This is a genomic window from Clostridium sp. C105KSO13, from assembly GCF_001517425.1.
Lineage (GTDB): Bacteria > Bacillota > Clostridia > Lachnospirales > Lachnospiraceae > Muricomes.
This window is the reverse complement of record NZ_FBWL01000170.1, coordinates 57,672-173,014: the sequence shown is the minus strand read 5'-3', so window position 1 is coordinate 173,014 and position 115,343 is coordinate 57,672. Positions and strand designations below refer to the sequence as shown.

Sequence of the window (115,343 nt, the reverse complement as noted above, 5' to 3'; positions counted from 1 at the left end):
AATCCTTCAATATGAGTGGAACCGACATTGTTATTGATATTAGTACCATTGGGTTTGTTGTTGATGACGTATGTATCTGCGCCGAGAGCATCGAACACAGACTTTGCGATATTCCAAGCGCTACCGTTGGCACAATCCAGGCGGTCAAACCAGCCACTAAACTGTACTCAAACATATAGGAGCTGCGGCGGGTATCCTTGCCGATGACGATGCGAGCAGGCTCGTTATTGCCGTTGCGCTCACACAGTGCATTATAGTACCAGCCTAAGAAACGTCCCACCTTATAGGCGTGATCTGCTGTTAATGTAATACCGGCTTCTCCACGGAAGCCGTCCGTTCCAAAGTACTTTCCCATTTTATGCTCCTCAATATAATTTTTATATCTATATACGCATCCATATGGATAGTATTTCTTTTACCTCTTACCGCTCACGCGGCTAAATGTTTTCTTATGCTGTCGTACCCAATTACCTCAGCAATCATGTTTTCTACTCCATAAAACATCCGTTGAGTACACTCGTTTCTATTCCTCTATAACCGAAGTGATGTTTTATACAGTCGAACCCCGTATACCCGGCAATGACGTTTTTTCTAAGTGTTGGATTGTTGAATCGAATCCTGTCGGTGCATGAGTTTTGTTAAAACTGTATATATCACACAGGTCAATTCTCGCCATTCATTGTTCACAATGAACAAATCATTCACTCTCACTGCACAAAACATGTAATTATCATCACCATCCAAGCTCTACTCAACAGCTGTTTTATGAAGTAGAAATCATCTGTTTTTCTCTATTTTTCATGACTCAACAAACCGTAATGATGTAGGTGTCATTAGTGGGTCAGATAGTGTACTCAACAGCAGTTTCAGACGTTAATGATAAACTCATAGATTTTTGTTGTTTTATCCTGTTTTTTCGCCATTTCTATGATTCTTCTGAAAAAGATGTGCCAATTTTGTGCCACAAGGCTCAAAAGTTCAGCGATTTGTACAATCTCTCAAAGTCATATCGTCGCGCAACTGTTAAATGTGACGAATTTCGGTGGCGTGTAAAGTGTGCAAAATAGGCTCTTTTTGACGTTGCTACGTCAATACGGTTTGTTGAGTAGACATTTGTGGGCGCAGCTATGACAACGAAATCAGCAGTAGAATATGCAGCCTTCGCATCCAGTGTTGCAGTCAGGTCCAGATCCTTTTCTGCCAGATACTTTTCAATGTAATCATCCTGAATCAGAGAATTGCGGTTGTTAATCATCTCAACCTTCTCCGGAACAATATCCACTGCGGTTACCTTGTGGTGCTGGCTCAACAGCGTGGCAATCGAAAGACCCACATAACCACTTCCCGCAACAGCAATCTTGTAATTCTTCATAGTATTTACTCCTTCGGTCCTCCTCGAACCCCATCCCATAGAAATGTTATTTCTATGTACACATCTAATCGGATGGTATCTCTATATAAAACCGTGCGAGTATCTACCCCACAGGCGTTTATCCCATTCATCAGCTAAACCATTCGACTTACTACCTCTTGTCCCTATTATGCCCTATCCCAATCCAAGAACATTCGTAATGTAAAAACTTCAGATACATCTGTAACACTTTTGACTCATTAACAGAAATATGTTGCATTTTTCTAAACCGCCCCTTTCTGCCCCACCACTATCATCACTGTCTTCCAGATCATCTTTATATCCATCCCCAGTGTCCACTCCGATATATACTTGGCATCCAGTGTCACAATCTCTTCAAAATCCACAATATCGCTTCTCCCGCTTACCTGCCACATCCCGGTCAGCCCCGGTCTCATGGCCAGTCTCTTTCTGTGCCGGAGTTCATATCTTTCATATTCGTCTACTGTAGGAGGTCTTGTCCCCACCAGGCTCATATCCCCTTTCAGCACATTCCAGAACTGGGGAAATTCATCAATGCTGCTTTTCCTAAGGAAATGTCCTATAGGTATAATTCTGGGGTCATTATCCATCTTGAACATGAAACCATCCATCTTGTTCTGTGCCAGCAATTCTTTTTTCCGTTCTTCTGCATCAGGATACATAGTGCGGAACTTATAAATCTTGAATCGTCTTCCATTTCTCCCCACCCGCTCCTGGGCAAAGAATATAGGTCCCGGTGACTGTCTTTTTATGATGGGAGCAAATATAATAAAAACAATACCTGTTGCCAGCAGTCCCACCAACCCCCCAAGGATATCAATGAAACGCTTGAAAAACAGCTGCTGTGAGGAAGCAAATTTCATGCCGGAGGAGAGAACCATAAAACCTGCAAACTGGTGTATCATCTTGTTCTCTACGGTCGGTGTAAATCTGGCAAGATTTATATGTACGACCAAACCCATGCTCACAAAGATTCCCATAAGTCTCTCTGCTTCTTTTTCATATCCAGGCAAATCGATGAATACCTCATCCACAATATTTTCCTGGATATACGCAATCATATGATCTTTATCGGCCACAACCGGTACGTATTTTATTTCTGTACCCACCTTATCTGAGGTATCATACAGTGCACAGGCACTTAGCTGATAATTTCTATAAGGCTGCAGCAGCCCTTCAATAGCATCTTCTATCCGGTCTTCCGTAGATATAATCAAAACTTTCCGCATTTTCTTTCTGCTGCGTATCCGCAGCCTAATAATCCGTTTCCAGAATAACCGGACAGCCAGTGTAATAAATGCACTGATCGGATACATGGACAGCACAATGATTCGTGAATATGAGTCAGATTCTTTAAACGCAAACATCCACACAATCAATCCTAAGGTTATGAATCCACAATGAGACAATGATTGCTTTATCTCTTTCATATATCCCCGCCGGATAATTCCTCTATAGCTGCTCAGTAAAAAGGCCGCCATAATACTCATCAAAATAATTGCCCAAATCATATTTTGATAATGTTCCGAAAAGCCATTTTCCAGACCCTTGTTCCTTATGAAATATGAAATGAAAAATGCTGCTTCCAAACTTACAACATCCAATATCATAAAGTCTAAATGTTTCACCCAGCCCTTTATAATATCCTGATACATGGTTTTCCCCTCCCCATAGATGTTCAGATATTACTTTTCTTCCGCTACCTGCGCCATCTTTTTCGATATTTCCTGTATGGACTGCTCATTTGGATTCATCACATACAGTATTTCATCCCCGGACGAAAAGCACGTCTGATTATCCCCGGTTCCTGTAGCCGCTGCAGATTCGATGGACCAGGCTGAGCTGTCTGAAAGTTGTAAGTTGATGAATTTTGCCATTTCCTCCTGGGTCATGTTTGTCTCAACGCTGTCACCCACACTTGCAATGATCTGGTTTGCATTTGTCAGAATTGCCGGTGACATGGCTTTATTTAAAATTGCTGTAAGTACAGCTTCCTGATTTTTTCCTCTCTGGTTATCTCCTGCTTCAAAACTGTATCTTTCTCTTGAAAATCCCAGAGCTATTGCTCCGTCCATATGATTGATACCTTTTTTTATTTCATAGCTGCCATGTGTTGTTGTAAAGGCATATTCTGAATTTACATCGACTCCGCCAAGAGCATCCACAATATGTATCAGAGAAGTGAAGTTTACTCTGGCATAGTATGAAATATCTATTTTGTAGATACTCTCCAGGGTTTTCATGGAAACATCAACCCCGTAAATACCTGCATGGGTCAGCTTGTCCTTTTGTTCCCCGGAGACTCCCAAAATGGGCACGTAGTAATCTCGGGGCGTTGTTGTGAGCAATATTTTTCTTGTATTTGGATTTACAGTCATGATAATATTTACATCACTTCTGCTGTTCGTTGTAATAGGACCGTCCACATCAATTCCACTTATATACACGTTAAACGGCTTTTGGATATTTGTCTCTTTCTGCTCAATCTCTGTATTGATACCATATTGATACAATATCCTCACCTGGTCGGAATAACCTTCCACAGCGTCGTCAATGATTCCGGCGAAAGCTTCATTATAGATGGCTGCTTCAATTCGTCCTTTGAGAAGGGCCTCAGCCTCATCGGAGGGTGTTGCATATTCTTCTATCTTTATCTCCTGGCCCAGTGCTTTTTCTATATCTTCTTTCATCAGCCGGTTATTTTCCTGATCCACAGATTTCTGCATCCCAAATCGGTAGCCTTTGGCATCCAGCAGATTTGATGCGGGACTTTCCTTTTTCACCACTACAATCATATTGTCTGTTTTATAGGAAGCTCCGCCTACATCCTCCATCAGTTTGTCCGCCTTGAGCATATAGACGATACCGATGCCCATCCCGGCACTGATTAGCATACTCAGAACAATTCCAGCTATATATATTTTGTTCCTCAGAAATTGAAGTCCGAAAGTAATGCCGAACAGTACCAGCATGACAACTGCTGCCGCAATTATATATCTCATCGGAAGTACACCGCTGTTCCAGATAACTATCAGCAGCCCCGCCGAAAGAATCAGCTGCACCAAAGTAAGTAGTTTTCCACCCATATGAAGAGTTTTTCCCCTTTTGTCCATATAAATATGTCTCCTTCTTATTGTACGGTCAGGGTAAGTGGCCTTGCCTCTGATGTATTTCCGTCGCTGTCTGTCACATAATAATTCAGTTGATAATCGCCGGGCGTGTAAATATCATAATCACCTTCCACAGTGATCTGCTGTAATAAAACGTCGGGGGCATCTGTTGCATCCGAAACACCCGCCACTACACTTAAAGGATCAAATTCAGTCCCTGCCTCAATGACTGCCTGGCCGGTACTCAATGCAAGGTCGGGAGCTGCATTAGCCTGTTCCTCTTTTTCGAGAGCTGCATCCTGTTCCGCTTTTTCTGCCACCTGCTCAGATTCTTTTGCCTCAGCATCCACTGCCTCTATATCATCGCTTGCATTGTCTTCTGCTGGATCTGCATCCTCATTAGTTTCTTTATGAGCGTCTGCCATATATTTAACAATCCGAGTGGCTGTTCCCACGTTTTTTCTCTTATCAATAACCCCGTAACTTATGACCGCTTTTCCATCCTCTGTAGGAATAATCCGATCTACAAAGACTTTGCTGCTTAAGTCGCCGTCCCTGTTGTCCTTTGCTTTTACTCCCTTTAATAAGGAGTCATAGTCACCGCCTTCGTGGTATGTAATATTCATTTTCTTGACGCTGATTTTTGGGGGCTGTTTATCCTGGCCAACATATAGGAAAAATCCAATAACGCATAAAATGGCACAGCCCATCAGTAACATAACTGTAAGTAACCGCTGTTTCATCTCCCGCATCTCCTATTTTTTTCCATATTCTCCATAGTATTTTCCATAGTATTTGCCGTAATATTTATTCTGTTTCATATCCACCTTGTTCAGGACCACACCAAGAATCGGACAATCTGATTTCTCCAATTGTTCTTTTACTGCCCGTGCAAACTTATAGCTGATTGTATTAGCTGCAATCACCAGTACAGAGGCATCACATTGTTTTGCTATGATTGCGCTGTCAATAACGCTCCCAAGGGGTGGTGCATCTATAATAATGTAGTCATAGACTTTTTTTGCACTTTCTATCAGAGATTTGAATTTGTACTGTCCCAGAAGTTCTGCCGGATTTGGGGGGACAACCCCTGCAAACATCACAACCAGTCCCGGTTCCTGGGTCTGGTACATGATATCACTGACCTTGGCCTGTCCTGCCAGGAAGTGAGACAATCCTTTGATTGGCCCTGTGACCTTGTGGCGTCCGGTTAATACAGATTTTCTCAGATCGGCATCTACAAACAGTACTTTTTTTCCGGCCTCAGCCAGAGAATCTGCCAGTGCCAGGGAAACTGTACTTTTACCCTCGTTTGGGGTGCAGCTTGTAAGCACGATTGCTTTGTTGTCTTCCCCGGAAAATTCAATATTTGTACGTAAGGTTTTATAGGCTTCATTGCTCCTGTAATCCTTTTTTAATCCTCTTAAAACAATTTCCTGCATATTAAAAGCTCCCCTCCCTCTACTTCTTCATGTTCTTCGTGTACTGCCTGGTTGATAAGCCTTTGGTCTTCTTAGACTTTTTCATACCCTCCTGAATCGGGATGGAGGTCAGCACGTTTAATCCAAGATAGTGTTCTACATCATCCGGTGTTTTGATTGTATCATCCAGTATATAAATAAGCGCGATTATTCCGATTGCCAAAATAATTCCCAGCATTCCTCCAATCGCCATATTTTTCATGGTGCTTGGAGAGGAGGGATCTGTGGGAAGGTTTCCTTCTTCTACTGTATTCACGGAATCTGCATTCATAATCTCTTTAATCTGTATGCTGACAGCTTCTCTGATTGCATCCGCAATCTCCTTGGCCTCCTTTGGATCTTCATTTTCTACAGATATCCTTAAGATTCGTGTATCCTGGGGAGTATCTACTGTAATCGTGTCTGACAGATCCTCTGCTTTCATATCCAGATTCAATACTGCAATAACCTGTTCCAGCACCGGCCGGCTTTTGACAAGCTCCATATAATCCTTCGTCAGCGATGTTCCTGTCTGGACATCACTGTATGTAAGACTTGTACTTCCTTCTTCTTTTGATAGGACATACAGCTTGGTTACCGAGGTATACATCGGTGTGATAATCAGCTTTGTTCCGATAAATGCAACCATTGCCATGGCAATTCCCGCTAATATTACTAAATGTAATCTTCTCCATATGATCATGAACAGTTCAGTCAGATCTATAGTTATCTCATTATTATCAATTTCAGGATTTACTGTTGTGTTCTGGTTCATATTTATTTTCTCTTCCTCAACAAGGTTGCTGCATTGCTGAAGAATACCCTCCTCATATAGTCTTCTCCGTATTTTTTCTTTACATGGGCTGCCGCCTTCTTCATCCGCGGAGCGCGTTTGTCAGAACTGTGGGCATCGGTCCCTACACCAAATACCATATCCCTCTCCATCAGCTCATTTACAAACTTTTTGGCTTTTCTTCCACTCTCTCCCGTAATGCTTCCTGCATTAATCTGGATGTTAACTCCCATGTCCCAAATGTGCTCTGCTGCATCGATATCATCTCGTAAGCTGGTATATCTTTCGGCATGAGCTAATATCACCTGATATCCCGCCATCTGTATTTGCTGCAGGCTCTGCTGTATGTAGCTGAAACTATCTGATGGTGAGAACTCAACAAGAACATAATTGCGTCTGTTAAGCGTTAAAATATCACCCTGACGCAGCTTATCAACGATATCCTGTCCGAAATAGATCTCCGTTCCCAAATAGATGCGGAACTTCTCATCAATCTGCCGTGCAAGCTTTCGCACTTCAGATAACTTCTTTCTCAGTACAGCAGGATGTTCATGTCCTCTGCGGGGGTGATAATGTGGTGTTGCTATGATAAAGCGTATTCCCTCTTCATAAGCAATCTGCAGCATCTCTATTGTTTGACTGATACTCGCAGCACCGTCATCCACTTCGGGAAGTATATGGCAATGCATGTCAATATATCTCTCCATTCAGCTAGCCCTCTAATACTCTAAAATTTTAAAATTGGGGCTTCTCAATGTGTCATTTGTGAAAATAACATCACACACGAAGTAAACCATCAATTTTAATATAAGACCAGTTTATCGCCTTTCGATAATATTGTCAACGAATATTGTCATTATTTGTTGTCACTAACCATAGTCGCAAAGTGGCCGAAGGGAACTTCGTTTGCATATGGTAAGTTTATATCTCCCTCTATGAATTGTCAACAAATTCTCGTATGTTTCAACATTTTCAAGTTATTTTGACTGCATCATGATATATATTTTCTTTACTGGTGTAAGGTGGACTGTCCCTTTTGCGCTTCATTTTCAGAATCGTTTTACATTTTACTTTTCAGTGGTATGAGTATCCGCAGTTCAAACCAGTTTTCTTCTATTTCTGCTGTTACTGATCCTCCATACTTTTTTACGGTGCTTATGATACTCTTCATCCCAAAACCGTGCAGGTGCTTGTCTTTTTTTGTCGTGACAGGGATTCCGTTTTTAAAGGTTACCGGTTCCTGGCAGTAGTTTTCTACCCGAATAAATACTGCCAGAAAGTAGGCAATCGAATAATAGTACCCCGGTGTATTCACCATTTCCATTCCACTCATTTGCCGGCCTCATTCATGTAATTATTCAGGGCATCAAGAAATGGCTTCCTCCGGGACCGGCTCACCTGTACCTTCCAGCCATTCACCATGATATCGCTTCCCTGAAAACCATCCACATATTCCATGTTTACCAGATAGCAGCGGCTGCATCGGTAAAAATTCCCCACATCCAGACTTTCCTGTGTATCCTTCATGGTTCCCTTGGTCATATATTCGCCGTCCACAGTCTGATAAATCAGATCATGGTCCGCCACCTCCACAAACATAATCCTGGATGTATCAAGTTTGACCCTGCCGCCTTTGACCGGGATTGTGATATATTTTTTCTCCCGGCGCTTCAGTCTTGTCAGGGCTCTGTCAATCCTCTGGGTAAAAGCAAAATAGGACAGAGGCTTCAGCACATAGTCCAGGGCATCCACCTTGTAACCCTCTATGGCATACTGGGGCATATTTGTAATAAAAATGATAATGACCTCTTCATCCTTGTGCCGTATGTTTTTTGCCGCAGTCATTCCGTCCATAAAAGTCATTTCTATGTCCATGAGAATAATATCAAAGTCCGCCGTATAATCTGTCACAATATCCTCTCCGTCAGAAAACACGGAAACCGCTATCTTCTCTTTCTTTTCCTTTTCATAGCGCAGCAAATATTCCTTTAGTTCAGATACATATTTTTTATCATCTTCTACCAGTGCGATACGAATCATGTCCTCATCCTCCTGCCCTTTATTATAGCAACAAATGTCTGCCCGAACAATAAAAATCAGGGACAGCATAATTGGTAAACTACCGGTTATACTGTCCCTGTCTTTTCCGTTGTTTTTTATATTAATCTACATTCTTTGTGCCCACCGGCATAAAGGAGGCGATGACGGAAATAATCCATGTTATCATAAACAGAACGATTCCCACAATTGCCTGTCTGCCGGCGCTAAATGCGGCTTTATTGCCCATCTCCAGGTTGGAACCAAAGATATAGCCAAAGGATTCCACACGCATGCCGATAAAGGTGACGGCGGACACTATGATCAGTACCGCCGCAACCACACGGCAGATATCTACTATAACCTTTAGTTTTCCTCCTTCTTGCCTTTTATAAAGAATGCCGCATACAGTGCCAGAGATAGTACGCTTAATCCGATACTTATATAGAAGATAACATTCATGGTCATCTCCCACCATGGAGTTACTTCCACAGTCTTTACATTCTGCGCAGCGCTGTGTGCGTAGGCATACAACTGATACTTCATGTCATCTTTTGCCATTGAAGCAAGGTTCTCATCCTTAGAGATCAGTTCCTTTGTCATATATGGCCAAGATTCTGTAACCTGCTGCATTGTCTCGTTTGTGCTGAAGTCCGCCATCATGGTCACGCCTGCATGAATACACATTTCAGGCCGGAAATATCCGGTGTTGTTCACCATATCGGTAGAGATCAGTCCCTTGTATCCCCACTCATCCCGGAGGATATTTCTCAAAAGTGCCACGGAACCGTTGACAGAGGCAGCTCTGATTCTTGTAAAGGAGGACATCATGCCCAGAATGTCGGAGTCTTCCACCGCTCCCTGGAAGGACCTGAGTTCGCCTTCACGGGCTTTTTGCTCTGTCATATAGGTAGCTACACCGCTTCGCTGTGTCTCCTGGTCGTTGAATGCAAAATGTTTTGCACCTACGATCACGCCATATTTCAATGCCCCTTCTACAGTGGCACAAGCCATGTCATTGGAAAGCATAGGATCTTCGGAGTAATATTAAAATTCCTTCCGTTGTATGCACTGCGATGCAGGTTTGCTGCAGTTCCCCAGATCAGCCAGTTGCCGCTCCAGAGGCCGTCATTTCCCATCAATTCTCCCCACTGATGAACTAGATCTTTATTGAAGGTACATGCAAGAATGACTTCATTTGCCATGGTTCCCATTGTAAATTCTGCATTCTTGTCTTTTTCATTTAAGCCTCGGCCGTTTAATGCTCCCCCGAAACCATTGGGTCCGTCGTTTTGATATACAAGAGGTGAACCGATCTCTTTGATAACATCGCTGGCACTTCCGCCTTTTATGATCTTTGCAAACAAAGTATCCACCGGAATCTCATTTACCAGTTCTTCCCACTGTGGATCATCGATATTGTCGTTTCCGGCCATATCCGAAAGCATTCAGGTTCTGTACCCATTCATCTGTCTTATCCCCGTCAATTGTAAGGTCATCGTACGTTTTGGGGAAGGTGCCCTCCCAGTCGCTTCTGGAGAGGTATGTCGCATAATCCGGCTTGTAGTAATTGACGTCTGCATCTGCTAGCTGGTTTACGATTTCTGTTCCATACACCCCAGCAGCACGCAAAAACAAAACGCACGCGAACGGTAGAAATTTAGACGTTAAAAATTCTTGTGTCATACTGCTATCCTTGTGGGTAAAAAAGCAGCCAAACTGTAACTAAAAGGGGACTGACCCTTTTGAGTTCCGTTTTCCGAATTGTTTGCGACAATTCAGAATTCGGTGTTCAAAAGGGACAGTCCCCTTTTTAATGCTGTCTTATTTTCCAGCGCTTCAATCCGTCTGGTCATATCCTTAAGCATTGCAAGTACTAAAGACATTTTATCGTCTGCCAGTTTGGATAATCTGTAATATTGCCGGGCTAACATCATTTTTGCCTCTGCGATGGTCCAAAATATTTGTTGGACAAACCTTACATCCCATCCCCGAAATGTGTTGCTAAAACCCCAGTGCCTCATAATCTTTCTGTGTAAAACGATGATAAGTTATATGCCCGCCTTCAAATTTGATACAATAACGGTAGGTATCCGGAATCCCATCCTCGAAATAAATCAGATAGTCAAACTCTCCATTTTGCAGTTCTTTACACTTCACGTGTGCCGAATATCGGGAGAACACTTCCTTAATGTTCTCAATACCACAATCACTATGCTGAATTTTTTCTATAAAGTCTCTCAAAAATCCCGTGTCCTTTACTGTCTCATGTACATATTCCATACCTTCCGCAGGTATTAAAATACAAAAGCGTGTGTGATTATGCGAGCAGGATACCTTTCCCAGTCTGCCTTTGACGAAACCACAAAAATCTTTCAGTGCCTCTTCCATTTCAGCAACGGATAACTCCGCCCCCAGCAGGCTGTTCAGAGATTCCAGAGGATAATAAAAACCCATGGAGCTTTTTGTATATCCAAGCTTAATATATGACTCTGCAATAGCATCTGTCAGGTTCTTTTCCAGTGCTTCAAAATCTAATTCCTGCATTATGAACTGCCTCCTGTAATCGAAACGGAACACGCAAGCATATCCGTTCGGCCCGTCAACCGCGTTTTAACGCAAGTTTAGCTCAGATACCCTGCCGCCTGGTTCTGCCCCAGCAGCGGCACTCTCTGCCCTCTCAATTCAATGACAGGCCCGCCGGTTCCTTCTATGTATTCCCTGGTAATCGTAACCTGCCCGATGTTGTCATCCTTGGGTATCTCATACATAATATCCAGCATAAATTCTTCTATGATTGCCCGCAGCGCTCTGGCTCCGGTATCTTTCTTCATTGCTTTTTCCGCTATAGCGCCAAGTGCGCCATCATCAAATTCGAGATTCACCTCATCCAGTGCAAGAAGCTTCTGATATTGCTTTAAGATTGCGTTCCTTGGCTCTTTGAGTATCTTGACGAGCATGTCCTTATCCAGTCCCTTCAGGGTAAAGATAATAGGCAGACGTCCGATAAACTCCGGTATCATCCCAAAGGTTCTCAAATCCTCCACTGTAACCTTGGAGAGGATCTCTTTGTCATGCTCATATTTATCCTTCAGTTCGGCGTTAAATCCCATTGCGGTCTTGCGGGATAGTCTCTCTTTAATAATCTCTTCCAGATCCGGGAATGCCCCTCCGCAGATAAAGAGAATATTCTTTGTATTCACGGTAGTCAGAGGAACCATAGCGTTCTTGCTGTTTGCACCTACAGGCACCTCCACTTCACTTCCCTCCAGCAGTTTTAACATGCCCTGCTGTACGGATTCCCCGCTGACATCTCTCTGGCTGGAACTCCGCTTCTTTGCGATTTTGTCGATCTCATCGATGAAAATAATTCCTTGCTCTGCACGCTCCACATCATTATCCGCAGCCGCCAGCAGCTTTGATACGACACTCTCTATATCGTCCCCTATGTAGCCAGCCTCTGTCAGAGAAGTGGCATCGGTAATTGCCAGAGGCACATCCAGAAGTCTGGCAAGCGTTTTTACAAGGTAGGTCTTTCCGCTTCCGGTAGGCCCTATCATCAACATATTAGATTTTTCAATCTCTATGTCATCCATCATGTTCGTGGCAACCCGCTTGTAGTGATTATATACTGCCACGGACATTGCTTTCTTGGCATATTCCTGCCCGACCACATATTCATCCAGCTGCGCCTTGATCTTATGAGGAGCCGGAATATCCTTAATACTCAAAGTATGATATTCTTTTGGCTTTTCCTTTTTCTTCTTTATCTTCTGGCTCTTAGGTGTTACATTCTCCATATCTGATAAATTCAAAAACTGCACACCCGGTATATTCATTAACTTGCTGTAATCAATGGAGCCGTTGGTCATGGCATCAAAGCTTTTCTGCATACAGTCTGAGCATACGGTCATATTATTCGGGAGATCTACCATCTTGCCCGCAACACTTTCCGGGCGGTGACAGATTATGCAATACTTTTCATACCCATCATCATCCTTGTCGTCGTCTTCACTCTGAGCAGTAATCTCTGCCTTGTCCCCGCGCCTGTCAGTCCGGTCTTCTGTGTCGCTGGGGTCTATGCGTTTATTCTCATCTTTTGTACCTGCTGCTTCTGTATCATCGGTTTCTTCTATAATTAAATCCTTATCTGACATAGTACCCTTCCTTTCTATCATAAGTCCATTATAATACAGTTGTGTTTCAGAGACAAATGAACTTTTTCTAAACCCTGCCAAATTGCGACCGTTTGGCCGAGTTATAGCAGCTCCAGGAATTCTTCTTCTGATATAATCGGAATATTGAGCTCCTTTGCCTTTTTATTTTTTGAAGATGCGGACTGTACGTCATTGTTAATCAGATAATTTGTCTTTGAGGTCACCGAACCTGTCACTTTGCCGCCTTTGGCCTCAATAAGCTCTTTAACTTCGCCGCGGTTTGCAAAGTGTTCCACATTTCCGGTAATAACGAAATTCATATTTTCAAATATCTGTTCTTCTTTTCCTTGTGTCTCTTCCCTGGGAATGTGCACTTCTCCTAAAAGTTTCTTGAACAGCTGCCGATTTTTTTCCTGTGCAAAGTAATCCACAAATTTCCGGGCAATCACACTGCCCACCCCAGATATTCTATTTAATTCCTCGACGGTGACATTCATCAGTCTTTCAGGATTATTATCCAGTTCCCTGCATATCATTTTCGCATTGGAAAGTCCCACATTAGCAATTCCAAGACTGTATACAAGTCTGGGCAGAGTGGTGTCCCTGGCATGATTGGCGCCTTTGATTAACCTCTCATAGGATTTCTTCCCAAACCCTTCCATGGACTTGATTTCTTCTTTATATCTGTCCAGATGAAAAATGTCTGAAAAGTCCTTTATAAAGCCCCTGGCAATAAATTTTTCCAATGTTGCCTCTGAGAGGCCTTCTATATTCAGTGCGTCCCTGCTGACAAACAAATCAAAGGCTTTGATTTGTTTTGCCTGACAGAGCGGATTTATGCAGTATAAAGTTTTCGTATCATTTTCCATGGCAATCTTTGTCTCACCGCCGCACACCGGGCAGACTGCAGGGATGTCTTTCACCCCACTGCGGGTCAGGTTTTCTGCAATCTGAGGGATAATCATATTCGCTTTGTAAACCTGTATTTCATCCCCCACTCCCAGCTCCAGATTCTCCAGTATGCTGATATTGTGAACACTGGCACGGCTGACTGTAGTCCCTTCCAGCTCCACAGGCTCAAAAACCGCAATAGGATTAATAAGCCCGGTCCGGGAGGGACTCCACTGTATTTTCAAAAGTTTTGTTTCTTTTATTTCATCCATCCATTTAAAGGCATAGGAATCTCTGGGAAACTTTGCCGTCCTTCCCAGGGACTGCCCATAGGCGATATCATCATAGACAAGAACAAGCCCGTCTGACGGAAAATCATTTTCTGAAATTTTTTCTGCAAACCAGGAAACTTCTTCCTCCAGCTTATCTGCCGTCACCAGGTGGTTTTCCACTACCTCAAAGCCCTGATTCTCCAGCCACTTCAGCTGCTCATACCGGGAATTGTGAAAATCGACTTCTTCTGCACTCACCAACGTGAAGGCCAGAAAGTGGACATTTCTTCTGGACGTAATCTCACTGTTCAGTTGGCGGACAGAACCGCTGCAGAGGTTTCTGGGATTCTTATATTTGGCATCCACACTTTCAATCTGATCATTGATCCTCTGAAAATCCTTATAGCCGATGATGGCTTCGCCTCTTAGAACCAATTCCCCTTTGTAGGGTATGTGGATGGGCAGGTTTTTGAATGCCCTTGCATTGCTTGTAATAACCTCGCCCACCTCACCGTTTCCTCTCGTAACTGCTTTTGCAAGGGTGCCGTCCCGATAGGTCAGGACAATCGTAAGTCCATCCAGTTTCCAGGATATGACTGCCTTCTGATTCCCAATAAATGCTTTGAATTGGTTTACATCTTTCGTTTTGTCCAGTGAAAGCATGGGGCGCTCATGGCGTTCTTTGGGCAGTTCGCTTAATACTTCATACCCCACATTCACAGTGGGACTGGAGGCAAGTGTTGTTCCCAATTCTTGTTCCAGTCCCAAAAGTTCATCGTATAACTTATCGTATTCGTAATTACTCATGATCTCCGTGTTTTCCTGTTCATAGACGCGGCGTGCACGGTTTAAGAGCTCCACCAGCTCTAGCATTCTCTTTTTCGTCTCTGTCATATCTACTCTCCTGCCTGCTGAAGTTGTGCGTACAGGCGATTTAATTCCCCGTCGGTCAGCTTCCTGTACTCCCCTTCTTTTAGTCTTCCCAATTCAATATTCATAATTCTGGTTCTAACCAAATCTTTCACCTGATATCCGCAGGCCTCGCACATTCTGCGTATCTGCCGGTTCAATCCCTGGGTCAGTATAATAGAAAAAGTATATTTTCCGAGCTTCTCCACCCTGCAGGGCCTGGTTACCGTATCCAATATAGGAACCCCCGAAGACATTTTTTCAAGAAAACCCGGAGTCACAGCTTTATCGACTGTCACTTTGTATTCCTTTTCATGCCGGTTTCTGGCACGCATCATTTGATTGATAATGTCCCCGTTGTTGGTCATAAGAAGCAGTCCCCGGGAATCTTTGTCCAACCGGCCCACATAGGTAACCCTGATGGGGAAATTTAGAAAACGCACAATACTGCTGCGTTCCCTGGGATCCTCTGTACAGACAATTCCCGCCGGCTTGTTCACTGCCAGAATCACCATCTCATCATTTCGAGATACACGCTTCTTCCCTACCTTTATAACCTGCCCTGGCAATACCTTTGTACCAACCGCAGCACGCCTGCCGTCCACGGTGACCTTGCCGCCTTCAATCAGGCGGTCTGCCTCCCGCCGGGAGCATACACCTGATGCACTTAAAAACTTGTTCAGCCTGACCGGGCCCTTTTTCTGTTCAAATTCCTCTTTTATACGATTACTCACTGCTTAACACTCCACTTATATTATTATCCTGAAAAAATGTATTTCCTCCGTACAGAAACAAAACATCTGTTATCCGATAGGTCTTCATAATGTCGTTCATTGTCCCTGAATAGTATTTCGGATCCACCATCACAATCTCCTGGAAGTACGGTGTCAGAAACGGCACAAAACAACTTGCCTGTGAATCTCTTATAATCAGCAGCTTTTTCTGATTATCTGCCATAGTCTTTATGTCTACTACCGAGGTGTTCCCGCCCAAAAAGACGTTGTACTTTTCTCTTGTCTTCAACATTTTTGTACTATACAAAGATGTGGTCTTTTTCTGTCCGTCCACGTAATTGACAATGACATCATTGTCCGCATCTTTCGGCACATAAATAGAGATTTCCTCGTCCACATCCAGCTCCCGCCCGCTTTTGGAAGCCAGAGAACCATTGAAATCTCCCGTCACAGGATAGGATGCATAACCGCTGGAAAAATCTGTCGTAATTCCAAGGGTCGAAGCTGCATCCTTGAAAGCATAAAACGCACCAAGTGTAGTCCAATGCGGGTCTGTTTTATAATATATCTTCTCGTCCTTGTGCTCCTTGAGAGCCTTGACTCCGTCTATCCACTGCACAGAATCACCCAGCTGTTTTTTAACCATAGAAATACTTGCATTCTGATCTGCCACTTCAGCCAGAGGCGGAAGACTACTGTTAATTACGGCAGCAGCATCCGGCACCAGAAGAAAGCTCATTGGTACATCAGGATGCTCTTTGGTAAATCCCTTAATTGCCGTCATACTGCTTTTCAGTGTTTCCTTGTCGGGAACTGCAATATCCTCCAGAAGCTGCCCTTTTTTCCCTATAAACACATCATTCTCTCTGCGGCTTCCTCCAAGGCGGTTCAAGGTCACCTTCAGCTTTCTTAAGACATTTCTTCCCATAAACTGGTCCGATTGATATTTTTCAAACTGCTGAGCATAGCTGCCTGATATGACAGCGCCAAGAGTCATCCGTGGTCTGCCGGTAAGCATTTTATTTTCCTCTTCGGAATCCTTTTTATTCGGCACAAGAAGATTTCCCAGTATAAGCACAAACACGCAAATGATAAATACTTTACCGACAAAGCTGTCTGTTCTAATTTTCTTTCTTCTATTTCTCATGTTTCCCACCTAAAACTTAAAATATAACAACAAATTGGAAGGCTCGGTCACAAGATAGGCGATGGAAATCAGGAATATTCCTATATAAATAACGGCCGCCGTGACTTTTCTCGCCCTGACATTTTCAAAACTGTCAACCATATACCGGATGGCTCTATATCCTGCTGTAGATGAGCCCAATATGGCCAGCAGATAAAAAAGCCAGTGGGTAGCCAGATAAAAAACCGCCTGTTTATCGATAAATCCATTTGCGCCCGGTCCAAACATCATACCCAGATACTTCATGGCAGCTCCGGGACTGGGGCTAAAAAAGAACACCCACCCTATTAAAATAACCGCCATTGTGTAAATATGTCTTACCACCGAAGGCATCCGCTTCATGGTTCTGTCCCAACAAAGTCTTTCCAGTGTCAGCAGAATCCCGTAATACAGGCCCCAGATCAGAAAAGTCCAGGAATCACCATACCAGAACCCAATAAGTGCCCAGACAATCAGGAGGTACAATACCTGCCGTGCCTGCGCCTGGTGTCCTTTACCCAGCGGAATATATACATATTCCCTGAACCAGTTTACCAGAGAAATATGCCATCTTTTCCAGAATCCGCTGATACTGGACGCCGTATAAGGATAATCAAAATTTTTCGGAAATTCAAACCCAAACATCTTTGCCAGTCCCATAGCCATGTCTGAATAGCCGCTCAGTTCAAAATAAACTTGAAAGCCAAAAGAGATACACCCAATCCAGGCTGTAAGAACCGAAACATTTCCCGCCTGCAATCCCTTTATCTGCTCAACAATATTTCCCGCGGAGTTTGCCAGTATGATCTTCTTTCCCAGACCGGTTATAAAGTACACTGCTCCCTGCCCAAATCTGCGCATGGACAAGGCCCGCTGCTTTAACTGTTCCTCCATATGAACGTAACGCACAATAGGTCCCGCCGTCAATTGGGGAAACATAGAAATATATATCCCCAGATGTAATAAATTCTTCTGCGGCTCTGCCTTTTTTCTGTAAATATCTACAAGATAAGATATAGCCTGCAGAGTGTATACGGAAATCCCGACAGGCAGAGGAAGCTCTCTGTACGAAATATTTACAGAAAGGACTGCATGCAGACTGTCCATAAAAAAGCCGAAATATTTAAAGAACCCCAGCAGGCACACATTTACTGTCACAGCAAAAATAAGACTGAACTTCGCCTTCCGGGAATCTCCCAGTTTTTCTCCGATATCCCGCCCGCAGATATAATTAAACAGGATGGATAAGATGAGCAGAACCACATAAAGCGGCTCTCCCCAGGCATAAAAAAGCAGGCTTGCCACCAGCATAACAACGTTCCTGAACTTATCCGGAACAATATAGTAAAATACCAGAGCAGCCGGCATAAATATAAATAAAAATGTGATACTGCTAAACACCATCTTTTAGTTACCCCTCACTGCAGACTTTTTACAAATTCCTCATATAGGCTGCTTTATACTCTTCTGCACTAGGGGAAATAGCCATAAACAGATATTTTCCCCGGACAGATATCTGTGCTTCTTCAAGAAGCTGCATTTGTTTGGGGGAATAACCTTCAAAGTCATTCTTCCTGCTTTCAATCCGTTTTTCCACAGCCCCCATTACCTGCTGCATCTGCCTGTTATCCTTTACCTTAATCAGAAGCACCTCTTCCGTAGACATGGTGCTTTCTGAAGTGTACAACATGGTTCCTACATAATCGGCAGCATTTAAACCATAATAGCGCTTTAACGTCTGCATATCCGACTTGTTCAGCTTCGACTTGTCAATAGAATCCTCCACCCCCTGCTCAATCTCCTGAAAGGGCTTTGTGCTTCCGCCGGTAAACACTGTAAGCAGCACTATGTAGCCAATAACCGCTGCAAGAGCGGCATATTTTAAAAGATTCGTCATAAAGACGCCACCTCCGCCATCCGTGTCAGCCAGTATGGATAGAACGTCGCCTTGAAATGTACACCGTCATCTTCATAATAACCGTCTGATACCAGAGCCGTATTATCTACAAAAGCAATCTGATTCTTATCACACATTTTACTCAGTGCCTTGTTGTACTCTTCAATATTGGCATAGACAGGTTCTTCTTTTGCTTTTTGCTCTGTTACCGGAAAGATAGAATTCACAAAAATTTTTGCATTCGGAACCTGCTTTTGAAGCTTTTTAATCAGAGTCTCATACTCTTTTACAAACAACTTCACATCTCCGTCTGTAGCGGGAATGTCATTGATTCCGTAGCTTAAGAAAATCACCTGAGGATTGATTTCCTTCACTTTTTCCACCTGTGTATTCAGATCATTAAGTTCCACTCCTATTTTCGATACAACACTGCATGCATTCAGGTAATCATATTCTGTAAGTGCTCCGGAGATAGAATCCCCCATTATCACGGAATCCTCGAACACAACTTTATAATTGCCTGCCGTATCTGCTTTTACTTTCTTATTGCTGTCCTGCTTCTCCGCCATCCTGGCCATCTTGTCCTCGATTTCCTTTGAATCGGCGGAATCGGCTGCCTTCAAAATCTTCAATCCCTGGGTCGTATCCACTTTCTTATGGGTAATAATGCTTAACACTTCCGCCATCAGAATTCCGGCAAGAAGTACAATAATCAAAGCACTGCTATATATAATTAACCTGCGTGTTTTTTTCTTCATTTATCTTATTTTATCCTCTGTCTCTATGTGAACTGGTTAAATCTTTGCTTACTATCATACTTTTTTTGTAAGAAAAAGTCAATCTTTCATAAGTTCTCGTTTTATGATACAATGTTCCTCAGGTTTTATTTGATAAACATCGCGGAGGGTATAACACATGATTGCACTGCACCTCACCAGTGTCAAAGATTTTATGGCACACTTGTTACTGTCGGAAACGTTTGACAATTTTCTTTTCATCGAAGGGGAGATTGTCACCTTCAATACCTTTACAATAGACGGATTTATACAGAAAGCTTTCTTTCCAGAGGAGGAACATATCCCGGAACACTCTTCCTGGAGGAGCCTGAAAGCTTATACCTTTTCACTGATTAAAGGGAAAAAGACCCCCTTAAGTTTCAAATTTATCTTTAGTCTGTCCCCTGAAAACATTGCCCGCCTCATCGAACAGAATCATCTGGATTTTCAGGCAGACCAGGTACAGGGGCTGTATCTGAATATCCGATACGATGACGGTAAACTTCAGTGCATAACCGGAACCTCCCTGAAAGCCTTTTCCATGGATAAATCACTGGAGCAGACGTGGGACGCCATGGTTCAGAAATTCTTCACCCAAAAAAAAATCCCCTGGGAAACAATTTAAAAGGATTTTATATTTTATGCGAATATACAAAGGGACTATACAAGAACATTTTTTGCTCTTGTATGGTCCCTTATTTATGCCCCTGTATCTAACCTTATTTTGTTAAAAGCATCATGATTTCATTGCTTCTCTTAACAAAAGCTGTCATCTCTTCCGGACTTAACGGCTTATGTGCAAGCATTGCCAGATCATACAGCTGTCGGCAGATAACAGACACGCTCTTACTGCGTTTGTGCTCTACCACAAACTTTACCAGCGGATGATTGGAGTTCAGAATCAATGTTGCCGGGGTTGCAAATGCACTTGTGTCCATTCCTCCCATGTTGTACATTTTCATCATTTCTTCCATACGTCTTGACTGTTCTGAGAGAACTGCCATGGAAGCCACGTTATCATCTTTAAGCTTTTCTACTTTTACATCCAGTTTATCATTATTTAATTCTTTGCGGAAAATCTCAATCAGACTGTCTGTAGTCTTCTTAAATTCCTCCTTTTCCTCCTCTGACACATCGTCCTTCAGAGAATTGTGAACCTCCGCGTCAATCCTCTGGAACCTTACGTTCGGATTGCGCTGCTCCAGATAAGTAATGAAAGAGGTGTCTATGTTGTGTGTTAGCAGAATTGCATCCTGCCCCTGTTCTTTAAACATGTTAATGTACTGGCTCTGCTGCTGCTCATTTGTCACATAGTAAATATTGGTTTTAATCTCTTCTGCTTCATTCTCTGCGGTGTCTTTCTCTGTATCCTCCGCAGCTGCAGCCTCCGGCTTATTTTCCTTCTCCTCGGACTGTGTCACTTCAGAGCCGCCGTTTTCCTCTATGCACTCTTCCAGTGTCAGATATTTGTGGTCCAGGTTTTTGAAAATAATGGAATCTTTTAATTTCTCACCGAATTTCTCATCCTTCAGGCACCCAAATTTCACGAATGGGCTGATATCGTCCCAGTATTTCTCATAGTTTTCTTTGTCTGTCTTAAACATGCCGGTCAGCTTATCTGCGACTTTCTTGGAAATGTAATCTGCAACTTTATTTACAAATCCATCATTCTGCAGCGCGCTTCTTGATACGTTCAGCGGCAGATCCGGACAGTCGATAACGCCCTTTAATACCATCAGGAAATCCGGGATTACTTCTTTAATATTATCAGCGATAAAAACCTGATTGTTGTACAGTTTTATTACTCCGTCAAGGGAATCATACTCCATATTAATCTTCGGGAAGTACAAGATTCCTTTCAGGTTAAAGGGATAATCCATATTCAGATGAATCCAGAATAAAGGTTCTTTATAATCCATAAATACCTTACGGTAGAATTCCAGGTATTCTTCCTTTGTGCATTCGCTCGGGTTCTTTGTCCAGAGAGGATGCGTGTCACTGATGGAAACAGGACGTTTTACAATCTTTGCCTTCTTCTTCGGCTCACTCTTTTCACCGTCCTCGCCTTCCTTGGGCTCCTCAGTAATGTGCTCCACTACTTCGTCCGTATCCAGGACATCTTCTTCATCAATTGTCTCATACTCAGGCTCTGCATTTTCCTTGGAAAGGAAAATCTCAATGGGCATGAAAGAGCAGTATTTCTCCAAAACTTCTCTTGCCCGGTATTCATTTGCAAATTCCAGGCTGTCCTCATTTAAGAACAGTGTAATCTCTGTGCCGACTTCCCCTTTGCTCCCGTCCTGCATCTCATACTCAGTACCGCCTTCACTTGCCCAGTGTACAGGAACTGCACCTTCTTTATAAGACAGAGAATCAATATGCACTTCATCTGCAACCATAAATGCAGAATAAAAGCCCAGTCCGAAGTGACCGATCATCTCGTCTTCGCTTGTCTTATCTTTATATTTTTCAAGAAATTGTGTAGCACCGGAAAATGCGATCTGTGTGATATATTCCTCCACCTCATCCGCTGTCATTCCGAGACCGTTGTCAATAAACTTCAGAGTCTTTTCTTCCGGGTTTACAATTACCTTAATCTCTGCTTTATAATCATCCGGCAGTTCATACTCTCCCATCATATCCAGCTTCTTCAGCTTTGTAATGGCATCGCATCCATTCGATACAAGCTCCCGAAAAAATATGTCATGGTCAGAATACACCCATTTCTTTATAATCGGAAATATATTCTCGCTGTCGATGGACAAATTACCTTTTTTTGTTTCCATGTGTAACACTCCTTTTCAATGTAATAAATGATAACGTCTGCCGTCCAGGCATTTATCAACTAAAAAATATTCTAATACACCGGCGGTTAAAAGTCAATATGAAATTAGCACTCTTTGGATGCGAGTGCTAATAAAATTGTTAAATATATAAACTTTTCATAAACTTAAAGGGGATAGTCCCCTTTTTAATCTGCAAGTACACTTTTGTGACGTTTCAGATATTTTCCGTCTCCTCTGCTGCCCAGGAACTGATTGTCTTTTACGATTACATTTCCGCGCTGCATAACCAGGTCGATATCGCCCTGTACTTTCATGCCCTCGTAACAGGTATAGTCTACCGCGCTGTGCATGTCTGCATGGGAAAGCACACGCTCTTTCTTCGGATCAAATAGGACCAGATCGGCATCGGAGCCCGGAAGAAGTGTTCCTTTCTGCGGATATAGTCCGTACATTCGGCTTGGATTGGTGCACAAATATTTTATCATCTGGGAAAGTGTGATTCTTCCCTTTACAACACCTTCTGAATATATCACACGCAGTCTTTCCTCCACGCCCGGAGCCCCGCTGGGGCATGCTGTAAAGTTGTCTGCACCTGCCTGCTTTTCTTTTGCAAGATTAAAGGGACAGTGGTCGGTTGCTATGGTATCTATTACATTATCATGCAGTCCCTCCCACAGTGCATCAATATCTTCCTGCTTGCGCAGCGGAGGTGACATGATTGCTTTCAAGCCCTCCTGTTTATCCTGATATAAGTCATCAGTCAGTGACAGATACTGTGTGCAGGTCTCCACTGCAAAATGCTCCTGATGAGTAGCTCTTGCTTTCATAACCTCAAGAAGCCCCTCCCGGCTGGACAAATGCACGATGTATACAGGTGCTCCGCCTGCCATAGCTGCTAGATGCAACATCCTGTTGACAGCCTCTGCCTCACAGCGGGCAGGACGGCTCAGCGGATGATATTTGGGTTCCACACAGCCTTCCTCCACATAGGTCTTTCTTAGATAATTGATGACTCCGTCATTCTCGCAGTGTACAGCGATTACAATTCCGTCTTCTTTCGCCTGCTTTAATACCTGGAAAATCTCATCGTCCTTCAGCATGAAATCATAGGTCATATAAATCTTAAAGCTTGTGATTCCTTCTTTTTCTGCAATTTCACCCATTTCCTTCAATACAGAAGAATTCACATGCTGGATGACGCCATGGAATCCATAGTCAATCACAGCCTTGTCATCCGCAAGTCGGTGATATTCCTCTACCTGATGCCACAGACTGCAGCCTATAGGCCCAAAAGCCATGTGGTCCACAATCGTTGTTGTACCTCCGCATGCCGCCGCAACCGTTCCGTCATAGAAATCATCTACTGCTCTGTGCTTTCCTGCCTGCAGGTCCATATGAGTGTGGACATCCACCGCTCCGGGGAAAACATATTTTCCGGAAGCATCAATGACCTCAGCCCCTTCTGCAAACAGGTTCTGTCCGATGGCCTTGATCGTTTCCCCCTCTATCAATATGTCGCCTTGAAATACCTGAGAATCTGTTGTAATCATTCCATTTTTTATCAGTTTCGTCATAATGCTTCCTCCTTCTTTTCACTACTTTGTAATTTCTTTTTGCAAAAAACACTATACAAAATAAACGCAAAAACATAGCCCAGCAGATAGGAACTATCATAAATCCAAGACAGCGCAGGAATAAACTTACATACAAAAACCCCGATAAATAGGAGTATCATGATTGAAAGTGCCGGCACGTTCCATCCATTTTTATAATAATAGGCGCCCCCGTCCTGCCGATATAGATCCGCAACCTGGAACTTATTTTTATACTGTACCCACAATGCTGCCAGGCATACTCCTGTAATCGGTCCCAGGAAAACTGCCAGTGTTCCATTTAAAGTATACACATAACTTTTGGGATTCGCAACAAGTCTCCAGGGCAAAAAACATATAGAAATCACCGTTGCAGCAACAACCGCTTTCTTATAGGTGAGATGCCTGCTGAATAGGGAGAAAAATACAACCGCCGCTGATGTCAGATTACAGGGCAGCTGTAATTTAATTAATGTACAGTATACTACACCTTTTTCAGAATTTCAATATAATTGCAGGCTTCTCAGCGTTGAGAAAACTCAAGAATTGCAGAAAGAGGATATATTTTGTAGTATAATAGTTATATAATATGATGATACCAAGTGCGGAACAATCCGTGGTATCAAGGGGACAAAATGCCTTTTGACCCCAACATCGTATGATCTGTCACAGGAGGAGTTCAATCATGGAAAATACAATTTATTTCGACAATGGCAGCACTTCCTTTCCGAAAGCACCGAAAGTAGCCGGGGCTGTGTCGGATTTTCTCACCAAAGGAGGCTTTAATATTAACAGGGGCAATTATGCGGGCGCCTACGCAGTGGAAAGCCTGGTGCTTGATACGCGGAATCAGCTGGCAAGGCTTTTTCATGCACCCGATTCCAGATGTGTCATCTTTACATCAGGAATCACCTGTTCACTAAATTACTTTATCAAAGGTCTGCTAAAGCCCGGGGACCACGTTGTCGTGACCGGGCTGGAGCACAATGGGGTGATGCGCCCTCTGAACCAGCTTGTAAAAGAAGGTATTGCTTATGATGTGGCACCCACGGATAGAGAGGGAAATGTTGATCCCAGGGGAGTTGAAGCATTGCTGAAACCTCAGACAAAAGCGGTCATTGCCACTCATGCCTCTAATGTGTGCGGCACTGTTGTTCCTATTCAGGATATCGGAGAAATCTGCAGGCGCAGACATGTTTTCTTTGCCGTCGACACCGCTCAAAGTGCAGGTACGCTGGATATAAATATGGAAAAGTGGGACATTGATTTTCTTGCATTTACAGGTCATAAGGGCCTGCTGGGTCCACAGGGGACAGGAGGTTTTCTTATATCAGAAGCACTGGATGTACAAATGACACCCTTTATTGCTGGTGGAACCGGAAGCCAGTCTGACTCCCTGGAAATGCCTCAAAACCTGCCCGACAAATACGAAAGCGGAACCATGAATCTTCCAGGCATTGCAGGTCTTCATGCGGCCCTTTCCTATATAGAGAAAACCGGCCTCCCTATAATCCACGACAAAAAGATGGAGCTGACACGGCACTTTCTGGATGGTGTCAGGGATCTGCCAAATGTACGCATTGCCGGGCGGCAGGATATTTCTAACCGTGTGGCCGTGGTATCCCTGGATTTCCTGACTATGGATAATGCTCAGGCGGCTTTTGAACTGGAACAGCAATACGGTATTATGACAAGGGTGGGGCTGCACTGTGCTCCCCTCGCTCATAAGTCCCTGGAAACATTTCCCCAGGGAACTATCAGATTCTCTTTTAGTGCATCTAACACACCGGAAGAAGTCAATATATGCGTAAAAGGACTGAGAAATATATTATCGATCGATTCCACCAATAATTAACTCTTATTTATGTGAAAAAACTATCGCTTCTCCTCTTCTCTTTCATTGTTCTTAGCAGGAATTGGTGTTATGGTAATTATGGTCTGAAAATGAGGCGAAAAAATATACATAGGAGGAAAGGTTATTATGGACAATAATCACAAAATGTGGAACGATTTAGGTATGAATCTTGAACTTCACGACCAATTATGCGAGGTTCTTCCCCAGGCATTCGGAGATGTATTTTTATCACAGGAGAACCGCCCGGAAAGTATGGACTATTATAACATGGTAGTGGCAGATATCCACGGTATCCGCCCGGCAGAACTTATCGAACATCAGAAAAAAGGCGGCAAGGTGTTTGGCACATTCTGCATCTATGTCCCGGATGAAATTATATTTGCGGCAGATGCAATTGCCACCGGACTCTGCGGAGGCTCACAGTTCTGGGTTCCGGGCGGTGAGAAGGTTCTCCCCACGAATACATGTCCGCTTATCAAAGCATCTGTGGGGGCAAGGCTTGACCGCACCTGTCCATTTTTCAGGATTGCAGATATGTACATTGGAGAAACAACCTGCGACGGTAAAAAGAAAGCATGGGAAATTTTGGGTGAGGACGTTCCCATGCATGTCATGGACCTGCCTCAGATGAAACGTGCAAAAGATATCAAGGCATGGGCGGAGGAAATCGAAACATTAAAGGATACTGTGGAAGAGTTTACCGGCAATAAAGTGACAGCAGAAAAGCTGGAGGAAAGTATTCGGTTAATCAACAACAAGAGAAAGGCAATGGAGAGGCTGTACAGCTATCGTAAAAATGAAAATATCCCAATCAGCGGCGCAGATGTGCTGATGATTTCCCAGATTGCTTTTTATGATGATCCGGCCAGATTCACACAGATGACAAATAAGCTCTGTGATGAGCTGGATCAGCGTGTAAAAGACGGCGTGTGTGTATTCCCAGCAGGCACAAAGCGGATCATGCTGACAGGTACTCCTCTTGCAATTCCGAACTGGAAGCTTCACCACATCGTAGAAACCAGCGGCGCAGCCGTTGTCTGTGAAGAAATGTGCACAGGCACCCGGTACTTCGAAAACCAGGTGGACGAGACGAAGGATACACTGGAAGAGCAGATGCAGGCACTGGCCGAGAGATACATGAAGATTAACTGCGCCTGTTTTACACCCAACGAGGGCCGAATCGACGATATTATACGTCTTGCAAAGGAATATAAGGTGGACGGGATTATTGATGTCAATCTTAAGTTCTGCAGCCTTTATGACACAGAAGGTTTCCTGGTAGAGCGTGCGTTAAAAGATGCAGGTATTCCTGTTCTCGGAATAGAAACGGATTACACAGACAGCGATGCGCAGCAGCTCCGCACAAGAATCAGTGCTTTTGTAGAAATGCTGAATAATTAAAAGAGGTATACATAACATGCCGGATATACAACATTATGTGTTATTTCCCAATCATGACAGCGGTATGCGGCTTTACAACGAATTAAAGGCTCTGGGAGTCCGGGCAGTTATTGCTCCGACTCCCAGAACTGCAAGTAAATGCTGCGGTATCTCACTTATGATTGACGAAAAGGATATTGAAACAATTCAGCAGTGTAGTAAGGAGCATCACATTGAAATCCTAAAAATTGCTGCTGTTGAAAAAAATATAAATCCCCACAGGGATAGATATTGTTAGAAAAAGGAGTAGTATTTATGAATTATGTAGGAATTGACATTGGTTCAACCGCATCCAAGGTAGTGGCAAGAGGGCCCCATGCCTTTCGTTTTGTCCTGCCCACCGGCTGGAGCAGCAAGGAAACAACCATGTCAATAAAGCATACTCTGCTGGAGAAGGGCATTGATGTCTTGTCAGATGACACAAAAACAGTAGCCACAGGATACGGCCGGGTAGCTGTAGACTTCTCGGATTATACAATTACCGAAATCACCTGTCACGCGAGAGGCGGACGAGAGCTGGCCGGGGACAACTGCAGTATTATTGATGTAGGCGGACAGGATACAAAGGTAATTATTGTGGCAAATGGTATGGTGCAGGATTTTCAGATGAATGACAAGTGTTCCGCCGGAACAGGAAAATTTCTTGAAATTATGGCAAATCGGCTTGGAGTTACTTTGCAGGAATTATTTGAAATGGCAGCAAAGGGAACTGTGCTCCCCATCAGTTCCCTTTGCACAGTGTTTGCAGAGTCTGAAGTCATCAATTATATAGGAGAAGGCAGAAGCCGGGAGGATATTGCCGCCGGGGTGGTAGATTCCGTCGCCTCAAAAGTGTCCCAGCTGTGCCAGAGAAAAGCGCTTTCCCAGAATACTATTCTGACAGGTGGCTTGAGCCATAATGAATATTTCACAAAAGTACTATCCCAGAAAATCGGACAGCCGGTAGCTTCCACGGCAAATGGAAGATATGCCGGTGCTTTGGGAGCCTCACTGTTGGCAGAAGAAAAGTCGTTAAAAAGCATGAAATCATAGAGACGCTGCCACAGCAGGCAGCGCCTTTGTGATTTAAAAAGCAGATTCGTTGTGAGCAGAAGGCAGGGCTTTAGGAAGTCTTTTGCTCCTGCAGAGCCTCCTTCAGCATCTGATTCACCAGTCCTGGGTTTGCTTTTCCTTTCATGGCTTTCATCACTTGACCTACAAGGAATCCTATGGCCTTTTCCTTTCCGCCCAGATAATCTTCCACTGATTTTGGATTGTCTGCAATTGCTTTTTCGATTGCTGCTTTCATAGCCCCTTCATCGTTTACGGTCTTTAATCCTTTTTCTTTTACATATACTTCCGGGTCTGCGTCCTCTGTAAATATCTTTTCAAAAACTTCTTTTGCCACAGAGCTGTTGATTGTACCTGCCTCTGTCAGCTCCACAAGCTTTCCAAGGTTTTCGGGTGAAAACCCGATATCTTCCGGTTCCATACTGTGTTCTTTCAGCAGACGCAGTGTTTCCACCATCAGCCAGTTAGCCACTTTTTTAGGCTTATTACACACCGCTGTGGCTGCCTCAAAAATATCTGCCATTTTTTTGGATTCTGTAATGATTTCTGCATCGTACGGAGGAATAGCAAATTCTACTCTATAGCGTTCTAGCTTTTCAGAGCGAAGTTCCGGCTGTCTAGATTTTACTTTCACAATCCACTCATCGCTTATTACAATCGGCACCAAATCCGGTTCTGGAAAATACCGGTAATCCCGGGCGTCCTCCTTGGAGCGCATGGCATAGGAATGCTCTTTGTTGTCATCCCACCGCCTGGTCTCCTGAATCACCGGTTTCCCTTCCTCCAGCAATTCGATCTGCCTTTCTCGCTCTCCTTCAATTGCTCTTGCTATAGCCTTGAAGGAGTTCAGGTTCTTCAGCTCTGTTCTGGTTCCCAGTGTATCACTTCCCGCCTCCCGCACCGATAAGTTCACATCCGCCCTCATGGAACCCTCCTGCAGTTTACAGTCGGAAGCGCCGAGGTACTGAATCATCATGCGAAGTTTTTCCAAGTAGCTGATAACTTCTTCTGCAGAACGCATATCCGGTTCAGACACAATCTCCACTAGGGGGACACCACTTCTGTTGTAGTCCACCAGAGAGGTATCATCCCATTCATCATGGACTAATTTCCCCGCATCCTCCTCCATGTGCATCTCATGGATGCGCACCTTCTTTTTTGTACCTCCGCTTTCTATCTCCAGATACCCGTCTCTTGCAATGGGCAGATAAAGTTGGGATATCTGATAGTTCTGAGGATTATCCGGATAGAAATAGTTCTTTCTGTCAAACTTACATACCTTTGTTATTTTGCAGTTGGAAGCCAAACCGATGGCCATGGCATATTCCACGACCTGCTTATTCAAAACCGGGAGGGACCCCGGCATTCCTGTGCATACCGGGCAGGTATGGGTGTTGGGGGCTCCGCCGAATTCTGTGCTGCATCCGCAGAAGATTTTAGTCTTTGTGGCCAGTTCTACATGGACCTCCAGACCGATGACTGTCTCATATTGTTTTGCCATTTTCCTACGCCTCCTTTCCTAAAGCTGCCGGAGCTTCATACTTTTTCCCGGTAGCACACTCATAAGTGTAAGCTGTGCGAAGAAGGGTCTTCTCCTGGAAGCTGTCTCCGATAAGCTGCATTCCGATGGGCAGTCCCCGGCTGTCCTTTCCCACAGGAACGGATATCCCGGGAAGACCGGCCAGGTTGATTGCAACTGTATAAATATCCCCAAGATACATTTTCATGGGATCTATTAAACTCTTTCCAAGTTCCGGTGCCGTAAAAGGCGCTGTGGGGCCAAGAATGACATCATATTTTTCAAATGCACGGTCAAAAGCCTGTTTAATCAGTGCCTTTGTGCGCAGAGCTTTCAGATAATAGGCATCATAATAACCGGAACTTAGGGCAAAGGATCCCAGCATAATCCTCCGCTTCACCTCCGCCCCAAAACCTTCAGAGCGGGTTTTCTTGTACATATTGTGAAGCCCACTGTAGTCTGCCGTGCGGTAACCATATTTGACACCGTCAAAGCGTTCCAGATTAGAACTCGCCTCTGCTGATGCAATCACGTAATATGCCGGAATCGCATACTGTACAAGGCTTAAGTCAAACTCTTCCACTACAGCGCCTTTTTGTTCCAGCACTTTTCCTGCTTCTCTGACTGCCGCTTCTACTTCACTGTCAAGTCCCTGCCCCATATAGTCTCTCGGAATACCTATTTTCAGCCCTTTCACATCCTCGGTAAGAGCCTTTGTAAAATTATAATCCCCCCGTTTCACGGAGGTACTGTCCTTTGTATCATAGGAGGCTATTGCCTCCAGTATTGCCGCACAATCGGGTACATCCTTTGCCACAGGTCCTATCTGATCCAGAGACGAGCCATAGGCCACCAGACCATACCGGGATACGGTCCCGTAGGTAGGCTTTAAACCTACCACTCCACAGAAAGAGCTGGGCTGACGGATAGAGCCGCCTGTGTCTGACCCCAGAGCATAATAGCATTCCTGGGCAGCTACCGCCGCACAGGAGCCGCCCGAGGAACCGCCGGGAACATGAGCTGTATTGTGCGGATTTCTGGTCGGGCCATAATAGGAGGTCTCCGTGGTGCTACCCATGGCAAATTCATCCATATTCGTTTTTCCGATGACAACAGCTCCTGCCTTTTTAAGATTTAGTACTGCCTCAGCTGTATATACAGGCTTAAAATTGGACAGAATCCTGGAACTGCAGGTGGTGAGCTGTCCCTTTATACATATATTATCCTTCACAGCTGCCGGAACACCTGCCAGAGGTCCGATAAGTTTCCCGCCATCTATTAATTGCTGTACCTCTTCAGCCTGTCTAAGTGCCCCTTCTTCATCTAAAGTCACATAACTGTTTATCTTAGGCTCCGCTTCCTTTGCTCTGGCAATCACTGCACAGACTGCATCTGAAACAGAGACTTTTCTTTCCTTTATGGCCTTCCCCAGTTGGAGGGCCGTTAAACTTAATATGTCCACACAAGTTCCTCCTATCCTATGGTTTTCGGTACTTCAAAGCTGTCATCTTTTCTGAGTGGTGCATTCAATAAAATCGCCTCTCTGTCATTCCCATTTGTCACTACATCTTCCCGAAATACATTATGCACAGGAAAAACATGTGACATAGGTATAATCCCCTCGGTATCAAGTTCATTCATGGTATCGATATAATCCAGCATCTTCTCCATGTCACTTTTGGCAGCTTCCTTTTCCTCCGGGGATAATTCCAGCTTTGCAAGAATGCTTACATAATCAATGATTTCATCTGTTATTTTATTTTTCATAATAACCGCCTTTCCTGTTTATGGTTCCAGCCTGCTTAAGTCTCTTGGGAATAAAGTTGCTTCCCGTACATTATCCTCACCGATCAATTTCATGGTCAGCCGCTCCAGCCCTATTCCAAGGCCTCCGTGAGGCGGCATTCCATATTTAAATGCGCTTAAATACTGTTCCATGCCTTCTCCTGTCATACCCCTTGTTACCATTTTTTTAAGCAGTTCATGGTAATCATGGACTCTCTGCCCGCCGGTCGTTATCTCCATTCCTCTGAACAATAAATCAAAACTCAGTGTATAGTTGGTGTCTTTTGGGTCATCCATAGCATAAAACGGTCTCTTTTTGGAGGGATAGTGGGTGACGAAGACAAAATCTGCATCCCATTCCTCTTTTGCATATTGGCTTATGAACTGTTCCTCTTCAGGCTCAAGATCGAAGGGGTTTCTCATTTTCCGCTCATATTTTTCTGATACAAGCTTCTTAATCTCGTCAAACCTGACTGCCGGAATCTCCTTTACCTTCGGAAGTTCTATTCCAAGAATTTTCAATTCTCCTGCGTAGTCTTTTTCCAAAAGCTCCATGGTGTACTCAAGAAATCCGGCCTCCATTGCCATAATGTCCTCGAATCCTTCAATATACCCCATCTCAAGATCCAGACTTGTGTACTCGTTTAAATGACGCTTCGTATTATGCTTCTCCGCACGGAACACCGGCGCTGTCTCGAATACTCTGTCAAACACGCCTGTCATCATCTGTTTGTAAAACTGAGGACTTTGCTGGAGAATCGCCGGTCTGTGAAAATAATCCAGTTTGAACAGATTAGCTCCTCCCTCTGCACTTTTTGCGCCTATCTTGGGGGTATGAATCTCTGTAAAACCTTCTCCATACAGAAAATCACGGAACCCCCGGACAATTCCTTCCTGAACCTTGAACTTTGCCCGCTCCCTTATATTCCGCAGTGAAATGGGACGGTAATTTAACTTTGCCTCCAGAGATGTATTCAGCTTCCACCTGGCAATGGGAAGCGGAAGCGGCTCCGCCGGTTCACTCAAAATCTTTATATCCTCGATTCTGATTTCCATACCTGCCGGTGCTTTCTCTGAATCTGCAAGAGTTCCTGTTACTTCGACTGTATCGGCTTCTTTTAAATCTTTCAAATTAAACTTTGAGGCTCCTTTCACAAACACACACTGCAGAAGTCCTTCTCTTTTTCTGAGAATGATAAATGCCACCATCCCCATATCCCGGATCGTATGGACTGCACCATTCACTCTGACGCGTTGGCCTGCCATATTCTCTTTAGACAGCTCACGCAGCTCTAATATGTTACTTTTTTTTACTCCTGTCACAATTTCCATAGAATTCTCCTTTCTGGCTCTTAAAACTGCATCCCCAGTCCGACTTTATATAGCAGAAAATTCTATTTTTCTGTAACAAAAAGTCCCGGGATGCATTTGCATCCCGGGACGGATTCATATTTATAATCCGCGGTACCACCCGCATTGAACAGGTATACAATACACCTGCCCCGCTCTATGTGCGTAACGTGCACTCTTACGTACCGGCTTACTTACCATTTCAACCGGTCGGCTCCCAAGTGTTCCCTTAACTTTCTCCGCTGTCCGGCGCTCTCAGTCGGTGACGCCAACTTCCTGTCAGTATCTGAAAATCAGAGTCTTGTTCACTGCCTTTTTAAGTCTAACCATATTTGTTAAAACTGGTTAACATCATAGCACAGGTTTTTTTCATTTGCAAGGCTTTTTTTAAATTATTACTGTATCTTTCCCTGCAGCACTTCGAGAGCCTTATCCAGCTGATTGTCGGCTGCCGCATTGTTGGAATCAGCCTTGTATTCTACCTCTACATCCGGTTTGATTCCTTTTTTGTGTATACTCCTGCCGCTGGGCAGGAAATATTCGGCAATGGTCACCTTCAGACATGTTCCGTCACCTAAATCCATAAGCTGCTGTACAATCCCCTTTCCATAGGTGGTTGTGCCTACAATGGTGCCCACCTTATAATCCTGAACAGCGCCGGAAAATATCTCAGCCGCACTGGCACTGTATTGATTCACCAGAACCGTCATAGGCATAGTAAATTCGTGGTCTTTCTCATTTTTGTATTCTGTCCTGCCGCCGGCTTTGTCCTCTGTATAAACTACCATTCCTTTTGGCAAAAGGAGCTTTAGCATATTTACAACGGTATCCAGATCTCCTCCGGGATTAGATCTCAAGTCTATCACAAGACCTTTCATCCCCTGGTTTTCCAAATCCGCCAGTGCATCCTTAAACTGATCATAGGTCACTTTATCAAACTCTGTTATATGAATGTAGCCAACCTGGTTTTCCTTCATTTCATAGTCTACAGTCTGGACTTTAAGACTGCGCCGCTTTGCCGTACAGGTAACCTCCTCCATAGCACTGCCTCTGTACACATGAAGCGTAACCTTGGTTCCTTCCTTCCCTTTAATCCAGGATACAATCTCTGTTAAATCCTCATCACTTATCACGTGGTCATCCACCTGATATAGAATGTCTCCCTCTTTCACGCCGGCTTCCTCGGCAGGAGAATCTTTATATACATTAGTAATGGTTACCGCGTTTGTCTCGGTATCTGTCACCAGGCCCGCTCCGATTCCTGAATACTCTCCGGAAGTGGTCTCCAGCAGCTGCTTTGTCTGTTCTTTGTCATAATAAACCGTATAGGGATCTCCCAAGCCGTTGACATAGCCGGTATAAATGCCGTCCTGCAGTGCCTGATTGTCCATTTCATCGGTATAGAGATAATAGTGGTCTATCAGCCTGCCCAGATTCGTGAGTTTCCTCTCTGTCTGCCCCTGGGACGATACCTGGGCTGCGGCGGCGCCGTTTCCCAGAATATACCTTTCTCCCACTTTTATGACACCAAAACCTGCGGCTGCTATTAAAAGCATAACGAGGGCGCCACACAGCGCCCCCTTCCTGAAACTTTTTTTATCGTTCATATTCTTTCCAACCTTTGATATTTATAAATATCCCAGTGGGTCTACAGCCTGATCATTCACTTCGACCTGAAAATGCAGGTGTCCTCCGAAGGAATCTCCTGTATTACCCACATAGCCTATCTGCTGGCCTTTAACAACCGTCTGACCTGCACTTACGCAGAGAGCTGAGTGGTGCATATATTTTGTAGTCAGACCGTTTCCATGGTTGATGACTACCCAGTTGCCTGCGCTGTCGCTCCAGCCTGCGATAACCACGTAGCCGTCCGCTGCAGCGTATGTAGGTGTGCCTTCTCCTGCAGCCAGATCCAGACCTTTGTGGAATGCCCCGTCAAAATCTCTGTATCCGAAAGTACTGGATATGGTAGCTCCCGGGCATGGATTCGTAAACTGACCTCCCCCGCTGACAACAGGGGTGGAAGAAGGTTCTGTATAATTACTGCCTGTGTCTGCTGCCTGCTGTTCAACTGCCAGAGCCGCCTGTGCCTGCTGTGCGGCCTGCTGCTGCAGCTGCTTCTGACGCTCGGCCTCTGCCTCCTCCACCAGCTTTTGCAAAGTAGCTGCATTGTCTCCAATCTGCTTTTCAAGATTCGAAACCTGAAGCTTTTTGCTGTCCAGAAGAGTCTGTACAGCATCCTGTTTTTGTATCAGTTCATTCTGCAGATTTGAAAGTGTCGTATATTCATTCTGCAGCGCATCTTCTCTTTCCTGTACATCCTGTACCACCTGCTGAAGTTCGGTGAGCTTCTCTCTGTCATAGGTAGAAATCTGTGAGAAATACTCAGCCTTATTTAGAAGGTCTGCAATGCTGTCACTGTCGATGAGAATCTCAATGAGCTGAGAATTACCATTCTCATACATATATTTTATACGCATCTTCATACTTTCATACCGGTTATTCTCATCTATCTTAGCTTTAACCAGTTCGTCTTCCGCTGTCTTGATCTCTTCCTGCTTTTTATCCAGCTTATCCTGTGCGTCTTTCATATCCGCAACAATATCGTTCAACTGTGTTTTAAGAGAATTCTGTTCTGTCTGGGCAGCCTTTTTCTTTGATTCCAGCTCCTCTGCTTTCTTCTGTGCCTCATCAACAGTTGCGGCATTCACAGTCATCCCCATTCCTGCACACAATGCCAGTACTAAAACCACACTTAGGATACTTCGTATACTCCTCTTTTGTCTCTTCATAAGCTCCCCCTATACCTTCAAATGTTTACGGACAGTAAAGTAGCTTCCTAAAAAACCGATTCCCGCGCCGAGCAGAAGCCCAATCGGGAGCAGATACCGGTACACACTTCCCACTGGGAGGAAATTAACGATATTATTCAATACCTTGAACTTTGTCAAAATATACTCCACAGCTTTTCCATACAAACCATACAACAATAGAAGCGGTATGATCGCACCCACAATTCCCATAATGAGGCCTTCTATGACGAAGGGTGAACGGACAACAAAGTCCTTGGCACCGATATATTTCATAATGGCAATCTCTTCTCTGCGGACGGTGATACCCATTGTAACCGTATTGCTGATCAGGAAAATAGATACCCCGAACAAAATAATTATAATTGCAGCAGATATATAACCAACCAGCATATTTACACTGGAAAGGGTGTTTGCCACCACATCTGATTTATTTACCTTTCGCACCCCGTCCAGGCCCTTGGCAAACTTAACCAGATCCTGCTGGGTGGCTGCCAGTGATTTGCTTCTGACCGAAAGACTTGCACCGTCATCTGTCAGAGTTTTCATATATACCTCATAGTTGTCTGATCCTGCAAGCGGGTTGTCATTCTTAAATCCCTCTGCCAGATCCGCATTATCTCCAAAATAATCGCCCTTAAATTTATTCCACGCATCATCTGCAGAGACGAAAACTACATCTGACACATCATTCCTGCTTTTTAATGCAGCTCCTATGTCATCAATCTCGCTCTGGGTGGCGTCGTCTTCAAAAAATACAGTAATCGCCACGCCCTCTTCAGCCGACTTTATTATGTACTGAAAATTTAACAAGATAGAAAAGAATAATCCAAACAGGAAAATACAAGCTGCCATTGTCGCGACGGACGCAAGCGAAAACATCTTATTTCTCCCGATATTCTTAACCCCCTGTTTTCCTACGTATCCTAATGTACTAATCCTCATCTAAATACCTACCTTTTTGTTCATCACTGACGATAACGCCCTGTTTCATCGTTATGACGCGCTCGTTCATCTCGTTTACGATTTCCTGGTTGTGAGTAACAACCAATACTGTTGTCCCTCTCTCATTTGCCTCTTTCAGCAGACTCATGATCTCCCATGAGTTTGTCGGATCCAGGTTACCAGTCGGCTCGTCGGCCAACAAAATTGCAGGTTCATTTACTATCGCTCTTGCCAGTGCAACACGCTGCTGTTCTCCCCCTGACAGCTCCTTTGGATATGACTTATACTTCTGTGCCAATCCAACAAGTGAAAGTGCCGCCGGCACTTTTCTCCTGAGAACACGCATAGGTGTCTCCGTTACACGCAGTGCAAAAGCAATATTTTCATAAATATTTCTGTCTTTTAAAAGACGGAAGTCCTGAAAAACAACTCCCAGACCCCTTCTGTACTTCGCAATATGACGATGTCTCATCCTGCCCAAATTCTGTCCGTTGACAATGATAGTTCCCTTTGTCGGCTCCAGTTCCTTCAGGATTAAACGAATCAAAGTTGACTTGCCCGAACCGCTGTCCCCTACGATGAACACAAACTCTCCGCGTTCAATCTTCACAGACACACCATTTAGGGCAGCAATTCCCTTTGAATACTCCTTCGTTACATTTCTCAGTTCAATCATAAATCCTCCTAATTATTCATACTCCTTAGTATTCCAATGATTCCATATACCTCATGTACTTTACTACCATCAGAGCAATCTTAAAAGTAATCGCATCCTCGAAGACGCGCAAATCAAGCCCGGTGCTCTTCTGGAGCTTATCCAGTCGGTAAACAAGAGTATTTCTGTGAATATACAACTGCCTTGACGTTTCTGATACATTCAGACTATTTTCAAAAAACTTGTTAATAGTCGCCAATGTCTCCTCATCAAAATCGTCCGGAGATTTCCCCTCAAAAATCTCCTTGATAAACATCTTACAAAGTGGAATCGGCAGCTGATAGATCAAACGTCCGATGCCAAGTGTGCTATATGCAACGATATCTTTCTCATCAAAGAAAATCTTGCCCACATCCAATGCAAGCTTTGCTTCTTTGTAAGATTTAGAAACCTCCTTGATGTCGTTGACTACAGTGCCATATGCTATGTGAATACGCTCTTCTTTGCACTCAGTCTTGAGTATATCCAGCATTTCTTTTGCCATTTTCTGGAGTTCTTTGCCGCCGTCGCTGTCAGAAAGTTCCTTGACGACAATGATATTCTTCTCGTCTACGGCTGTAATAAAGTCCCTGGACTTGCCTCCCAAAAGGGTTCTTACATTATCCAGAGCTACGCTGTCTTTTTCATGGGTGGTTTCAATAATAAAGATAACACGTTTTTGCTCTGTGTCAATATGTAATTTCTTGGCCCTGTTATAAATGTCTACCAAAAGGAGATTATCAAGTAAAAGATTCTTAATAAAGTTATCCTTGTCAAACCTTTCTTTGTAGGCTACCAACAGACTTTGCACCTGAAATGCGGCAATCTTGCCCACCATGTACACTTCCTCATTCTCCCCGCCGGCAAGCAGTACATATTCCAGCTGCTGCTCATCAAAAATCTTAAAAAACTGGTGTCCCTGGATTACCTGACTGTCTGCGGGAGATTCTACAAAAGAAAGTACAGCGCTTTCATATCCCTTCATATCATCAAATGTAGTTGCAAGTACTTTCCCCTCTGTATCCAATATACTGAAATCAATTCTAGAAATACCCTTCAGACCCTCAATTGTGTTTTGCAGTATTTGATTTGAAATCATATTTATCTCCTCCGCTTTTATTTCGTTTTATTCATGTGCATTTTTCACAAATATCAAATTTGTAAAAAAACAAAATACACATACACCAGTTATATATTAATGCATAAAGCCAAAAAAATAAAGAGGAAATACTATTTTTTTATGCATTTCCTCATATTATTAACAATTTTTTCATATTATATGGCCTATACATAGTTCACAAATTCTTCTTTTGCTGCTCTACATTATACCGGAATGCCCTTTTCATAAGGAATCTCCGAACACCGCCTGTGCTCTTCCTGCGATAGTTCTCGGCCAGCATATTGCCACATCCCAGCCAGACTCTTATATTAAGCAGAGACTTATTCCTGATAATAAACTCTTCCTGTTCCGGGGACGGCAGTACAGAAATAATACAGTCTGTCTCAGCCCCGTTTACATCATTGATAATGTCTTCTTCGGATTTGCCTTCTGAACTTAATATGCCATGACCCGCCACCGCTATTCCCCGGTGATACTTCACCATGGCCTCTTCCAGACTTACAAGTTCTTTTTCAGACTGGGCAATCAAAAATACCCGCTTCCGGTTTCTCTGTAAATATCTCAGAAACATTTTCAGGAAGACCTGATTATCCACATTTTTTAATAAAATTTTATCTGTTATATTTGCCGCTTCCAGTATTTCTCTCTCTCCTGAGAGTACCATATCTATCTCTTTTGTATTCTCTTTCCATACAGGGTCGTCTTTTCCCTGCATGAGCATATCCAGTGTGACGATCTCAATTGTACTGACATACTCACTCTGCATGTACTCAACGGCTTTTTGCATAGCCGTTTTTGCCGTGAACCCGTCAATCTCCACGTCAAAGATATTCATCTTCTCTTCCATCTCCATCACCTATGCTTCTTCTCCCCAGCCGTACAATTGTATCAAACCTCAGCAGGTTTTTCAACTCTTTCGTTTTCTTTTTGCAATCATTCCTCCGATCCGTCCTGTTTCCTTAGATGAAAGAGAGCGCCACCCCTGAGCCAGCACCTTATCCAAAAGTCCCAATTCCTCTGCAATCTCATATTTTACCTTTTCCTCAGGTTCTAAATTTTTCAAATCAATTGGTTTCAACTTCTTTTCAGCCATCTTGATAACCTCCTACCTTTTCTGAAAGTATTGCCGAAAAATCAACAGACATACATAAAAGGGGTCAGACCCTTTTGCCGTCCGTTATCAGAATATTCTGTCTTTTCCAATTGTATCTTGACGAAATAAGAGATACTCCACCTTGGAAGTATCTCTCTAATCTGCTGCATTTCTACTGCATTATTTTATTGTAACTATTTTTCATCAGGTATGATAATTGCTGCTATAAAATAGGCCAGAATACCTGTTCCTCCAGAGACTCCCAGGAGAACAAACAACAGACGCACAATCGTTGCATCTATATTGAAGTACTCCCCGATTCCTCCGCATACACCGCATAGCATACGGTCAGTTCTTGAACGATACAATTTTTTTTGTTCCACAATAATTCCTCCTTTTTTAGTTAAACTCCTTCTGAAAATGTAACGGCCACCCGGCCGATACCGCAGTCGATATCCATAAGTTTCCCAGTGCCATTGTCAATATTGCGCTCGCTTCCAAGGCCCGAATAGGTGTCGTCTCCCACTGTCAGTTCGCCAATTCCACATTCCAGTTGGTAATCGTAATCCTTCTGGTTCCCGTTTAATGACATTGCCAGCTCTCCGACACCGCATTTTATACTGGCATTTCTTGTGACGGTTCCGTTCAGAGTGCCCTTTCCTGCCCCGCATTCCACATCTAATTGGGCAGTCTCAAACTCCTTTACAACAGCTTCTCCGGCTCCCACACTAATATCCAGACTGTCAGCTTTAACGGCCTCTATCTTAAGTATGCCTGCTCCCATCTCAAAAGATGCCTCATTTAGTGTAATGTTTTCAGGAATCTGGATAACCAGATATCCTGTATTATTTCCGGCTGACTTGGGCCACCACCTGCTATTCTTGGTCTCTATGCTAAGCTCACCTTCATCGGTATCATACACCAGCTTGTCTTTTAACTTTGAATTGACCTGGCTTACATCTACTGTAATATCATTCCCGTCATAGGGTCTGACAACAACTTCCATATAGGACACATCCACGCTAAGTTCACTGATTCCCGAAAAGTTGGACACATTCTCAGCACTTCCCTGCACATACGTATCGTCGTCATAATCAAAATCATCGTCATCCCAGCTATGCCAGTATGACGCATATCTCGCAGTATCTGCTCCATAGGCATTGCCGATGGCTGAAAATGTAACTCCCATGGCAGCTCCGCCAATACAGAGTACCAATCCGATTCCTGCAATGCAGGCACACACAATCCAGAATATTTTCCATCCCCTTTTCATAAATTATGACACCTTCTTTCTTTGAAACGGCCACCGGCAGATTGATACGATACCTCTTATCAGTGCAGGATATACTACCACGCAGAGCTTCACGGCTGCCACTGTAGCAATCAGTCCCAGCACAAATACTACCAGACCCGATCCGCTTGTGAGAAGGGCCACCGGAAGTGCCGTCAAAAGCTTAGTAAGACCTGCTATGAAGAGAACAACCCCCGCTGCCATCAAGAGGACAGACCCAAGCACCAGTCCTGCAAACAGTCCGAATGCTGCACATACAAGCCCGATAACAATACCAACACAGCCAATTAGCAACGGCCATGCAAAAGGAATCACGGTCAGAGCAATTAAAATAATCAGCACAATCTTCAGTGCCCTGCTTGTTCTTGGGGGCGTCTTAATACTAAGTTCTCCCTTGCCGCCGGATTGATCATAACTGTATCCATTCTCGGTAAACTCCCCATGTTCCTTGCTTCCGTCTTTTAAATCTGCCTTAATTGTTGCTGCCACCTGCTCAGGGCTTCTCAGTTCACTGATGACCTGTGCTTCGTTCTCCACCCCGGCGTCCTCAAAATAATCCTGATAATATTGGAGAGCTGCCTGTCTCTCATCTACCGGAATCGCCATGAGCAGTTGTTCCAGTCTATACATAAATTCTTCTCGATTCAATGGTTAGCACCTCCCTCAAATATATCATGAATCTTCTTTGAATAACTCTTCCACTCGCCTTTATATAAACTCAGCTGTGCCATTCCTCTGTCAGTCACTTTATAATATCGCCTGTTCCTTCCGCCAAACTGCCTGTCATATACTTCCAGACACTCATCTTTCTGCAGCCGCCTTAGCACAGGATAAAGAGTGGATTCTGATACATCAATGGCACTGCGCACATCCTGGGTGATTTTATATCCGTAAGTGCCTTCATCCTTCTGCGACACAACTGCAAGAACAATTGCATCCAGCAATGCTGCTCCGGTGTTGAACACCATGTTATCACTCCTCCCTTATAATATTATGAGCCGGTATATATTGCTTATCCATTAATATTATTTATTTTTCTATATTATATTTCGTATAATATAATTTGTCAACTATTAATATTTCTCTCCTCCTGCATAGTTACACAAAAAAAGAACAGTTTTTAGACTTGCTCGGGTCCCATGGGGTTAAAATACCTTATGCCCCACAATACTATATGAATAAACGCTGCATTTTTTCCCCTTTATACCTGTATTTCCTCTCCCAGTGTAAAGGAGTAGATAATTTTTTCTTTTACCTCTTTTCCCACAAGCTGCTCCAGTGCCTGTGCATAATAATCCAGCTGTGCATGATATTTTTCCTTCAGCTCAAATCCGGATTTTACTTTGTCTGTTTTATAATCCAACACAACAAGCTGGCCGTCCTCTTCAAAGTAAACGTCAATAATTCCCTGAACCAGTATCATCTCTTCACTGTTTTCCTCCGGATAAATTTCATCGGCATCTATCCCAAGAACAAACGGCTGCTCTTTTCTCAGAAGATTGTGCAGTGCAGCCCGGCGCATGCGCCGCCCTCCGCTGCTTTGTAAAAATCCCAGGATGTCCCGGACATTAATACTCTCTGCCATTTCCCGGGAAAGCTTTCCCTCTGCCATAAGCCGGGCCGCCTTCTGTTCCAGGTATTCTTCATTATATTCCTCAGAAAAATCCAAAAGCTCCAGGAATTTGTGGTAGGCACTTCCCCGGGACGCACCGGTCAGCTTTGTTTCTTCACTTAAAAAACCGGGCAGAAGAGGGACGGCCTCCGGTTCCTCATACAGCACTTCCCCTGGTTCCTCGGATAAGAAGGCGTATTTTTTTAGCTCGGAAACGGTAAACTTCATCTTCCGCCGTCCTTCCTGTTCATAAGGATAAACATATTCCAGCTGTTCTTCCAATTTGGTGTGAAGCGGCTGATTATAAACAGTCTCCGTATTCCAGTGCTCCAGCACATCTCTGGCCAAATCTTCTGCCTGGCCTTCCATATCTTCGGCTGCTGCCGCCTGAACACTGTCTGCAACCCGTATCCGGAGGGGAACATTTTCAGACAGACTCGGAAGCACAGGCAAAAGCCAGTCGAGGAAGGAGTGTGCCCCTGCCAGCACATAATAAGGCAGAGGTGCACTTTTTTGCCCGGCCCCCGGCACCTTCTGTACCTGATATTTTTCAAGAGCTTTTGCCGCACCTGACAGGGTTCCTGTCATTATCAGTTTTTCTTTTGCACGGGTCATTGCCACATACAGCACCCTCAGTTCCTCCCCCAGACTTTCCCGTGTAACCTCCTCCTGAATCACTTTTTTCAATATTGTAGGAATTTTGGTCCTTTTTTCCAGGTCTATGGCATCAATGCCCACACCCCATTTGGGATGAATTACAATACTGCTTCTGATATCCTGGGTATTGAAATGTTTCCCCATACCGCACACAAACACAACGGGAAACTCCAGTCCTTTGCTCTTATGTATGGTCATAATACGAACCATATTCGACTGTTCGTCCGCAATATTTGCTTCCCCGTAATCCACATTATATTTATTCAGCTGTCCGATATAGCGCACAAAGTTAAAAAGTCCCTTATAGCTTGTGCCCTCAAAGGCCGATGCCTTTTCCACCAACATTTCCACATTTGCCGCTCGCTGCGCTCCTCCCGGCATTGCCGCAATGAAGGCCGCATACCCTGTATCCTCAATAATACGCCATAAAAGATCATGAATTGCAGTGTAGGGAACCATCTCCCTGAAGCCCTCAAGGGTCTCCAAAAATTCTTTCAGAATGCCCTGCAGGTTTCCTTCTTTGTCCTCAGCCTCTGCATATGCCTCCACCGCCTCGTAAAATGGCACCTCCGGGTATGCATTTCGGATATCTGCAAGCTGTGCCGCGTTAAGCCCCACAAAGGGAGATGTCAAAACAGCGGTCAGGGGCAGTTCCTGCATAAAATTATCCAGTATTTTCAGGTAATCCAGAAGTACACTGACTTCATACGTCTCAAAATACCCTTCTCTGCTGCCTGCATAAGCCGGAATTCCTTCTTCGGCCAATATCCTGGAAAATACATCTGCCCAACCCTTTATACTTCTGGATAAAATTACTATATCCCCATATTCCAAAGACCGGTATGTCCCTGCGGCTTTATCCAGTACACTTAAGGACTGCAGCAGCTCTTTGATACGGTGCGCTACTGCCCGGGCCTCCGTCTCTCTGGGGCCTTCCTGCATTCTTTCGGGTATTTCTGCGTCTTTTTCTTCTGCCTGCTCTGCTGTGTCCACAAGCAAAAGCTCTGTCTCATAAATAGACTTTCCTCTTTCGTCCGTCACTGGCTCGTAAGCCGCCCCTGGAAAAAGGGCTGCTTCCTGGTCATAGCGAATCCCACCCAGTTCTTTCCGCATAATGTGTGCAAAGATAAAGTTCACACTGTCCAGAACTTCTTCTCTGCTTCGGAAATTCCTGTGCAGATCAATACGCTGTCTGTCACTTTCCTCAAGACTGTAGGTGTCATACTTTTCCATAAACAATTCCGGCCTGGAAAGGCGGAACCGGTAAATACTCTGTTTTACGTCTCCGACCATAAAAATGTTATTTTGACCATTACTTGCCCTAGATACACTGGTCAAAATCGCTTCCTGAATCAGGTTGCTGTCCTGATACTCGTCAATCATAACCTCTGCAAATTGTTCCTGGTATTCCACTGCCGCCCCGGAAGGAACAAGCACACCTTCTCTATCCTCTGTCAGTATCTGCAGAGCAAATTGCTCCATATCGTTGAAGTCAATCATGTTCTTACTCTGCTTCATCTCTGAAAATGCGGTTCCAAAATCTTTTACAATATCCACCAGCACCTCCATTGTGGCGGCAGAGTCTGCCATGTCCTTAAAAATTTCTTCTGGCTCCTCGTAAAAGTACATGCCTGTAAGATCGCCGGCTATTTTTTTTGCCTTATCGCGGAGGGCTTTCACCTGTTCTTTTTTTCCAATATCTACCGTATCATCCTTCTTCCCGGACAACCGTTTCCATTTCATCCCCTGCACTGCATGGTACATTTCCTCAAAGCCTGCAGTCTTTGCCAGACTAGAAAACATCTTTTTATCCGACTCCAGCATATCCTCATACATATAAGGACCGTCGGACATACTGCATATCTTAAGCCCTTCATCCAGTATATCCAGTATATCCCCTGTCTTCTGCCTTACCAGCGCTTCCACCCAGCCGATACAGTCAGAACTTTCTCCCTTTTTGCTGTAACTTTTTACACAATCCTCCAGCCACAAATCCGGCTGTGGATAACTGCGGGAATATTCATAAAGCTGCAGGATAATCTCTTCTATCTTCTTATCATTGCGTCCTGTGCCGAATTTTTCTACAAATTCCAGAAAATTATTCTCCGCCTGAGCATAGCGTTCCTCCAGCAGCTTATCCAGAACATCCTGTTTCAGCAGTTTTAATTCTCCTTCTTCCCCAGTCCGGAAACCCGGATCAATATCCAGCATATGAAAATGATCCCGTATTACAGATAGACAAAAACTATGTATCGTCGTAATCTGTGCGCTGTGTATCAGCGTTGCCTGGTGCTGCAGGTGAACATTTTCCGGATGGTCCTCCAGGGACTTTTCCACAGCTTCCCGGATGCGCTCCTTCATTTCTGATGCAGCTGCCTCTGTAAACGTCACAATCAAAAGGTTATCCACATTGACCGGGTTTTTCTCATCCGTCAGCATACGGATAATTCTTTCTACCAGCACTGCCGTCTTTCCGGAACCGGCCGCCGCCGAAACCAAAATATTGCGGTTTCTCAAATGAATAACTTTTTGCTGTTCGTCAGTCCAGTTCATACCCATTTTTCTGCTCCTCCCCTGTCTGTTTCATTTTTTCCAAGACCTCTTCATTTCCAAGCTTCTCCATTGGCTGATATTTATAACCCCACAATCTCGAATCAAACCCACATATATCTTGGTAGGCACAATAATCACATCCGGTTTCCTTCCCCAGCTCATAGGGATAGGCCGCCGTCTCTCCGCTCAAAATGCGGGTCTTTAATTCCTTCTCTTTCCTCTTCGTGTAAGCCAAAAGGACTTCAAATTCTTCCGGTTCCAAAGTTCTGGAATTACGGCTGAGGCTCCCATCCTTGTTTCTTCCCACAGGAATCAGATTGGATTTTCCTCTCAAATCATGTTCCAGATGGCCAATTACTGCGTCATCCGAATTCACGAGCCCGTCCAGTTTCAGTTCCTTTAGAATTTTTTCCTCCAGCAGAGTCTCGTTGTTCTCTTTTTCCACAATTGGATCTTTCATCCGGTAATAGAAAATTCCCGCGGGAACCACTTCCTGCCCCGGATGTTTTTCCTGCTCAATTCCCATGGCCGCATTCAGATACACCGGAAGCTGCATCTGCAGTCCGTAATAGAAGGCGGTGATATCAAAACTTTTGGCACCGGTCTTATAATCCGTAACCTTTACGTAAATTTTATTTTCATCTGCACAGGTATCAATCCTGTCAATTTTCCCGCTGCCAAACTTCATCTCGTAGCCGCTGGGAATAAAATCCCCCTTTTTTAGCTGCTTAGTCAGGGCCCACACAGAGCGGTGGATTAATTTCTTAATGCGTGTAATCATATATTCATTGCGGGCGGTGCTGTAAAGAATGGTATTTCCATAGTCTGCAATGCTTTTTTCCACACTTTCTTCCACCCACCGGGCGCGCTGTGTTTCCTCCATCTCGGTCCAGGATACCTTTTCTGTCTGGGCCCTTCTGGAGAAGATTTCCATAGACCGATGGGCAATATTCCCCAAATCCATGGCCTCGAACTCATACTGCTTCCTGTCGGATAGCCGCAGCCCATAGGTCAGAAAATGTGCGTATGCACAGGAAGCAAAACGCTCCAGCCGGGTCACACTGAACCGGGACGGATCTCCGTACATCTGCGTGGCCGCTTCTTTTTGGATTCTGTCCGGCTCTTTTCTGAAAAATGCGGCGTCCAGTATCGGACCTACGTCTTTTTTCTTCGCATACCAGTTGTAAAGCTCTTTCCACTCTTGGGACAACCCCAGTCTCCTGTCCCGAAGCCCCTGCACCAGATAATCAGCCGCAGTTTTCTCCGTCAGTTCCCGCTCACATAAGTCCCTGGTTTCCTCATCCTGGATATGTAACAGCGGATAGAGCCTTCGGATATCCTGTATTAAATAAGCAGGGCGCAATGTCTTTCCTTCCATAGAAACCTTGGAGAAAGAAAGGGACAGATAGTCTGTGGGTTTTGTCAGGTTCATATATAGATAAAACTTCTGGATATACGTCTTTTCCTTCGCCCCGGGTGACAGGCTTATCTTCTGTTTTGCAAAATAATCCCTGTCCCGCTCGGTAAGCAGCCCTCCCGATGTAAGACTGCCTGGGAGTAATGTGTCATTGGCTCCCAGGAAAAACAGTGCTTTTATATCCTTTAGGCGGGTTCTCTCCACATCTCCCACAACAACCTGATCCAGGCTGGGCGGAATGACCCCCACTTTTGCTTCCTCCAATCCCGCATCCAGCAGCTCGCAGTACTCTTTTAAAGAGATTCTTTCGTCCCCCAAAAGTTCCACGAACTTGTCAAACAACTCTATGGTAATTCTGTAAACCTGCGCGTACTCTTTTGCCAGAGCCAATTCTCCCTGCTCCTGGAAATGATTTTCCATCTCTTTAAGCCGGGTCTGCATCTTCCGGCGCACCAAAAACTCATAAACCGCAGCTGTAACATCGCCTACTGTCTTGTATTTCTGTTTCAAAACCATCACCAGAGAATCTATCTGTTCGACGAACCGGATCCGCAGCCCGTTTAAGGCTGCCAGTGTCTCCTCATCCATACCGGAGGTGCGCCGCACCCATGCCGACTGCCATTTCTTGTAGCCTCTTAATCCCAGCGCCAGCACATAGTTTTCCATCATATCCACTTCTCTGCGGTCAAACCCGGTCATGCCGGTGCGCAGAAACCTAAATACGCTTTCATAGGAAAAATTCTGTTCCGCCATAGCCAGCAGGCTCCGCAGATACTCCACAAAAGCGTTGAGGAGAATACTTTTTTTATGATCCATAAACACAGGAATCCCATAGGCCTCACATGCCTTTTCCATGTGCACTGCGTAAGTTTTCAGGTCTCCTGCAATCACTGCAATGTCACGGTAACGGTACCCCTTTTCCCGAACCATGCGCCGAATCTGGGAAGCCACATACTCCGCCTCCCGTTTCGGGTTTGCTGCTGCATGTACCGTCAAGACCTCCTGTTCCTTCTCATACTGCTTTTTCGAATATCTGAAGAGATCCGATTCCAGAAACCCCAGCGCTTCATTATCCTTAAAACGGTATACCGGCCTGTTGTATAAACGTACATCATCATCGATCACCGTGCGGTGCTCCCCGGCAATCTTTACCAGCTCTGTAACCATCTGTTTACTCAGGGCAAATAGCTGATACGGATGGCGGTACACATAAGGGTCCTCCCGCCCATCCATCACCACAGTCACAATGACCTTCTCACAGGTCTCCATCAATTCCCCGAGAAGCTTATTCTGAACCGGTGTAAACCCGGTAAACCCGTCCAGCACCACCACACTTTTTTGTAGCAGTGAAGACTTTTTTGCCACGTCGCTTAACACGTCCAGCAATTCTTCCTTGGTAATATATTTGTCTGCAAGATAATTTTCAAAACCGTCGTAAACCTTTCCGATATCCTGGAGTTTATAATACAGATAGCTGTCCGGTATCAATTCCTCCATAAACTCGTCCAGTTCCTCCGGCCCGATTCCATATTGGGTAAACTCCGAGATGACAGATTTCACCTCACTGATATACCCCTGCTTCTTAAGATTCCCGCGCAAAACCCGCAGCTCTTCCCCATAAGCACCGGCTATCTTACGCAGAATCAGATTCTTACCCTCGTCGTCCAAAATCTGTTTCGTGTCGCCGCCAATCTCTTCAAAAACACGGTGGGCAAGCCTTCCAAAACTTAAAACATCAATATTCATAATCCCATGCCTGGGATGCATCATACACAAATCCTTCTGTGTCTGCATCGTAAACTGTTCCGGCACAAGCACCAGATAATTCATATCCGGTCTGTTCATAGATTCCTCAATAACCGTCTGGTATAGATAGTGAGACTTTCCCGCACCGGAATTTCCAAAAACAAACTGTAAAGACATAAAATACCTCCTGAAGTCTTCTCAAAGCGAACTTACATCAAAGAGGACTGTCCCCTTTGGCGGACTTTGATACCTTTTTTTCATTGTACCACATTTTTATGTGCTTTTCCCCGTTGACTTTTTTCTGCCTTTTTGTTATGATGTGACCAACTTAGAAAGATTGGAGATGAAAGAATGAAGATGTTTTCTTGCTAATAATTCATTGCATAACAAAAATATCCGGTCGGGTAGATCGGCTTATCTTTTGTTATGCTGTTGCAGGAAAGCTCATTCATTTTTCTTCTCATGACATATAGACTGCCGGGTTTTTGACCACTGATATAAAGAAACCCGCATATAGCTTTGTACCGCTATGGATATGTTATAAGAAGCCGCAGGAAATGACTTTTCTGCGGTTTTTATATATCCAAAGGAGGTATGTTTTATGTCTAGAATTCAAGTATCGAATTTAACTTTTGCTTATGGCGGCAGCTATGATAATATTTTTGAAAATGTATCCTTTCAGATTGACACCGACTGGAAACTAGGTTTTATTGGCAGAAACGGGAGGGGAAAGACAACTTTTTTAAATCTTTTGCTAGGAAAGTATGACTATAGCGGTACTATATCTGCAAGTACAGATTTCGAATATTTCCCTTATGAGGTAGAAAATCCCGATGCTATGACTTTATCTATTGTAGAATCCATCAATCCGGCAGCAGAGAACTGGCAGATCTTTCGGGAGTTAAACCTGCTGGATGTAGAAACGGAGATTCTCTACCGCCCCTTTTCTACCCTGAGCAACGGGGAGCGCACAAAGGTTTTGCTTGCCGCGCTGTTTTTGAGAGAGAATGGGTTTTTACTCATTGACGAGCCCACGAACCATCTGGATATACCGGCACGGGAAAAGGTGGCCCAGTATCTGAACTCCAAAAAAGGCTTTATACTTGTCTCCCATGACCGTATGTTTCTGGATGGCTGCATTGATCATGTGCTCTCCATAAACAAAAACAATATCGAGGTGCAGAAAGGGAACTTTTCTTCCTGGTATGCAAACAAGGAAGCACAGGATAGTCTGGAGCTGGAACAAAACGCCCGCCTTTCCCAGGATATCCGCAGACTGCAGGACTCTGCCAGACAAAGCGGCAAATGGTCGGATAAAATTGAAAAGACCAAAATAGGAACTCATGCCCCTGACAGAGGACACATCGGACATCAGGCTGCCAAAATGATGAAGCGTTCCAAGTCAATCGAAAAAAGAAGGCAAAATGCAATTTCGGAAAAAGAAAAGCTGCTGAAAAATATAGAATCGGCCGACAGTTTGAGGCTGAACCCCCTGACTTATCATACAGATGTGCTGCTGTCCATGGAAAATATCAGTATCTCCTATGGAAGCACTGACATCTGCCATGATATTAGCTTTTCAATACGACAGGGAGAGCGTATCTGCCTGAAGGGAAAGAATGGGAGTGGAAAAACCAGTCTGATTAAGCTTATACTCGGAGAGCCGGTCCCCTATAACGGTGACTTCCGTCTGGGTTCGGGCGTAAAGATTTCTTATATCTCTCAGGATACCTCCTGGCTAAAGGGAAACCTTGCCGATTTTGCCCGGATTCATCAGCTGGGCGATAGCGTTTTCAAAGCATTACTGCGGAAATTGGGATTTGACAGAATGCAGTTCGACAAAGACATCGAACAATTCAGCGAAGGGCAGAAGAAAAAAGTCCTTCTGGCAAAAAGCTTATGTGAACCGGCACACTTGTTCATCTGGGATGAACCTTTGAACTTTATCGATGTCCTCTCACGCATACAGATAGAAGAACTGATTATGGAATATAAACCGACAATGCTATTCGTAGAGCATGATGAAATGTTTCAGAAAAATATTTCTACACAGGTAGTAGAAGTTTCATATAAAATCTGATAATCTCATTGCCAGATATGTTAATTCAAGATGCAAAAGAACAACCGCCAAAGTGGTTGACTTGGATAAAAAGTTGAAAATTCACCCAGTCTGCCAGGACTTTTTGAGAGTAGTTTTTCTATGCACCAATGACTAATCAAGTCAAATGTGTAATATTTATACATGGTTTTATAAATATTACACATTATCCTATTCTGCTATTGGCGGGTCCTCGGCAATTGATACCATCTATTCATATTGCTTCAACATCTTTCTGGCGGATGCTACGATGTATTCTTTCATCTCCTGTGGTTCTATCACCTGTGCATCTTCCCCCATATTCATAAGAGAGTGAGCTGTAAATTCTATATCCCTCTCTCTGTTCCAAAATGCCAGGACTGATTTTAGGTTTTCTACTTGTGGTCTTACATCCCCGGGAAGACCTAGGAAAAGTTTTCTTGATGCAGATTTTATATCTACTTCGAAAGGCAATGACTTATAAAATTGTAGGGATTGGAAAGCAAAGAAGATTGCAAGTGCCTCATCCTCATTGAATATAATAGGCGGCAGCATTCTACCCTGCAAAGTCCGATAACCTCCGTTTCTCCCCTGTTCTGTATACAGAGGAACGCCCATATGGTCTAATTCCAGCAGATACCTGTGAGCGGTCCGCAGCGAGATTCCAAATTCTTCCGCCACATCATTTGCTGTAAATTTGCGTTTTGTATTCACATAATTGATCAGATCGAACAATTTTTCTGTTTTGCTCATTTCCCCTCCTATAACATGTCAGTACTTGTCATGGTTTTATTGTATACTGGTTTAACACACAATTCAACTTATAGGAGGCACATATGAGCAAAGAAAATATTATTGTTACTGGAGCGAAGGAAAAGAATTTAAATAATATATCTGTAATAATTCCCCAAAATCAGATTACTACAGTTGTCGGTGTTTCCGGCTCTGGAAAATCCGCCTTAGTGTTCGATACAATAGCCGCGGAATCACAGCGGCAGCTAAACGAGACTTATTCCAGCTTTATAAGAAGCCGCCTGCCCCATTATGGAAAACCAAATGTAGATACCATTTCCAATTTAGCCGTTTCCATTATTATCAATCAGAAAAAACTGGGTGACAACGCCCGTTCAACTGTGGGAACCGTCACAGATATCTACAGTCTGCTCCGGCTTTTGTTTTCAAGAGCAGGCACACCTTTTGCAGGCTATTCTGCTGTCTTTTCATTTAATAATCCACAGGGAATGTGTAAAGAGTGCCAGGGGCTTGGTGTTGTACAGGAGTTCAGGCTGGACAAGCTTTTAAATATGGATAAGTCCCTGAATGAAGGAGCAATCCGCTTTCCGACCTTTTATCCGGGAAGCTTCCGCTGGAAACGATACGTCCACACAGGACTCTTCGACAACGATAAGAAACTTAAAGACTATACCCGGCCGGAACTTGACACGTTGCTTTATAAATCTGGCTTTAAGCCTGAGCATCCGACAAAAGAATGGCCCTCTACTTCTTTATATGAGGGAGTGATTCCCAGAATAAAACGCTCATTTCTATCCAGGAACTGTCAGAGTGCAGCTTTACACCAAAAGGATATCGAGCAGATTGTAACGAAAAAAACCTGTCCAGTCTGTATGGGAGGACGGCTAAATTCTCAGGTACTAAATTGTAAAATAAATGGAAAAAATATTGCTGACTGTTCAAATATGACAATCACCACATTAATTGATTTCCTCAAAGAGTTCCAGAACCCTCATGCAAAGACAATCATTGAAGCCTTGCTGCAGCAGCTGACATTTGCTAAAAATGTAGGACTTGGCTATCTGACTCTGAATCGCTCAACCTCTACCTTGTCCGGGGGGGAATCACAGCGGATTAAAATGATCCGCCAATTGGGAAGCAGCCTGAATGGACTTATCTATATTTTTGATGAGCCCAGTACAGGACTCCACCCTGCTGATTTAAAGCGAATCAATCAGCTTTTCGTGCAGCTTAGAGATAAAGGGAACACAATACTCATTGTCGAGCATGATCCGGATATTATCCAAATTTCTGACTATATCATTGAAATGGGCCCACATTCTGGAAAAAATGGCGGGGAAGTTACCTTTATGGGCGATTATTCTGCTTTTTGTGCCTCTTCAACTTTAACATCACGCTGTTTTGCGATGCCTCATGTGTTAAAAGCAGGGCAACGGAAAATATCAGACTGGTTTCATGTTGAAAAGGCTTCTAAATTTAATTTACACGAAGTAAGTGTGGATGTACCCAAAGGGGTGATGACCATTGTAACAGGAGTAGCCGGCTCCGGTAAAAGCACCCTATTTGGCCAGATCTTTCCTGCATACTTCCCCGATTGCTGCATCATTGATCAGAAAGCCGTTTCGACAAATAAACGTTCAAATATTGCAACATTTGTGGATGCATTTGATAATATCCGTGAACTATTTGCAAGAGAGAACCATGTGGCAAGCTCCTGGTTTAGTTTCAACTCAAAAGGAGCCTGCCCCAATTGTAAAGGACTGGGCACTGCCGAACTTGACCTCGCTTTTATGGAAAGTGTAACCGATGTCTGTGAAGTCTGCAATGGAAAACGTTTTACAGAAAAAGTTTTAAAATATACATATCACAAAAAAACCATCAATGATATTTTGGCACTTAATATAGATGAGGCACTTGGGTTTTTCAATGACAAGTCGGTGCTTAAAAAGCTAACACCACTGAAAGAAGTCGGATTAGGATATTTGACCTTAGGACAGCCGCTGACAACACTTTCCGGCGGCGAACTTCAGCGCCTGAAGCTGGCTGTGGAATTAAAAGAACCTAAACCAATCTATGTCTTAGACGAGCCCACGACAGGACTGCACTTTACCGATATTCAGATACTGCTGAAAGTATTTGATGAGCTGATAGAATCAGGAAGTACGTTGATTGTAATTGAACACAATCTTGAAATGATGTGTCAGGCCGACTGGATTATTGACCTGGGTCCGGGAGCCGGGAGCCAGGGCGGTCAGGTTTTATTCCAGGGAGCGCCGGAGGAATTGCTAAAGTGTACCTCTTCCGTCACTGCAAAATGTCTGAAAGAATATCTCACCACAAGCAACCGATAAAATTTCTCCTTATACAAAAATGGTGCCACTATTATAGCGGCACCACATTTCTTTAATCAAAAAGGGCAAGCACATCACTTTTGGGTTTTGCTCCCAGATCTTTTTTGCTAATCTTTCCGTCCTTAAATACGATAAATGTAGGGATACTCATAACTCCGTATTTCTGAGCAATTTCCATCTCTTCATCAATATTTAATTTATATACTTTAGCATCCTTCTTCTCTTCTGCAATTTCCTCTACTACAGGAGCCATCATTTTACATGGTCCACACCAATCTGCATAGAAATCAACAAGTACCGGCTTATCTGACTGTAAAACCTCCTGGTCAAAGTTTTGTGCTGTAACATTTGTGATTGCCATATTTATTCCTCCTTTGTTTACATTGAAAATCATCTTTCCTTACGATTAAGTATAACATACTTTTTATATTTTTATGTGACAATATCACAAAAGAAGTGAGAAGTCATACTTTTTCCAGCTTTGCCGCATCTAACACTTTAATACGTCCGCGGGCAAGTTTTAAAAGCCCGTCTCTTTGAAATTGTTTTAAAAGTCTGGTCACTACTTCTCTTGCTGTTCCGATGTCCCGGGCCAGAGCATCATGGGTGATTATCAGCGTGTCTGAACCGGCCAGTGCCCTGTGTTCCAGTATTGCATCAGCCAGTCTGGCAGCTACGTTGGAAAATACATACTGATTAAACAGCCACATGATATCCGAAAATTTTTCCGATACCATCTCCAGTGTATAATCTTTTACTTTAATGTTCTTCTCACTAATATTCTTATATAACACTTTTGGTATGGTACAAATGAGAGAGTCTTCCTCTATCTCCATGTCAAGCTCAATATCCAGCCCTTTTAGCATACACGCGGCACTTAATATACTTACGTCCCCATCCAGAAGCCTGAACAAGGTGATTTCTCCGCCTCCTGCCGAAGTCACAAACACCCTCGTCTGTCCCTTTTTTATTATCTGCACGCCGGCGCACTGTTTTCCCCCGTAATGCAGTACCTGACCTTTTTTATACAAACCTTCCTTCACACCATCTGCCAGAGCATTCTGTTCATTTTCTGTTAAGTCCTTCCAAAAAGGAAGTGCATGCTTCAACAATTCTCTCATGAAATTCCCACCTATCTGCTATATGCCTCTGCAATTGCCCGTACCTTTTCTGTCACGTAATTACTTCCTCCTTTTTGCTTCACATCATCTACCATTCCCGCTATGACAAATGGCTTTGCGATGTCTTCCGTAGTTTCGCAGACAAACCATCCTCTCTCTACACCTGAAGTATCATCCTGGCTCTCCTTAAGCTCCGCGGTCCCCGTCTTGCCCAGCATAGTAACACCGTCAATCTTTGCCTTTGCCCCGGTCCCCGAAGGATTCTCAATAACCTGTATCAGATCATTTTTCACCAGTTCCGCAGTTTCCCGAGAAACTACCTGCTGCTTCCAGACTTTTGCCTGTGGATTCTCCTGATAGATAATAGTAGGCTGCAGCATATTTCCACCGTTTACAAACATGGTGTACATGGACGTCATATGAAGAGGATTTACGAGTAGCTGTCCCTGTCCATATCCGGTATCTGCAAGCTGTATATCTGAATCTATCTTATCGTCATCATCATAAGTGGAGGCCGAAAGGGTAAGCTCAAAGGGCATCTCTTCTTCAAATCCCATGGTTTTAAACTTCTGAATCATGGTGTCGCCCCCAATGTCCAGCGCTGCCCTTGCGAAATAAATATTATCAGAATAGACAAGTGCATTTTCCAGGTTTACCTCTGCACCATAATCGGTCAATGTGGTTACGTAATAATTCCCCCAGCTTGCATCTTTCTGCCACTTCAGCCCAACATTGCCTTTATTTTCATCCGGATTAATCTTTCCCGTATCCACACCTATTGCCGCCGTAATTGCCTTAAAGGTAGAACCTGGGGTCCAGGATGTATTAAAACGATTCATCAAAGGCTTATTTTTGTCTCCGTTTAGATCATTCCAGCGCTTATCCGACATCCCCATAACAAATTCATTTGGATCATACGCCGGAGTACTCACCAGAGCCAGCACCTCTCCTGTTTTTGGATTCATAGCTGCCAGCGTCCCTGGATCTGAAGAAAACTGTTCATAGGCATTTTTCTGCATTTGAGAATCCACCGTCACCTGAATATCCTCCCCGTTCTCGGCCGGTTTGAAGGCTATCGTATCCATTTTTGTGCCATCTGCAGTTACAATATCAATACTGTGGCCATCCTTAGCTTTAAGTTTATCCTCAAAAGCCCGCTCCAGTCCTGACTTTCCTATCACGCTGTTTTCAGAGTATCCTTTTCCTTCCAGATCCTTTAAGTCATCCGCAGTTACTGCCTGCACATAGCCGGTGAGCTGGCCTGCTGCCCCACCGAGAGGATACACTCTTTCTTCTTTATCCTGAATTAAAATTCCCGGGATACCAAGTAATTTTTCCTCTGTTTCTTTATCTGCCTTCGAAATTTCTTTCAGAGGGACAAAAGAGTCATCCTGTACATAGGAGGCATCCAGTTCCTGATTGATTGCATCTTCTGTCATATCCAGTATCTCGCCGATTTTCCGAATGGAATCTGCCCTGCTTTCGCCCAGTTTGCCCGGTACAATACCCACTTGTGAAACCGGGCCCTGCCCTGCAAGCATTTGCCCGTTTCTGTCAAGAATGGAACCCCGTTTCGCAGATTCAGTATTAATCTGGACTTTATAATCATCTTCCAGAGACGGAAAAATCAGGCTAGAATCCCAATCAATACAATAGGCCCTGTCTTCCATATTCAATTTCATTTTATTATCAAATGTCACTTCACCTGCAGAGGTATCCATTGCTGTGGAGTAAGAAATCATAGCCTCTTTTCTGCCATCTTTATATTCAGGGTCCCCCTTCAAAGTAACTTTTATATTCTGAGCAGATATCCCCTCGTAAATCTTTTTATTTCTATCGACAAAATCATCTTTCTTTATATTCTTTTTTACTTCTGTACTCAGCAGGTCGTACATTTGTTCATACTTGCCCTTATTCAGAAACGCAAAGTATTTCTTTGCAGTCTCCTGAGGAGTAGATTTTATCTTCAGCAGGTTCCAGACCAGAACTACACCCGCACCTGCAATCAACACAAATATAATCGCAGCAAAAACCGGCCATTTCTTTTTCTTCGTCTGAGCCTTTCTCCTTTGCCTATAGCTTTTCCTTGATGCCAAATCAATCACATCCCTTCGCCTCATCAATGGCCTTTCCTATATCATGACGCATATACTTGTTTTCAAACTGAACCCAGTTTGTAGCCTTGTAAGCATTTTCTCTGGCTTCCTTAAGATCTTTTCCTTTTGCTGTAACTCCAAGTACACGGCCTCCGTCTGTTACTATTCTATCGCCGTCCAGTCTGGTTCCTGCATGAAAACAGTAATAACCTTCATGCTTTTCGAACGCCTCCAGCCCGGTAATCTCATACCCTTTTTCATAGTGTACAGGGTAACCTTCGGAAGCAAGTACCACACAGACAGCCGCATTATTTTCAAACTGCAGCTCGATTTGATCAAGGGTTCCGTCAATACAAGCTTCCATGACTTCGATTAAATCAGTTTTCATACGGGGGAGCACCACCTGGGCTTCAGGATCGCCAAAACGGGCATTATATTCCAGAACCTTTGGTCCTTCGGCCGTCAGCATCAGTCCAAAGAAAATAACTCCCTTAAATTCCCTTCCCTCCGCAGCCATTGCATCCACGGTAGCCTGATATATATGTTGGCTGCAGAAGTCTTCTACCTCTTTCGTATAAAAAGGACTGGGGGAGAAAGTTCCCATTCCTCCCGTATTCAATCCGGTATCTCCATCTCCTGCACGCTTATGATCCTGAGCAGAGGTCATGGTTCTGATTGTCTTCCCATCTACAAAAGAAAGTACAGACACTTCCCGGCCAGTCATAAATTCCTCTATTACCAGTTCATTGCCTGCGCCCCCGAATCTCTTTTCCACCATGATTTCCCGTACACCCGCCTTTGCTTCTTCCGGTGTACTGCAGATTAATACGCCCTTTCCCAGCGCAAGTCCGTCAGCCTTTAATACTATTGGATACTTTACAGTTTCCAAGTATTCAAAAGCCTTTCCCGTATCTGTGAAGCATTTATAATCTGCGGTAGGTATATTGTATTTACGCATCAGCTCTTTGGAAAATGCTTTGGAGCCCTCCAGTATTGCTGCATTTTTCCGGGGACCGAATGTGTGGATTCCCGCAGCTTCCATCTTATCCACAAGCCCGCCCACCAGCGGAGCGTCCATACCGACAATGACAAAATCAATTGATTTTTCCTTTGCAAAAGCAACCAGTTTATCAAATTCCATCACATCGATGTTTACACAACAGGCGCATTTTGAAATTCCTACGTTTCCAGGAGCACAATATAGTTTCTCTACCCTGTTGCTTTTTGCCGCACTTTCCGCAATTGCATGTTCTCTGCCGCCGCTTCCAACAATCAATACCTTCATAGACTTCTCCTTTAAAAGACTGTTCATCTTATGAGATTAACGCTTTACCATCATCCACCGTAACTTTACCCTTTGCAATCAAATCTATTGCCTGGGGAAGAATCTTCCATTCCGCTTCCTCCATCACTCTTTGCTGTAGGATTTCCGGGGTATCTCCCTGTTTTGTTTCCACAGCTTTCTGCAGGAGAATGGGCCCCGTATCTGTTCCTTCATCCACAAAATGAACCGTTGCACCGGTGATTTTTGCGCCCCGGTCCAGTACTGCTTTGTGGACCTTCAGCCCATAATAGCCTTTTCCGCAAAAAGAAGGGATCAGCGACGGATGAATATTAATGATACGATTCCTGTATTTATCAATCATTGCCGGTGGAATTACAACCAGAAAACCGGCCAATACAATTAAATCAGGACTAAAACCATCCACTGTTTCTAAAAGTTTCCGGTTAAAATCCTCTCTTTTCTCCCAGTCCTTGGGTGATACACAGCAGCTTGCAATATTATTTTCGCTGGCGCGCCTGAGTGCATAAGCATTTTTGCTGCTGCTGACGACGCCCGCAATCCCTGTGTCTGAAATTATACCGTCTTTTATGCTGTCAATAATGGCCTGCAAGTTGGTTCCGCTCCCTGAGACCAGGACGACTATTTTTAACATAAGGTGACTCCCTTTTCCCCGGCCTCAATCTGTCCTACTACATAAGGCTCCTCACCTGCAGTTCTCACCGCTTCCATTGTTTTATCCACATAGTCCTTATCTACGGCGAAAACCATGCCAAGCCCCATATTAAATGTATCGTACATCACCTTTTCATCAAGGTCACCGTCTGCTAAAAGCATATTAAAAATCGGCGGTATGGGATAACTGTTTTTATATATTACCGCATGAGTATCTTCTCTCAGCATCCGGGGAACGTTTTCATAGAATCCTCCCCCTGTAATATGACTGCATGCCTTAATCGTAATACCTGCTTCTTTTACACTGCGCAGCGCCTTTACATAAATCTTAGTGGGAGTTAACAGAGCTTCCCCCAAACCGGCCTGCAGATTGTCATAATATGTATTGAGTGAGTCCAGATCCATTTTGAATACACTTCTCACCAGAGAAAATCCGTTGCTGTGCACTCCCGAGGAGGCCATCCCAATCAGTACATCCCCCGGGGTCAGGTCTTTTCCTGTAATCAAGTCCTTCTCATCCACGACACCGACCGCAAATCCCGCAAGGTCATATTCGTCTGCAGAATAAAATCCCGGCATCTCCGCTGTCTCCCCGCCAATAAGAGCCGCCCCGGCCTGTTTGCATCCGTCGGCCACTCCACTGACGATCGAAGCGATTTTTTCAGGTTCATTCTTTCCACATGCAATATAATCCAGGAAGAACAAAGGCTCTCCTCCTGCACAAGCTATGTCGTTAACACACATTGCGACACAATCAATTCCAATGGTGTCGTGCTTATCCATGAGAAATGCCAGTTTCAGCTTGGTTCCTACACCATCTGTACCGGATACCAGTACAGGTTTCTCCATATTTTTGAATTTCTCCATGGAAAAGGCTCCTGAGAAGCCTCCCAGGTTCGTCAGCACCTCCGGCCTCATCGTTTCCTGCACATGCTTCTTTATCAGTTCCACCGACTTATAACCGGCTTCTATATCAACGCCTGCAATTTTATAATCCATAAGATCTACAACCTCCGCTGTTCATCCTTATTTTCCCATGAGATAAGCTTCATATCCTACTTTCTCCAGATGTGCGGCTTTTCCCTGTACCTTCTCTTTCATTTCCCCGGAATATTCCTTGAGCCTGTTCAAAAGTGTGTCATCCGACACTGCCAGGATCTTAGCAGCAAGTATGGCAGCATTCATCCCGCCATCTATTGCAACTGTAGCCACAGGGATTCCCGGCGGCATCTGTACGATTGAAAAAAGTGCATCCTCTCCTGCCAGATTCTTACCTGACATAGGAACACCTATAACCGGCATCGGAAACAAAGCTGCACACATACCTGGCAGGTGGGCAGCCATTCCTGCACCTGCAATAATCACTTTAATTCCCTTTCCTTCCGCTGCCTTTGTCCATGCAAAAAATACATCCGGTTCACGGTGGGCAGAAATAATAGTCATCTCATAATCAATTCCCAGCTTTTCCAGCATATCGGCTGCCTTACTCATAACCTTCAAGTCAGAATCGCTTCCCATCACAATACCTATCTGTGGCATATTGTTTCTCCTTTCATAGCTAAAACATGGAAGTTCTTTTCGCTAAGCTCGAAAGGGCCTGGCTAAGCTCAAAGAACGGTCTCGCACTAAGTTCATCCTTCGCTAACGCTCGGATTCACTAAGTTGCTTTCGGCCAATGGTTCATTTAGAATTTCTGTTCCGCTTAATACAAATCTTCCGTCTTTTAATAGTATAATATTTTCCCCTTCTTTTGTCACTACACTTATTTCTTCTAACTCTTCATAAGGTATGGTTATATCTGTATGACAGTGGAAATATGCTTTGGACGGATCCTCCCTGCGAAGGGACGACACAGAGTTGTCTTTAGCAACAATTTCCTTTCCATTAGGATTGAAGACCCGGACATCTTCGCTCCAGCTGTAACAAGTATCCCCGACCGCAAAGTGAGGTCCCATTTTTTCTGCAATCAGTATAGGCATTTTGTCTTCTATTTTATATTTTTTTGCTGCTACATAGGCTGTCGTATTTGTTCCGATTGCAAATTCTCCCAGAGGCAGTGTTTTATGGTTATGGAATACATTTTCATAAATATATTTTTTATTGTCATCTTCTTTTTGAAAATTAGTGCAGGTGTAATCTGCAATCATACCGTCCTTAAAATCGATTTTCAGATTTTGGTACTGCAGTTCAAATAGATACACCTTGCTCACATGAAGTGTCCCTTCAGTGCCCTCCAGCACAGGTGATGTGAACACTTCTCCCACGGGAATATTTACATCAGCAACACAGTTTTCGAATATGGTTTCCTTTTGGGGATCTGTCAGGCGATAAAGCTGTACTTTTAAATCCGTCTGATTTTCGCCCTTTCCAAGAATACGAACATATTCTCCCCGGTCCAGAGCATCAATAATTGTCTGCTGCACTTTTTCATAAACTTTAGCATCCAGCGTATTGATTCGGATTACCTCGTCAAAAATTGCCGGATAGTCACTGCCGATTTCTGGTACAGGATAAGCAATGATGGTGAAGCTTCTCTCATCGCCTTTGATATACTGATTCGTAATCTGGCCGGATTTATTGTCAAAAAGCAGGGACAAAGACCGCTGTGCGTCTGTATAAGAGGTCGCCTCTAATCTTGCTTCCGGTGAAAATGGCTTTTCTCCAAAAATTTCCATTACAGCCGGACCCGCAAATTGGGCAGCCAGTTCTTTGTTTTTGTCATATACATTCTTTAAGACATCCAGCTTGCGTTCAACGTATGCTTTATCCATAAACAACGCCTGATCAGATCTGTGGTCATAGTCGTACTGTTTATTTGGGATAGCGCCATAATATCCTGTCTTAAACTGTTCTCTTTTTGTAATCACACTGGAGGCCGCCCTGTAAATTACAGGTTTCAGCCCCATTTTCTCAAAATTTTGAATTGCCAGTTTGACTACTTTTTCAAACCCAAGGCAGTAACGTATATTTACAACCGATTTCTTTGACAAATCTTTACCGGTATTAATAAAACCTATGCGGTAGCCCTCTGTGTATACATCTGCCATTTTCTGAATTGTTTCCTCAGGCAGACTCCTCAGATGTCTGGCAGTTCCCAGCTCATTTTCTGAAATGTATTCTCCAAACCGATAGAGATATCTGTCATCCTCCAAATCCATCGTATTTATAATATCTGCAGCAAAAGAATAGGCAGGATTTATCTGTTCTTCAATCCTGTCCGCCAGAAATACATCACAATAGTCACTGGCATACCAGTACACAATATTTTTCAAGCTTTTATATTCCGGTGCCTTTTCACCCTCAAAACAATTGTAAATTTCGATAAACAACTCATGAAGAACCGTAAGATAATCCATCTTATTTTCAAAAACATAGGGAATCCCCGCTCTCATTTCTGCATAAAGGACACTTAAAAGCTGCCCATATTCCTCCCCCAGCATTTTTACGGCATAGACTGGGTTTGCGTAACTTGATTCATATCGTGCCCCCAGAATATCTGCATACAATGCTCTGTTAATTTCCTGCATCTTTGCCAGGTCCAGGTTCCCCCAGTGGGCGTTTTCTATTTCCCGCCGCACCTCGTCAAGTTCCAGCAAAAATCCGGCTGTTTTCTGAAAAAACGTAGAAAAGGCAGCATCTGCCACCTCTTCTATGGCAATCTGCTTCATTCTTTCTATCGTAAGTTCATGCCTTTCTCTGCACTGTTCATTTTTTTCCCTCTGTAGTTCTTTCCAACCCATCTACAAAACACCTCCTATAAATATTAGTATAAGACCAAGCAGAATCACAATATTCGCTGCTATCCCTGCCTTACAGGTAATGTAGCGCTTTTCTCTTTCCCGCATTCCTTTTACACCGGCCCGGATTCCGACTGCTGCCAATATGATTGAAAGAATCCCGACTCCTCCGATGAATCCAAACGTTTCTCCCCGCATAACAAATGCAATCAATATACAGCTTTGCAGAATGGCAAAAGATAACCCCGCATAGACGCAGGAATATATTCCCATACGCGAATGCTTCAGCTTTGCCTGTCCGTACTTTCTGATTCTCTTTCGGCTTCTGTCCCTTTCTTTCTGCTTATTCTTAGCGTCTCTTTTTCCTATATCCATAATATTTTCTCCTTATCCAGTTGCAAATTGAGAACACTATATAGCCCAGAATTCCTCCTACTGTGTTCAGCAGAAGATCATCTACATCAAAACTTCCCACTTTCGTGAGTATCTGAAATATTTCTACACACATACTCAAGCCGAAACTATAAAAGAAAGTCATGAAAAAGCCTCTGCTGCTGCTTGCCATGGAAATAAAAAAACCATAGGGCACAAATATCAGTATATTGCCGAATAAATTCGTAAATACCGCAAAGCTCCCCAATTCTTCTCTATATTCAATAAATCGTTTTATCTCCTTAAATAGAACAAGATTATATCGATATCCCCCTGAGTCTCCTGTTCTGCCGTACCAATCGGAAAAAATCAGGAAATACAGGAGAAAGAAGAGATAAAGTACAAACAACACCTTTCCCAGGATACGGAGTCTTTTTATTTTAATTTCTTTAAAATGTAATTTCATTTTTATGTTTTAAAAGGCGAACGCCGTTAATTATAGTGATAATTCCTGTAGTAATTCCTGTCACAATCATAATAATTCCAAGTGCAACGCTGCCTGCTCCTGCACTTGACATTGCCTTATACGCTTTTTCCATGAAACTTCCTCCTTACTTTACACCATATTGTTCGTAATATGCATCAATTGCAGCTTTTAATGTATCATTAATGATAATTTTTCCTTTATAGGGATTATTGTACAGATGCTCTACAACTTCTTCCATTGTCACAATTGCGGTTGTCATAAGACCATAAGTTTCCTGAATCTCAGACAGTGCACTTTTTTCTCCCTGTCCCCGTTCCATGCGGTCCACAGATACTACGAGTCCCACAGGTGATACATTTCCCTGCGCTTTGATAATGGGAAGTGTCTCAGCAATGGAAGTTCCTGCTGTAGTTACATCCTCGATAATCACTATTTTATCTCCATCTTTAATCGGACTTCCCAGAAGAATCCCTTTGTCCCCGTGATCTTTTACTTCTTTCCTGTTTGAACAATACCGGATATCTTTTCCGTAAAACTCACTGATTGCCATTGTAGCTGTCACGGTAAGGGGAATTCCCTTGTATGCGGGTCCAAACAGTACATCAAAGTCAAATCCAAATTTTTTCTCGATCGCTTTTGCATAATATTCTCCCAGTTTTCTGAGCTGAGTACCCGTGCGGTAAAAACCTGTATTCACAAAAAAAGGAGTCTTTCTCCCACTTTTCGTAACGAAATCTCCAAATCTCAAAACTTCACAGTCAATCATAAATTCAATAAACTCTTGTTTATATTGTTCCATATTTTCGAAAGCCTCCGTATTATATTTACTGTACTTTTCCAATTATATCACTTATATTTTCAATATGGTGTTTTTCCATATATTTTTCGATTCCGTCAGCAATTTCTTCAACCGCGCTGGGATTATAGAAGTTTGCCGTCCCTACCGAAATTGCTGTGGCACCGGCCAGAATGAATTCTATAGCATCTTCCCAGGCTGCTATTCCGCCCATGCCGATAATTGGGAGCTTCACCGCATTTGACGCCTGATATACCATGCGTACAGCAATAGGTTTTACTGCCGGGCCGGACAAGCCTCCTGTCCGATTTGCCAGTGCAAAGGTCTGTCTGTGAATATCAATTTTCATCCCTGTTATGGTGTTGATCAGGGATAATGCATCTGCCCCGCCTGCTTCTGCTGCCTTTGCCGTGTCTGTGATATTCGTCACATTGGGACTGAGTTTCATGATGACCGGCTGTTTTGCGTATTTCTTTATTTCTTTTGTAATTGCTTCCACTGATGCAGGATTCTGTCCAAAGGCTATTCCGCCTTCTTTTACATTGGGACAGGAAATGTTGATTTCCAGCATATCCACCGGCTCGTCCGCCAGGCGTTCTACAACCTCGCAATAATCTTCCGTGGATTTTCCACACACATTGACAATGATTTTTGTACGAAATTGTTTTAAAAAAGGAATGTCCCGGTCACAGAATACTTCCATCCCCGGATTTTGAAGTCCTATGGCATTGAGCATGCCGCCGTGTGTCTCTGCAATTCTTGGCGTGGGATTCCCCGGCCAGGGTACATTTGCCACCCCTTTTGTCACCACTGCGCCAAGACGGTTTAAATCTACAAATTCACTGTACTCTTCCCCGGAACCGAAAGTGCCGGATGCTGTCATCACCGGATTCTTCAGTTCTATGCCTGCAAGGTTCACTGTTGTGTTCATCAAATCTCCACCTCCGTAGATAAGAATACAGGCCCGTCCTTACAGACACGCTTATTGTGTACATGACTGTGTCCGTCAATTTCCTTTGACTTGCATACACAGGCAAGGCAGGCGCCGATACCACAGGCCATTTTTTCCTCCATAGATATATAGCATACTATGTCTTTTTCTGTCGAATACTGCTTGATTGCGCGCAGCATAGGAGCCGGCCCACAGGCATAAATGATATCCGCGGACAATCCATTTTCCTCCATGGCATCCATTACATTTCCCCGGGTTCCGGCACTGCCGTCTTCCGTGGCAATATAAAGACTGCCCTGCTCTTGAAACTCTGCCTTCAAAAACTGCTGGTCCCGATACCCCATGACCATAATGGTTTCTGTATCCAGTTGTTTCGCCAGCTCCAGCAGGGGGGGGACACCGATGCCGCCGCCGATCAGCATTGCCCGGCAGTCTTTTGCTTCTCGTCCTGTGATCTCTGCTGCATCCAGCGGGAAACCATTTCCTAAAGGTCCCAGTATATCTATGGTATCCCCAGAGTTTAAAGCCGCAAACTGTTCTGTTCCGGTTTTTGTTCCTGTCACCCGGTACACAACACGGATGCCGCCTTTTTGCCTGTCTATCTCGCACAGGCTGACAGGACGGGGAAGGAGCTTGCTTCCGTCTTTTGTATACATAGAGATAAATTGACCCGACACTGCCGATCCGGCAATTTTCTCTGTGTGAATCCACATGCTGTAGACATCCGGCGCAATACACTCCTGAGACATAATTACAGCAGTTTCTTTTTGTCTGTCTGCCATTTAACTCTTCCTCCTGCATTTATTTCCCGGCCAACGCATTTCTGATATCTGCAGTCATTGCTTCTACAGCCGCCCTTGCAGCATCGCCAAAATTCTCAGCTCCAAATTCTTTGTACGCTTCCTGCTTGTAAGCCGCAATAATGCCCCGGGAGGAATTTACAATAGCACCCAGGCCATCTTCGTTGAAAAAATGGACCAGATCCTTTCCCCGGCCGCCCTGGGCACCGTAGCCGGGAACCAGAATGTAGGATTTTGGCATCACATTGCGAAGCACTTTGCCGATGTCCGGATATGTAGCTCCCACAACCGCCCCTATATAGCTGTACTCATCGCCCATGCACTGTGCACCCCACTGGGCAACCTTCTCACCCACCAGTTCATAAAGAGGTCTTTTGTCAATCAGTCTGTCCTGAAATTCCCCGCTGGAAGGATTGGAGGTCTTCACCAGAACAAACAATCCTTTCTGCTCCTTACTGCACACGTCAATAAAAGGATTCACCCCATCTGAACCAAGATAAGGATTGACAGTTACAAAATCTTCATCGAAAGGAGCATACTCCCGGCTTCCCACTTTCACTTTTCCAAGATGTCCCACAGCGTAGGCTTTCGAAGTGGAACCGATATCTCCTCTTTTAATATCACCTATTACAACCAGATCTTTTTTCCTGCAATAATCAATCGTTTTCTTAAAAGCAATCAGCCCCGGCACTCCGAACTGTTCATACATAGCAATCTGAGGTTTTACTGCGGGAATCAAATCATAGGTCTTGTCCACAATCTCTTTGTTAAACTGCCAGACAGCCTCGGCAGCTCCCTCCAGAGTATCGCCAAATTCTGCAAACGCATTTTTCTGTATATGTTCCGGAATATAATCCAGCATAGGATCCAGCCCCACAACAATGGGTGCTTCCGTCTTCTTAATCTTTTGCACAAGTTTGTTAATCATAAAGCCCTCCAAAATAGTCTGAATTATCTGAAAACGAACATCAAAGGGGACAGTCCCCTTTTTCATTGTTCACTTTTTCATTATACACAATCTTTCCGTCGGCGATTGTGCAGCGCACTTTTCCTTTCACCGGATATCCGTCAAAAGGTGTGTTTTTTCCTTTTGACAGGAAGGTGTTTTTATCAATTTTGTATTCGGCAGCCGGATTGAATATGACCAGATCTGCTGTTTTTCCGGGTGATACGGAGCCTTTGTCTTCAAGTCCCAGTATTCTTGCCGGGTTATAGCTCATTTTTTCTGCCATCTGCATGGGTGTCAGTATGCCTTTTTCCACCAGTTCTGTGTAAGTCAGACATGCGGAGGTCTCCAGTCCCACGATTCCAAATGCTGCTTTTTCCATGGGGAGGTTCTTTTCTTCTTCGGCATGGGGTGCGTGATCTGTGGATATGACATCCATGATATCATTCTTCAGACCTTCCCGCAGTGCCTCCACGTCTTCTTTTGAGCGAAGAGGCGGGTTCATCTTATACTGTCCGTTGTTCCTGTCAATGTCTTCGTCCGACAGGATGAAATGATGAGGGCATACCTCCCCTGTCACCGAAAGACCTTCTTTCTTCGCAGCCTCCATCATCCTTACACTGTCTGCTGTGGAACAGTGGCACAAATGCAGGTGCACTCCTGTCTCTTTTGCCAGCAGGATATCTCTTGCTACAATCACATCTTCCACACTGTTGGTAATCCCTTTTACTCCCAATTCATCTGCCTTTCGGCCGGCATTCATCACGCCGCCTTCCACCATTGTGATATCTTCACAGTGTGCAAAAACAGAGATGTTATTTTGTGCTGCCAGGCGCATACCCTTTCTGTACAGGGAGGCAGTCATCACAGACTTTCCATCCTCACTCACCGCGCGGCAGCCTGCCTGGGCCATTCCCTGTATATCCGCCAGTTCTTGTCCCAATTGTCCTTTAGTAACCGCTCCAAGCTGAATCACGTGTACCAAAGATTCCTCTTTGGCTCTTCGGTGCAGCTCTTCCACCATTTCTTTTGTATCTGTAACTGGTTTTGTGTTTGGCATGGCGCACATTGTTGTGACTCCTCCGTGGGCCGCGGCCTTCCCCCCGGTCTCCAGGGTTTCTTTATAGGTTAACCCGGGATCTCGCAGATGTACATGGAGATCTATAAATCCCGGCATAACATAACAGCCGGAAGCGTCAATGACTCTGTCGGCAGATTCAGAAAGATTCTGTTCTACTTTCCGGATCAGGCTTTTTTCTACCAGCACATCACTGATGGCATCCAGGCCCGTTAGAGGATCCAGAACATGACCGTTCTTAATCAGTAATTTCATAAATATATCCTTATCCTTCCGTGAAAAACAACGTGTCTCAGATATTGCTATAGGTTATAATACCACAAACAACATAAACAATACAATCCGCTACACATGAAATTTCTTATGCATCTCTTCCCGGAATTCCTTGCCTTTAAATATAATCAAAGCCGCCAAAACCAGGAAGCAAACGACAATGCAGGCTGTAGAAATAATCTGTAGTTTTATCACTCCTGTCAGCAGCAGTATCAGGGGCAAAATGCCCCCATATCCTCCGGCCATAACAAAATAAATCATATATTCCCTGGCCGTGTGCCTCTGTACCTTCGCGATGATAAGCATAGAAAGCAGAACGGACATGCAGACAATGGGAAGTACAAAATCTACGGACCAGCCATGCCAGCCGGTAAAGATATCCCACAAAATGCAGCTTACGGATACAATAATAAGCTGCCACATAGCATTTTTCATCAGATTATACCGCTTTACAAATCCAACCCAGGTTGCCAGCCACATACTGCCTATTCCCGCAGCGGTAAATAATGCCCACCTAACCTGCGGATGAAAGCTGAAATTGACTGCCACAAAAGCTGCTGCGGCCGCCAGACATAAAAAAGAATACATGCGGAATATTTTGATTTCCAACTCCCTGGGTACGTCAGGCTGAGGATATTTCGGCTTATCTTTCTCTGCCTGAATGCCCTGTTCCCGCAAAATCCGATAAAAATTCCGCTGAATGTTCTCCGTGTCGTATCTGGAAGTAAATCCCAGCGTCAGCTTGTCCCCAAAAGAACACATGCACAGCTCCATCTTCGGCGTGTTGGTGAAAACACCAAACCTATCGATGTAGGGTATATAATCTTCCGGAATGTGGACCGCACTCATATTAGAAAACACAGCCGTCACATTTTTTTCCGCATAATACGCTCCCGCCTTAATGCATAAATTTTTCAGCTCCAGAGGGGCAAGTCTGAGTACAGGGTGCATCTCCAGGGCAATCAGTTCATTTACGTGCTCTGCGACACGTTCTGTTGTCAGCTCCGTCTCAAAATATGTCTTAATCCGGTTCAGTACATCTTCAAAGTCCCCCTGGTTCCCTCCAAAGTCATACCCGGGCTCAATCCAGTTAAAGAAATTCAGCATAGAATCGGATGAAAAAAACTTTCTGAGGTTCACCGGCACCATAAGAACCACCGGGTGCTTTTCCTGCTGCCTGGACATTTCCTGATGAATGGCCAACATGTAAACCGCCGTCAGAAATACTGTCATAGAGACTCCCAGCTCCCTGGAGCGGGAAAGCACAGCTTTCACAGAAAGCACTCTTTCATTTATCTGCAGAGCCCCGGCTTCCTTGCGGGGTTTCTTCAATTGAAATGCCCGGGGCTTTCTTACTTTTGCTCTTTTTACCTCTGAATAGTATTTGTAGAAGCTGTCGTTTTCCTGATCCTGTACAGTCATATTTTCATCTCTTAAGGACACATCAGACAGCCCCTCGGCTTTGTGGCTCAAATATAAATAATTCTTTACAAGTTCCCGCAGAAATTCAGTGGCCCCCGTACCGTCAGTCAGTGCATGGAATACTTCAAAGTTAATGCGCTTCCCATAATAAGTTACCTCAAATAAAAGCGTCTTTTTATCCCTCACATACAGATTGCTGCAAGGCTCTCTGTGTTCTTCCTCCACCACCGGTCTGAGTTCGCTTTTCTCCAGATAATGCCAGAACATTCCCTTTCTCATAATAGATAAAAATACCGGATAAACTTTTAAGGTTTTATTGAGTGCTTCCTGCAGCTTTTTGGGATTCACTTCTTCTTTCAATATGCAATAAAAACGAAATACCCGTGTATCCTTTTTATTGCTGGTTGCTGAGTACAACTTAGCCGCATTATCTAACTTCCGCCAGTACTCTCTCTTCTGCTGCACTTTCTACACCTCCCCCGCCGACTCACTTCCAAGGAACCGGTTAATGTGATCAAAACTTTCTTTCACATAGGAATTTTTAATTCCTAACGCAACATAACCATGCAGCGCATCCTGTATCCGCTTGATTTCCACATGATTTCCAGCTTCCCTAAGCTTCAGTCCATAGGCTTCCCCCTCATCTCTAAGGGGATCGAACTGGGCTGTAATAATCAAAGTATCCGGCTGATTTGACAAGTCCTTCTCCAGCAGCGGCGCAAAATAGGGATTCTTTTTGTCCTCTTCGCTTCCGGCGTACAAATCTATATAATCCCGCATCTTTCCCGCGGTCAGCAAATAATCTGTACCATTCTCCCGCACAGAGGCAAAAGGAGACTTCTCTGAATAATCATTGTAGACGGCCGGGTAGAGCAAAATCTGCCGCTTTGGCATAAACTCCCCCCTATCCCTGGCCATTAGCGAAAGAGCCGCTGTAAGATTGCCTCCCGCACTGTCCCCGATCAGGGTAATATCCTCCGGGTCAGTATTTAAGATAAACCTGTTTGTAAAGATTGCCTTCGCCACCGCATAGCAGTCCTTAAGCCCTGTGGGAAACTTATTCTCCGGCGCCAGCCTGTAGTCGACTGCAACAACTACCTGTTCTGCAGCATTTGCAAGTCTGGCACAGATTCTCTCATAGTTGTCCACACTCTCGGTCACCCAACCGCCTCCGTGGATAAAGAGGAGCACCTTATACAGATTCGGCCCGGTATTCTCAAATGCCCTCTCATGGGGGAAAAATATCACAGTCGGTACTTCAAATTCTCCATTATAAATTGGATAATTTATCTTTCTGTAGAAAATCTTCAGGGGATCCAATCTCTTTAAATCAGCCAGATGCCTGGAGGCCTCCACCTCAATTCCATCGAAAGAAAGTGCTTTTAAAATTTTTCTTGCTGTAGGGTTAATCGCCATGCAGTTCTCCTCATCTCTGTGAATATGAATTTTATGATAGTTCAAAAGCTCCTGTGTACAACTGATAATATTTTCCTTTCTGGGCAATCAGTTCTTCATGGTTTCCTCTCTCCATAATATGTCCATGTTCCAGTACCATGATGACATCTGAATTCTGCACAGTGGAAAGTCTGTGGGCAATTACAAATGTGGTTCTGCCCTTCATCAGCGCGTCCATCCCTCTCTGCACAATATTTTCCGTCCTTGTATCGATAGACGAGGTTGCTTCATCCAGTATCATAACCGGAGGATCCGCCACAGCTGCCCGGGCAATGGATATCAGCTGACGCTGCCCCTGAGAAAGACCGCCTCCATCCCCTGTCAGTACTGTATCATAACCATCGGGAAGCATCCGGATAAACCCATCTGCATTTGCCAGTTTTGCCGCCGCAATACACTCCTCGTCGGTGGCTTTAAGATTTCCGTATTTCAGGTTTTCCATAATCGATCCTGTAAATAAACTGACATCCTGGAGCACCATCCCCAGCGAACGCCGGAGATCCTCTTTTTTTATCTTATTAATGTTAATACCGTCATACCGTATCTTTCCGTCTGAAATATCATAAAACCGGTTGATCAGATTTGTTATGGTCGTTTTACCTGCACCTGTCGCGCCGACAAACGCCACTTTCTGCCCAGGTTTTGCATATAAGGTAATATCATGAAGTACAGTCTTATTTTTCTCATATCCAAAATCTACGTCAAACATCCGTACTTCACCTTTCAGTTTGGTATAGGTAATGGTACCGTCTTCGTGAGGCTGTTTCCATGCCCACATTCCCGTATGTTCCGGGGCCTCTGTCGGTGTGCCGTCCTTGTATCTGGCATTGACCAGTGTGACATAGCCATCATCTGTTTCCCCCTTCTCATCTATCAGCCGGAAGATTCGTTTTGCACCTGCAAGAGCCATTACAATGGAACTCAACTGCTGGGAAACTTGTCCGATAGGCTGGGAAAAACTTCTGGAAAGCTGTAAAAACGAGGCAATCATACCGAGTGTAAGCACACCCACACCGGTAAGGCTGATATTCGCCACTCTGCTGATTGCCAGAGTTCCTCCCACAATAGCTACCAGAACATATAATACGTATCCAAGATTTCCCATAACCGGCATAAGGATATTTGAATAGGTAAATGCCCTGGCAGACTCATTGAATAACTTTTCATTTTTCTTCTCAAAGTCTTCTTTTGCCTTTTCTTCATGACAAAATACTTTTACAACCTTCTGTCCGTTAATCATTTCTTCAATATATCCGTTCACATCTCCGATAGACATCTGCTGCCGGATAAAGTATTTCCCACTGTTTCCCGCAATCTTTTTTGCAGTCAGAAGCATGACCATTACGAACGCCAGAACAAACAAAGTGAGCCACACACTGACTGAGAGCATGGCAAAGAATACAGCAGCCAGTGTAATCACCGATGAAAAAAGCTGGGGTACGCTCTGGGACATCATCTGCCTGAGTGTATCAGTATCGTTGGTGTAATGACTCATGATATCACCGTGTGAATGGGTATCAAAATACTTGATAGGCAATGTCTGCATATGAGCAAACATCTCATCTCGAATGTTCTTTAATACCCCCTGGGATACCACCGCCATTGTCCTGTTATAAAACAAGGTGGCCAGCACCCCGAGCAGGTATATGCCGGCTAATACCATAACTGCCCGCAGCAGACCGCTGAAATCAGGCACGGCCTGAACCAGTATCGGGGTGATGTAATCGTCAATCAGTACCTGCAGGAATAAAGACGACAGAACACTCGCCCCTGCACTTATCAGTATACATATCAATACAAAGAGAAATCTCCCCTTGTATGCTTTTAAATAGGACAGAAGACGTTTTAATGTCTGTGTATCCAGTTTTTGCTTTTTCTCCCTATTCATCTTTGGTGCCTCCCTTCTGCTGAGATTCATAAACTTCCCGGTAAATCATATTATTTTCAAGTAATTCTTCATGTGTCCCAAAGCCGTCAACCTTGCCGTCATCAAGTACAATAATTTTGTCCGCATCCTGGACAGAAGAAATTCTCTGGGCAATAATAAGCTTTGTGGTATCCGGGATTTCCTCCATGAAGGCTTTTCGGATCAGGGCATCCGTCCTGGTATCTACCGCGCTGGTAGAATCATCCAGGATTAAAATCTTGGGCTTTTTTAAAAGGGCTCTTGCAATACAAATTCTCTGCTTCTGTCCGCCAGACACATTGGAACCGCCCTGCTCAATATAAGTATCATATCCGGCCGGAAATTCCCTGATAAAATCATCCGCCTGTGCAAGAATGCAGGCATGAATCAGTTCTTCCTCTGTTGCCTTTTCATCTCCCCAGCGGAGATTCTCCTTAATGGTACCGGAAAAGAGCTCATTCTTCTGAAGTACCATAGCCACCTGATTTCGCAGAGCCTCCACATCATAGTCTCGGACATCCACGCCGCCAACCTTCAGATCACCCTCAGTCACATCATAAAGTCTTGGTATAAGCTGTACCAGGGTTGATTTAGAAGAACCCGTTCCGCCTATAATGCCAATTGTCTCCCCAGAAGCAATTTTTATGTTGATACCTGACAGGCAATTCTTATCTGCCTTTCTGGAATAACAAAAGGAGACATTTTCATACTCTATAGAACCGTCCTTCACTTCCATAACGGGATTTTCCTTGTCCTTCAGGTTACTTTCCTCTGTAAGAACCTCCACAACTCTTTCCGCAGATGCCTTGGAAACTGTAAGCATAACAAAAACCATGGAAAGCATCATCAGGCTCATTAAAATCTGCATGGAGTAGGTTATCAGGCTCATCAGTCCGCCTGTACTCAACCCCTTCGCCGGATTCCCGCCGCTTGCAACAATCATTCTCGCCCCAAACCAGGAAAAAGCAAGCATGCACGCATACATGCAAAACTGCATCAGCGGCATATTGAAGGCAAGCATCTTCTCGGCCTTTGCGAAATCCTTATAGATAGAACCGGAAATATTCTGGAATTTCTCATTCTCGTGTTCTTCCCTTACAAATGATTTCACAACGCGGACACCTCTTACGTTCTCCTGCACAACAGTATTCAATTTATCATAAGTTCTGAAAACTCTTCTGAAAATTGGATGCACACCTGACATAATGAGATACAGTCCGATACCGAGAATCGGTATACAGATCAAAAATGCAACAGACAGTCTTGCACTCACTCTGAGAGCACAGACCAGAGAAAAAATCAGCATCATTGGGGCCCTCATCGCCATACGGATCATCATGTGGTAAGCCGTCTGTAAATTAGTCACATCCGTTGTCATTCTAGTCACAAGACTGGACGCAGAAAACTTGTCAATGTTGGAAAATGAAAATTTCTGTATGTTGGCATACATATCTGTTCTCAGATTTTTTGCAAGTCCCGCCGACGCATAAGCGGCTGTTCCTCCCGCAGCTGCCCCGAAAAACAATGACAGCAATGCTGCGAGCAGCAGAAAAATTCCCACTTTCCATATATACCCCATATCCCCTTCGTCAATTCCATAATCAATCAGTTTCGCCATAAGCAGAGGGATGATAACCTCCATAAATACCTCCAGTGAAACCAGTATAGGCGTCAGGATAGAATTTCTTTTATGTTCTCTGATGCTTTTTGCCAATGTCTTTAGCATATAATTTCTCCTTCTCTCTATATTCCTTTGGGCTCATCTTGTATTTTTCTTTAAACTTTCTATAGAAATAGCTTGTATTGTCATAGCCCACCGATTCTATAATATCGGCAACAGGCAGGGTACTGCTTGTCAGCAGATATGCCGCCTGTCCCATCCTCCTGGCCTGCAGAAGTTCCTTGTAAGTTCTGCCTGTCAGCTTTTTAATTTCACGGCTCAGCCAGTATATATCATAGCCCAGCATTTCCGACAGCTCCGACAAGCTTCCATTTTTATAGTGTTCGTCCACATAACTCAAGACAGCTCCTGTCAGTTCCTTGTCAAACTGACTGCTGCCTGTCTCCATTTTATCCATATAATTTAATAACTGCAGCAGCAAAAGCCCCATAGTGATCTGATTCAGGCTGCGCTTATTCGGTATGTTATAAAAAATAGTCCAAACCATATTTTCCACAAGATTCTGAACCGGAAGCACATCTGCTACATGGAAATACAGATAGGAAGTCATTTCATTTTTCCCACACAAAGTGCCAACCAGAAATTCCTTCAATATGTTATCCTCAGCACCCATCATGGAAAATGCCATGTTAAAAAATTCCGGCAATATAATGAAGTTCACCGCAATATCATTGTCCTGCGCCGGCAGAATTTCCTGCTCTGCATTCTGGTTCATAAACAGCAGATCCCCCTGCTCCAAAACAACCTTGTTTCCATTTAATATATGTGTCGTTGAACCCTGACACATATAGATTACTTCTACATAATTGTGACGGTGCTTTGGAAAATGGACAAAACGGGTGTGAGGCCGGACCTGAATCAGCTTGCCTTTCTTGAGCAGCTTTTCGCAATCTATAATCCATTCCTTTTTTTCGGTATAAATATTCTGATCGATTCCGTCTCTTCCGTCCAATATTTTCCGCTCTTCTTCTGTAATTACCGACAGTTCCTTTAATAATTCTGCATCCATGCGCTCACCTGTTTCTATCTAAACATCCTTATCCTAAAAACCGTCAATCTCCCTTGCCAGCTCCATATACTCCGCAGCACTTCTGCAGCCCTTCTTATATGCCATAACGGGAGCATTATTGTCCTGGGACCACTCAATGCTGCTGTCCACACGGATATATGTATCAAAAACTTTTATATCATCCAATTGTTTTAAGGTCTCCAAGGTCTGTTTAAAATAATTTTTTCTTGTATCTACTTTGGTAATTACAATCCCGCCTGCTTTAAGTTCCGGAGCAATCTGCTTTACCTGCTCCAGAAACTCAAACATATTTCCCAGGCCAAACATCCCCCAGGGAGTTGCCTCTGCGGGTATAATTACCTCATCAGAGGCACAGAGAATATTCATCACCCAGCCTCCCAGGGTGGGAGGCGCATCTATAAAAATGTAATCATAGGTCTGTGCTTCCCTGATGTTTTTTATACACTTTTTCAATATATATTCTCTCTGCCATTTGGTAAATAGTTCATATTCTATGGAACTCATCAAAGTGGAAGACAAAATTAAATCAAGATTATCGTAAGGAGAGCGGACAATATAGCCGCTTAAATCCTCCTGCTTTTTGATTCCTTCGTATAAGTTTTTCTCACCTCTTGCAAATTCCAGAACCTGTTCCTCGTCAAAATAGGATAAGGAAAGATTCAGCTGCATGTCTCCGTCGATTAAAAGAACTTTCCTGCCCAGCTCAGCCAGAGCATATCCCACATTTGCGCAGGTCGTGGATTTACCGCTTCCGCCTTTATTATTCGCAAAACATATTACTTTTGTCTTTCTCACTTTCATGCCTCCGTATCTGCCTTATAGCTTATTCTTTCTTCTTTCTGTATCCAAGTATATCATGGTTCACTGTGCGGTAAAATTCCATTTTCAGCTCCTCATAAGCCATATCAGATCTTGCCATCAGCCACATGGCCTTTGTAATAGCAGCTTCCAGTGTCATATCGTAAGTCTCTAGCAAATCCAAATCCTGCTTTACTTTCTTTCCTACTTCGTACACCGTCATGTCACTGCCCTCCCTGGCAACCTGGGTCGCAACAATGGCCAGTCGTCCCTGTTCGCGGCAGTCTGTCATAAGCTCATAGAATTCCTCTGTAAGATACTCGGGGATGCCCCCCACACCATAGCTTTCAATTACAATGCATTTATATTTTCCGAACAGATAAGCCAAAATCTCCGGATCCAGTCCCGGTATCAGCTTAAGCACATAGATGCTGCCGCTCATTTCGTGAAAAAAGCGTACATCTCCTGAGCACGCCTCCTCCGGTATATAACGCAGTATTTCCTGTTCCCTGATGACTGCCAGATAAGGAAAGTTAATACTTGAAAATGCATTATAGCTTTTTGCCCGCTCTTTTTTTGCCCTGGTCCCCACTATGACTTTTCCATCAAATACAATGTTTACATTATGAGAATCCTCATGGGAGGCGTAGATAAAGCTGTCAAGCAGGTTAGTCCTGGCATCTGTGTTTTCCTCGTTGATTGGTTTTTGAGCACCCGTTATTACTACAGGCTTTCTGGAATTCTGTATCATATAGGATAAAGCCGCAGCTGTAAAGGCAAGTGTATCTGTCCCGTGGCAGACTACGAATCCATCATATTTTTCATAATTTTCTTCAATTGTATGGCTGATCAGCTGCCACTGGTGCAGCGTCATGTTTGTGCTGTCCACATTGCACACCTGAAGTGTGTGTACGTCACATACCTTTTTCACTCCTGGGATATATCCAATCAGTTCCTCCGTAGTAATAGCCGGTGTCAGGCCACCTTCCGTCCGCTTGCAGGCGATTGTCCCACCGGTTCCTATCATCAATATTTGCTTTTTCATAGTCTTTTTCTCCAATTTAGTTACCACTTTGGTGACGCCGGCTCCCTGCCGAAATTTTTCTCTACCAGAGCACAGTATTCTTCATAAGCCGGAACGCCTTGGAGATTCTCCTTAAGAGAATCTCGGACGCCCTTGTAGTACCAGCCGATAGCGGCTTTGCTGTTCATGCGGAATCTTTTCCACAGCTCTTCTCCCAAAACCGGGTATTCTCTGTCAATATCCCGCATATTTGACAGCTTGTCCGCCAGGGCGATCATCTGCACTTCCTTTGAGGCCGACTTTAAACGCCGGATTGTAGTGCCCTTTCTCTCTTCCCAGGTTTTGGATTTATCTTCACTTTCTTCTGCAACCAGAGAGGCCACATATTTCCCGAATCTCTTTTCCAGTATTCCCTCCGTTACCCCGGGGCAATCCTCCATCGTATCATGAAGGACGGCCGCAGCTATAAGCTCTTCGTCTTTAGTCATTGACGCCACAATATCTGCCACTTCCACAGGATGAACAATATATGGTCTCTTTGTCCCTTTCCTGAACTGTCCCTCGTGTGCCTTTGATGCAAACTCCAACGCTTCATCAAACATCTTCCCGGTTCCTCCATATACTTACGTATGACCTCTTCTATTATTGTCTTGTAAAGAAATCATATCATACACAATTCGGAATCACAACCAAAAACATTGCAGTTCGTCTATTCAAATCTATTATTCTCCGCCGTATACCACTGCTGCTAAAAACCTTTCAGCACCTTATATCTTATGCTATAATAGAACCTAGGAAATATAAGAAAGAAGGGTTTGTGTATGTATAAGAAATGTGCGCTGATCACCGGAGCATCCAGGGGCATAGGAAAAGCCTGTGCTCTTGCTTTTGCCCAGGCAGGTTATCAAATTTTTATAAATTGTCGGAACTCTATAAGTGAACTGGAGGCTGTACAGAAACAGATCTTGTCAGAAGAAGGGGCTTGCCGGATACTTCCCGGAGATATGGGCAGTTCTGCAGATGTGAGGGATGTTTTCCGTCAGATTGAGGAATCCGCTAAAGGATTGGATGTGCTGGTTAATAACGCTGGAATATCCTATATCGGACTGCTCACAGACATGACAGATTCTGACTGGGAGAATATACTTCACACGAATCTTTCTTCTGTCTTTTACTGTTCTCGGGCGGCTATTCCTTATATGGTATCTCAAAAATCAGGAAAAATCATCAACATTTCCTCCATGTGGGGGACTTCCGGCGCCTCCTGTGAGGCAGCCTATTCTGCAACAAAAGCAGGGGTCAATGGCCTTACAAAAGCACTGGCAAAGGAACTAGCCCCCAGCAACATTCAGGTAAATGCCATCGCCTGCGGTGTCATCGATACCGACATGAATGCCCAGTTGTCTAAAGAAGAGCGTCAGGCGCTGATGGATGAAGTCCCTGCTGGACGGTTTGGCTCTCCAAAGGAGGTGGCGGACCTTGTTCTCGGCCTTGCCAAGAGACATTCCTACCTTACAGGACAGATTATCGGATTAGACGGTGGCTTCCTGTAGACTTTCCATTTGTTTGGTTTCCCTGTGAGCGAAGAAAATGGCGAGAAATGCCGCTGCAGCATCCGCTATAGGACCTGCATACATCACGCCGTCAATCCCCATAAAGATTGGAAAAATAAATATCAGCGGAAGCAGAAACACTACCTGCCTCGTCAGAGACATGACAATGCCCAGCCTTGCCTTTCCAATAGATGTAAAGAATCCGGAGGACATTGGCTGAATTCCGTTTGCAAAAGTCATGAACATAAAGATTTTGAAGTACCTTTCTGCAAAGTGGAAATATTCTTCACTTCCTGTTCCAAAAATGCTTACAATCTGACGGGGGAATATCTGGAAAGATAAAAAGAATACCGTGGCGACCACGGTGCAGATGACTGCTGACTTCTTATAGGTCTCTCTGACACGCTCATACTCTCCTGCCCCGTAATTGAATCCCCATATTGGCTGGCTGCCCTGAGAAATTCCGATACAAATTGCCATAAAAACACCATTCACTTTAGAGATAACCCCTGCACATGCCAGAGGAATATCACTACCGTACATGGAAGAAGCTCCATAATGGCGCAGAGTATTATTCATTGCGATCTGAACCGCAGCCATGGCAATCTGATTGATGCAGGATGCCATACCAAGTGAAACGATGCTCTTCAAATGCAGAGCCTTTGGCCGAAATGCTGCCTTGTTCAGCTCCATTTTCCTAAATTTTACAAAGTACAGTATAACAAGAAGTCCTGATACTACCTGTCCGAAGACTGTGGCAATTGCCCCGCCTTGAATTCCCCAGTGGAACCCAAAAATAAATAGGGGATCCAGTATCGTGTTGAGCACTGCCCCTGTCATCATGCACGCCATAGAATATATGGGGCTTCCATCAGCCCTGATTAAATGATTGCCGCCTGTCGTGAGTACAAAAAATGGGATTCCCAGGGCTGTAATGCTTGTGTAATCCCTGGCATAGGGAAGCACATCCTTTGTAGCTCCAAAAGCATGAAGGAGAGGCTCCAGAAACAGTAATATAACAGCTGCAATTACAAGGCCGCTTAGCAGAAGAGTCGTAAGACCGGACCCGGCTATCTCAGAAGCTCTCTCATCTTTTCCGGCCCCTGCCTCAAGATTATAATTTGCAGCGCTGCCGATCCCCAGTAAAAGAGAAACTGCCGTGGCTATAATTGTGACGGGAAATGCGATATTAGTAGCTGCATTCCCCAGCATGCCAACGCCTTGTCCGATAAATATCTGATCTACAATATTGTACATGGAGCTTACCAGCATGCTGATTACTGCCGGTATCGCAAACTTGCCGATTAATTTTCCTACTGGCTCTGTAGCCAGTGTGTTATTTGTTTTTTCCATTTAATCCCTTTCATATCTTACCGTATATATTTTGTGTGACATAAGCTTTTACAAAAATACCTTCTGCCACATATTCTTCCTCTAAAAGTTGTCCGTACTTGCGGATAAGCTGAATCTTTCCCGCATCACTGAAGGGATACAGCCGCTCAATATAAATCTGGTCTCTGCGTATGATTTCCAAAAGAGTTGTTTTAAGTTCTTCCAGACCCTGCCCTGTTTTTGCCGACGTCAGAATGGAGTAATCTGCCTGGAAATCCCGAAGTCTGCCGGATTGCTCCAGTTTGTCCTGCTTATTAAAAAGGGTAATTACAGGTTTGCCTTCGACTCCAAGCTGACGCAGTGTCTCATAGACTACATACATCTGTGTGTCCATCTGGGGATTTGATGCGTCTACGACGTGCACAATAATATCCGCATACTTTGCTTCTTCAAGAGTGCTTTTGAATGCCTCTATCAGGTGATGTGGAAGCTTCCTAATAAAACCAACCGTGTCTGTCAGAAGAATCTCCTGCTTCCCTTCCAGCTCCAGTACCCGGGTTGTGGTATCCAGCGTGGAGAACAACATAGCATCCTCCAGAATCCCGGCTTTTGTTAGCGCATTTTCAATACTGCTCTTTCCTGCAGAAGTATAACCTACCAGCGCTGCTACCTTCAAATGAGAGTCTGTCCGGGATGTGCGGATAAGCTCCCTGTGCTGTTCCACTTCCCTAAGCTCTGCTTTCAGTTTGCTGATGCGTTCTCTGATCAGCCGCCTGTCCATCTCCAGCTTCTTCTCTCCCGGCCCTCTTGTGCCGATTCCTCCGCCCAGACGAGACAGGGAATCCCTTAGCCCCACCAGCCGGCTGGCCCGGTACTTCAACTGGGCCAGTTCCACCTGTATCTTTCCTTCACTGCTGACAGCCCTGGCTGCAAAGATATCCAATATAAGAAGCGTGCGGTCCACCACCTTGCATTCCAGCTCTTTTTCCAGATTGTGCAGCTGCACCGAGGAAAGCTCATCATCACACACAATTCCTGTGGCCTCAGTCTCCCACAGCATTTCCTTAATCTCCAGCAGCTTTCCTTTCCCCACATAGGTTGCAGGGTGAATAGCCTCTCTGTTCTGTATCACCCGTCCCACCGCTTCGGCCCCGGCAGTCTTCACTAGTTCGGCCAGTTCATCCAGAGACTCCTTCGTCTTCTCACTCTCATTCCATTGGATACCCACAAGGAGCAGCTGCTCCTTATCTTCCTCAATCTGAAATACCATATAATACCCTGGGGCCACCTTGGGGGTCAGACCCTTTTGCCTTTCATTTTCTGAATATTCTCATTTTATGATGTAAGGGTCAAAAGGTGTTTTGACCCTTGATACCTACGGATTGCTGCGCACTTACCTTGTATTCAAAAATACCGCTTCTTTCTGTGCGTCTTTATCCTTCGGATAGTCGCCGACATACTCAACGGCTTTCTTCTTAGCGTTTTCCCAGTCCAGTAGTTTTTCATAACATACGATTTCGTTAAACTTCATCTCCCGGACAGTGTCAGCATAATCCTGCTCTTTTGTGCCTCTGCCCCCATTTTTTTCAGTCAAATGAATCCCCTTGGAAAATGCGTCCAGCGCACCTTGGTAATCCTCCAAATGAATAGAACAGACCCCAATAAGATTATAAAGTACGGGTGTGCTCTCTCCACCGTTGTCTATTACCTGAAGAAAAGCGTCTTTTGCCGACTGGTAATCTTGCTGTTCATAATAAGCCATTCCCAGTCCTCTATATGCTTCAGCCGTATCCTTTTTCTCATCCGCGGCTTTTTTAAAGGTGCTGACTGCCTCTTCGTACTTTCCTTCCTTCAATTGACCGGTTCCTTCTTTTATTGCATTTTGACAGCCTGTCAGCAGAAAGGCTGTCAAAATCGCACATACCAATAATTTTTTCACATGAACTCCTTTGTTTCGGATAATTTACAAGCTTTTTACCTTATATAGAATTTCTATTCTCTGATATGCTCCATTCCCTGATTCATAATCGTCTTTATATGACTGTCGGCAAGGGAATAGAACACAGTTCTGCCATCACGCCGATTTTTAACCAGCTTCATCTGCTTCAATACTCTGAGTTGGTGAGATATGGCCGACTGAGTCATGCCCAGTGTCTGGGCCAGATCACATACACACATCTCCGATTGCCAGAGAGCATACAACAGTTTTATCCTGGTGGAATCTCCAAACACTTTAAAAAAATCCGCCAGGCCTTGAAGCTCCGTCTCCACAGGCATATGCTCCTGAACCTTCTTCACGACATCATCATGCACACATACAACATCGCAGTTTTCCACTTCCGGTTTATCCATATAAAGAATCTCCTTCCACTGAACAGATACGTGCACTTATTATACGAAAAATACCACGTCCGGTCAAGCAATGTCAATCTTCTTATACAGCACTCTCACGGAATTCAGAATGCACAGCACGGCAACTCCGGTGTCCGCGAAAACAGCCATCCACATACTTGCCAGCCCAGCCAGACCTAAAATCATAACCAGAATCTTAACCGCAATGGCAAAAACTACATTCTGCTTTGCGATTGCCGCTGTTACCCGGGCAATTTTAAGCGACTGTGGTATCGCCGTCACAGAGGAGGTCATAAATACAACGTCTGCCGCCTCAATTGCTGCATCCGCTCCGCTGCCCATAGCCGCACCTACATCCGCTCCTGCCAGGACAGGAGCATCGTTGATGCCATCTCCTACAAACATAACGCTGCCATGGCTTACGCGGATTTTCTTTAGTTCCTTCACCTTATCATCCGGCAGGAGTTTTGCATGCACTTCGTTAATTCCCGTTTCTTTTGCCACATTGTCAGCACTTTCTCTGGCATCCCCGGTCAGCATCGCGGTAGCAATACCCATTCGTTTCAACTCTGATACAGCCGATTTTGCTTCTTTTTTAATAGTATCCGCTATAACAAGCCTGCCCACATATACTCCATTTAAAGCAACCAGAACCTCTGTACCGTAGGATATATCCTCATATTCCTTCAGGTCGACCTGATACTCTTGCATTAAGCTGTAATTTCCGCAGAGCACTGTTTTTCCTTCCAGTTCCGCTTTTATGCCTTTCCCTGAAATTTCCTCCGCTGATACAGGCTCTTTCAGCTGCATATTTTCTTGTTCTGCTGCAGTTACGATGCTGTTTGCAATAGGATGAGTGGATCTCATCTCACAGCTTCCGGCCAATGTGATGAGCTCTTCTTTTGACATTCCGGCTTTTGGCAGTACCTCCTGTACCGCAAAATTTCCCTGGGTGATTGTTCCAGTCTTATCCATGACAATTGTTTTCACACCCTCCAACGCCTCCATAGCAATTCCGCCTTTAAAAAGTATACCTCTCCTGGAACCGGCACCGATTCCCGAAAAGAATGCAAGAGGTACACTAAGTACAAGAGCACAGGGACAGCTTATAACCAGAAATGTCAATGCCGTATATACCCAATAATTCCAGTTCCCGGTTATCAGTGACGGAATAATGGCTGTCGCTGCCGCCAAAATTACTACAAAGGGCGTATATGCTCTGGAAAACCTTGTGATAAAACGGTCAATTTTAGGTTTGCCTGCAGCTGCATTTTCTACAGAATTCAAAATTCTGGTTACCATAGAATCTTCCAGAACCTTTTGTACACGAATTTTCAGCAGTCCTGATGTGTTAACACAGCCGGATGTTATAGAATCTCCCGTTTTCACTGCTACGGGAACCGGCTCTCCTGTTACCGGAGATGTGTCGATTCGGCTCTCTCCTTCCATAACTATACCATCCAGGGGGACTCTGTCTCCCGGCCTTACCAACAGCAAATCGCCGACCATGGCATCCTCTGCCGGAATCGTCTCTGTCCTTTCACCGTTTACTCTGTTAACAACCTCCGGGCGCATGTCTACCGCATCCATGATCTGGCTTCTGCTTCTGGACACCGCGATGTCCTCAAAAAGCTCGCCGAAACGGTAGAAAAGCATAACTCCCACTGCTTCCGGATATTCACCTATTGCGAGAGCTCCCAAAGTTGCAATACTCATAAGAAAATTCTCATCAAATACCTGTCCCCTAGTCAGGTTCTTTACAGCCGTAAAAAGCACCTCCCTGCCCAGAACAATATATCCGGCCAAGTACAGTGCAAGGGAAAGATATCCATTTACAGACTTAGTGAAACTACCGGCTATAAGGAAAAGGACTCCAACTCCTATTTCCAGAAAATCCTGTCTGTATTCACTAAATCTTCCAGTCTGCTTTTGTGCCTGGTGCTTTGTCTTTTTTTCTATTTTGACAACAACAACTTCACCCTCAACGGAAGAGGCAATCTTCTGGATTACAGGAAGAAGGTCTTCGTCAGAGTTGGCTGCCACCTGAAGCTGCTTTGTCGTAAAGATTAAGCTTGCAAAATCAACCTGTGGAAGATCCTGTATCTTCCGCTCAATTTTTGCGGCACAATTTGCACAATCAAGGTTCTTCAGTATATATGTCTGTTTGGGTACATTGGTATGCTCCTGATATTGTACCTCCTCATTGCTATTTTCTTCTGGAAATGCTTTTTTATTCCATGCTTTTTGTGCCATTGTAATCCCTCCGCTTTATGATAACATATGAATAACTGTTCATATGTTCATATAATCACATTGGCGCCGATTTGTCAATAGTTATGCAGCAAAAAACACCCCCTGTAGGTTTTTATGTTTCATTGTCCTACTTGAGGGTGTCATATCACATCTCACAGATGTTTATCATTTATAACTTTTCGTAATTTCCGGTGTCTTAGACATTTGCCTTCCGCCAATTACATTTTCCGCCACATCGTCCAGCCGTTCTTTATCTGCATGCTCAGCCTCATCTACAATGCATGCCTGTATCGCCTCATTGAGCGACAGCATCTTGTCATCCAGCTCGGAAACCATCTGGGCACATTCCTTTAGTTCCCCGCTGATGTATTCAGGTGCATTTCCTTCAAACTTATAATATATCTTATGCTCCAGGCTTGCCCAGAAATCCATGGCAATAGTTCGAATCTGAATCTCAACCTTTGTGTCTACAACACTGTCCGAAAGAAACACAGGGACCGACACCAGCATATGATAGCTTTTATAGCCGCTCTCCTTCGGGTTCTTGATATAATCTTTAATAGATAGAACTTTCAGATCACTCTGATTTCCTATCATCTCACCCAGCTGATAAATATCAGATGTAAAAGAACAGATCAGCCTTACTCCTGCGATGTCATTGATATACTTTACCATGTTCTCTATAGATGTCTCATAACCGTACCTCTTCAGCTTCTTCACAATACTTTCCGGCGTCTTAATGCGGGTCTTAATATGCTCTATCGGATTATACTGATGGACATGCTGGAATTCATCGTTCAGAATCTCCAGTTTTATTCCTACTTCTTTAAGTGCTGCATTGTATAGAAAAATAACTGTCTTCCAGCTATCTACATCTTCATAATTCCTGACAGCCTCGTGCATCTGCAGTTCTCCTCTCAATCTGGAAAAATCCCCCTTTCCAATCTTCTACAGTATAGCATAAAAGGTGCCAAATGTCAGCTTATTCATTCTTTTTTTAGAAATGGAAAACCCTATAATTCAAGCTTCATATCCCCAGACTTTATCCATTTTTTCTTTCGCATAAATTCTGAAATTCCAAGTGTCACCAGTGCAGGAAGAAGAATCTGGATAACCAGAATTTTTATCAGTACAATTGTCGATGGTTCTGTCTGGGACATAACCTGCCAGGTCATAATCGGGCCCACCAGTCCTGCCGTTCCCATTCCGGACCCTGTTGCATTACTGGTCATATGCAGTACAATGGTCCCCACAGGTCCCAAAATCGCGCTGGACAATATGGCAGGAATCCAGATCGTGGGTTTTTTTACAATATTAGGAACCTGAAGCATAGAGGTCCCGATTCCCTGTGCCAGCAGACCTCCCATTTTATTTTCACGATAGCTTGCCACAGCAAAGCCTACCATATTGCAGCAGCAGCCTATAGTAGCCGCACCTGCCGCCAGACCGGAGAGATTCAAAATGACTCCCAGAGCCGCCGAACTAATGGGCAAAGTTAAAATCATCCCCATCAGTACAGACACAACTACTCCCATGAGAAATGGCTGCTGCTGAGTGCCCCAGTTTATCAGGGATCCTAACCAATGCATGAACCGTGATATAGGGGGCCCTGCAAACAGACCTGCGGCAGAGCCTGTCCCAATAGATACCAGGGGGGTCAGAATAATATCCAGCTTTGTCTTTCCCGAAACAAGAATGCCCAGCTCAATTGCTGCATAAGCCGCCACAAATGCTCCCAGCGGCTCTCCTGGCCCCGTAAGAACCATTGAACTGTCCTGTATTACCTGTCCTGCCAGTAACTTTTCTGCAAAAGCACCTACCATGCCCGCCGTGGCTGCCGATGCAACTACCAGCTGGTTTCCCTCCAGCTTACGCGCCACACCCACACCGATCCCCGCACCGGTGAGACCAGCTGCCACCTTGCCAACTGTGTACATCATATCTCCCAGTTCTCCGCCGGCAAATATGCCAATCTGCTGGATAATCGTTCCAATAATCAAAGTGGCAAATAATCCCTGTGCCATTCCGCCCAGGCCATCTATGAAAATTCTGTCCAGTAGTTTTCTCATCTTTCATCTCCTCCTTGTATTTACACTTGTCTTGTCACTCCTTCGTATTCTATCATAACCATCCCCGTTCCGCCAGCTTTTTATTCATTCATTGAAAAAGGTGTTCAAAAGGGTCAGACCCCCTTGAACACCTTTAATACCACTTGACTTAGTCTTCCGGTGAGAACATATCTTTTGATGCTCCGCAGAGTGGACACATCCAATCTTCCGGTAAATCCTCAAATGCTGTTCCCGGAGCAATTCCGCTGTCCGGATCGCCTACTTCCGGGTCGTACACATAACCACATGGCTCACAAACGTATTTCTTCATCTTAAATTCCTCCTATTTGATAGATTAATCGCAGTGTAAGTATCTGTTGTAAATATTATCTTACGTATCTGCTTTGTAATTACTATAACCCATCTCGCCATAAAAATAAACCAGTTTTTTATGAAATCGTAAACATTTACATTCTGTGCCCCTAATGCTATACTGTAAAATAACATAAATATACAGAACTGATATCTGAAAGAAGAAAGGGGTTATTACATGTTCCGTCTATGGGGAAAAGAGTTTAAGGACAATAAATTAATTCGTGATACAGTCATCTGTGATGAGACAGATGATACCCGAACACATAAAATTTTTAATGCTCTGGATGCTATCTGTTATGAATTTGATTTGAGCAAACCCATCTGGCTTGACTCTACTATTACAGATTTTAAAAAGCATGCCAAAGCCCGATTCTACCAGGATAATTTTGTAGACTCCATTGATTTTGATTATCTGGAGATACATGTGATTGAGGAATAACTCTATTTCGTTCAATATATTGATAATAACCTTTAAGTTTGTTACTATGAAAATATAAAAGGCACCATCGATAGATGGTCAATCCAAGTTTTCTGATCTATCTCAAAAGGCCAGGCAGAGGCATCTTCAATAACCGGAGTTATCTTAACATTCCCAACATCTATAATGCCCTGGTTCTCAACAAGGATTTCCAACTCCTGGTCGGATGCTTCCGCGTCATATTCCGGAGTTTCCTGTCCTTCTCCTACGGACATTGTTATGTTTGGTATTGGCTGTTCATCTTCGGCCTGTACACCCATTGGCAGCATCATATTGACTGCCAGCACAAAACTTATTGCGGCCTGCACACACCTCTTAAACAGTTTCATATTCCTTTCCCTCCTTTTCCCAACGTCTAGCTTATATCATACTTGTAAAAACAAAATATAGCACGAAACAATTTGTGAAGATTTTCTTAAGATTTTGTAACCTGTCGGACAAAAAGGCTGCCCCACTGATTTTTTTCAAATCAATGGGGCAGAACATTCACTGCAGGTCTTCTATTCTATTTGCCAGTCCACGGGCTCTTCTCCATTTTCTTCCAGGAATTTATTGGTCCGGCTAAAGGGTCTGCTTCCGAAGAACCCCCTATACGCCGAGAGGGGGCTGGGATGAGGTGCCTGCAATATCAAATGCATGGGATTATTAAGCATAGCTCTTTTCTTCTGTGCGGGACCTCCCCACAAAATAAATACAATAGGTCTGTCCTGTTCATTGAGCACTTCAATCGCCGCGTCGGTAAACGCCTCCCAGCCTATGCCCCTGAGGGAATTTGCCTGGTGTGCGCGAACCGTAAGTACTGTGTTGAGCATCAGCACCCCCTGTTCGGCCCATTTTGTAAGGCACCCGTGATTTGGAATCATACACCCCAGATCATCCTGCAGTTCCTTGTAAATATTAACCAGTGAAGGGGGGATGTCTACACCTTTTTTTACAGAAAAACAAAGTCCATGTGCCTGCCCGTCATTGTGATAAGGATCCTGTCCCAGAATGACTACTTTTACGTTCTTTAAAGGCGTTAAATGGAATGCATTAAAGATATCATTTGCAGGCGGAAAAATCTTATGTGTTCTGTACTCCTCATTCACCCTGACAAATAATTGTTTGTAATAAGGCTTTTTGAACTCACCTTTCAATGCTTCATACCAATCACCACTTAATCCTGACATAAAAACCTACACTCCTATCCTTTTCTTCTTTAGCAGCAACTACAGTCTGACAGACACGCCCTCTCCTAGCAGGTATTCCTTCACTTCCCTAATTTCCAGTTCCTTGTAATGAAAGAGGGACGCTGCAAGAGCCGCATCAGCCTTTCCGTCTGTAAGTGCCTCCTTAAAATGCTCCAGTGTCCCGGCACCTCCCGATGCAATCACCGGTATGGAGACGCTTTCAGCTATCGTCCGTGTTAGTTCCAGGTCATATCCGGCCTTGGTCCCGTCACAGTCCATACTTGTCAGAAGGATTTCTCCTGCGCCCAGGCCTTCCACCTTTCTTGCCCATTTCACTGCATCCATACCTGTATCTATCCTGCCGCCGTTTTTATAAATGTTCCAGCCATGCCCAGCAGCCCTTCTCTTTGCATCAATCGCCACCACTACACATTGGCTTCCAAACTTATTTGCTGCAGCCTGTATGAGTTCCGGCGTATTAATCGCAGAGGAATTAATGGATATCTTATCCGCTCCCTCCCGAAGCAGTGTTTTAAAATCTTCCACTGTACGGATTCCTCCGCCTACGGTGAAAGGAATAAAAACACACTGCGCAACCTTTCTTACCATATCTGCCACTGTATCTCTGTTGTCAGAGGAAGCCGTTATATCCAGAAAGACCAGTTCATCTGCCCCAGCCTTATCATACGCCCCGGCTATTTCCACGGGATCTCCGGCATCCTGAAGATCCACAAAGTTAACGCCTTTTACAACCCTGCCTGCGTTCACATCCAGGCAGGGGATAATTCTTTTTGTAAACATTACATCCCCTCCCGATTCAAATCCACGAAGTTTTTAAGTATCTGAATTCCCACTTCACTGCTTTTTTCGGGATGGAACTGGCAGGCAAACACATTGTCCTTTTCTACAGAAGCATGAATGTGAACACTGTATTCTGTGGATGCCTTTACAATTTCTTCCTGTTTTGCTTTTAAGTAATAGGAATGTACAAAGTAAACGTATGACTGCGGGGGAATTTCCTTAAATAGTCTTCCGTTATTTTCCATTCGAAGGGAATTCCAGCCCATGTGAGGAATCTTAATCCCTTCTCCCCCCGGAATCCGCAGAATCTCCCCTTCCAGAATTCCCAGCCCCAAAACTCCCGGTGCCTCTTCACTTCTTTCAAACAGAAGCTGCAGACCAAGGCAAATTCCCAAAATCGGGGTCCCTTGTTCGACCACTTGCCGGATTACCCGATCCAGCCCATATTGCTTTAGATTCTGCATGGCATCTCCAAAAGCACCGACACCAGGGAGAATCACTTTATCTGCCTTCAAAAGCTGCTCTTCATTCCTTGTGATCACAACATTCTGGCCTAAAAAGAGCAGCGCCTTCTCCACACTTTTTATATTTCCTGCACCGTAATCAATTATTGCTATCATATGTCACATGACTCCTTTACTTTTATTTGTTTGAGGAATTTTTAGTCGAAGGCTCCCGATCCAGTTCAAACCAGAACTCCACCCCATTTTCAAAATTATTCACACCATACTGCTGGTGAAAAGAGTCCATAATTGCCTTTACGATAGAAAGTCCTATTCCGTTTCCCCCGTATTCTCGTGTGTGGGCCTTATCCACCTTATAGAACTTGTCCCACAGCTTGCCCAGGTCTTCCTTTGGAATGGATTTCCCGCTGTTGAATACCGTGACCCTCACTGTCTCCATTTTAGAAATCACTCTGATTTCAATTCGTTTTTCATTTTCTACATGGTGAATTGCATTTGTCAGATAATTGCGTATTACCTGTTCGGTTTTAAACTCATCTGCCCAGACATAAACTTTCTCATCTGCAATGAAATCCACAGAGGCCTCCGCCTGCTGGATTAGGATTTCACAGCTTGTAATCACGCCCTGGATCATTCCCACAACGTCAAAACGCTCAAATTCCAGATCATGAGCGCCAAATTCCAGCTGGTTAAGTGTCAGAAGATTTCTTACCATCTGATTCATCTTATTCGCTTCATCCATAATCACATCGCAGTAGAATTCACGGCTCTCCGGGTCATCACTGACCCCCTCCTTCAGTCCTTCCGCATAGCCCTGAATCAGTGCAATGGGAGTCTTCAGTTCATGGGATACATTGCCCAGGAACTCATTGCGCATATTTTCAAGCTTTTCCTTTTCCTCAATGTCAGCCTGTAATTGATTGTTTACCCCTTTGAGTTCCGAGATCGTTCTTTCCAGACGCGTTGACATTGCATTAAAATTCCGCCCAAGAACACCAATCTCATTGTCTCCGCCACTGGTATATCTGGCCTCAAAATCAAGATTTGTCATTCTCTGCGACAGCCCAACCAGTTCTTTTATAGGGTCCGTTATCTTTCTTGAAAAATAACTCACCAGGATACTTCCAAGAATTATCGCAAACATTCCCATATATACAAGGAATTTATTTGCCAGATCTGCACTCTCCCGAATGCTCTCCAAGGGACTTCGCATGACAAAAATGGTAGTGTCGGAGAGTGCCCCCCACATTTCCAGATAGTCTATCTGGGTCATAAAATCCCGGGTTTTATAAATCTGATAAGATTCTGTACTTTGCAGTATCTTCCCTGTATCCTTGTTTTTGTCAAACATATAGGCTAGAAGTTTTAGGTACAGAGGGCTGTCCTTATCTTTCACCGTAGAGAATATCACTGTTCCGTCCGTCCTCATGACAACCGCTGAAATATTGGCCCTTTCCGTCTGATGGGTCAGCTTTTCAACAACAGATCCTGTGTCAATACTTTCATTTGTGACTGCTTTATTGATAACGGTATAAGTGCCAGTCAGATCTGCCTGCTTATGGAGAATATAGTACTCCTCCAAAAAGCCGGAGTTTGCAGCAAATATCAGCACCAGTATAAATACAATCAGTCCGACAAAAACAACCATCATCTGTCGTCTTATGGAATGTGTCATGCCTCTACCTCAAATTTGTATCCCATGCCCCAGATAGTTTTGATGTACTCGCCCTTATCCCCAAGCTTACTTCTCAGCTTCTTTACATGGGTATCAATGGTACGTGCATCGCCAAAATAGTCGTAATTCCATACATTATTTAATATCTTTTCCCTGGACAGAGCAATCCCCTGATTTTCCACAAAATAGGACAAAAGCTCAAACTCTTTATAACTTAACTCCACCGGTTTGTCCTCTATTGTGACGATATGAGCTGCCTTGTCAATCACAATACCACCGGCATTCATTGTTTCTTCTGCCTGGGTCCCTTTCGTTCTTCGAAGTATGGCTTCCACCCTGGCCACCAGAATCTTGGGGCTGAATGGTTTGGAGATATACTCATCCACTCCCAACTCAAATCCCTGCAGCTCGTCCCGCTCCTCCGAGCGGGCTGTGAGCATAATGACCGGCACTTTAGAATGCTCCCGGATTTCCCTGCAGACCTGCCATCCATCCATCTTAGGCATCATAACGTCCAATATAATCAAAGCAATATCTTTGTCCGCATAAAATAAGTCCATCGCTTCCATTCCGTCCCCGGCTTCCAGAACAACATAACCTTCTCTGGTGAGAAAGTCCCTTACCAGCTTGCGCATCCTACTTTCGTCATCCACAACTAAAATCTTTGTTCTCTCCATTGAAATCGTCTCCTATTCCACACTTTTTAAGGATTCCACCATATCAATTTTCTTCAGCTTAAAGTACATTACTCCGTTTACAAACAAAGAAAATGCTATTGTAATTAAAACGCTGTAAATATAGCTGCTGAAATCTATCGTTCTTCCAAACATCGCCGAGTCTATCTCAGCTGTCACAATGACATACCGGTGCAAAACAATTCCCAGCAAAATTCCGACTATGGATCCGATGATTGTCAGAATAATATTCTCCCTATATACGTACGCCGACACTTCCTTGTCATAAAAGCCCAGAACCTTCAAGGTGGCCAGCTCTCTTCTGCGCTCGGTAATATTGATATTATTCAGATTGTATAATACTACAAAGGCAAGCAGTCCTGCTGAAATTACAAGAACGACTACCACTATATCCATGCTGCCCAACATATCTTCAAACTGCTTTTGGATATCACCAGAATAGCTTACACTTAAAGCACCGTCGGACTTTAAAACAGCCTCTCCCACTTTTTCCTCGCTGCCTGTCTCATCCGGCTTCATGTTATAATATATAGAATTATACTCCGGTGCACTGCCAAACAATTTTTCATAATATTCCGGAGATATATAAATGTAATGACCGACATAATTTTCACAGATACTGTCAATTTTGGTTTCTGCCTCACCTTTGTCCTCATCCTTTATCGTAATCTTATCCCCGGCCTTCACGCCCAGCATCTTCGCAACTTTTTCTGATAAAATCACCCCTGAATTACTCAGTGAGTATTTTTCCTTTGTTATACGGTTCTGAAGTACAACAAAATCAGGGAATTTATCTGCATTTTCCGGCGCATTCAGATACACATCCTTTGTTATCTTTCCATTAGAGAGTTCCACCTGTCGGAGCAGGTTTTTTGCTGTATCCTCCACCCGGTCATCCGAATTCAATTTATCATATGCTTCTTCTTGTTCCGCCTCAGAGGCATCTGTGTCGAGAATAATATCTCCGTTGTACAGCTGAATATCACCATATTGCAGCGTCGTAATATCAAATATAGAGTTTCTCAGTCCAAATCCGACCAACAGCAGAGCCATGCAGCCGCCTATACCGAAAATGGTCATAAAAAACCGCTTTTTATATCGAACCAGGTTACGTACAGTTGCCTTCCACGTAAAACTCAGGTGCTTCCATATGAACGGCACCCGTTCCAGAAACACTCTCTTGCCCTGCTTCGGTGCCGGGGGGCGCATCAATTCTGCAGCCTGCTCCCGCAATTCATTAAAGCAGGAGAAGATTGCAGCAAAAAGTGTGCAGGCCAGCGCCGCCAGGGATGCTGCCAGGCCATAGAACATATTGTACGGAACCCGCATAGCATTCATGTGCTGATACATAATCCCGTAAGCATGGATGATTATATGTGGGATAACCTTCTCCCCGACTAATATTCCAAGTATACTGCCGCTGACTGTAGCAAGGGCTGCATAACCGATATATTTTCCCGCAATTGCATGGCGCTCATACCCTAAAGCCTTAAGCGTACCCATCAGGGTTCTCTGCTCTTCCACCATCCGGGTCATGGTCGTCAGACTAATCAGGGCCGCCACCAGAAAGAACAGTACCGGGAATACTTTCCCTATAGCTTTTATGCGGTCTGCATTATCCCCATAGCCTGCATATTCCGTCAGGTCGTTTCTGTCAGTAATATACCATTTCGCGTGTTCTATCTTTTTGATATCTTTCTCGGCATCCCGGATCTTCTTCTCACCGTCGGCAATTTTACTGTCTGCTTCAGCTTTTGCATCCTCATACTGTGCCTGAGCATCATTTAATTCCTGTTCCTTGTCCGACAGTTCTGCTTCCCCTGAGACAAGCTCTGCCTGAGCTTCATCGATCTGTGCCCAACCGTCATTAATCTGCTGCTGTCCGTCATCCAGCTGCGCCTTTGCTTCTTCCATCTGAGCACGAGCCGCTTCAATCTGGGCTTCACCTTCCGTAATCTGGGCAGACATGGCGATTAACATCTGCTGTGTCTGTTCATCGGTCTGTCCGCTTGCCGCAAGAGCCTCGTACTGTGCCTTCGCCGTATTTAGCTCGTCAGCCTTCTGATTGAGGGCATCAAACTGGGGATTTAATTCCTCATACCCCGCATCCAGTTCCGCCTGCTTTTCGGCCAATTGGTTCCTGGAATCATCAATCTGCGCATAACCGTCTGCTATCTCCGCCTTGGCGTTCTCAATTTGCCCTCTTCCTTCCTCAATCTGCTGCCTGGCATCCTCCAGTTTTTCATGTGCCTCTGCTTTGGAATCTGCCAGCTCTTTCTTCGCATCATTCAATTTGTCCGCAGCTTCATCCACAATTTCCTGATACCGGGCCTGTTCCCTCTCTTTACGGATTTTTTCCACCTGGTCAACAGTATCTGTCACCTGGTCGTCGTAGGCATCCGTAAATGCAGTCAGCTCTTTTGCTCCCTCCACCGAGGCATACATTTCCGTATATACATCCATTTCAAAACTGCTTTCCGGTACGCATACAAATCCACCGACTACTCCTGTACCTATTGTACTGTTTCCCCGCTGGAATGAAATGTATTCCGGACTGCTGGCTGTTCCTACAATAGTGAATGTATCCGTTTTAAGTGTATCCTTTATGTCATCCTTTGTCCCAGACTGAAATGTAATTTTATCTCCAATTTTATAACCGCTGCCTGTAAGAAAGTCCACATCCACCACACACTCATCCGCCTCTTTTGGCAGCCGTCCCTCTTCTATATTCACTTCATTCATAGACGGAAGAAGAGATGACACATGCACTACCTGGCTGCTGTCTTTCACCGTACAGAGAACATCGACAGAGTACCCCGTCTCTGCATTTTTAATTCCCTTCACTCTCTTCAGAGCCTTTAAATCATCCTTTGTCAGCCCCAATGTGCTGACAACCTTAATGTCCATCAGATTTTGCCTGTCAAAATAGGCATCCGCCGACAACCGCATATCCGGCTCAGTGGAACGTATACCTGAAAAAAATGCAACTCCGATTGCAACAATGGAGAAAATAGATAAGAAGCGTCCCAGGCTTTTACGAATTTCCATATAAAAATCTTTTTTCAGTGCTTTTCTAGTCATTAGCTTAACCTACCATTCTATCTCATCGATTGACACAGGGGTCTTATTTTCTTCCATATGGGAAACTTTTCCGTTCTTAATCTTGATCAGGCGATCTCCCATAGGTGCAAGGGCTGAATTATGTGTGATGATGATAACTGTCATCCCTCTCTCCCGGCACATATTCTGAAGAAGTTTTAAAATAGAGCGGCCTGTGTTATAATCCAACGCCCCTGTAGGTTCATCACAGAGAAGAAGTTTTGGGTTCTTCGCGAGAGCCCGGGCAATAGACACTCTCTGCTGTTCTCCTCCGGAAAGCTGTGCCGGGAAATTATTCAGTCGTTCTCCCAATCCTACTTCTTCCAGTACCTTCCCGGCATCCAGAGGCTCCTTGCATATCTGGAGGGCAAGTTCTACATTTTCCAAAGCTGTAAGATTTGGAACAAGATTATAGAATTGAAATACAAACCCAATATCTTCCCGCCGGTAACCTGTCAGCTGTTTTGCGTTGTAATCCGTGATATCCGCACCGTCCACCGTTATTTTCCCACTTGTTGCAGAGTCCATCCCGCCCAGGATATTCAGTACAGTCGTCTTTCCCGCACCACTGGGCCCCACAATAATTACTAATTCACCTTTTTTAATTGCGAAGTCTATCCCGTCCACCGCATGGATTTCCACTTCTCCTGTCTTATATACTTTGGTAACATCTTCTAGTTTTACAAAACTTCCCATTCTTGTCTCCTTATAAACTATTTATTCCTTGTTCCATATCTGTATCTCCTATAAAGGCAGCTCCTTCCAGTGCTTCCCCGCATCGAAAGTTTCATGGAAGCGTGACGGCAGCTCGGTACCCTGAAATAATGAACGCTGAAATTTTACAATCAAATCCGCTGCTATCGGCACTGCTCCTGCGTAAAGTTTTTTTAGTAAAAGGCAATACTGTTCACACTTTGGATTTGGTTCCTCGTTTATCACCATCCCGTGCATAGTATCATATTTCCCCATCAGTTTCATAACTGTAAACAGCAATTTTCTCTTTTTTTCACCAGGTGCCAAAAGCAGTTTATGATAAAATATCATAGCCCTTAATGATTTTCTTACTGTCTCTGGCGACAGATCATCAAAGAACGGTGCAATTACCTGTGCATTTTCCGGACTTGGATGGATATGCTTTGTGGCAAGATAGCGCAGCGGATTGATATAATCTTCTGTCAGCAGGTACCTGTCAAATTCCTTTTCTATCTCCGAATGTGTAATTTTACTGACATACATCATTTTTTGAATATACTTGTGACATTCGCTGTCCAGAACAAAATGGCAGATGAACCCATATATGTAGGCTCTTGCCGCTGCAGAGTTTTCTTCTTTTTTCAAAATTTCCTCCGCCCGCATAAAAAACTCGTCCGCCGGCTTTCTGTGAATCGCATGTCCCTGCTGAATCACCAGATTTGACGTATCAATTGCATTATAGTAAAACAAAATATCCGGTCCGTGAAGACCGATATCAAACAATTCTCTATTATTTTCCACCGACCGTTCCAGCGGTCTTGGAAGGGCACTGATAACATCTCTCCCAAATCTATAATGTGCATATGTTGTCGGCATATCATAACCTCTCTTTTTTTATGTTTTATTATATATTAGCACAGAAAGTTAATAAAGGAACCTATTAACTATGAAAAAAGTTGTAATGAATCTGAAATAAGTGTGAACTACTGCAAATGCCTTGACTTTATGATTTCTTTTTTATAGAATGAGTATGCGGAGACATGTGAATATCACAACTTATCTCTGAACATCATACAAGGGCTTGTACTGGTTTCGACAGGGATCTTGAAGATGGAGAAGCTATCCGCAGGCTGATGCGTCAAATCGCAAACTTAAAATTAAACGCTAACGATAATTTCGAATTAGCTGCAGCCTAAATGCTGCATGTCAGCCCTGAGGCACCCGCACCTTGGGAATCTGGCACCGACGATGTGGGAAACGATATCGGCAAAGCTTTGAACCGATAGGCGTATCATGAAGCTACTGAAACCGTAAGGGTGTTGGTTCCCGTACGGCAGAGGGAATGAAAAAGAACCGACTATGATAGTAGAAGTACATGGGATAGGTTTTTGGACGCGGGTTCGATTCCCGCCAGGTCCACTATAAGGGAAAACAGCGAATATTCGTTGTTTTCCCTTTTTTTATTAAAACTATTGACCTTTACGCTGCGTAATAGCCTATGCTCTTATTAGTTCACTAAATGAACAAAAATACTTCTAGTGCCGTTTGATGAGATTAAGCTGTTAAGACAGAAGGAACCAGTCACAATGAACTGCTTCCCCTGCTTTTCTGGATTCTTAATGATTTTCGTCTAACTTAGATGTACAATGAGGACACCTGGTAGCTTCTATGTCCATCTCACTTTTACAGAAGGGACATATCTTTATTACAGCCTCTTCTTCTTTTTTGGGGCGTAAAGAAGATGCTTTATTGAGTGCCTTTATAATCAGGAAAAGTATAAGAGCCATGAGCAGGAAGTTGATAATTGCTGCTATAAATTTACCATAATTCAAAGTAACCTCTCCCAGCAATGACACTTTCAGCTTGTCTAGATTTGCCCCTCCGAATAACCCTAAAATCGGATTCATAATATCATCCACCAACGAAGATACTATGGCTGTAAATGCGCCGCCAATAATGATACCTACCGCCATGTCCATTACATTTCCGCGGCTGATAAATTCTTTAAATTCTTTCATAAAGTTCTTCATTTCGACAACCTCCCCGTTTTTTCTTTATAGTATATCACAAAGGCCTACTTCTTGAAAGACTTTGGCTGATATTTAAACGGCCTTCTATTGCATGCTTTTATGAAGTAATTCCAATATTGTTCGGAGTTCCCCCACCTTCATTTGCCCCGGAGCCGATGCCCTTCCTGCCGCTCCAAAAGTAAGGGCAGAGCCGAAGACTTCTCCGCAGACACGGCTGATAACGCCTGTCCCTGACATGGACATTGTAACAACCGGAGTATCTCCATGATGGGCAGTCATCTCCTCCGTGGCAGCCAGCAATGCGAGCACATCCGCCTTGTTCTTCGGCATTACGGCAATCTTGGCGATGTCTGCCCCCTGTTTCTGCATCCTGCACAGGCGGGATACCATTTCATCTTTATCCGGAGTTCTCTGGAAATCATGGTTGGAAGCAATTACTTTTACACCGTACATGTGGGCTGTATTAATAATGCTTTCCACAGCCTCTTCTCCCCTGTTTAGCTCCACATCAATCATATCTGCAATGCCGGTACGTATGACTTTCTGATTCAGCTTCACATAATTCTCCGTATCGATTGCCATTTCTCCGCCCTCTTTTGATGTACGAAAGGTAAAAAGCAAAGGGGTATCTCCCAGAACTTTCCGAAGTTCACTCAAAGTTGTTTCCAGCCCGGCAGAATCAAGGATATCCTCATACCAGTCCCCCCGCCACTCTGCCACATCTGTTTTTAATTTACAAACATTCTCTGCATCCCCCAGGATATCCTTTTTTGTTTTACCCACAATGGGAACACAGATTTTAGGAACACCGCCACCTATCTCGATGTTTCTGACTTTAACCGCATTCATAGCATTCCTCCTCATACTCAGTAAACTATACCTTTGTGTCTTACATCAAATGAGTTTCTTCCAGCTTTTCCCCGAAGGCCTCATTTAATTTGATAATGGGGCTGCGCAGCACTAATCCCAGTATGAGGGACATAATCAGAAATATACCCAGTATCCCCAGCTCCTTCCAGTAGGTATTGCCATACATTCCGCCCACACATTCTCTCATTGCGGCCATGCTGTGTACAAACGGCAGAAGAGGATACACTTTTCTGAAAAATACTGGTGCTACTTCTATCGGAAATGTTCCGCCTGATCCTGCCACCTGCATGACAAGAAGCACCACACAGATTGCCTTCCCGATATCTCCAAAAGAAACAGTCAGGGTGTAAATAATATTAACATATACAATGCTTGTGAACCATCCCGCCACAAGGAATAAAAAGGGATGAACGCACTGAATCTCCAAGTAATAAATATCACCCAGGCAGATTAGCCCGGCCTGCAGCAGTCCTGCGAGTAGGAAAATCATATGGCGTCCCAGATAGACCTGGTAATTTTTCACGTTCTGCAGACCTTCCACAGCCGATGAAGAAACCTTCACTTTCAGCATGGCAGCCAGTACAATTCCACCCACCCATATGGCCAGGGTAGAGTAAAAGGGTGCCATCGAAGAGCCATAGTTTTCCACCGGATACAGTTTTTTCGTGTCCAGACTCACCGGAGAAGCCAGTAAAGAACTGATGCTTTCCTTATCATTTCCCAAAATACTTTCCACAGACTTTAAGTCTCCGCTCGCCTGTGCAGCTTTTAGTTTAGTCACTGTATCAGAAAGTCTGGAAGATGCAGTCTTCAAAAGGTCACAGGAAGTATCCAATGTCTTTTGAACCTGTGATAAATCTGAAGAGGCTGAATCCGACAAAATATTAACGCCTGCTGCACTATTATTTATCTGTGTTAAGAGGCCGGATATATTATTTTCCGTACCCTCAAGCGTCCCGGCAAGATTCCCCAGACTCTGCTTAACATTCTGCTCATATTCAGCTTTTACCTCATCAATACTCTGTACACTTTGCTTCAATAGAGCCTGCGTCTCTTCCATAGAGGCGCTGTCACCTGAAATCGCCTCACCGTCAGATGCTGCACTGCTTAAGCTTTCACTCAATTTATTCTGTCTGGCAGCTGCGTCATTTAATTTTTCAACCACAGCATCTATATCTGCCGCAAGTACAGGCTGACCCGGTTTCACATTTTCACTGACATTTGTCATAGCTCCTGCCATATCAGCAAAAGAACTGCTAATACTGCCGGCTTCCCCTGCAAAATTATTTAAAAAATCGGATACAGCCGCTGCATCTGACGATATGGGATCCATGGCCTCGTTTATTGTCTCTCCCAGCTGATCATAATAGCTGTGGCTGTTTGTGAGAGCCTGATTGATTCCTTCTGTCGCTCCCTGCATGGCACTCTGCATGTCTGTAAAAGATGTCTTAGACTTTGCAAGTGCATTGAGATTGCTGTCCGTCTTCTGGCCGGACTGTTTTAAAAATGCCGATGTAGTGTCCAACATTTTCTGTGTGGAGACGGTCATTAAGGAAAATGCCTGGACTGTCCCAGATGCTGCTGTAAGATCTGCCGACATATTTTCCAGATTCTCCGTTAAAACTGCTACAATAGAAGCTGTCTGATTTTCATCCGCAGTATTTGCCACAGCCTGCATAGCTGCCAGGGCTGTATTTGAAATTGTTTCAATAAACACTTCATTTACCTGGGTCTGAACTGCATTTGCCCCCTTATCCGTTACTTTCGGGGCGATTGCATTTTCTTTGGCATTAGAGTAGTAGGTAATTTTGGGATTTATAATATCACTGGAAAAAATACTCATCATATTCCGGCTGAAATCCTTCGGAATGACGATTGCCGCATAATATCTTCCGGATTTCACTCCCTTGATTGCTTTACCCTTACTTGTAAAGTTCCAGTCCAGCTGAGAATTTTCTCTTAAAGCTGAGAGTACATTATCACCCAGATTCAGGCTGACCGGTACCAGACTGCCCTCATATCCCTCATCTGCACTGGCAACAGCAACCTTTAGATTTCCGGTATTTCCATAAGGGTCCCAGCTTGCCGCAATATTAAACCATGCATATAGGGAAGGAACTACTGTAATACCGAGAATTACAATCATTGCAATTACATTTTTCCGAATACGGAGTACATCTCTTTTGAAAATATTCCACATGTTTCTCATTCGTCCCTCTCTCCTTTCATCTCATTTAAAAGTTCCTCCAGAGATAAATTATTCAGGGCAAGCTGACGATTCATTTGTTCATGTATGTATTCTATAAAAATCAGATATCCGGCAATGAGAATGATGGATGCAATCCACAGGATTAAAAATACAATCTTGGATTCGATGCTGAACATTAAAATCAAAAATATAATCGGCAAAAGTAAAATGGCTGTAAAGCCGCCTCTAATTCTTTTTGGGTATTTAAGTTCAAAAGCCGCTGCTTTTTCAGCCAGCTCCTCCCGGGTTGCCTTTTCACCGAGCAGTGCCTTTATGATAAGGTTAAGCTGAGGTCTTTCTCTTTTGATGCCATCTGTTTCGCAGAGCATCAGATCGGTTTCGGAAAGTTTCTTATCAAATAGATGATTCAAATTTGCCATAAGGTGCCTCAGTCCCAGTCCGATGATAAATGCAATCGGGAGAAAAAGTGCAAGATAAAGCATGTTCTTGGCATAATTGTAACCGTACATTCCCGCAATTGCTTCCCTCATTGCATTAATTCCATATGTAAAGGGAAGAAGAGGATGTAGCTTTCGGAAAAACACAGGTGTCATCTCAATGGGATATGTTCCTGCTGAACCCGGAATCTGTAAAATTACAAGGATAACGCACAACGCCTTCCCTATATGCTTAAATGCACCGGATAATGCATAAATTAAGTTGATATATATAAACGAACAGAACATCCCAGCCAGGACAAATGCCACAGGATGGATACACTGTGCCTTCAAAATCCATAAATCACCCAGGCAGACAATCAGCCCCTGCATCAGTCCCAGTGTGACATATAACATCCATCGTCCGAAATATGCGCTGGTGGGACTGAATTTTGGCACCTTTTCATCTCGGTCGACTTCCAGCTTCAGGATAGCAATGAGGATAATTCCTCCCACCCACAATGCCAGATTAGTATAAAACGGAGTCATTGATGATCCGTAATCTTTTACTCTATATAAAGTTTCTGTCTGAATCTCAACAGGCGATGCCATGAATTCTGAAACATCCTCTGCATCCAATTTCCCCAGCGAGAGAAAATCCTGGTAAGCCTTAGAACTTTCCAGGGCTTTTAAATCTGTTGTCATCCCTTCCAGCTTTTTGCTCAAATCCCCCAGAGCATCTCCGGTATTTATCATAATTCTTTGAGTTTCGGTAAGGCCGGATTTCAATTGATTAAGGATGACCTCCAGCTGATCCACGGAAGCCGGAATGCCTGACAAGGTGGCAGATAAACTACCGCTTAGTGAAGATAAGCCATCCAGCGACTGATTCAGCTGAGGCAATAAAGTCTGGTCAAAATCATTTCTGTAGCTCTGCAGTGACTGATGACTGTCAGATAGCAGCGCTTCCAACTTCTCTTTCGCAGCGCCTGATACATCGATCGCATCCGAAATACCTGCACCGCCGGAACTTAGGGATTCAAGTAACTCTTTATTATTTTGCAATGAAGCAGTCAGCTGTTCTATTTGATTTGAAATTCCTTCAGGCATATTGCCGTCAGAGTCTTTGAGATTATTAAAATCATCTTGGATTTCCTCATTTATCTGTATCAGACTTTTTATGGTTTCAGCCCCACGGTCAATCTTGCCTTTTACCGTCTCTGCCTGTCCCTCCAGCTTGCTTAACCTGACAACAGTCGTCCCATATATATCACTTAGTGCCCTATCGCCCTGTGTCAGACTTTCTGAAAATGCAGCGGAAAATTCTCCTATTGAGTTCCGCCCTTCATGCAGAGAATCTGAGATATCTGATAGGGCAGCAGCCCCGTCATTTGCAGATGTTTTTACACTTTTCCATGTACTGATTGTATCATCTATCAGTACAAAACTATCACCCACTGTACTCTGAAAATTTTTCAGCAGTTTCTGGTACTGAACCAGATTGCTGCGGATATCTGAAAGTGTGGACATGACCTCTGTATTCACGTTATTCATATCACCGGACACCTTAAGCACACTTGCCTGAATTTCTTTGGAGATTGTTTCCGAGGCAACCGAAGAAAAGGTATCATTAATCTCCTGTTGAATTGTTCCGGCACCTGTAGCTGTTATCTTGGGCGCAATCGCATTTTTCTTCTCATTTATATAGTAGTCCAGCTTTGCTTCTTTTGGTATACCGGAAACAATACTGATAAGTGAGCTGCTGAAATTTGAGGGAATCACAATGGCGGCATAATACTTCCCTGACCGGACGCCATTGACCGCTTTTTCCTCATCCACATATGTCCATCCCAATTTCTCGTTTGTTCTCAAATTACCTACTATATCGTTTCCCGCATTCAGAGAAATCTTATCTTTCTCTGCTCCGGTATCATTATTGGCAACTGCAACCTTAATCCCCTGTGTATTACTGTAAGGATCCATATTCGCTGCAATATTAAGCCAGGCATACAAAGATGGCAGGACACAAACTCCTGCCATCACTATCATAGCGACCCGGTTATGATACAGCCGCTGTATATCCCTGCTAAAAATCTGAAAGGCTCTCTTCATGCCAAACAACCTCCTGTCTTTTCTTGTGCGCATTAGCACATAAGATAGAGTATACTCCACAGGAAACACAAAATCCACATCTTTTTATCCCAGGTTGCGCACTTTAAATTCTCTCTGTGCCTCTCGCTTCTGATCCTTTTTAGCGATATCCTCTCGTTTATCGTACTGTTTCTTTCCTTTAGCCAGGCCAATCTCTACTTTTACAAGACTGTCACTGAAATAAACCCGCAGGGGTACAAGGGTATTGCCTTTTTCTTTCATCTTTCCGAACAACTTATTTATCTCATTCTTATGAAGAAGAAGTTTTCTCACGCGCAAAGGGTCCTTATTAAAGATGTTTCCTTTTTCATAAGGGCTGATGTGCATTCCATAGATAAAAATTTCTCCGTCCTCAACGCGAATAAACGCCTCCTTGATGCTGCACTGCCCCATTCGCAGAGATTTCACCTCTGTACCGTGCAAAACAATGCCAGCCTCATGTTTCTCCAGAATAAAATAGTCATGATATGCCTTTTTATTGTTGGCAATCAGTTTGCCCTCTCCTTTAGCCATAACATTTTCCTTTCCTTAATCGACCTCTGCAGATTCATCATAGAATTCAAAATCAATGGTTCGCTGCAGGCGGTCCACACCCAGCACCCGGACTTTCATCTGCTGTCCCAGTCTGTATACATTGCGGGTATGCTCTCCTACCATTTCATACTGCTCTTCTATATAATCATAGTGGTCATCCCTCATATTCGTCACATGGACAAGACCCTCAACCGTATTGGGCAGTTCTACATAGGCGCCCCACTTTGTGAGTCCTGAAATGACACCTTCAAATATATCACCGACATGATCCTGCATATACTCTACTTTTTTCAGCTTCACAGTCTCACGTTCAGCCTCGTCTGCCCGGCGCTCCCTCAGACTGGACTGCAGTGCAACCTCGGGAAGTATCTTCTCATAATGAGCCGTGCGCTCCTCATCCAGCTTTCCCCGGATATTCTCCTTGATAATGCGGTGGATCTGCAAATCAGGATACCGGCGGATCGGTGACGTAAAATGCGTGTAATACTTTGCAGCCAGACCAAAATGTCCCGTATTCTGTGGTGTATACTTTGCCTGTTTCATGGAACGCAGAGCCAGCCGGCTGATCAGCGCTTCCTGAGGTGTACCTTCCACTTGACCTAACAGTTTCTGTACTTCCTTCGGCTTCACTTCACTGTTTCCCGCATGGATGTGGAGACCAAAATTATTGATAAATGTACTGAGCTTCTTAATCTTTTCCTCGTCCGGTGTTTCATGAGTACGGTACAAAAACGGGAGCTCCCGCCAGTAGTATTCTTCCGCCACAGTTTCATTCGCCAAAAGCATAAAATCTTCGATAATCTTTGTCGCCACATTTCTGTCATAGGGCTTAATGTCAATAGGTTTACCATTCTCATCTAATATCATTTTTGTTTCCGGAAAGTCAAAATCAATGGAGCCGCGCCTTCTGCGCTTGTCCCGCAGTATGGCTGACAGCTCTGCCATTAAAAGAAACATGGGAACCAACTCCCTATATTTCTCACTTTCTGTCTTTTGTGATTCGTCTTCTGTCTGTTCCTCCAGTATTTTCGCCACACTTGTATAACTCATTCGCTCATCTACGCGGATAACAGTCTCTGCAATTATATGGTCAATTACTTCACCTTTTCCATTGATTGTCATAATGCAGCTGAGAGCCAGACGGTTCTCGCCGGCATTGAGGGAACAAATACCATTGGACAATTTATGGGGCAGCATGGGGATTACCCTGTCTGCAAGATAGACACTGGTTCCTCTGTTCAGAGCCTCTCTGTCAAGAGCACTTCTTTCCTGTACATAATTGGTCACATCTGCAATGTGGACGCCAAGACGATAGGCATTTTCTTCTTTTGTCAGGGATACAGCATCGTCTAGGTCCTTTGCGTCTTCTCCGTCAATTGTCACCATCTGCCAGTTACGTATATCCATTCTGCCGGCTATATCGGCCTCACTGACTTCCTGACCTACGCGCTCTGCCTGATTCAACACTCTTTCGGGAAATTCCACAGGAAGGTCATAGCCCTTTACAATAGACATGATATCCGTTCCCGGGTCATTGATGTGGCCGATAATCTCCACAACCCTTCCTTCCGGTTTCATGTCCTCACCGCCATAGGAAGTCAGTTCCACAACCACCTTGTGCCCGTTCATGGCTCCCTTTTCCTTTCCCGCAGGAATATAAATATCATGCAGGACTCTCTGGTTATCCGGTCGCACAAAGCCAAAATTCTTATATTTTTCATAAAGTCCTACAACTCTGGTTGTTCCATGGGAAAGTATACCTACAATCTTCCCCTCTTTTCTCTTTGCTCCATAGGAATCATTATTATCTGTCTCCTTTGTGATCACAAACTCTACCCGGTCTCCCTCAAAAGCGCCGTTTGTATTTTCCTCGGAAATAAAGACATCCTCCATCTCGCCCTCCTGAAGCACGAAACCAAAGCCACGTGCATTGGCCTGGAAGACACCAATCATCTGCTTTGCCTGTCCTTTTGTATACTTACCCTTTTTGGAGACATAGACCTTTCCTTCTTCCTCCAGGGCATCCAGCACTTCTTTCAGTTCCTTTTGCTGTTCTTTCGGTATTTGCAGAAGAATTGCAATTTCTTTCTTCTTCATAGGCACATACAAATCATCGCATATAAGGTCATAAATCACTTTCTTTCTCTTTTCAAATGTCTGGTCCACTTTCTCACCTTCTTTTTTGTTTTCTATTCCATTTAGTAAGAAAAAAACACTCTATAACCGCTGCATAGAGTGTTCAATCATTTATCTTCTTAGTTAAATACCTTCAGGTTCAAGGCCATTGCCAGCACTATAAACAATATGGCCAGAAACTTCGTTGACTTTACAAGAGCACCTTCCATGGAACGTCCTTTATTATGCCCCCAATAGGTATCAGCCATTCCGCTTATAGTCCCAAGCCCTGCTGACTTGCCTTCCTGAAGAAGAATAATCGCTGACAATACAATACAATCTATTACAAATATAATCGTTAAAACAATCTTTAAAATATCCATTCACCTATACCTCCTGTAGATAAATCACAGTTATCGTATCATAGATATAAGAAATTTGCAATAATTTTTCACATCATCTTTTCAACTGTTCTTCTATTCTCAGCAGCTGATTGTATTTTGCCACTCTTTCTGATCGGCAGGGTGCCCCTGTCTTTATCTGTCCTGCATTAAATGCCACTGCAATATCTGCTATTGTCGTGTCCTCTGTCTCCCCTGATCTGTGTGATATAATTGCATTATAACCTTTTTTCTGTGCCATCTCAATTGCAGCTATGGCTTCAGTCAGCGTTCCGATTTGATTTACTTTTATCAAAATAGCATTTGCTACATTGTGATCAATTCCTTTTTGCAGGCGCTCAACATTTGTGACGAAAAGATCGTCTCCTACTAACTGCATATCGTTTCCAAGTCTTGTAGTCAGCAGCTCCCAGCCATCCCAGTCTTCTTCATCCAGCGGATCTTCAATAGAACGAATCGGGAACTCCATTGCCAGATCCTCATAATATTCAATTAGCTCTTCTGCGGAGCGTACAATCTTCTGCCCCTGCATTTTACTTTCTCCGGGAAACACATATTTTTTAAAGTCTTTATTATATAACTCAGATGCGGCGATGTCCAGAGCAATTTCAATATCCTTACCCATCTCATACCCCGCTGCCTCCACCGCCTGTTTCAGGAACCTGAGGGCCTCCTTTGCGTCCGGCAGGTCCGGCGCAAATCCGCCTTCATCTCCCACCGCTGTATTTAAGCCATTAGTTTTCAGCTGTTTTTTCAATGACTGATAGATTTCCGCACATATGCGTAATCCCTCTTTAAAGGACTCTGCTCCCACAGGCATAATCATAAATTCCTGAATATCCAACGTGTTATCCGCATGTGCTCCTCCGTTTAAAATATTCATCATAGGAACCGGTAGTTTTCGTCCGTTTACTCCTCCAAGGTACCGGAAAAGCGGCATTTTCAACGCATTTGCCGCTGCCTTCGCCGCAGCCAGGGATACTCCCAGCAGAGCATTGGCACCCAGATGCTGTTTATTTTTACTACCGTCCGCTTTAATCAGTACTTCGTCCAGCGCTGCCTGGTCAAATACATTCACTCCGATCACAGCTCTGGCAAGCTGATCGTTGACATGCTCTACAGCTCTTTCTACACCTTTTCCTCCGTAACGCTCCTCTTTATCACGCAGTTCCACCGCCTCGTATTTTCCCGTAGAAGCTCCAGACGGCACAGCTGCACGTCCCACTATATCCTCACCGGCCAGTAACTCTACTTCTATCGTAGGATTCCCTCTGGAATCTAAGATTTCTCTTGCGTATACATCGCGAATTGGCAAATTCTGATACATATCTTACTTCCTCCTTTTGAGAGAGTAGTATTTCCAATTATCTCATCTTAATGCGTTGACTTTTAATATCCCGGGCGGTACACTTTATAATGATACCTATAGTTTAGAATTGCAGAAGGATATTCACTAATGAGGGATAAAATGAGGGACAGGTTTAAGTATTTTTTAATGCTGACGGTAAGTACGTTAGTTATGGCAATAGGCACCTATTTTTTTAAATTTGCCAACAACTTTACTTTTGGAGGTATTACGGGTCTTGCAGTACTGGTTGCCAGATCGGGTGTCATGTCTGCAGGTGATTTTAACTTTATCATGAACATGATATTGCTAATCATCGGTCTTATTGTTCTGGGCAAAAAGTTTGCCGCCAAGACAGCGTACTGCAGTATACTGTTATCCGTTGCTCTCTCTGCTCTGGAGCGTATTTACCCGATGTCACATCCTCTGACCAACCAGCCTATGCTGGAGCTTTGTTATGCCATTGCACTCCCGGCTCTCGGCTCTGCGGTTTTATTTAATATCGGTTCATCAAGCGGCGGCACTGATATTATTGCTATGATTTTGAAAAAATATTCCAGCTTCGATATTGGGAGAGCGCTGATTATCACAGATGTCCTGATTACAGTTGCCGGTTGTTTTGTTTTTGGTATCAAAACCGGGCTTTATTCTTTCCTTGGTCTGGCGATTCGATCTTTTATGATAGACACATTTATTGAGAGTTTCAATCTTTCTAAATATTTCAATGTAGTGTGCGATGATCCTGAACCTATCTGTGATTATATTGTAAATACACTGAACAGGAGTGCCACTGTATGTGATGCTCAGGGTGCATTTTCAGGACAGGAAAAGTACATTATTTTCACTGCCTTAAACCGCATGCAGGCTGTAAAACTCCGCAATTATATCAAAACAAGTCAGCCGGAAGCATTTATTTTGATTTCTAATACAAGTGAGATTATCGGAAAAGGATTTCACAGCATCTAAACTGTATAACCAATGATAACAATTCAAAAGGAGTTTATGTATGAAACATCTTGTAATTGCCGAAAAGCCTTCTGTAGCCCGGGACATTGCCCGGGTTCTGCATTGTACAAAAAAGACAAAATCATATATAGAAGGAACTGATTATATCGTAACCTGGGCACTGGGACACCTGGTGACCCTTGCCGACCCGGAGCAATACGGCGAACAATATAAATCCTGGAATATAGACGCTCTGCCCATGCTCCCCAAAGAGTGGAAACTAGTTGTTATTAAACAGACCGGAAGACAGTTTCACGTAATCAAAGAACTGATTTACCGCAAAGATGTATCGGACATTATTATTGCCACCGATGCAGGACGGGAGGGGGAACTGGTCGCCCGCTGGATCTTGGATAAGGCAGCAAATAAAAAACCGCTAAAGAGACTTTGGATTTCCTCTGTGACAGATAAAGCAATTCGGGAAGGCTTTGCAAACCTAAAACCCGGGCATGCTTACTATAACCTGTACAAAGCTGCGGTTGCACGGGCACAGTCTGACTGGGTCGTGGGCATCAATGCCACCCGTGCGCTGACCTGTAAATATAATGCCCAGCTCTCCTGCGGCCGGGTGCAGACTCCTACTCTGGCCATGCTTGCGGCCCGTGAAGACGAGATTCGTAATTTTAATCCCCGTACTTTTTATGGCATGAATGCTGCTGTCCGGGGAGTTACATTTACGTGGCTGGAGAATGAACTGGGCTCTCAGAGGACATTTGACCGCGAGAAAATCCAAAGGTTATACAAACAATGTGGTAAGACACTGGAGATCATCGAAGTATCGAAAAAGCAGAAAAAGTCTTTTTCACCTGCTCTTTACGATCTGACCGCGCTTCAGAAAGATGCCAGCCAGCGGTTTGGTTTTTCTGCAAAAGAAACTCTGAACATAATGCAGCGTTTATATGAGAATCATAAAGTACTGACATATCCCAGAACCGATTCGCGTTATCTGACCGAGGATATGACGGGCACCCTGCAGGAGCGGCTGAAAGCATGCGCAATAGGGCCATACCGCAAATTAGTGGGCCGGCTTTCTATGCATCCGGTAAAGGCAAATAAGTCCTTCGTGAACAATGCCAGAGTCTCCGATCATCATGCCATTATTCCTACGGAACAGTTTGTTCAGCTGGATCATATGTCCAACGAAGAGCGCAGGATTTATGATATGGTAGTCCGGCGTTTCCTGGCTGTGTTATCCCCGGCCTGTGAGTTCGAAGAAACCTTTATCCATGGCAGAATCGGGACCGAACTATTTACCGCAAAAGGAAATGTCATGAAAACATCCGGCTGGAAAGATGCATATGAAGCTGATTACGAAGAAATAGACGAGAATGAAAACGAAGAGTCTTTTGTGAAGCAAAATCTTCCGGAACTCCAAAAGGGACAGCAGCTTACGGTGGACAGGCTCACAATTACAGAAGGCAGTACAAAACCTCCTGCCAGATTTACAGAGGGAACCTTGATTGCCGCAATGGAAAATCCGGTGAAGTATATGCATAATAAGAATAAAATGCTTGTCAGAACTCTAGGGGAGACCGGAGGGCTGGGAACAGTTGCCACCAGGGCTGATATCATTGAAAAGTTATTTAACAGTTTTCTTATGGAAAAAAGAGGCAGTGAAATTTACCTTACTGCAAAAGGAAAACAGCTTTTAGAACTTGTCCCCAGGGACTTGAAGAGCCCGGAGCTGACTGGCAACTGGGAACTTCGGCTTCAGGCAATTGCCGACGGCAAAGAGTCTGATAAAGCTTTTATGCAGGAAATTAATCTCTATACCAAGTCACTGATCGAGGAAATCAAGACCACCGACGGTAAATTCCGGCACAATAACCTGTCTCACACCAAATGTCCTGCATGTGGAAAGTATATGTTGGAAGTCAATGGAAAGCATGGAAAAATGCTAATCTGCCAGGACAGGGAATGCGGGCACAGGGAAACCATCTCCCGCCACACAAATGCCCGCTGTCCGGTCTGCCACAAAACAATGGATTTGATAGGCAGAGGAGAAGGCCAGCGCTTTGTCTGTTCCTGCGGACATAAAGAAAAACTCAGCGCTTTTGAGCAGCGCCGGAAAAAGGAAGGAAAAGGCGCCACCAAAAGAGATGTTAACAATTACCTGAGGAAGCAGGCTAAAGAAGCAGAGCAACCTCTAAATAATGCTTTTGCTGACGCGCTTTCAAAGCTAGATATTTAATAACTGTAATTATTCTTTTCTTAGTGGAAAAAGTGGTCGCCGATTTGCATTCCATAATCACCGTTTCCAAAGTACAGGCAGTCTCCGATAGGATTTGATCCTGCAATTGCATCTGACGCTGCCTGCATAGCGGTGTCCGTATATCCGCCGCTTGCAAGTACACTGTCCAGCCATCCTGTCATTGCCGGTCCAAACTGTCCCGGCTGATAGATGACTTCTGAAATACTGCCCGGATATACACCGCTGTTTACACGGTTCATAATAACTGCACCTACTGCTACCTGACCTTCATATGGCTGATTTCCTGCCTCGCAGAAAATAATAGATGCCAGCAGTTCCAGATCTCCTGACGCCGCCTGTGGCGCAGCTGCCTCCACCTGTGCTTCTGCTTCTGCAGCCTGCTGTACCGCTTCGGCCTCTGCTGCCTTCTGCGCTTCTTCGGCTGCCAGTCTGGCTTCCTCTTCTTTTCTTTTTTGTTCTTCAGCCTTCCTTTGTTCCTCTATTCTTTTTTGTTCTTTCTCATAAGCTGTCTTTGCTTCTTTCGCAGCTTTTTTAGTCTCAGCCGTCTTTGAAGCAGGAATCATTTCCACCTTTTTCGCCAGCATTGTATTTCCGGCATACTCGTCTATTCCTTCAATAGTAACCGCCTCAGGCCTTGAGGATGATGCCTGTGTAGTAACTCCTGCTGCAAACAGCGAACACGTTGTTACTCCCGTCAATACCAACTTAAATATTTTCCCTTGTAACATATACTCCAACCTCCTATTTATTGCAATATTTTTACAATACTGTAATGGGTCTGTAATAAAATATATGCTTGAAGTTTCAAACTTATTACAAATATTACAAAATTGTTACAAGGGCTATTCTAATATAAAATTTCCATTCTGTCAACTATTTTATTTACCATAAAGGGGACTGTCCCTTTTGGACGCCATATTCTGAATTGTCGGTGACAATTCGAAAAACGGATCTCAAAAGGAACAGTCCCCTTTTTATCTCATCCTGAATACAGGACTGATTTTTTTATATATCAGGAATACTACCAGGGATACCAGTACTCCTTTCAGGAGATTAAAAGGTGCTACTGCGAACAATACAAATGTGGACAGGCTTGTTATCTGTGAGTTTACCGCAGTTCCCATCTTCACCAGTCCGTCCAGAGGCATTCCAAAGAATGCGCCGTAGGCCGGGAGAAGAACAAAGGCATTGAGAAGGCTACCTACTACTGTCATAGCCAAAGTGCCAACCGTCATTCCTATGATTGCGCCTTTTCTTGTCCTGTCTCTTTTGTAAATCAAACCGGCCGGAACACACAGAGCGCACCCAATCAGAAAATTAGCTGCTTCTCCCACACCTGCCGTCATTGTACCATTTATGATAAGGTTCAAAAGAATCTTCACCAGCTCTATGACTGCCCCGGCCAGGGGGCCCATCACAAAGCATCCTATTAAAACCGGCACCTCACTGAAATCAATTTCATAGAAGGCAGGAGCAAACGGGAGTGGGATTTCAAACAGCATTAATACTGTGGCAATGGCAGAAAGCATACTGATCTTCGCAATGGTGCGGATTCCAAGTCTTGGATGTTGTCTTTGTACTACATTTGTTTCTGTACTCATGGGTAATTCTCTCCTTTAATTAAAAATATTCTGAATTGAAAAGAAAGAAAATCTTCTTGGAAATCATGTCGGCAAGTCAATAAAAAACCCCGGATATATTATCCGAGGTCTAAATCAAGCTTGTTAAATCAACAATTTCTTCTCTCATCCAGACTTTACTGTCGGTACCGGAATTACACCAGTTCAGCCGTTATACTATGATAACGGGTCGCGGACTATACCGCCGGTTGGGACTTACACCCGACCCCGAAGAATTCATTCTATTCTATAGGCTATTATAACCCATTATATGTGGTTATGCAAGCAGTTTTTTTTCAATATTTCCAAAGTATAATGATCTCATAAATTAAGACACTTTCCCGGACAGATTTTAATGAATCTGGCATACTAAAATCAGTATGAAAGAAAGGATTCACGGTTATGTCCAGACAAAGAAGAAACTTTAGTGCCAAATTTAAATCAGACCTTGTGATTGAGTTGCTCAAGGGTGAGAAAAATCTCAAAACCTTGCAACTGAAAATAATATCCAACCTAACTTGCTCCGCAACTGGAAGAAGGAATTCCTAAATAACGCTTCTGCAGCGTTTGATGACAAGCGAAAAGAAAACCTCAAAGATAAGCTTGTTGAAGAACGCAAAGAGAAGGCGGAGTATGTCAGAAAGGTTGGGCAGCTAACCATGCAGGTTGACTGGCTAAAAAAATCTGAAGGAATTTGCAGACCTGACTACGAGAGTAAGTTTAGTCCAAAACCTTTTGACGACTACGGAATTACCCGCCTCTGTTGGTGCAAAGTTCCTGGATATCAACCGCACCAACATTTATTACAAGGAAGCCCACCTATCAGAAGAAGAGTTGGCTTGTAAGGAGATTATTGATCACCTTCATACAGATAATCCGGCTTGGGGTGCCAGGCAGATTCAACCCATTTTTGAACTATAGCTCTTATTATAATGCCGTAATCGTAGTTTTTGTTAATGTTTTATTCTTTATTTCCGTCTGGATGGCCGTATACAAATCCACATCAATTCCTGGTGCTTCTATTGATACTATTAATGAGTATCTAATGAATGAATTATATTTTTTTAAGTTCGTCCTTGATTTCCACCATCCGCTTTTAGGATAAACCACAAGATGGATATCTATACTTATCTTTCCAACCAATTTCACCAGGTCCCGGCTCTATATAATATGATAAAGTTACTCGCATTTTAACATTTGCATTTTCACAATCTGAAAGCAGTTCTTTCGGCCACGGTAAAGTATGTATGTGCATTTCATTGCAAGTTACACTGCCACTTTCCTTTATGTATCATTAAAGCCCGTACAGTTTCAGGCCATAAATCAGGATATTTGCTCCAAATCTCAGCTGCCATCCAAGATGCTTGTGCTACTGCGGAACTGGTCATTGAAATAATATCAAATGGCCTTCTCATTAAATACTGATTG

The 115,343-nt window shown here is 44.0% G+C and carries 107 protein-coding genes, 1 other RNA gene, 1 pseudogene and 1 riboswitch (2 of these 110 cut by a window edge); of the genes and pseudogenes, 12 read left to right on the top strand and 97 right to left on the bottom strand.

From position 1 onward, the window contains the following. The 23 genes and pseudogenes from BN3456_RS13125 to BN3456_RS13030 all read right to left on the bottom strand — a co-directional run. Window positions 1–355 (bottom strand): annotated as a pseudogene (locus BN3456_RS13125) (hypothetical protein); it reaches 676 nt to the left of the window's first position. 615 nt (window positions 356–970) lie between these two features. Further along, complete coding sequence (locus BN3456_RS16635; RefSeq protein WP_347458061.1) at window positions 971–1,372, bottom strand: NAD-binding protein; 402 nt, start codon at window positions 1,370–1,372, stop codon at window positions 971–973. Window positions 1,373–1,635: 263 nt separating this feature from the next. Continuing rightward, window positions 1,636–3,048 (bottom strand): sugar transferase, encoded by a 1,413-nt coding sequence (locus BN3456_RS13115; protein WP_089984758.1) that lies wholly within the window; start codon window positions 3,046–3,048, stop codon window positions 1,636–1,638. A 30-nt stretch (window positions 3,049–3,078) separates the two neighbouring features. Next, window positions 3,079–4,506, bottom strand: coding sequence for an LCP family glycopolymer transferase (locus BN3456_RS13110; protein ID WP_242862880.1), 1,428 nt, complete (start codon window positions 4,504–4,506; stop codon window positions 3,079–3,081). A 17-nt stretch (window positions 4,507–4,523) separates the two neighbouring features. Beyond that, window positions 4,524–5,246, bottom strand: a complete 723-nt coding sequence (locus tag BN3456_RS13105) for an immunoglobulin-like domain-containing protein (RefSeq protein ID WP_089984756.1) — start codon at window positions 5,244–5,246, stop codon at window positions 4,524–4,526. Between the two features lie 12 nt (window positions 5,247–5,258). Further along, a complete protein-coding gene (locus tag BN3456_RS13100; protein ID WP_089984754.1) occupies window positions 5,259–5,945 on the bottom strand; it encodes a polysaccharide biosynthesis tyrosine autokinase in 687 nt (228 codons plus the stop codon). Between the two features lie 19 nt (window positions 5,946–5,964). Continuing rightward, a complete protein-coding gene (locus BN3456_RS13095; protein ID WP_089984753.1) occupies window positions 5,965–6,738 on the bottom strand; it encodes a YveK family protein in 774 nt (257 codons plus the stop codon). 2 nt (window positions 6,739–6,740) lie between these two features. Then, window positions 6,741–7,463 (bottom strand): CpsB/CapC family capsule biosynthesis tyrosine phosphatase, encoded by a 723-nt coding sequence (locus tag BN3456_RS13090; protein WP_089984751.1) that lies wholly within the window; start codon window positions 7,461–7,463, stop codon window positions 6,741–6,743. 353 nt (window positions 7,464–7,816) lie between these two features. Beyond that, complete coding sequence (locus BN3456_RS13085) at window positions 7,817–8,089, bottom strand: GHKL domain-containing protein (RefSeq protein WP_089984750.1); 273 nt, start codon at window positions 8,087–8,089, stop codon at window positions 7,817–7,819. Next, window positions 8,086–8,796 (bottom strand): LytR/AlgR family response regulator transcription factor, encoded by a 711-nt coding sequence (locus BN3456_RS13080; RefSeq protein ID WP_089984749.1) that lies wholly within the window; start codon window positions 8,794–8,796, stop codon window positions 8,086–8,088. Before BN3456_RS13080 ends, BN3456_RS13085 begins: the two co-directional genes overlap by 4 nt. A 121-nt stretch (window positions 8,797–8,917) precedes the next feature. Next, window positions 8,918–9,136 carry a hypothetical protein gene (locus BN3456_RS13075; protein ID WP_089984748.1) on the bottom strand — a complete coding sequence of 73 codons (219 nt, stop codon included), beginning with the start codon at window positions 9,134–9,136 and terminating at the stop codon, window positions 8,918–8,920. Window positions 9,137–9,159: 23 nt separating this feature from the next. After that, window positions 9,160–9,822, bottom strand: coding sequence for a glycoside hydrolase family 3 N-terminal domain-containing protein (locus BN3456_RS16095; protein ID WP_207644109.1), 663 nt, complete (start codon window positions 9,820–9,822; stop codon window positions 9,160–9,162). Continuing rightward, a complete protein-coding gene (locus BN3456_RS16090) occupies window positions 9,789–10,229 on the bottom strand; it encodes a hypothetical protein (protein ID WP_207644108.1) in 441 nt (146 codons plus the stop codon). The genes BN3456_RS16095 and BN3456_RS16090 overlap by 34 nt, the downstream gene beginning before the upstream one ends. Beyond that, a complete protein-coding gene (locus tag BN3456_RS16085; protein WP_207644107.1) occupies window positions 10,204–10,479 on the bottom strand; it encodes a hypothetical protein in 276 nt (91 codons plus the stop codon). Before BN3456_RS16085 ends, BN3456_RS16090 begins: the two co-directional genes overlap by 26 nt. Before the next feature lie 92 nt (window positions 10,480–10,571). Beyond that, window positions 10,572–10,730, bottom strand: a complete 159-nt coding sequence (locus BN3456_RS15965; RefSeq protein WP_176699197.1) for a hypothetical protein — start codon at window positions 10,728–10,730, stop codon at window positions 10,572–10,574. A gap of 67 nt (window positions 10,731–10,797) precedes the next feature. Next, the gene (locus BN3456_RS13065; RefSeq protein WP_089984746.1) at window positions 10,798–11,340 is read right to left on the bottom strand and encodes a DUF3877 family protein; all 543 of its coding nucleotides are present in this window, start codon (window positions 11,338–11,340) and stop codon (window positions 10,798–10,800) included. A 77-nt stretch (window positions 11,341–11,417) separates the two neighbouring features. Further along, window positions 11,418–12,950: an ATP-dependent Clp protease ATP-binding subunit ClpX gene (gene clpX, locus BN3456_RS13060; RefSeq protein ID WP_089984745.1), complete on the bottom strand. Its 1,533-nt coding sequence runs from the start codon at window positions 12,948–12,950 to the stop codon at window positions 11,418–11,420. A gap of 101 nt (window positions 12,951–13,051) precedes the next feature. After that, window positions 13,052–15,007, bottom strand: coding sequence for an NAD-dependent DNA ligase LigA (gene ligA, locus BN3456_RS13055; protein ID WP_089984743.1), 1,956 nt, complete (start codon window positions 15,005–15,007; stop codon window positions 13,052–13,054). A gap of 2 nt (window positions 15,008–15,009) precedes the next feature. Beyond that, window positions 15,010–15,756 carry a pseudouridine synthase gene (locus tag BN3456_RS13050; RefSeq protein WP_089984741.1) on the bottom strand — a complete coding sequence of 249 codons (747 nt, stop codon included), beginning with the start codon at window positions 15,754–15,756 and terminating at the stop codon, window positions 15,010–15,012. Beyond that, window positions 15,749–16,903 carry a DHHW family protein gene (locus tag BN3456_RS13045; protein ID WP_089984739.1) on the bottom strand — a complete coding sequence of 385 codons (1,155 nt, stop codon included), beginning with the start codon at window positions 16,901–16,903 and terminating at the stop codon, window positions 15,749–15,751. The genes BN3456_RS13050 and BN3456_RS13045 overlap by 8 nt, the downstream gene beginning before the upstream one ends. Before the next feature lie 9 nt (window positions 16,904–16,912). Continuing rightward, window positions 16,913–18,325, bottom strand: coding sequence for an MBOAT family O-acyltransferase (locus tag BN3456_RS13040; RefSeq protein ID WP_089984737.1), 1,413 nt, complete (start codon window positions 18,323–18,325; stop codon window positions 16,913–16,915). 28 nt (window positions 18,326–18,353) lie between these two features. Then, window positions 18,354–18,818: a DUF4358 domain-containing protein gene (locus tag BN3456_RS13035; protein ID WP_089984734.1), complete on the bottom strand. Its 465-nt coding sequence runs from the start codon at window positions 18,816–18,818 to the stop codon at window positions 18,354–18,356. Next, window positions 18,815–19,576, bottom strand: coding sequence for a GDSL-type esterase/lipase family protein (locus BN3456_RS13030; RefSeq protein ID WP_089984732.1), 762 nt, complete (start codon window positions 19,574–19,576; stop codon window positions 18,815–18,817). Before BN3456_RS13030 ends, BN3456_RS13035 begins: the two co-directional genes overlap by 4 nt. A gap of 157 nt (window positions 19,577–19,733) precedes the next feature. Between BN3456_RS13030 and BN3456_RS13025 the strand changes: the two genes are divergently transcribed. After that, on the top strand, window positions 19,734–20,219 hold the full coding sequence (locus tag BN3456_RS13025; RefSeq protein WP_089984730.1) for a DUF5721 family protein: 486 nt from the start codon (window positions 19,734–19,736) through the stop codon (window positions 20,217–20,219). 94 nt (window positions 20,220–20,313) lie between these two features. Here BN3456_RS13025 and htpG read toward each other — a convergent pair whose 3' ends face one another. The 3 genes from htpG to BN3456_RS13010 form a co-directional block, all read right to left on the bottom strand. Continuing rightward, window positions 20,314–22,380: a molecular chaperone HtpG gene (gene htpG / locus BN3456_RS13020; protein ID WP_089984728.1), complete on the bottom strand. Its 2,067-nt coding sequence runs from the start codon at window positions 22,378–22,380 to the stop codon at window positions 20,314–20,316. Between the two features lie 185 nt (window positions 22,381–22,565). After that, window positions 22,566–23,954 carry a dihydropyrimidinase gene (hydA, locus tag BN3456_RS13015; RefSeq protein WP_089984726.1) on the bottom strand — a complete coding sequence of 463 codons (1,389 nt, stop codon included), beginning with the start codon at window positions 23,952–23,954 and terminating at the stop codon, window positions 22,566–22,568. After that, window positions 23,951–24,442, bottom strand: a complete 492-nt coding sequence (locus tag BN3456_RS13010; RefSeq protein ID WP_089984724.1) for a cytosine permease — start codon at window positions 24,440–24,442, stop codon at window positions 23,951–23,953. Before BN3456_RS13010 ends, hydA begins: the two co-directional genes overlap by 4 nt. 215 nt (window positions 24,443–24,657) lie before the next feature. Here BN3456_RS13010 and BN3456_RS13005 point away from each other — a divergent pair, with 215 nt between their 5' ends. The 4 genes from BN3456_RS13005 to BN3456_RS12990 all read left to right on the top strand — a co-directional run bounded on the left by BN3456_RS13005 (window position 24,658) and on the right by BN3456_RS12990 (window position 28,299). Next, window positions 24,658–25,827 (top strand): aminotransferase class V-fold PLP-dependent enzyme, encoded by a 1,170-nt coding sequence (locus BN3456_RS13005; protein ID WP_089984722.1) that lies wholly within the window; start codon window positions 24,658–24,660, stop codon window positions 25,825–25,827. A gap of 126 nt (window positions 25,828–25,953) precedes the next feature. Further along, window positions 25,954–27,228, top strand: a complete 1,275-nt coding sequence (locus BN3456_RS13000) for a double-cubane-cluster-containing anaerobic reductase (RefSeq protein ID WP_089984720.1) — start codon at window positions 25,954–25,956, stop codon at window positions 27,226–27,228. A 16-nt stretch (window positions 27,229–27,244) separates the two neighbouring features. Then, on the top strand, window positions 27,245–27,505 hold the full coding sequence (locus BN3456_RS12995; protein ID WP_089984718.1) for a DUF3343 domain-containing protein: 261 nt from the start codon (window positions 27,245–27,247) through the stop codon (window positions 27,503–27,505). A gap of 17 nt (window positions 27,506–27,522) precedes the next feature. Beyond that, the gene (locus BN3456_RS12990; RefSeq protein ID WP_089984716.1) at window positions 27,523–28,299 is read left to right on the top strand and encodes an acyl-CoA dehydratase activase; all 777 of its coding nucleotides are present in this window, start codon (window positions 27,523–27,525) and stop codon (window positions 28,297–28,299) included. A 70-nt stretch (window positions 28,300–28,369) separates the two neighbouring features. Here BN3456_RS12990 and gatB read toward each other — a convergent pair whose 3' ends face one another. The 17 genes from gatB to BN3456_RS12905 all read right to left on the bottom strand — a co-directional run bounded on the left by gatB (window position 28,370) and on the right by BN3456_RS12905 (window position 49,086). After that, complete coding sequence (gene gatB, locus BN3456_RS12985) at window positions 28,370–29,818, bottom strand: Asp-tRNA(Asn)/Glu-tRNA(Gln) amidotransferase subunit GatB (RefSeq protein WP_089984714.1); 1,449 nt, start codon at window positions 29,816–29,818, stop codon at window positions 28,370–28,372. A 4-nt stretch (window positions 29,819–29,822) separates the two neighbouring features. Continuing rightward, window positions 29,823–31,298, bottom strand: coding sequence for an Asp-tRNA(Asn)/Glu-tRNA(Gln) amidotransferase subunit GatA (gatA, locus tag BN3456_RS12980; protein ID WP_089984712.1), 1,476 nt, complete (start codon window positions 31,296–31,298; stop codon window positions 29,823–29,825). Between the two features lie 11 nt (window positions 31,299–31,309). Continuing rightward, on the bottom strand, window positions 31,310–31,603 hold the full coding sequence (gene gatC, locus BN3456_RS12975) for an Asp-tRNA(Asn)/Glu-tRNA(Gln) amidotransferase subunit GatC (RefSeq protein WP_089984710.1): 294 nt from the start codon (window positions 31,601–31,603) through the stop codon (window positions 31,310–31,312). An 18-nt stretch (window positions 31,604–31,621) separates the two neighbouring features. Continuing rightward, window positions 31,622–32,953, bottom strand: a complete 1,332-nt coding sequence (gene aspS, locus BN3456_RS12970; RefSeq protein WP_089984709.1) for an aspartate--tRNA(Asn) ligase — start codon at window positions 32,951–32,953, stop codon at window positions 31,622–31,624. 413 nt (window positions 32,954–33,366) lie between these two features. After that, a complete protein-coding gene (locus tag BN3456_RS12965) occupies window positions 33,367–34,578 on the bottom strand; it encodes a S41 family peptidase (protein WP_089984707.1) in 1,212 nt (403 codons plus the stop codon). A 21-nt stretch (window positions 34,579–34,599) separates the two neighbouring features. Then, window positions 34,600–35,763 (bottom strand): murein hydrolase activator EnvC family protein, encoded by a 1,164-nt coding sequence (locus tag BN3456_RS12960; RefSeq protein ID WP_089984705.1) that lies wholly within the window; start codon window positions 35,761–35,763, stop codon window positions 34,600–34,602. A 9-nt stretch (window positions 35,764–35,772) separates the two neighbouring features. Beyond that, window positions 35,773–36,726 (bottom strand): permease-like cell division protein FtsX, encoded by a 954-nt coding sequence (locus tag BN3456_RS12955; RefSeq protein WP_089984703.1) that lies wholly within the window; start codon window positions 36,724–36,726, stop codon window positions 35,773–35,775. Continuing rightward, a complete protein-coding gene (gene ftsE, locus BN3456_RS12950) occupies window positions 36,716–37,402 on the bottom strand; it encodes a cell division ATP-binding protein FtsE (RefSeq protein ID WP_089984702.1) in 687 nt (228 codons plus the stop codon). Before ftsE ends, BN3456_RS12955 begins: the two co-directional genes overlap by 11 nt. Window positions 37,403–37,427: 25 nt before the next feature. Continuing rightward, entirely contained in the window at window positions 37,428–38,519 is a 1,092-nt protein-coding gene (locus tag BN3456_RS12945; protein ID WP_089984700.1) for a PucR family transcriptional regulator, read from the bottom strand. 196 nt (window positions 38,520–38,715) lie between these two features. Next, window positions 38,716–39,393, bottom strand: a complete 678-nt coding sequence (locus BN3456_RS12940; RefSeq protein ID WP_242862886.1) for a WecB/TagA/CpsF family glycosyltransferase — start codon at window positions 39,391–39,393, stop codon at window positions 38,716–38,718. A 54-nt stretch (window positions 39,394–39,447) separates the two neighbouring features. Next, window positions 39,448–39,633, bottom strand: coding sequence for a small, acid-soluble spore protein, alpha/beta type (locus tag BN3456_RS12935; protein WP_089984698.1), 186 nt, complete (start codon window positions 39,631–39,633; stop codon window positions 39,448–39,450). A gap of 194 nt (window positions 39,634–39,827) precedes the next feature. Continuing rightward, window positions 39,828–40,016 carry a PspC domain-containing protein gene (locus tag BN3456_RS12930; protein WP_089984696.1) on the bottom strand — a complete coding sequence of 63 codons (189 nt, stop codon included), beginning with the start codon at window positions 40,014–40,016 and terminating at the stop codon, window positions 39,828–39,830. A gap of 20 nt (window positions 40,017–40,036) precedes the next feature. After that, complete coding sequence (locus BN3456_RS12925; protein WP_089984694.1) at window positions 40,037–40,906, bottom strand: DUF4097 family beta strand repeat-containing protein; 870 nt, start codon at window positions 40,904–40,906, stop codon at window positions 40,037–40,039. 3 nt (window positions 40,907–40,909) lie between these two features. After that, window positions 40,910–41,572: a DUF1700 domain-containing protein gene (locus tag BN3456_RS12920; protein WP_089984693.1), complete on the bottom strand. Its 663-nt coding sequence runs from the start codon at window positions 41,570–41,572 to the stop codon at window positions 40,910–40,912. After that, window positions 41,569–41,892 (bottom strand): PadR family transcriptional regulator, encoded by a 324-nt coding sequence (locus tag BN3456_RS12915; RefSeq protein ID WP_089984691.1) that lies wholly within the window; start codon window positions 41,890–41,892, stop codon window positions 41,569–41,571. Before BN3456_RS12915 ends, BN3456_RS12920 begins: the two co-directional genes overlap by 4 nt. Before the next feature lie 233 nt (window positions 41,893–42,125). Next, window positions 42,126–45,752 (bottom strand): helicase-exonuclease AddAB subunit AddA, encoded by a 3,627-nt coding sequence (gene addA, locus BN3456_RS12910; RefSeq protein WP_089984689.1) that lies wholly within the window; start codon window positions 45,750–45,752, stop codon window positions 42,126–42,128. Beyond that, entirely contained in the window at window positions 45,733–49,086 is a 3,354-nt protein-coding gene (locus BN3456_RS12905; protein ID WP_089984687.1) for a PD-(D/E)XK nuclease family protein, read from the bottom strand. The genes addA and BN3456_RS12905 overlap by 20 nt, the downstream gene beginning before the upstream one ends. Before the next feature lie 424 nt (window positions 49,087–49,510). Here BN3456_RS12905 and abc-f point away from each other — a divergent pair, with 424 nt between their 5' ends. Further along, window positions 49,511–50,989 carry a ribosomal protection-like ABC-F family protein gene (gene abc-f, locus BN3456_RS12900; protein WP_089984685.1) on the top strand — a complete coding sequence of 493 codons (1,479 nt, stop codon included), beginning with the start codon at window positions 49,511–49,513 and terminating at the stop codon, window positions 50,987–50,989. 228 nt (window positions 50,990–51,217) lie between these two features. On the opposite strand, the gene BN3456_RS12895 is transcribed toward abc-f, so the two are convergent. Beyond that, window positions 51,218–51,739, bottom strand: coding sequence for an HTH domain-containing protein (locus tag BN3456_RS12895; RefSeq protein ID WP_089984683.1), 522 nt, complete (start codon window positions 51,737–51,739; stop codon window positions 51,218–51,220). Between the two features lie 83 nt (window positions 51,740–51,822). Here BN3456_RS12895 and BN3456_RS12890 point away from each other — a divergent pair, with 83 nt between their 5' ends. Then, the gene (locus BN3456_RS12890) at window positions 51,823–54,090 is read left to right on the top strand and encodes an ATP-binding cassette domain-containing protein (RefSeq protein ID WP_089984681.1); all 2,268 of its coding nucleotides are present in this window, start codon (window positions 51,823–51,825) and stop codon (window positions 54,088–54,090) included. Between the two features lie 52 nt (window positions 54,091–54,142). On the opposite strand, the gene trxA is transcribed toward BN3456_RS12890, so the two are convergent. The 24 genes from trxA to BN3456_RS12775 form a co-directional block, all read right to left on the bottom strand. Beyond that, complete coding sequence (gene trxA / locus BN3456_RS12885; RefSeq protein ID WP_089984679.1) at window positions 54,143–54,451, bottom strand: thioredoxin; 309 nt, start codon at window positions 54,449–54,451, stop codon at window positions 54,143–54,145. Between the two features lie 103 nt (window positions 54,452–54,554). Further along, a complete protein-coding gene (locus BN3456_RS12880; protein ID WP_089984677.1) occupies window positions 54,555–55,211 on the bottom strand; it encodes a Crp/Fnr family transcriptional regulator in 657 nt (218 codons plus the stop codon). Between the two features lie 11 nt (window positions 55,212–55,222). Beyond that, on the bottom strand, window positions 55,223–57,331 hold the full coding sequence (locus tag BN3456_RS12875; protein ID WP_089984675.1) for a penicillin-binding transpeptidase domain-containing protein: 2,109 nt from the start codon (window positions 57,329–57,331) through the stop codon (window positions 55,223–55,225). Further along, on the bottom strand, window positions 57,309–58,592 hold the full coding sequence (purD, locus tag BN3456_RS12870; RefSeq protein WP_089984673.1) for a phosphoribosylamine--glycine ligase: 1,284 nt from the start codon (window positions 58,590–58,592) through the stop codon (window positions 57,309–57,311). Before purD ends, BN3456_RS12875 begins: the two co-directional genes overlap by 23 nt. A 28-nt stretch (window positions 58,593–58,620) precedes the next feature. After that, window positions 58,621–59,244, bottom strand: coding sequence for a phosphoribosylglycinamide formyltransferase (gene purN / locus BN3456_RS12865; protein WP_089984671.1), 624 nt, complete (start codon window positions 59,242–59,244; stop codon window positions 58,621–58,623). After that, a complete protein-coding gene (gene purM / locus BN3456_RS12860; RefSeq protein ID WP_089984669.1) occupies window positions 59,238–60,263 on the bottom strand; it encodes a phosphoribosylformylglycinamidine cyclo-ligase in 1,026 nt (341 codons plus the stop codon). Before purM ends, purN begins: the two co-directional genes overlap by 7 nt. 27 nt (window positions 60,264–60,290) lie before the next feature. Next, a complete protein-coding gene (purE, locus tag BN3456_RS12855) occupies window positions 60,291–60,803 on the bottom strand; it encodes a 5-(carboxyamino)imidazole ribonucleotide mutase (RefSeq protein WP_089984667.1) in 513 nt (170 codons plus the stop codon). A 92-nt stretch (window positions 60,804–60,895) separates the two neighbouring features. Beyond that, entirely contained in the window at window positions 60,896–63,004 is a 2,109-nt protein-coding gene (locus BN3456_RS12850; RefSeq protein WP_089984665.1) for an aminopeptidase, read from the bottom strand. After that, entirely contained in the window at window positions 63,005–63,376 is a 372-nt protein-coding gene (locus BN3456_RS12845) for a DUF6142 family protein (RefSeq protein ID WP_089984663.1), read from the bottom strand. After that, on the bottom strand, window positions 63,351–63,839 hold the full coding sequence (locus tag BN3456_RS12840) for a VanZ family protein (protein ID WP_089984661.1): 489 nt from the start codon (window positions 63,837–63,839) through the stop codon (window positions 63,351–63,353). The genes BN3456_RS12845 and BN3456_RS12840 overlap by 26 nt, the downstream gene beginning before the upstream one ends. Continuing rightward, window positions 63,823–63,972: a hypothetical protein gene (locus tag BN3456_RS15960; protein WP_176699196.1), complete on the bottom strand. Its 150-nt coding sequence runs from the start codon at window positions 63,970–63,972 to the stop codon at window positions 63,823–63,825. Before BN3456_RS15960 ends, BN3456_RS12840 begins: the two co-directional genes overlap by 17 nt. A gap of 12 nt (window positions 63,973–63,984) precedes the next feature. Beyond that, on the bottom strand, window positions 63,985–64,659 hold the full coding sequence (gene pyrE / locus BN3456_RS12835) for an orotate phosphoribosyltransferase (RefSeq protein WP_089984659.1): 675 nt from the start codon (window positions 64,657–64,659) through the stop codon (window positions 63,985–63,987). A gap of 25 nt (window positions 64,660–64,684) precedes the next feature. Beyond that, window positions 64,685–65,587 carry a dihydroorotate dehydrogenase gene (locus tag BN3456_RS12830; RefSeq protein ID WP_176699204.1) on the bottom strand — a complete coding sequence of 301 codons (903 nt, stop codon included), beginning with the start codon at window positions 65,585–65,587 and terminating at the stop codon, window positions 64,685–64,687. Then, a complete protein-coding gene (locus BN3456_RS12825) occupies window positions 65,587–66,390 on the bottom strand; it encodes a dihydroorotate dehydrogenase electron transfer subunit (RefSeq protein ID WP_089984655.1) in 804 nt (267 codons plus the stop codon). Before BN3456_RS12825 ends, BN3456_RS12830 begins: the two co-directional genes overlap by 1 nt. 19 nt (window positions 66,391–66,409) lie before the next feature. After that, on the bottom strand, window positions 66,410–67,336 hold the full coding sequence (pyrF, locus tag BN3456_RS12820) for an orotidine-5'-phosphate decarboxylase (protein ID WP_089984653.1): 927 nt from the start codon (window positions 67,334–67,336) through the stop codon (window positions 66,410–66,412). 40 nt (window positions 67,337–67,376) lie between these two features. After that, a complete protein-coding gene (locus BN3456_RS12815; RefSeq protein WP_089984652.1) occupies window positions 67,377–68,687 on the bottom strand; it encodes a dihydroorotase in 1,311 nt (436 codons plus the stop codon). Window positions 68,688–68,777: 90 nt separating this feature from the next. Continuing rightward, window positions 68,778–70,592, bottom strand: a complete 1,815-nt coding sequence (locus BN3456_RS12810; protein ID WP_089984650.1) for a DUF6320 domain-containing protein — start codon at window positions 70,590–70,592, stop codon at window positions 68,778–68,780. Between the two features lie 3 nt (window positions 70,593–70,595). Next, complete coding sequence (locus BN3456_RS12805) at window positions 70,596–71,543, bottom strand: alpha/beta hydrolase (RefSeq protein WP_089984648.1); 948 nt, start codon at window positions 71,541–71,543, stop codon at window positions 70,596–70,598. Between the two features lie 31 nt (window positions 71,544–71,574). Continuing rightward, window positions 71,575–73,470 carry an ABC transporter ATP-binding protein gene (locus BN3456_RS12800; RefSeq protein ID WP_089984646.1) on the bottom strand — a complete coding sequence of 632 codons (1,896 nt, stop codon included), beginning with the start codon at window positions 73,468–73,470 and terminating at the stop codon, window positions 71,575–71,577. Further along, complete coding sequence (locus BN3456_RS12795) at window positions 73,463–75,214, bottom strand: ABC transporter ATP-binding protein (protein WP_089984644.1); 1,752 nt, start codon at window positions 75,212–75,214, stop codon at window positions 73,463–73,465. The genes BN3456_RS12800 and BN3456_RS12795 overlap by 8 nt, the downstream gene beginning before the upstream one ends. Further along, window positions 75,177–76,178: an AraC family transcriptional regulator gene (locus BN3456_RS12790; RefSeq protein ID WP_089984642.1), complete on the bottom strand. Its 1,002-nt coding sequence runs from the start codon at window positions 76,176–76,178 to the stop codon at window positions 75,177–75,179. The genes BN3456_RS12795 and BN3456_RS12790 overlap by 38 nt, the downstream gene beginning before the upstream one ends. Before the next feature lie 33 nt (window positions 76,179–76,211). Continuing rightward, entirely contained in the window at window positions 76,212–76,994 is a 783-nt protein-coding gene (locus BN3456_RS12785) for a ParA family protein (RefSeq protein WP_089984640.1), read from the bottom strand. Window positions 76,995–77,022: 28 nt separating this feature from the next. Beyond that, a complete protein-coding gene (locus BN3456_RS12780; RefSeq protein ID WP_089984639.1) occupies window positions 77,023–78,042 on the bottom strand; it encodes an asparaginase in 1,020 nt (339 codons plus the stop codon). A 20-nt stretch (window positions 78,043–78,062) separates the two neighbouring features. Beyond that, the gene (locus BN3456_RS12775; protein WP_089984637.1) at window positions 78,063–78,623 is read right to left on the bottom strand and encodes an HD domain-containing protein; all 561 of its coding nucleotides are present in this window, start codon (window positions 78,621–78,623) and stop codon (window positions 78,063–78,065) included. A gap of 219 nt (window positions 78,624–78,842) precedes the next feature. On the opposite strand from BN3456_RS12775, the gene fabG reads away from it, so the two are divergent. After that, entirely contained in the window at window positions 78,843–79,574 is a 732-nt protein-coding gene (fabG, locus tag BN3456_RS12770; RefSeq protein ID WP_089984635.1) for an elongation factor P 5-aminopentanone reductase, read from the top strand. Here fabG and BN3456_RS12765 read toward each other — a convergent pair. The 8 genes from BN3456_RS12765 to rd all read right to left on the bottom strand — a co-directional run bounded on the left by BN3456_RS12765 (window position 79,554) and on the right by rd (window position 87,890). After that, complete coding sequence (locus BN3456_RS12765; RefSeq protein ID WP_242862879.1) at window positions 79,554–80,927, bottom strand: MATE family efflux transporter; 1,374 nt, start codon at window positions 80,925–80,927, stop codon at window positions 79,554–79,556. The genes fabG and BN3456_RS12765 overlap by 21 nt on opposite strands. Window positions 80,928–80,937: 10 nt before the next feature. Beyond that, window positions 80,938–82,176, bottom strand: a complete 1,239-nt coding sequence (gene hflX, locus BN3456_RS12760) for a GTPase HflX (RefSeq protein WP_089984633.1) — start codon at window positions 82,174–82,176, stop codon at window positions 80,938–80,940. 123 nt (window positions 82,177–82,299) lie between these two features. Further along, entirely contained in the window at window positions 82,300–82,845 is a 546-nt protein-coding gene (locus BN3456_RS12755) for a tetratricopeptide repeat protein (RefSeq protein WP_089984631.1), read from the bottom strand. Window positions 82,846–82,898: 53 nt separating this feature from the next. After that, complete coding sequence (locus tag BN3456_RS12750; RefSeq protein ID WP_089984629.1) at window positions 82,899–83,258, bottom strand: ArsR/SmtB family transcription factor; 360 nt, start codon at window positions 83,256–83,258, stop codon at window positions 82,899–82,901. A 63-nt stretch (window positions 83,259–83,321) separates the two neighbouring features. Continuing rightward, a complete protein-coding gene (locus BN3456_RS12745; RefSeq protein ID WP_089984627.1) occupies window positions 83,322–85,511 on the bottom strand; it encodes a heavy metal translocating P-type ATPase in 2,190 nt (729 codons plus the stop codon). 165 nt (window positions 85,512–85,676) lie between these two features. After that, window positions 85,677–86,414 (bottom strand): GTP pyrophosphokinase, encoded by a 738-nt coding sequence (locus BN3456_RS12740; protein ID WP_089984625.1) that lies wholly within the window; start codon window positions 86,412–86,414, stop codon window positions 85,677–85,679. A gap of 110 nt (window positions 86,415–86,524) precedes the next feature. Further along, window positions 86,525–87,580, bottom strand: coding sequence for a PTS transporter subunit IIC (locus BN3456_RS12735; protein WP_089984624.1), 1,056 nt, complete (start codon window positions 87,578–87,580; stop codon window positions 86,525–86,527). Between the two features lie 148 nt (window positions 87,581–87,728). Beyond that, entirely contained in the window at window positions 87,729–87,890 is a 162-nt protein-coding gene (rd, locus tag BN3456_RS12730) for a rubredoxin (RefSeq protein WP_089984622.1), read from the bottom strand. Window positions 87,891–88,109: 219 nt separating this feature from the next. Here rd and BN3456_RS12725 point away from each other — a divergent pair, with 219 nt between their 5' ends. Further along, window positions 88,110–88,373 carry a hypothetical protein gene (locus BN3456_RS12725; protein WP_089984620.1) on the top strand — a complete coding sequence of 88 codons (264 nt, stop codon included), beginning with the start codon at window positions 88,110–88,112 and terminating at the stop codon, window positions 88,371–88,373. 44 nt (window positions 88,374–88,417) lie between these two features. Here the strand turns inward: BN3456_RS12725 and BN3456_RS12720 are convergent, their stop codons facing one another. From BN3456_RS12720 to BN3456_RS12680, 9 genes are all read right to left on the bottom strand, one after another. Beyond that, a complete protein-coding gene (locus BN3456_RS12720) occupies window positions 88,418–88,741 on the bottom strand; it encodes a hypothetical protein (RefSeq protein ID WP_089984619.1) in 324 nt (107 codons plus the stop codon). 171 nt (window positions 88,742–88,912) lie between these two features. Next, window positions 88,913–89,581 (bottom strand): uracil-DNA glycosylase, encoded by a 669-nt coding sequence (ung, locus tag BN3456_RS12715; protein ID WP_089984617.1) that lies wholly within the window; start codon window positions 89,579–89,581, stop codon window positions 88,913–88,915. A gap of 39 nt (window positions 89,582–89,620) precedes the next feature. Continuing rightward, a complete protein-coding gene (gene hisF, locus BN3456_RS12710) occupies window positions 89,621–90,382 on the bottom strand; it encodes an imidazole glycerol phosphate synthase subunit HisF (RefSeq protein ID WP_089984615.1) in 762 nt (253 codons plus the stop codon). Then, entirely contained in the window at window positions 90,382–91,002 is a 621-nt protein-coding gene (hisH, locus tag BN3456_RS12705; RefSeq protein WP_089984614.1) for an imidazole glycerol phosphate synthase subunit HisH, read from the bottom strand. Before hisH ends, hisF begins: the two co-directional genes overlap by 1 nt. Window positions 91,003–91,024: 22 nt before the next feature. Next, window positions 91,025–92,521: a sensor histidine kinase gene (locus tag BN3456_RS12700; RefSeq protein ID WP_089984612.1), complete on the bottom strand. Its 1,497-nt coding sequence runs from the start codon at window positions 92,519–92,521 to the stop codon at window positions 91,025–91,027. Further along, window positions 92,518–93,198 carry a response regulator transcription factor gene (locus BN3456_RS12695; protein ID WP_089984611.1) on the bottom strand — a complete coding sequence of 227 codons (681 nt, stop codon included), beginning with the start codon at window positions 93,196–93,198 and terminating at the stop codon, window positions 92,518–92,520. The genes BN3456_RS12700 and BN3456_RS12695 overlap by 4 nt, the downstream gene beginning before the upstream one ends. A gap of 12 nt (window positions 93,199–93,210) precedes the next feature. After that, window positions 93,211–96,297: an FtsX-like permease family protein gene (locus tag BN3456_RS12690; protein WP_089984609.1), complete on the bottom strand. Its 3,087-nt coding sequence runs from the start codon at window positions 96,295–96,297 to the stop codon at window positions 93,211–93,213. Window positions 96,298–96,306: 9 nt separating this feature from the next. Further along, window positions 96,307–97,011, bottom strand: coding sequence for an ABC transporter ATP-binding protein (locus tag BN3456_RS12685; protein WP_089984608.1), 705 nt, complete (start codon window positions 97,009–97,011; stop codon window positions 96,307–96,309). Window positions 97,012–97,059: 48 nt separating this feature from the next. After that, window positions 97,060–97,884, bottom strand: coding sequence for a zinc dependent phospholipase C family protein (locus BN3456_RS12680; RefSeq protein WP_089984606.1), 825 nt, complete (start codon window positions 97,882–97,884; stop codon window positions 97,060–97,062). A gap of 201 nt (window positions 97,885–98,085) precedes the next feature. Here BN3456_RS12680 and ssrA point away from each other — a divergent pair. After that, window positions 98,086–98,430: a transfer-messenger RNA gene (gene ssrA, locus BN3456_RS12675) on the top strand. 194 nt (window positions 98,431–98,624) lie between these two features. Here ssrA and mscL read toward each other — a convergent pair. The 8 genes from mscL to eno form a co-directional block, all read right to left on the bottom strand. Continuing rightward, complete coding sequence (gene mscL / locus BN3456_RS12670) at window positions 98,625–99,038, bottom strand: large conductance mechanosensitive channel protein MscL (protein WP_089984605.1); 414 nt, start codon at window positions 99,036–99,038, stop codon at window positions 98,625–98,627. An 84-nt stretch (window positions 99,039–99,122) separates the two neighbouring features. Next, on the bottom strand, window positions 99,123–99,887 hold the full coding sequence (aroD, locus tag BN3456_RS12665; protein WP_089984603.1) for a type I 3-dehydroquinate dehydratase: 765 nt from the start codon (window positions 99,885–99,887) through the stop codon (window positions 99,123–99,125). Window positions 99,888–99,927: 40 nt separating this feature from the next. Continuing rightward, window positions 99,928–102,117 (bottom strand): YhgE/Pip domain-containing protein, encoded by a 2,190-nt coding sequence (locus BN3456_RS12660; protein WP_089984602.1) that lies wholly within the window; start codon window positions 102,115–102,117, stop codon window positions 99,928–99,930. Further along, window positions 102,114–104,645 (bottom strand): YhgE/Pip domain-containing protein, encoded by a 2,532-nt coding sequence (locus BN3456_RS12655; RefSeq protein WP_089984600.1) that lies wholly within the window; start codon window positions 104,643–104,645, stop codon window positions 102,114–102,116. The genes BN3456_RS12660 and BN3456_RS12655 overlap by 4 nt, the downstream gene beginning before the upstream one ends. Before the next feature lie 84 nt (window positions 104,646–104,729). Then, window positions 104,730–105,197 carry an SsrA-binding protein SmpB gene (smpB, locus tag BN3456_RS12650; RefSeq protein WP_089984598.1) on the bottom strand — a complete coding sequence of 156 codons (468 nt, stop codon included), beginning with the start codon at window positions 105,195–105,197 and terminating at the stop codon, window positions 104,730–104,732. Window positions 105,198–105,212: 15 nt separating this feature from the next. Then, window positions 105,213–107,384 carry a ribonuclease R gene (rnr, locus tag BN3456_RS12645; protein ID WP_089984597.1) on the bottom strand — a complete coding sequence of 724 codons (2,172 nt, stop codon included), beginning with the start codon at window positions 107,382–107,384 and terminating at the stop codon, window positions 105,213–105,215. Window positions 107,385–107,473: 89 nt separating this feature from the next. Continuing rightward, window positions 107,474–107,716, bottom strand: a complete 243-nt coding sequence (secG, locus tag BN3456_RS12640) for a preprotein translocase subunit SecG (protein WP_089984595.1) — start codon at window positions 107,714–107,716, stop codon at window positions 107,474–107,476. Window positions 107,717–107,789: 73 nt separating this feature from the next. Further along, on the bottom strand, window positions 107,790–109,061 hold the full coding sequence (gene eno / locus BN3456_RS12635; RefSeq protein ID WP_089984594.1) for a phosphopyruvate hydratase: 1,272 nt from the start codon (window positions 109,059–109,061) through the stop codon (window positions 107,790–107,792). Between the two features lie 129 nt (window positions 109,062–109,190). Here eno and BN3456_RS12630 point away from each other — a divergent pair, with 129 nt between their 5' ends. Together BN3456_RS12630 and BN3456_RS12625 are read left to right on the top strand one after the other, a co-directional pair. Next, window positions 109,191–110,045 (top strand): YitT family protein, encoded by an 855-nt coding sequence (locus BN3456_RS12630; protein ID WP_347458060.1) that lies wholly within the window; start codon window positions 109,191–109,193, stop codon window positions 110,043–110,045. A gap of 40 nt (window positions 110,046–110,085) precedes the next feature. Further along, complete coding sequence (locus tag BN3456_RS12625) at window positions 110,086–112,275, top strand: DNA topoisomerase III (protein WP_089984592.1); 2,190 nt, start codon at window positions 110,086–110,088, stop codon at window positions 112,273–112,275. 20 nt (window positions 112,276–112,295) lie between these two features. On the opposite strand, the gene BN3456_RS12620 is transcribed toward BN3456_RS12625, so the two are convergent. The 4 genes from BN3456_RS12620 to BN3456_RS12605 form a co-directional block, all read right to left on the bottom strand. Then, window positions 112,296–113,024 (bottom strand): cell wall hydrolase, encoded by a 729-nt coding sequence (locus tag BN3456_RS12620; protein WP_089984591.1) that lies wholly within the window; start codon window positions 113,022–113,024, stop codon window positions 112,296–112,298. A 246-nt stretch (window positions 113,025–113,270) separates the two neighbouring features. Further along, a complete protein-coding gene (locus tag BN3456_RS12615) occupies window positions 113,271–113,897 on the bottom strand; it encodes an ECF transporter S component (RefSeq protein WP_089984589.1) in 627 nt (208 codons plus the stop codon). Window positions 113,898–114,029: 132 nt separating this feature from the next. Next, a riboswitch (FMN riboswitch) is annotated at window positions 114,030–114,155 on the bottom strand. A 687-nt stretch (window positions 114,156–114,842) separates the two neighbouring features. Beyond that, window positions 114,843–115,064: a hypothetical protein gene (locus BN3456_RS15720; RefSeq protein WP_141654519.1), complete on the bottom strand. Its 222-nt coding sequence runs from the start codon at window positions 115,062–115,064 to the stop codon at window positions 114,843–114,845. Between the two features lie 107 nt (window positions 115,065–115,171). Beyond that, window positions 115,172–115,343 carry the end of a S8 family peptidase gene (locus BN3456_RS12605; RefSeq protein ID WP_089984588.1) on the bottom strand. 1,613 nt of this gene lie beyond the right edge of the window, so the window shows 172 of its 1,785 coding nt (coding positions 1,614–1,785); its start codon lies off the right edge, out of view — the gene reads right to left on this strand; its stop codon occupies window positions 115,172–115,174.

Coding starts and splice junctions, on each gene's coding strand:
- BN3456_RS16635 (WP_347458061.1), bottom strand. CDS start 1,372: ATGAAGAATTACAAGATTGCTGTTGCGGGAAGTGGTTATGTGGGTCTT.
- BN3456_RS13115 (WP_089984758.1), bottom strand. CDS start 3,048: ATGTATCAGGATATTATAAAGGGCTGGGTGAAACATTTAGACTTTATG.
- BN3456_RS13110 (WP_242862880.1), bottom strand. CDS start 4,506: ATGGACAAAAGGGGAAAAACTCTTCATATGGGTGGAAAACTACTTACT.
- BN3456_RS13105 (WP_089984756.1), bottom strand. CDS start 5,246: ATGAAACAGCGGTTACTTACAGTTATGTTACTGATGGGCTGTGCCATT.
- BN3456_RS13100 (WP_089984754.1), bottom strand. CDS start 5,945: ATGCAGGAAATTGTTTTAAGAGGATTAAAAAAGGATTACAGGAGCAAT.
- BN3456_RS13095 (WP_089984753.1), bottom strand. CDS start 6,738: ATGAACCAGAACACAACAGTAAATCCTGAAATTGATAATAATGAGATA.
- BN3456_RS13090 (WP_089984751.1), bottom strand. CDS start 7,463: ATGGAGAGATATATTGACATGCATTGCCATATACTTCCCGAAGTGGAT.
- BN3456_RS13085 (WP_089984750.1), bottom strand. CDS start 8,089: ATGAGTGGAATGGAAATGGTGAATACACCGGGGTACTATTATTCGATT.
- BN3456_RS13080 (WP_089984749.1), bottom strand. CDS start 8,796: ATGATTCGTATCGCACTGGTAGAAGATGATAAAAAATATGTATCTGAA.
- BN3456_RS16095 (WP_207644109.1), bottom strand. CDS start 9,822: ATGCTTTCCAATGACATGGCTTGTGCCACTGTAGAAGGGGCATTGAAA.
- BN3456_RS16090 (WP_207644108.1), bottom strand. CDS start 10,229: ATGGCCGGAAACGACAATATCGATGATCCACAGTGGGAAGAACTGGTA.
- BN3456_RS16085 (WP_207644107.1), bottom strand. CDS start 10,479: ATGACACAAGAATTTTTAACGTCTAAATTTCTACCGTTCGCGTGCGTT.
- BN3456_RS15965 (WP_176699197.1), bottom strand. CDS start 10,730: ATGATGTTAGCCCGGCAATATTACAGATTATCCAAACTGGCAGACGAT.
- BN3456_RS13065 (WP_089984746.1), bottom strand. CDS start 11,340: ATGCAGGAATTAGATTTTGAAGCACTGGAAAAGAACCTGACAGATGCT.
- clpX (WP_089984745.1), bottom strand. CDS start 12,950: ATGTCAGATAAGGATTTAATTATAGAAGAAACCGATGATACAGAAGCA.
- ligA (WP_089984743.1), bottom strand. CDS start 15,007: ATGACAGAGACGAAAAAGAGAATGCTAGAGCTGGTGGAGCTCTTAAAC.
- BN3456_RS13045 (WP_089984739.1), bottom strand. CDS start 16,903: ATGAGAAATAGAAGAAAGAAAATTAGAACAGACAGCTTTGTCGGTAAA.
- BN3456_RS13040 (WP_089984737.1), bottom strand. CDS start 18,325: ATGGTGTTTAGCAGTATCACATTTTTATTTATATTTATGCCGGCTGCT.
- BN3456_RS13035 (WP_089984734.1), bottom strand. CDS start 18,818: ATGACGAATCTTTTAAAATATGCCGCTCTTGCAGCGGTTATTGGCTAC.
- BN3456_RS13030 (WP_089984732.1), bottom strand. CDS start 19,576: ATGAAGAAAAAAACACGCAGGTTAATTATATATAGCAGTGCTTTGATT.
- BN3456_RS13025 (WP_089984730.1), top strand. CDS start 19,734: ATGATTGCACTGCACCTCACCAGTGTCAAAGATTTTATGGCACACTTG.
- htpG (WP_089984728.1), bottom strand. CDS start 22,380: ATGGAAACAAAAAAAGGTAATTTGTCCATCGACAGCGAGAATATATTT.
- hydA (WP_089984726.1), bottom strand. CDS start 23,954: ATGACGAAACTGATAAAAAATGGAATGATTACAACAGATTCTCAGGTA.
- BN3456_RS13005 (WP_089984722.1), top strand. CDS start 24,658: ATGGAAAATACAATTTATTTCGACAATGGCAGCACTTCCTTTCCGAAA.
- BN3456_RS13000 (WP_089984720.1), top strand. CDS start 25,954: ATGGACAATAATCACAAAATGTGGAACGATTTAGGTATGAATCTTGAA.
- BN3456_RS12995 (WP_089984718.1), top strand. CDS start 27,245: ATGCCGGATATACAACATTATGTGTTATTTCCCAATCATGACAGCGGT.
- BN3456_RS12990 (WP_089984716.1), top strand. CDS start 27,523: ATGAATTATGTAGGAATTGACATTGGTTCAACCGCATCCAAGGTAGTG.
- gatB (WP_089984714.1), bottom strand. CDS start 29,818: ATGGCAAAACAATATGAGACAGTCATCGGTCTGGAGGTCCATGTAGAA.
- gatC (WP_089984710.1), bottom strand. CDS start 31,603: ATGAAAAATAAAATAACAGATGAAATCATTGATTATGTAAGCATTCTT.
- aspS (WP_089984709.1), bottom strand. CDS start 32,953: ATGGAAATTGTGACAGGAGTAAAAAAAAGTAACATATTAGAGCTGCGT.
- BN3456_RS12965 (WP_089984707.1), bottom strand. CDS start 34,578: ATGAACGATAAAAAAAGTTTCAGGAAGGGGGCGCTGTGTGGCGCCCTC.
- BN3456_RS12960 (WP_089984705.1), bottom strand. CDS start 35,763: ATGAAGAGACAAAAGAGGAGTATACGAAGTATCCTAAGTGTGGTTTTA.
- BN3456_RS12955 (WP_089984703.1), bottom strand. CDS start 36,726: ATGAGGATTAGTACATTAGGATACGTAGGAAAACAGGGGGTTAAGAAT.
- ftsE (WP_089984702.1), bottom strand. CDS start 37,402: ATGATTGAACTGAGAAATGTAACGAAGGAGTATTCAAAGGGAATTGCT.
- BN3456_RS12945 (WP_089984700.1), bottom strand. CDS start 38,519: ATGATTTCAAATCAAATACTGCAAAACACAATTGAGGGTCTGAAGGGT.
- BN3456_RS12940 (WP_242862886.1), bottom strand. CDS start 39,393: ATGGAGATGGAAGAGAAGATGAATATCTTTGACGTGGAGATTGACGGG.
- BN3456_RS12935 (WP_089984698.1), bottom strand. CDS start 39,633: ATGGCTGAAAAGAAGTTGAAACCAATTGATTTGAAAAATTTAGAACCT.
- BN3456_RS12925 (WP_089984694.1), bottom strand. CDS start 40,906: ATGAAAAGGGGATGGAAAATATTCTGGATTGTGTGTGCCTGCATTGCA.
- BN3456_RS12915 (WP_089984691.1), bottom strand. CDS start 41,892: ATGGTGTTCAACACCGGAGCAGCATTGCTGGATGCAATTGTTCTTGCA.
- addA (WP_089984689.1), bottom strand. CDS start 45,752: ATGGGTATGAACTGGACTGACGAACAGCAAAAAGTTATTCATTTGAGA.
- BN3456_RS12905 (WP_089984687.1), bottom strand. CDS start 49,086: ATGTCTTTACAGTTTGTTTTTGGAAATTCCGGTGCGGGAAAGTCTCAC.
- abc-f (WP_089984685.1), top strand. CDS start 49,511: ATGTCTAGAATTCAAGTATCGAATTTAACTTTTGCTTATGGCGGCAGC.
- BN3456_RS12895 (WP_089984683.1), bottom strand. CDS start 51,739: ATGAGCAAAACAGAAAAATTGTTCGATCTGATCAATTATGTGAATACA.
- BN3456_RS12890 (WP_089984681.1), top strand. CDS start 51,823: ATGAGCAAAGAAAATATTATTGTTACTGGAGCGAAGGAAAAGAATTTA.
- trxA (WP_089984679.1), bottom strand. CDS start 54,451: ATGGCAATCACAAATGTTACAGCACAAAACTTTGACCAGGAGGTTTTA.
- BN3456_RS12880 (WP_089984677.1), bottom strand. CDS start 55,211: ATGAGAGAATTGTTGAAGCATGCACTTCCTTTTTGGAAGGACTTAACA.
- BN3456_RS12875 (WP_089984675.1), bottom strand. CDS start 57,331: ATGAGGCGAAGGGATGTGATTGATTTGGCATCAAGGAAAAGCTATAGG.
- purD (WP_089984673.1), bottom strand. CDS start 58,592: ATGAAGGTATTGATTGTTGGAAGCGGCGGCAGAGAACATGCAATTGCG.
- purN (WP_089984671.1), bottom strand. CDS start 59,244: ATGTTAAAAATAGTCGTCCTGGTCTCAGGGAGCGGAACCAACTTGCAG.
- purM (WP_089984669.1), bottom strand. CDS start 60,263: ATGGATTATAAAATTGCAGGCGTTGATATAGAAGCCGGTTATAAGTCG.
- purE (WP_089984667.1), bottom strand. CDS start 60,803: ATGCCACAGATAGGTATTGTGATGGGAAGCGATTCTGACTTGAAGGTT.
- BN3456_RS12850 (WP_089984665.1), bottom strand. CDS start 63,004: ATGGGTTGGAAAGAACTACAGAGGGAAAAAAATGAACAGTGCAGAGAA.
- BN3456_RS12845 (WP_089984663.1), bottom strand. CDS start 63,376: ATGGATATAGGAAAAAGAGACGCTAAGAATAAGCAGAAAGAAAGGGAC.
- BN3456_RS12840 (WP_089984661.1), bottom strand. CDS start 63,839: ATGAAATTACATTTTAAAGAAATTAAAATAAAAAGACTCCGTATCCTG.
- BN3456_RS15960 (WP_176699196.1), bottom strand. CDS start 63,972: ATGGAAAAAGCGTATAAGGCAATGTCAAGTGCAGGAGCAGGCAGCGTT.
- pyrE (WP_089984659.1), bottom strand. CDS start 64,659: ATGGAACAATATAAACAAGAGTTTATTGAATTTATGATTGACTGTGAA.
- BN3456_RS12830 (WP_176699204.1), bottom strand. CDS start 65,587: ATGAACACAACAGTGAACCTTGCAGGCATAGAACTGAAGAATCCGGTG.
- BN3456_RS12825 (WP_089984655.1), bottom strand. CDS start 66,390: ATGGCAGACAGACAAAAAGAAACTGCTGTAATTATGTCTCAGGAGTGT.
- pyrF (WP_089984653.1), bottom strand. CDS start 67,336: ATGATTAACAAACTTGTGCAAAAGATTAAGAAGACGGAAGCACCCATT.
- BN3456_RS12815 (WP_089984652.1), bottom strand. CDS start 68,687: ATGAAATTACTGATTAAGAACGGTCATGTTCTGGATCCTCTAACGGGC.
- BN3456_RS12805 (WP_089984648.1), bottom strand. CDS start 71,543: ATGGCGATTAACCCTACAGCAAGAAAAATTTTAAAAGCACTTTCTTTC.
- BN3456_RS12800 (WP_089984646.1), bottom strand. CDS start 73,470: ATGAATAGGGAGAAAAAGCAAAAACTGGATACACAGACATTAAAACGT.
- BN3456_RS12795 (WP_089984644.1), bottom strand. CDS start 75,214: ATGCTAAAGACATTGGCAAAAAGCATCAGAGAACATAAAAGAAATTCT.
- BN3456_RS12790 (WP_089984642.1), bottom strand. CDS start 76,178: ATGGATGCAGAATTATTAAAGGAACTGTCGGTAATTACAGAAGAAGAG.
- BN3456_RS12780 (WP_089984639.1), bottom strand. CDS start 78,042: ATGAAAAAGCAAATATTGATGATAGGAACCGGTGGGACAATCGCCTGC.
- BN3456_RS12775 (WP_089984637.1), bottom strand. CDS start 78,623: ATGTTTGATGAAGCGTTGGAGTTTGCATCAAAGGCACACGAGGGACAG.
- fabG (WP_089984635.1), top strand. CDS start 78,843: ATGTATAAGAAATGTGCGCTGATCACCGGAGCATCCAGGGGCATAGGA.
- BN3456_RS12765 (WP_242862879.1), bottom strand. CDS start 80,927: ATGGAAAAAACAAATAACACACTGGCTACAGAGCCAGTAGGAAAATTA.
- hflX (WP_089984633.1), bottom strand. CDS start 82,176: ATGGTATTTCAGATTGAGGAAGATAAGGAGCAGCTGCTCCTTGTGGGT.
- BN3456_RS12750 (WP_089984629.1), bottom strand. CDS start 83,258: ATGGATAAACCGGAAGTGGAAAACTGCGATGTTGTATGTGTGCATGAT.
- BN3456_RS12745 (WP_089984627.1), bottom strand. CDS start 85,511: ATGGCACAAAAAGCATGGAATAAAAAAGCATTTCCAGAAGAAAATAGC.
- BN3456_RS12740 (WP_089984625.1), bottom strand. CDS start 86,414: ATGCACGAGGCTGTCAGGAATTATGAAGATGTAGATAGCTGGAAGACA.
- BN3456_RS12735 (WP_089984624.1), bottom strand. CDS start 87,580: ATGAGAAAACTACTGGACAGAATTTTCATAGATGGCCTGGGCGGAATG.
- rd (WP_089984622.1), bottom strand. CDS start 87,890: ATGAAGAAATACGTTTGTGAGCCATGTGGTTATGTGTACGACCCGGAA.
- BN3456_RS12725 (WP_089984620.1), top strand. CDS start 88,110: ATGTTCCGTCTATGGGGAAAAGAGTTTAAGGACAATAAATTAATTCGT.
- BN3456_RS12720 (WP_089984619.1), bottom strand. CDS start 88,741: ATGAAACTGTTTAAGAGGTGTGTGCAGGCCGCAATAAGTTTTGTGCTG.
- ung (WP_089984617.1), bottom strand. CDS start 89,581: ATGTCAGGATTAAGTGGTGATTGGTATGAAGCATTGAAAGGTGAGTTC.
- hisF (WP_089984615.1), bottom strand. CDS start 90,382: ATGTTTACAAAAAGAATTATCCCCTGCCTGGATGTGAACGCAGGCAGG.
- hisH (WP_089984614.1), bottom strand. CDS start 91,002: ATGATAGCAATAATTGATTACGGTGCAGGAAATATAAAAAGTGTGGAG.
- BN3456_RS12700 (WP_089984612.1), bottom strand. CDS start 92,521: ATGACACATTCCATAAGACGACAGATGATGGTTGTTTTTGTCGGACTG.
- BN3456_RS12695 (WP_089984611.1), bottom strand. CDS start 93,198: ATGGAGAGAACAAAGATTTTAGTTGTGGATGACGAAAGTAGGATGCGC.
- BN3456_RS12690 (WP_089984609.1), bottom strand. CDS start 96,297: ATGACTAGAAAAGCACTGAAAAAAGATTTTTATATGGAAATTCGTAAA.
- BN3456_RS12685 (WP_089984608.1), bottom strand. CDS start 97,011: ATGGGAAGTTTTGTAAAACTAGAAGATGTTACCAAAGTATATAAGACA.
- BN3456_RS12680 (WP_089984606.1), bottom strand. CDS start 97,884: ATGCCGACAACATATGCACATTATAGATTTGGGAGAGATGTTATCAGT.
- mscL (WP_089984605.1), bottom strand. CDS start 99,038: ATGAAGAACTTTATGAAAGAATTTAAAGAATTTATCAGCCGCGGAAAT.
- aroD (WP_089984603.1), bottom strand. CDS start 99,887: ATGAATGCGGTTAAAGTCAGAAACATCGAGATAGGTGGCGGTGTTCCT.
- BN3456_RS12660 (WP_089984602.1), bottom strand. CDS start 102,117: ATGAGAAACATGTGGAATATTTTCAAAAGAGATGTACTCCGTATTCGG.
- BN3456_RS12655 (WP_089984600.1), bottom strand. CDS start 104,645: ATGAAGAGAGCCTTTCAGATTTTTAGCAGGGATATACAGCGGCTGTAT.
- smpB (WP_089984598.1), bottom strand. CDS start 105,197: ATGGCTAAAGGAGAGGGCAAACTGATTGCCAACAATAAAAAGGCATAT.
- secG (WP_089984595.1), bottom strand. CDS start 107,716: ATGGATATTTTAAAGATTGTTTTAACGATTATATTTGTAATAGATTGT.
- eno (WP_089984594.1), bottom strand. CDS start 109,061: ATGTATCAGAATTTGCCAATTCGCGATGTATACGCAAGAGAAATCTTA.
- BN3456_RS12630 (WP_347458060.1), top strand. CDS start 109,191: ATGAGGGATAAAATGAGGGACAGGTTTAAGTATTTTTTAATGCTGACG.
- BN3456_RS12625 (WP_089984592.1), top strand. CDS start 110,086: ATGAAACATCTTGTAATTGCCGAAAAGCCTTCTGTAGCCCGGGACATT.
- BN3456_RS12620 (WP_089984591.1), bottom strand. CDS start 113,024: ATGTTACAAGGGAAAATATTTAAGTTGGTATTGACGGGAGTAACAACG.
- BN3456_RS12615 (WP_089984589.1), bottom strand. CDS start 113,897: ATGAGTACAGAAACAAATGTAGTACAAAGACAACATCCAAGACTTGGA.